At 66.4% G+C, this 110371-nt stretch carries 109 protein-coding genes, 1 tRNA gene and 2 pseudogenes (1 of these 112 cut by a window edge); 49 read left to right on the top strand and 63 right to left on the bottom strand.

The features are described 5' to 3' along the window. The 3 genes from MA09_RS15655 to MA09_RS15645 form a co-directional block, all read left to right on the top strand. Positions 1-1089, top strand: the 3' portion of a protein-coding gene (locus MA09_RS15655; RefSeq protein ID WP_200883077.1) for a pitrilysin family protein. The gene continues 1761 nt to the left of window position 1, outside the view; only the last 1089 of its 2850 coding nucleotides appear in the window; its start codon lies beyond the left edge, outside the window; the stop codon is at positions 1087-1089. Between the two features lie 72 nt (positions 1090-1161). Continuing rightward, entirely contained in the window at positions 1162-1548 is a 387-nt protein-coding gene (locus tag MA09_RS15650) for an energy transducer TonB (RefSeq protein WP_081897625.1), read from the top strand. Between the two features lie 174 nt (positions 1549-1722). Beyond that, positions 1723-2673, top strand: a complete 951-nt coding sequence (locus MA09_RS15645) for a retroviral-like aspartic protease family protein (RefSeq protein ID WP_036250437.1) — start codon at positions 1723-1725, stop codon at positions 2671-2673. 81 nt (positions 2674-2754) lie between these two features. Here the strand turns inward: MA09_RS15645 and MA09_RS15640 are convergent, their stop codons facing one another. Continuing rightward, complete coding sequence (locus MA09_RS15640; RefSeq protein WP_036250435.1) at positions 2755-3000, bottom strand: hypothetical protein; 246 nt, start codon at positions 2998-3000, stop codon at positions 2755-2757. Positions 3001-3363: 363 nt separating this feature from the next. Between MA09_RS15640 and MA09_RS15635 the strand changes: the two genes are divergently transcribed. Continuing rightward, positions 3364-4239, top strand: a complete 876-nt coding sequence (locus MA09_RS15635) for a LysR family transcriptional regulator (protein ID WP_036250433.1) — start codon at positions 3364-3366, stop codon at positions 4237-4239. Between the two features lie 3 nt (positions 4240-4242). Here the strand turns inward: MA09_RS15635 and MA09_RS15630 are convergent, their stop codons facing one another. The 3 genes from MA09_RS15630 to MA09_RS15620 all read right to left on the bottom strand — a co-directional run bounded on the left by MA09_RS15630 (position 4243) and on the right by MA09_RS15620 (position 6918). After that, entirely contained in the window at positions 4243-5112 is an 870-nt protein-coding gene (locus MA09_RS15630) for a PhzF family phenazine biosynthesis protein (protein WP_036250431.1), read from the bottom strand. A 110-nt stretch (positions 5113-5222) separates the two neighbouring features. Then, positions 5223-6344 (bottom strand): type IV pilus twitching motility protein PilT, encoded by a 1122-nt coding sequence (locus MA09_RS15625; protein ID WP_036250428.1) that lies wholly within the window; start codon positions 6342-6344, stop codon positions 5223-5225. Positions 6345-6444: 100 nt separating this feature from the next. Next, entirely contained in the window at positions 6445-6918 is a 474-nt protein-coding gene (locus MA09_RS15620) for a DMT family transporter (protein ID WP_036250426.1), read from the bottom strand. Positions 6919-7136: 218 nt separating this feature from the next. On the opposite strand from MA09_RS15620, the gene MA09_RS15615 reads away from it, so the two are divergent. Further along, a complete protein-coding gene (locus MA09_RS15615; RefSeq protein WP_036250424.1) occupies positions 7137-7937 on the top strand; it encodes a head GIN domain-containing protein in 801 nt (266 codons plus the stop codon). 119 nt (positions 7938-8056) lie between these two features. Here MA09_RS15615 and MA09_RS15610 read toward each other — a convergent pair whose 3' ends face one another. Both MA09_RS15610 and MA09_RS15605 read right to left on the bottom strand, forming a co-directional pair. Next, positions 8057-8506 (bottom strand): copper chaperone PCu(A)C, encoded by a 450-nt coding sequence (locus MA09_RS15610; protein ID WP_036250421.1) that lies wholly within the window; start codon positions 8504-8506, stop codon positions 8057-8059. Between the two features lie 39 nt (positions 8507-8545). After that, positions 8546-9088, bottom strand: a complete 543-nt coding sequence (locus MA09_RS15605; protein WP_036250419.1) for a YaeQ family protein — start codon at positions 9086-9088, stop codon at positions 8546-8548. Between the two features lie 140 nt (positions 9089-9228). On the opposite strand from MA09_RS15605, the gene MA09_RS15600 reads away from it, so the two are divergent. From MA09_RS15600 to MA09_RS15565, 8 genes are all read left to right on the top strand, one after another. Continuing rightward, entirely contained in the window at positions 9229-10260 is a 1032-nt protein-coding gene (locus tag MA09_RS15600) for an NADP-dependent oxidoreductase (protein WP_036250417.1), read from the top strand. 121 nt (positions 10261-10381) lie between these two features. Beyond that, positions 10382-10957: a hemerythrin domain-containing protein gene (locus MA09_RS15595; RefSeq protein WP_051933501.1), complete on the top strand. Its 576-nt coding sequence runs from the start codon at positions 10382-10384 to the stop codon at positions 10955-10957. 145 nt (positions 10958-11102) lie between these two features. After that, positions 11103-11441 carry a KGG domain-containing protein gene (locus MA09_RS15590; protein WP_036250415.1) on the top strand — a complete coding sequence of 113 codons (339 nt, stop codon included), beginning with the start codon at positions 11103-11105 and terminating at the stop codon, positions 11439-11441. Between the two features lie 176 nt (positions 11442-11617). Continuing rightward, entirely contained in the window at positions 11618-12172 is a 555-nt protein-coding gene (locus MA09_RS15585) for a M48 family metallopeptidase (protein WP_036250411.1), read from the top strand. 114 nt (positions 12173-12286) lie between these two features. Beyond that, positions 12287-13555, top strand: a complete 1269-nt coding sequence (locus MA09_RS15580) for a porin (RefSeq protein ID WP_051933500.1) — start codon at positions 12287-12289, stop codon at positions 13553-13555. Positions 13556-13563: 8 nt separating this feature from the next. After that, positions 13564-14001: a phosphate ABC transporter substrate-binding protein gene (locus MA09_RS15575; RefSeq protein WP_036250406.1), complete on the top strand. Its 438-nt coding sequence runs from the start codon at positions 13564-13566 to the stop codon at positions 13999-14001. Between the two features lie 4 nt (positions 14002-14005). Then, positions 14006-16738 carry an EAL domain-containing protein gene (locus tag MA09_RS15570; protein WP_036250403.1) on the top strand — a complete coding sequence of 911 codons (2733 nt, stop codon included), beginning with the start codon at positions 14006-14008 and terminating at the stop codon, positions 16736-16738. A gap of 105 nt (positions 16739-16843) precedes the next feature. Then, entirely contained in the window at positions 16844-17341 is a 498-nt protein-coding gene (locus MA09_RS15565) for a GGDEF domain-containing protein (protein WP_229440749.1), read from the top strand. A gap of 10 nt (positions 17342-17351) precedes the next feature. Here the strand turns inward: MA09_RS15565 and MA09_RS15560 are convergent, their stop codons facing one another. From MA09_RS15560 to MA09_RS15515, 10 genes are all read right to left on the bottom strand, one after another. After that, on the bottom strand, positions 17352-18512 hold the full coding sequence (locus tag MA09_RS15560; RefSeq protein WP_036250401.1) for a DUF1501 domain-containing protein: 1161 nt from the start codon (positions 18510-18512) through the stop codon (positions 17352-17354). A 1-nt stretch (position 18513) separates the two neighbouring features. Next, the gene (locus MA09_RS15555; protein ID WP_036250399.1) at positions 18514-19890 is read right to left on the bottom strand and encodes a DUF1800 family protein; all 1377 of its coding nucleotides are present in this window, start codon (positions 19888-19890) and stop codon (positions 18514-18516) included. Positions 19891-20012: 122 nt separating this feature from the next. After that, the gene (locus tag MA09_RS15550) at positions 20013-20552 is read right to left on the bottom strand and encodes a TIGR00730 family Rossman fold protein (RefSeq protein WP_036250397.1); all 540 of its coding nucleotides are present in this window, start codon (positions 20550-20552) and stop codon (positions 20013-20015) included. Between the two features lie 20 nt (positions 20553-20572). Then, the gene (locus MA09_RS15545) at positions 20573-21268 is read right to left on the bottom strand and encodes a TetR/AcrR family transcriptional regulator (RefSeq protein ID WP_036250394.1); all 696 of its coding nucleotides are present in this window, start codon (positions 21266-21268) and stop codon (positions 20573-20575) included. 74 nt (positions 21269-21342) lie between these two features. Then, positions 21343-21825, bottom strand: coding sequence for a phasin family protein (locus MA09_RS15540; protein ID WP_051933499.1), 483 nt, complete (start codon positions 21823-21825; stop codon positions 21343-21345). A gap of 59 nt (positions 21826-21884) precedes the next feature. Continuing rightward, the gene (locus tag MA09_RS15535; RefSeq protein ID WP_036250392.1) at positions 21885-22715 is read right to left on the bottom strand and encodes a response regulator; all 831 of its coding nucleotides are present in this window, start codon (positions 22713-22715) and stop codon (positions 21885-21887) included. 69 nt (positions 22716-22784) lie between these two features. Further along, entirely contained in the window at positions 22785-23762 is a 978-nt protein-coding gene (locus MA09_RS15530) for a triacylglycerol lipase (protein WP_036250390.1), read from the bottom strand. Next, a complete protein-coding gene (locus MA09_RS15525; protein ID WP_036250387.1) occupies positions 23759-25381 on the bottom strand; it encodes a GMC family oxidoreductase in 1623 nt (540 codons plus the stop codon). Before MA09_RS15525 ends, MA09_RS15530 begins: the two co-directional genes overlap by 4 nt. Continuing rightward, on the bottom strand, positions 25378-25896 hold the full coding sequence (locus MA09_RS15520) for a hypothetical protein (protein ID WP_036250385.1): 519 nt from the start codon (positions 25894-25896) through the stop codon (positions 25378-25380). The genes MA09_RS15525 and MA09_RS15520 overlap by 4 nt, the downstream gene beginning before the upstream one ends. Before the next feature lie 97 nt (positions 25897-25993). Then, a complete protein-coding gene (locus MA09_RS15515; protein ID WP_229440748.1) occupies positions 25994-26299 on the bottom strand; it encodes a TfoX/Sxy family DNA transformation protein in 306 nt (101 codons plus the stop codon). A 78-nt stretch (positions 26300-26377) separates the two neighbouring features. Between MA09_RS15515 and MA09_RS15510 the strand changes: the two genes are divergently transcribed. Further along, on the top strand, positions 26378-26998 hold the full coding sequence (locus MA09_RS15510) for a DUF6058 family natural product biosynthesis protein (RefSeq protein WP_036250381.1): 621 nt from the start codon (positions 26378-26380) through the stop codon (positions 26996-26998). Positions 26999-27077: 79 nt separating this feature from the next. Here MA09_RS15510 and MA09_RS15505 read toward each other — a convergent pair whose 3' ends face one another. Further along, on the bottom strand, positions 27078-27839 hold the full coding sequence (locus MA09_RS15505) for an RNA methyltransferase (RefSeq protein ID WP_036250378.1): 762 nt from the start codon (positions 27837-27839) through the stop codon (positions 27078-27080). A 176-nt stretch (positions 27840-28015) separates the two neighbouring features. Here MA09_RS15505 and MA09_RS15500 point away from each other — a divergent pair, with 176 nt between their 5' ends. From MA09_RS15500 to MA09_RS15465, 8 genes are all read left to right on the top strand, one after another. Continuing rightward, complete coding sequence (locus tag MA09_RS15500; protein WP_036250375.1) at positions 28016-28795, top strand: inositol monophosphatase family protein; 780 nt, start codon at positions 28016-28018, stop codon at positions 28793-28795. 261 nt (positions 28796-29056) lie between these two features. Then, the gene (locus MA09_RS15495) at positions 29057-30463 is read left to right on the top strand and encodes a DEAD/DEAH box helicase (RefSeq protein ID WP_036250373.1); all 1407 of its coding nucleotides are present in this window, start codon (positions 29057-29059) and stop codon (positions 30461-30463) included. Positions 30464-30630: 167 nt separating this feature from the next. Beyond that, the gene (locus MA09_RS23765; protein ID WP_051933498.1) at positions 30631-31098 is read left to right on the top strand and encodes a MarR family winged helix-turn-helix transcriptional regulator; all 468 of its coding nucleotides are present in this window, start codon (positions 30631-30633) and stop codon (positions 31096-31098) included. Positions 31099-31244: 146 nt separating this feature from the next. Further along, on the top strand, positions 31245-32525 hold the full coding sequence (locus MA09_RS15485) for an MFS transporter (protein WP_036250541.1): 1281 nt from the start codon (positions 31245-31247) through the stop codon (positions 32523-32525). A gap of 76 nt (positions 32526-32601) precedes the next feature. Further along, the gene (gene hyi / locus MA09_RS15480; RefSeq protein ID WP_036250370.1) at positions 32602-33408 is read left to right on the top strand and encodes a hydroxypyruvate isomerase; all 807 of its coding nucleotides are present in this window, start codon (positions 32602-32604) and stop codon (positions 33406-33408) included. A gap of 42 nt (positions 33409-33450) precedes the next feature. Beyond that, positions 33451-33816: a VOC family protein gene (locus MA09_RS15475; RefSeq protein WP_036250368.1), complete on the top strand. Its 366-nt coding sequence runs from the start codon at positions 33451-33453 to the stop codon at positions 33814-33816. A 125-nt stretch (positions 33817-33941) separates the two neighbouring features. Then, positions 33942-34811 (top strand): hypothetical protein, encoded by an 870-nt coding sequence (locus tag MA09_RS15470; RefSeq protein ID WP_036250365.1) that lies wholly within the window; start codon positions 33942-33944, stop codon positions 34809-34811. 28 nt (positions 34812-34839) lie between these two features. Beyond that, positions 34840-35391, top strand: a complete 552-nt coding sequence (locus MA09_RS15465) for a hypothetical protein (protein WP_229440747.1) — start codon at positions 34840-34842, stop codon at positions 35389-35391. Between the two features lie 56 nt (positions 35392-35447). Here the strand turns inward: MA09_RS15465 and phbB are convergent, their stop codons facing one another. From phbB to MA09_RS15440, 5 genes are all read right to left on the bottom strand, one after another. Further along, entirely contained in the window at positions 35448-36191 is a 744-nt protein-coding gene (gene phbB, locus MA09_RS15460; RefSeq protein ID WP_036250537.1) for an acetoacetyl-CoA reductase, read from the bottom strand. A gap of 133 nt (positions 36192-36324) precedes the next feature. After that, entirely contained in the window at positions 36325-36882 is a 558-nt protein-coding gene (locus tag MA09_RS15455) for a membrane protein (RefSeq protein WP_036250362.1), read from the bottom strand. 75 nt (positions 36883-36957) lie between these two features. Beyond that, positions 36958-37860 carry a zinc-dependent peptidase gene (locus tag MA09_RS15450; RefSeq protein WP_036250360.1) on the bottom strand — a complete coding sequence of 301 codons (903 nt, stop codon included), beginning with the start codon at positions 37858-37860 and terminating at the stop codon, positions 36958-36960. A 1-nt stretch (position 37861) separates the two neighbouring features. Next, positions 37862-38623 carry a glutathione peroxidase gene (locus MA09_RS15445; protein ID WP_036250358.1) on the bottom strand — a complete coding sequence of 254 codons (762 nt, stop codon included), beginning with the start codon at positions 38621-38623 and terminating at the stop codon, positions 37862-37864. Between the two features lie 231 nt (positions 38624-38854). Next, positions 38855-39469 carry a winged helix-turn-helix domain-containing protein gene (locus tag MA09_RS15440; protein ID WP_027866105.1) on the bottom strand — a complete coding sequence of 205 codons (615 nt, stop codon included), beginning with the start codon at positions 39467-39469 and terminating at the stop codon, positions 38855-38857. A gap of 403 nt (positions 39470-39872) precedes the next feature. Here MA09_RS15440 and MA09_RS15435 point away from each other — a divergent pair, with 403 nt between their 5' ends. Both MA09_RS15435 and MA09_RS15430 read left to right on the top strand, forming a co-directional pair. Beyond that, on the top strand, positions 39873-40901 hold the full coding sequence (locus MA09_RS15435) for an OmpA family protein (RefSeq protein ID WP_036250355.1): 1029 nt from the start codon (positions 39873-39875) through the stop codon (positions 40899-40901). 114 nt (positions 40902-41015) lie between these two features. Then, complete coding sequence (locus tag MA09_RS15430) at positions 41016-41966, top strand: YihY/virulence factor BrkB family protein (RefSeq protein ID WP_051933496.1); 951 nt, start codon at positions 41016-41018, stop codon at positions 41964-41966. Between the two features lie 47 nt (positions 41967-42013). Here the strand turns inward: MA09_RS15430 and MA09_RS15425 are convergent, their stop codons facing one another. The 3 genes from MA09_RS15425 to MA09_RS15415 all read right to left on the bottom strand — a co-directional run bounded on the left by MA09_RS15425 (position 42014) and on the right by MA09_RS15415 (position 44313). Next, a complete protein-coding gene (locus tag MA09_RS15425) occupies positions 42014-43306 on the bottom strand; it encodes an AI-2E family transporter (protein ID WP_081897623.1) in 1293 nt (430 codons plus the stop codon). A 44-nt stretch (positions 43307-43350) separates the two neighbouring features. Further along, positions 43351-43665 carry a BON domain-containing protein gene (locus MA09_RS15420; RefSeq protein ID WP_036250353.1) on the bottom strand — a complete coding sequence of 105 codons (315 nt, stop codon included), beginning with the start codon at positions 43663-43665 and terminating at the stop codon, positions 43351-43353. Between the two features lie 99 nt (positions 43666-43764). Further along, on the bottom strand, positions 43765-44313 hold the full coding sequence (locus MA09_RS15415) for a hypothetical protein (protein ID WP_036250349.1): 549 nt from the start codon (positions 44311-44313) through the stop codon (positions 43765-43767). A 216-nt stretch (positions 44314-44529) separates the two neighbouring features. On the opposite strand from MA09_RS15415, the gene MA09_RS15410 reads away from it, so the two are divergent. Both MA09_RS15410 and MA09_RS15405 read left to right on the top strand, forming a co-directional pair. Further along, complete coding sequence (locus MA09_RS15410; protein ID WP_036250347.1) at positions 44530-44994, top strand: glycine zipper 2TM domain-containing protein; 465 nt, start codon at positions 44530-44532, stop codon at positions 44992-44994. 119 nt (positions 44995-45113) lie between these two features. Continuing rightward, entirely contained in the window at positions 45114-45482 is a 369-nt protein-coding gene (locus MA09_RS15405) for a hypothetical protein (protein WP_036250345.1), read from the top strand. 256 nt (positions 45483-45738) lie between these two features. Here MA09_RS15405 and MA09_RS15400 read toward each other — a convergent pair whose 3' ends face one another. The 6 genes from MA09_RS15400 to MA09_RS15375 form a co-directional block, all read right to left on the bottom strand. Beyond that, positions 45739-46125 carry a hypothetical protein gene (locus tag MA09_RS15400; RefSeq protein WP_036250343.1) on the bottom strand — a complete coding sequence of 129 codons (387 nt, stop codon included), beginning with the start codon at positions 46123-46125 and terminating at the stop codon, positions 45739-45741. 24 nt (positions 46126-46149) lie between these two features. Beyond that, complete coding sequence (locus MA09_RS15395) at positions 46150-46536, bottom strand: phage holin family protein (RefSeq protein ID WP_036250340.1); 387 nt, start codon at positions 46534-46536, stop codon at positions 46150-46152. Positions 46537-46554: 18 nt separating this feature from the next. After that, positions 46555-46908, bottom strand: coding sequence for a YqjD family protein (locus MA09_RS15390; protein ID WP_036250338.1), 354 nt, complete (start codon positions 46906-46908; stop codon positions 46555-46557). Positions 46909-46961: 53 nt separating this feature from the next. Continuing rightward, positions 46962-47495, bottom strand: coding sequence for a bacterioferritin (locus MA09_RS15385; protein ID WP_036250335.1), 534 nt, complete (start codon positions 47493-47495; stop codon positions 46962-46964). Positions 47496-47530: 35 nt separating this feature from the next. Then, on the bottom strand, positions 47531-48451 hold the full coding sequence (locus MA09_RS15380) for an OmpA family protein (protein WP_036250333.1): 921 nt from the start codon (positions 48449-48451) through the stop codon (positions 47531-47533). A gap of 76 nt (positions 48452-48527) precedes the next feature. Further along, positions 48528-48953: a DUF4398 domain-containing protein gene (locus tag MA09_RS15375; RefSeq protein ID WP_051933495.1), complete on the bottom strand. Its 426-nt coding sequence runs from the start codon at positions 48951-48953 to the stop codon at positions 48528-48530. A gap of 193 nt (positions 48954-49146) precedes the next feature. Between MA09_RS15375 and MA09_RS15370 the strand changes: the two genes are divergently transcribed. The 3 genes from MA09_RS15370 (at position 49147) to MA09_RS15360 (ending at position 51874) form a co-directional block, all read left to right on the top strand. Then, positions 49147-51228 (top strand): AsmA family protein, encoded by a 2082-nt coding sequence (locus MA09_RS15370; RefSeq protein WP_051933494.1) that lies wholly within the window; start codon positions 49147-49149, stop codon positions 51226-51228. Between the two features lie 91 nt (positions 51229-51319). After that, entirely contained in the window at positions 51320-51631 is a 312-nt protein-coding gene (locus MA09_RS15365; protein ID WP_036250329.1) for a BON domain-containing protein, read from the top strand. Positions 51632-51652: 21 nt separating this feature from the next. Continuing rightward, entirely contained in the window at positions 51653-51874 is a 222-nt protein-coding gene (locus MA09_RS15360; protein WP_036250326.1) for a glycine zipper 2TM domain-containing protein, read from the top strand. 161 nt (positions 51875-52035) lie between these two features. On the opposite strand, the gene MA09_RS15355 is transcribed toward MA09_RS15360, so the two are convergent. Continuing rightward, positions 52036-52770: a Crp/Fnr family transcriptional regulator gene (locus tag MA09_RS15355; protein WP_036250324.1), complete on the bottom strand. Its 735-nt coding sequence runs from the start codon at positions 52768-52770 to the stop codon at positions 52036-52038. A gap of 221 nt (positions 52771-52991) precedes the next feature. Here MA09_RS15355 and MA09_RS15350 point away from each other — a divergent pair, with 221 nt between their 5' ends. The 6 genes from MA09_RS15350 (at position 52992) to MA09_RS15330 (ending at position 59172) form a co-directional block, all read left to right on the top strand. Continuing rightward, positions 52992-53816: a glycine zipper 2TM domain-containing protein gene (locus MA09_RS15350; protein WP_036250322.1), complete on the top strand. Its 825-nt coding sequence runs from the start codon at positions 52992-52994 to the stop codon at positions 53814-53816. A 180-nt stretch (positions 53817-53996) separates the two neighbouring features. Then, positions 53997-54224, top strand: a complete 228-nt coding sequence (locus MA09_RS15345) for a hypothetical protein (protein WP_036250319.1) — start codon at positions 53997-53999, stop codon at positions 54222-54224. A 118-nt stretch (positions 54225-54342) separates the two neighbouring features. Next, positions 54343-54489: a lmo0937 family membrane protein gene (locus tag MA09_RS24655; RefSeq protein ID WP_020652694.1), complete on the top strand. Its 147-nt coding sequence runs from the start codon at positions 54343-54345 to the stop codon at positions 54487-54489. 111 nt (positions 54490-54600) lie between these two features. Beyond that, positions 54601-55269, top strand: coding sequence for an OmpA family protein (locus tag MA09_RS15340; RefSeq protein WP_036250316.1), 669 nt, complete (start codon positions 54601-54603; stop codon positions 55267-55269). 335 nt (positions 55270-55604) lie between these two features. Continuing rightward, positions 55605-58469: a TonB-dependent receptor domain-containing protein gene (locus MA09_RS15335; protein ID WP_161783228.1), complete on the top strand. Its 2865-nt coding sequence runs from the start codon at positions 55605-55607 to the stop codon at positions 58467-58469. A gap of 100 nt (positions 58470-58569) precedes the next feature. After that, complete coding sequence (locus MA09_RS15330) at positions 58570-59172, top strand: NUDIX domain-containing protein (RefSeq protein WP_036250311.1); 603 nt, start codon at positions 58570-58572, stop codon at positions 59170-59172. 120 nt (positions 59173-59292) lie between these two features. On the opposite strand, the gene MA09_RS15325 is transcribed toward MA09_RS15330, so the two are convergent. After that, positions 59293-60129, bottom strand: a complete 837-nt coding sequence (locus tag MA09_RS15325) for a branched-chain amino acid aminotransferase (protein WP_036250309.1) — start codon at positions 60127-60129, stop codon at positions 59293-59295. A gap of 126 nt (positions 60130-60255) precedes the next feature. Here MA09_RS15325 and MA09_RS15320 point away from each other — a divergent pair, with 126 nt between their 5' ends. Further along, entirely contained in the window at positions 60256-62358 is a 2103-nt protein-coding gene (locus MA09_RS15320) for a site-specific recombinase (protein ID WP_036250307.1), read from the top strand. Then, positions 62355-63743 carry a cardiolipin synthase gene (gene cls / locus MA09_RS15315; RefSeq protein ID WP_036250304.1) on the top strand — a complete coding sequence of 463 codons (1389 nt, stop codon included), beginning with the start codon at positions 62355-62357 and terminating at the stop codon, positions 63741-63743. The genes MA09_RS15320 and cls overlap by 4 nt, the downstream gene beginning before the upstream one ends. A 120-nt stretch (positions 63744-63863) precedes the next feature. On the opposite strand, the gene MA09_RS15310 is transcribed toward cls, so the two are convergent. Both MA09_RS15310 and MA09_RS15305 read right to left on the bottom strand, forming a co-directional pair. Beyond that, positions 63864-64700, bottom strand: coding sequence for a metallophosphoesterase (locus MA09_RS15310; protein WP_036250302.1), 837 nt, complete (start codon positions 64698-64700; stop codon positions 63864-63866). A gap of 17 nt (positions 64701-64717) precedes the next feature. Next, on the bottom strand, positions 64718-65470 hold the full coding sequence (locus MA09_RS15305; RefSeq protein WP_036250299.1) for a phosphatase PAP2 family protein: 753 nt from the start codon (positions 65468-65470) through the stop codon (positions 64718-64720). A 162-nt stretch (positions 65471-65632) separates the two neighbouring features. On the opposite strand from MA09_RS15305, the gene MA09_RS15300 reads away from it, so the two are divergent. Then, the gene (locus MA09_RS15300; protein WP_036250296.1) at positions 65633-65845 is read left to right on the top strand and encodes a hypothetical protein; all 213 of its coding nucleotides are present in this window, start codon (positions 65633-65635) and stop codon (positions 65843-65845) included. Positions 65846-66055: 210 nt separating this feature from the next. After that, positions 66056-67081 carry a sulfate ABC transporter substrate-binding protein gene (locus MA09_RS15295; RefSeq protein ID WP_036250294.1) on the top strand — a complete coding sequence of 342 codons (1026 nt, stop codon included), beginning with the start codon at positions 66056-66058 and terminating at the stop codon, positions 67079-67081. Between the two features lie 111 nt (positions 67082-67192). Here the strand turns inward: MA09_RS15295 and MA09_RS15290 are convergent, their stop codons facing one another. Continuing rightward, entirely contained in the window at positions 67193-67498 is a 306-nt protein-coding gene (locus tag MA09_RS15290) for a hypothetical protein (protein WP_152594673.1), read from the bottom strand. A 150-nt stretch (positions 67499-67648) separates the two neighbouring features. Here MA09_RS15290 and MA09_RS15285 point away from each other — a divergent pair, with 150 nt between their 5' ends. Beyond that, positions 67649-68671, top strand: a complete 1023-nt coding sequence (locus tag MA09_RS15285; protein WP_036250288.1) for an SDR family oxidoreductase — start codon at positions 67649-67651, stop codon at positions 68669-68671. Here MA09_RS15285 and MA09_RS15280 read toward each other — a convergent pair. The 3 genes from MA09_RS15280 to MA09_RS15270 form a co-directional block, all read right to left on the bottom strand. Then, entirely contained in the window at positions 68630-69067 is a 438-nt protein-coding gene (locus MA09_RS15280) for a hypothetical protein (RefSeq protein WP_036250285.1), read from the bottom strand. The genes MA09_RS15285 and MA09_RS15280 overlap by 42 nt on opposite strands. Before the next feature lie 86 nt (positions 69068-69153). After that, positions 69154-70176 (bottom strand): porin, encoded by a 1023-nt coding sequence (locus MA09_RS15275; protein WP_036250282.1) that lies wholly within the window; start codon positions 70174-70176, stop codon positions 69154-69156. 257 nt (positions 70177-70433) lie between these two features. Beyond that, positions 70434-71174 (bottom strand): helix-turn-helix transcriptional regulator, encoded by a 741-nt coding sequence (locus MA09_RS15270; RefSeq protein WP_036250279.1) that lies wholly within the window; start codon positions 71172-71174, stop codon positions 70434-70436. Between the two features lie 240 nt (positions 71175-71414). Here MA09_RS15270 and MA09_RS25330 point away from each other — a divergent pair. Beyond that, positions 71415-71582, top strand: a pseudogene (locus MA09_RS25330) (LysR substrate-binding domain-containing protein); the annotation flags it as partial. Between the two features lie 72 nt (positions 71583-71654). Then, positions 71655-72827: a serine hydrolase gene (locus MA09_RS15265; protein ID WP_051933510.1), complete on the top strand. Its 1173-nt coding sequence runs from the start codon at positions 71655-71657 to the stop codon at positions 72825-72827. On the opposite strand, the gene MA09_RS15260 is transcribed toward MA09_RS15265, so the two are convergent. The 8 genes from MA09_RS15260 to MA09_RS15225 form a co-directional block, all read right to left on the bottom strand. Continuing rightward, a complete protein-coding gene (locus MA09_RS15260) occupies positions 72812-73459 on the bottom strand; it encodes a YitT family protein (RefSeq protein WP_036250276.1) in 648 nt (215 codons plus the stop codon). The two genes, MA09_RS15265 and MA09_RS15260, sit on opposite strands and share 16 nt — an antisense overlap. Before the next feature lie 348 nt (positions 73460-73807). Further along, positions 73808-75730: a TRAP transporter large permease subunit gene (locus tag MA09_RS15255; RefSeq protein ID WP_036250274.1), complete on the bottom strand. Its 1923-nt coding sequence runs from the start codon at positions 75728-75730 to the stop codon at positions 73808-73810. Then, positions 75727-76305, bottom strand: a complete 579-nt coding sequence (locus MA09_RS15250) for a TRAP transporter small permease subunit (RefSeq protein WP_036250272.1) — start codon at positions 76303-76305, stop codon at positions 75727-75729. The genes MA09_RS15255 and MA09_RS15250 overlap by 4 nt, the downstream gene beginning before the upstream one ends. A gap of 96 nt (positions 76306-76401) precedes the next feature. Continuing rightward, on the bottom strand, positions 76402-77553 hold the full coding sequence (locus tag MA09_RS15245; protein ID WP_036250269.1) for a TRAP transporter substrate-binding protein: 1152 nt from the start codon (positions 77551-77553) through the stop codon (positions 76402-76404). Between the two features lie 181 nt (positions 77554-77734). Beyond that, positions 77735-79177: an HD domain-containing phosphohydrolase gene (locus MA09_RS15240; protein WP_036250267.1), complete on the bottom strand. Its 1443-nt coding sequence runs from the start codon at positions 79175-79177 to the stop codon at positions 77735-77737. Positions 79178-79235: 58 nt separating this feature from the next. After that, the gene (locus tag MA09_RS15235) at positions 79236-80849 is read right to left on the bottom strand and encodes a GMC family oxidoreductase (protein ID WP_036250264.1); all 1614 of its coding nucleotides are present in this window, start codon (positions 80847-80849) and stop codon (positions 79236-79238) included. A gap of 63 nt (positions 80850-80912) precedes the next feature. Beyond that, positions 80913-81689, bottom strand: a complete 777-nt coding sequence (locus MA09_RS15230) for an SDR family oxidoreductase (RefSeq protein ID WP_036250262.1) — start codon at positions 81687-81689, stop codon at positions 80913-80915. Beyond that, positions 81686-82012: a nuclear transport factor 2 family protein gene (locus MA09_RS15225; protein ID WP_036250260.1), complete on the bottom strand. Its 327-nt coding sequence runs from the start codon at positions 82010-82012 to the stop codon at positions 81686-81688. Before MA09_RS15225 ends, MA09_RS15230 begins: the two co-directional genes overlap by 4 nt. 105 nt (positions 82013-82117) lie before the next feature. Here MA09_RS15225 and MA09_RS15220 point away from each other — a divergent pair, with 105 nt between their 5' ends. Continuing rightward, the gene (locus tag MA09_RS15220; RefSeq protein WP_036250257.1) at positions 82118-83035 is read left to right on the top strand and encodes a LysR family transcriptional regulator; all 918 of its coding nucleotides are present in this window, start codon (positions 82118-82120) and stop codon (positions 83033-83035) included. 6 nt (positions 83036-83041) lie between these two features. Here the strand turns inward: MA09_RS15220 and MA09_RS15215 are convergent, their stop codons facing one another. Continuing rightward, positions 83042-83821, bottom strand: coding sequence for an alpha/beta fold hydrolase (locus MA09_RS15215; protein WP_036250255.1), 780 nt, complete (start codon positions 83819-83821; stop codon positions 83042-83044). Positions 83822-84063: 242 nt separating this feature from the next. Here MA09_RS15215 and MA09_RS23760 point away from each other — a divergent pair, with 242 nt between their 5' ends. After that, complete coding sequence (locus MA09_RS23760; protein WP_051933493.1) at positions 84064-85245, top strand: acyltransferase; 1182 nt, start codon at positions 84064-84066, stop codon at positions 85243-85245. 166 nt (positions 85246-85411) lie between these two features. Here the strand turns inward: MA09_RS23760 and MA09_RS15205 are convergent, their stop codons facing one another. The 8 genes from MA09_RS15205 to MA09_RS15170 all read right to left on the bottom strand — a co-directional run bounded on the left by MA09_RS15205 (position 85412) and on the right by MA09_RS15170 (position 94492). Beyond that, a complete protein-coding gene (locus MA09_RS15205; protein ID WP_036250253.1) occupies positions 85412-86506 on the bottom strand; it encodes a porin in 1095 nt (364 codons plus the stop codon). Between the two features lie 13 nt (positions 86507-86519). Next, positions 86520-86930, bottom strand: a complete 411-nt coding sequence (locus tag MA09_RS15200; protein ID WP_036250251.1) for a hypothetical protein — start codon at positions 86928-86930, stop codon at positions 86520-86522. A 116-nt stretch (positions 86931-87046) separates the two neighbouring features. Beyond that, the gene (locus MA09_RS23755) at positions 87047-88648 is read right to left on the bottom strand and encodes a methyl-accepting chemotaxis protein (protein WP_229440746.1); all 1602 of its coding nucleotides are present in this window, start codon (positions 88646-88648) and stop codon (positions 87047-87049) included. 354 nt (positions 88649-89002) lie between these two features. Further along, positions 89003-89092 (bottom strand) — tRNA-Ser (locus MA09_RS15190). Between the two features lie 60 nt (positions 89093-89152). Then, positions 89153-91219, bottom strand: a complete 2067-nt coding sequence (locus MA09_RS15185; RefSeq protein ID WP_051933490.1) for a bifunctional diguanylate cyclase/phosphodiesterase — start codon at positions 91217-91219, stop codon at positions 89153-89155. Continuing rightward, a complete protein-coding gene (locus tag MA09_RS15180) occupies positions 91212-92384 on the bottom strand; it encodes an EAL and HDOD domain-containing protein (protein ID WP_036250248.1) in 1173 nt (390 codons plus the stop codon). The genes MA09_RS15185 and MA09_RS15180 overlap by 8 nt, the downstream gene beginning before the upstream one ends. Positions 92385-92489: 105 nt before the next feature. After that, entirely contained in the window at positions 92490-93131 is a 642-nt protein-coding gene (locus MA09_RS15175) for a response regulator transcription factor (RefSeq protein ID WP_036250246.1), read from the bottom strand. Beyond that, a complete protein-coding gene (locus MA09_RS15170; protein ID WP_036250244.1) occupies positions 93128-94492 on the bottom strand; it encodes a cache domain-containing protein in 1365 nt (454 codons plus the stop codon). The genes MA09_RS15175 and MA09_RS15170 overlap by 4 nt, the downstream gene beginning before the upstream one ends. A gap of 218 nt (positions 94493-94710) precedes the next feature. Between MA09_RS15170 and MA09_RS15165 the strand changes: the two genes are divergently transcribed. Next, the gene (locus MA09_RS15165) at positions 94711-96777 is read left to right on the top strand and encodes a carbon starvation CstA family protein (RefSeq protein ID WP_036250241.1); all 2067 of its coding nucleotides are present in this window, start codon (positions 94711-94713) and stop codon (positions 96775-96777) included. Beyond that, entirely contained in the window at positions 96777-96995 is a 219-nt protein-coding gene (locus MA09_RS15160; RefSeq protein ID WP_051933489.1) for a YbdD/YjiX family protein, read from the top strand. The genes MA09_RS15165 and MA09_RS15160 overlap by 1 nt, the downstream gene beginning before the upstream one ends. A 195-nt stretch (positions 96996-97190) precedes the next feature. On the opposite strand, the gene MA09_RS15155 is transcribed toward MA09_RS15160, so the two are convergent. Beyond that, positions 97191-98228, bottom strand: coding sequence for an FkbM family methyltransferase (locus tag MA09_RS15155; protein WP_036250238.1), 1038 nt, complete (start codon positions 98226-98228; stop codon positions 97191-97193). Between the two features lie 264 nt (positions 98229-98492). On the opposite strand from MA09_RS15155, the gene MA09_RS15150 reads away from it, so the two are divergent. Next, complete coding sequence (locus tag MA09_RS15150) at positions 98493-101432, top strand: hybrid sensor histidine kinase/response regulator (RefSeq protein WP_036250236.1); 2940 nt, start codon at positions 98493-98495, stop codon at positions 101430-101432. 1 nt (position 101433) lies between these two features. Further along, on the top strand, positions 101434-103605 hold the full coding sequence (locus tag MA09_RS15145; protein ID WP_036250234.1) for a bifunctional diguanylate cyclase/phosphodiesterase: 2172 nt from the start codon (positions 101434-101436) through the stop codon (positions 103603-103605). Positions 103606-103717: 112 nt separating this feature from the next. Here MA09_RS15145 and MA09_RS15140 read toward each other — a convergent pair whose 3' ends face one another. Then, entirely contained in the window at positions 103718-106117 is a 2400-nt protein-coding gene (locus MA09_RS15140; RefSeq protein WP_036250231.1) for a penicillin acylase family protein, read from the bottom strand. A 174-nt stretch (positions 106118-106291) separates the two neighbouring features. Between MA09_RS15140 and MA09_RS24190 the strand changes: the two genes are divergently transcribed. Next, positions 106292-106573, top strand: a complete 282-nt coding sequence (locus MA09_RS24190) for a hypothetical protein (RefSeq protein WP_229440745.1) — start codon at positions 106292-106294, stop codon at positions 106571-106573. Here MA09_RS24190 and MA09_RS15135 read toward each other — a convergent pair. From MA09_RS15135 to MA09_RS15115, 5 genes and pseudogenes are all read right to left on the bottom strand, one after another. Further along, on the bottom strand, positions 106516-107436 hold the full coding sequence (locus tag MA09_RS15135; RefSeq protein WP_229440744.1) for a DUF2334 domain-containing protein: 921 nt from the start codon (positions 107434-107436) through the stop codon (positions 106516-106518). The genes MA09_RS24190 and MA09_RS15135 overlap by 58 nt on opposite strands. Further along, positions 107426-108556, bottom strand: a complete 1131-nt coding sequence (locus MA09_RS15130) for a glycosyltransferase (protein WP_036250228.1) — start codon at positions 108554-108556, stop codon at positions 107426-107428. The genes MA09_RS15135 and MA09_RS15130 overlap by 11 nt, the downstream gene beginning before the upstream one ends. 102 nt (positions 108557-108658) lie before the next feature. Continuing rightward, the gene (gene recR, locus MA09_RS15125; protein WP_036250226.1) at positions 108659-109249 is read right to left on the bottom strand and encodes a recombination mediator RecR; all 591 of its coding nucleotides are present in this window, start codon (positions 109247-109249) and stop codon (positions 108659-108661) included. 22 nt (positions 109250-109271) lie between these two features. Then, entirely contained in the window at positions 109272-109598 is a 327-nt protein-coding gene (locus MA09_RS15120; RefSeq protein ID WP_036250223.1) for a YbaB/EbfC family nucleoid-associated protein, read from the bottom strand. 50 nt (positions 109599-109648) lie between these two features. Next, a pseudogene (locus tag MA09_RS15115) lies at positions 109649-110371 on the bottom strand (DNA polymerase III subunit gamma/tau); the annotation flags it as partial.

Here is a 110371-nt window from a genome sequence, read left to right as displayed (position 1 = left end):
AGCATCAACGTGTTCGCCCGCCTTGAGGACGTGCGCATCAGCGTGACCACCCTCGCCCGCAACTACGCGGCGACGGTCGACCTGGTGCAGGAGATCCTGCTCGAGCCGCGCTGGGACGAGAAGGAGTTTGCCCTGGTCAAGCAGAGCGTGCTGAGCCAGATCCGCCAGCAGGAGGCCGATCCGAACGCGCTCGCAAGCAGCAATTTCAACAAGCTCATCTACGGCAAGGACGATCTCCGTTCGCGCAACATCCTCGGCACCGCCGATACCGTCAATGCCATCACCATCGACGACCTGAAGGCCTGGTACCGCGCCAACCTGTCGCCGTCCGTGGCGCGCATGCATGTGATCGGCGCCCTGCCGAAGGACGCCGTGGCACGCCCGCTGGCTGCGCTCAGCCGTGCATGGAAGGCCAAGCCGGTCAAGGTCGTGGCGGATGCGCCTGCATCGACCGCCGCGGGCAGCCAGGCCGGCGGCAAGGTCTATTTCGTCGACGTGCCGGATGCGAAGCAGTCGGTGCTGCACATCGGCTACCGCGCGCTGGCGGCGACCGACCCGGACTACTACCCGGCGGTCGTTGCCAACTACATCCTGGGCGGCGGCGGCTTCGCCTCGCGCCTGACCCAGGAACTGCGTGAAGGCAAAGGCTACACCTACGGCATCCGCTCGAGCTTCGCCGGCAGCAAGAGCGCCGGGCCTTTCATCATCGCCAGCGGCGTACGCAGCAACGTCACGCTCGAATCGACCCAGCTGGTGAAGAAGATCCTGCAGGACTATGCCCCGACCTACTCGGCAGCCGACCTGGAGACGACCAGGAACTTCCTCGTCAAGAGCAATGCCCGCGCCTTCGAGACGGCCTCCGCCAAGCTGGACATGCTCGACAACATCAGTAAGTACGGCTGGCGCGCCGACTACGTCAAGGACCGCGAGCGCACCGTCAAGTCGATGACGCTGCCGCAGGTGCAGGCCCTGTCGCAGAAGTACCTGGATCCGTCGAAGATGGTGTGGCTGGTGGTGGGCGATGCCAAGACCCAGCTGCCGCGGATGAAGGAGCTGGGCTTCGACGAGCCGGTGCTGATCGACAAATAAGCCGGAAGCAAGCGGTAACTAAGCGCATCGCCTGTCCTTGCAGGCGATGCGTCATCCCACAAAGGAGAGCGCATGTCATCCAGGGAAGGATTCGCAGGCTTCGCCACCGCCCTCGCCCTCTCCTGCCTCGCCGGATGGGCAAGCGCGGCCGGCACGGACAAGATCGGGCCGGTCAAGCTCGCCCCCAACGCGCCAGGGTCGATCAGGTACGACAGCTGCTCCCCGCCGGTCTACCCCGAAGAAGCGCTCAGGCGGAACCACCAGGGGACGGTGACGCTGCGCTTCCTGATCGGCGCCGACGGTACGGTCAAGGACTCGCGGGTCGTCACCTCGTCGGGCTACCCGGACCTGGACGAGGCGGCCCGCGCCGGGATCGCGACATGCAGTTTTCATCCGGCGCTGCTCGAGGGCAAGGCGGTCGACGCCTGGACCCTCGTCCAATACGTGTGGAAGCCCTAGCGCTTGCGCACCGGCCTGAACTGCACTGCCTGCGCTTCGGGCAGGGGTAGCGCAGGCAGCAGCCAGTCGACCGGGGTCTTCACCATGAGGCGGCCGTGGCGTATCGGCGACAACGAGCCCTTACGCCGGAAACACCCGTACAATCGCGCTCGCTCCCACAACCGGCCTGATCCCATGCATACCACCGTATCCTGCTTTGCCCGCCGTTTCGGCTTCTCCCTCCTCGCCCTCGCTGCACTGCCCTTCCCGGCTTCGGCCCAGGCGCTGCCAGCTGGCTGCCAGCCGGGCGAACCGTCGACCTTGCCGCTGAGCTTCAGGGGCGACGCGGTGCCGCTCGTCGAGGCGCGTATCAACGGTCACGCGGTGCCGGCCCTGATCGATACCGGCGCCCAGCAAGCGACCTCGCTGGACAGGAAGACGCTCGAAGGTTTCGGCGTCAAGGTGAATCTCTCGGAGAGCAACTACGTCGGCGTCCAGGTGGCGAATGCGCGTCTCGACCACGTCGCGCTCGGCCCGAACGAGTACAGGAATGCCTGGTTCGCCGTCGACGACCTGCAGGACGACGGCGTCGGCGCCAAGATCGGGGCGAACTACCTGTTCCGCACCGACGTCGAGATCGCGCTGGCCGGGGGCTACCTGAAGCTTTTCAAGCCGCGCGGCTGCCTGCGGGCGTCGCTCGCCTACTGGGACCGGAAGACCCCCTCGGTGCCTTTCGAGGTCCACCCGCTGAGAAAGGACCTGCGGCCCTGGTTCAAGGTCCGCATCAACGGCCAGGACATCAATGCCGTCATCTCGACCGTCACCACGCACTCCTACGTGGACCTGTTCACCGCGCAGCGCATGGGCCTGAGCCCCGAGTCGGAAGGCGCGACGCGCGAGGCTCCGGTGAAAAGCTGGCGCGACCGCCAGCAGCCGGTCTGGAAGGTGCCGGTGCCCCGGATGTCGATCGGCGAGCTCGAGATCAAGAATGTCGACCTGCGCTTGATGAACATGGACCTCTCGGGCGAAATGCTGGTGCTCGGCACCGATTTCCTGCGGCGCCACCGTGTCTACGTCGCGATGAGCCAGAACCGGATTTACTTTTCGCCGGTGAACGAGGCAAGGGAAGGCGCCTCATCGCCCTGAGAAGCAGCCGCGCCTGCCGGGTAGCAGGCGGCTCCTGAAGCTCGGCCGCAGCGGACATGGCCCGGCCAGTGCGCAGCAGTGCTAGCGGATGGACACGGCCTGCCTGCGCTGCCACCAGGCGGCGAGCGGCGCGCCGTAGCCGGCCACGTATCGCAGGCCGGTCGCGGGACGCGGCACCAGCAGGATCAGCGGAAAGGCGCTCAAGGCAAAGCGTGCGCATGCAAGGGCGAAGGGATCGACGTCGGCCAGGCCGAGCTGGATGACCGAAAAATTGGCGCCCCAGATCGCGGTGACGAGGATGCCGAGCAGGAGGTGCTTGAATGCCATTGATTATTCTTTCGTGATGAAAACCGGCGACGGGATGCAGGACAGGATATCTATGCTATAACGCAATGAAAACACGTAGAACGGCAAGCTCCCTATGCACCATTGCATAGGGAAGCCTGCGGCTTCGCGCGAAGAAGAAACGGCCGGCACGACGCTGGCCGGAAGACAGCGGCCCAGGACAGACGGGCGGCCGCTGCCGCGGGAAGCGCAGTCCCTACTCTACGAAGCAGCGGCCTGGGGGTCCAATCACTTTTCTCCCAGCAGGCTCAGGATTGCTGAGGGCCCGCGGCCGGCCGGAGAAATGCCGCCAGGCTGTGTAGAATCTTCCCTAATGCGGCTCACCGCTCATCGAACACGGCACCCATGGATATCCACCAGTTGAAGTCATTGGTCACGATCGCACGCTGCGGGACGGTGGCGCGGGCGGCCGAGCTGCTGCACCTGAGCCAGCCGGCCATCAGCGCCCACGTCAAGCAGCTGGAAGAGGAATTGCGGGTGCGCCTGTTCGAGCGCCACGCGCGGGGCATGACGCTGACGCCGGCAGGCGAAGCGGTGTTCGTGCATGCCAAGCGCGCCCTGCATGCGGTCGAGGCCATTCGCGACGAAGCCAATACCTTGAACGGCGAGATCGCGGGAGAACTGGTGATCGGCACCGTCAACGAGCCCGCTTTTCTCCGCCTGCCGGCTTTCTTGCGCCACATGCGCGAAGCCGCGCCCCACGTTGCCATCTCGCTGGTGCAGACGACCTCGGGCGCGGTACTGAAGAATATCGAGGATGGGGTGTTCGACGCCGGTTTCGTCGAAGGGAAGCTGGAAGGGCTGGCGATCGACGCCACGCTCCTCGCCCCGGTCGAGTTCGTGGTCGGCTACCCCGCCGCCTGGCGCGAGCGTATCGAAGCAGGTGGCCTCGAGGCTGCCCTCGCCCTGCCATGGATCGGCACCTCGGACGACTGCTCCTTCCACAAGCTGACCACCGCGCTGTTCGCCGCCCACGGCCGCAGCTTCGCACCGGGGCTGCGCACCGACCAGGAGTCGCTGCTGCTCGAACTGGTGGGACAGGAAGCCGGGCTGTCGCTGGTGCGCCGCGACATGCTGGACGCCTATTCCACGGGCGACGTGTGCGCGCTGGACGGCATCGTGGTGGAAGCGGGCATGCACTTCGTCTCCGCCCAGTCGCCGGCCAAGCCGGGCCTGCTGCGCGTGGCGCAGCGGGCGATACGACGGGCCTGGCAGGATTGAGCGTCACATCACCGTCACCGTGCTGGCCAGCCTGGCCTCGCCTCCCGCGAACAGCCCGGTAATACGCCCGCCCTCCAGCTGCAGCTCGACCGTGATGCGCGAGGGCGACGGCGGCGCCATGTGCGCGCCCTGCCGGATCAGCAGCGTGGAGTGCTTGAGCCCGGCGCGGTCGTAGAGGTAGCAGGCCAGCGGTCCGGCCGCCATCCCGGTCGCGGCCTCTTCCTCGATGCCGTAGTGCGGCCCGAACATGCGGGCGGTGGCGGCGAATTCGCCGTCGGTGGTGGCGAAGACGTAATAGCCGATCGCGCCGAAGGCGGCGCTGACGGCCGCGATCTCGGCCATGTCCGTGGCCAGCCCCGCCAGCACCGCTTCGGAACGCACGTGGACCAGCACGAAGCGGTTGCCGGTAGCCACCACGCAGGGCGGCGCGGCGACGTCGTCCGGGCCAAGGCCCAGACTGGCCAGGATGCGCCCGGCACCGGCGCCCGGGACGAAGTCCGCCTCGTCGACGTATTCGGGCGCGCGCTGTTCCATGAAGGCGGCGTCTCCGCGCAGCAGGATACGGCGGGTGCCATCGATGGTTTCCTTGGACGACTCCGGCCCGGTGACCAGTCCACGTTGCGCCAGCAGCGAAAAGGTGGCGACGGTGGCATGGCCGCAGTGAGCGATCTGGCGGCTGGGCGTGAAGAATTCGAGCTTGATGTCGGCCGCGTGCGAGCGCGAGACGAAGGCCGTTTCGGACAGGCCGACCAGTTGGGCGATGCGCAGCTTCTCGCCGCTCGAGAGCGCATCGGCGTCCAGCACGACGCCCGCGGGGTTCCCGCCTTCTGCTGCATCCACGAAGGCGTTGACGATGTTGACGGTATGAGCCATGACTCCTCCTTGTAAGAACGAGCTGGCAGGGTACGGGGCGGGCCGTCGCCGGTCCAATCACCTTTCCCCCGCGGCCTTCAGGAATGTTGATGGCCGCGGCGGCAGCCGCATCAGACCATGTCCGCGAAGCCCACCCGATCGGTGGTGGCGTTGCGCGCATCCTCCACCCGCACCTTGTGCGCCGCCAGCAGTTGCTCGAGCGAGGCGTTCATGGTGTGGCAGCCCGGATCGCGGCCCGCGTTCATGTGGGCGCGGATGGCGCCGACGTCGCCCGACTCCAGCATGCGCATCACGGTGCTGCTGGGGGTCAGGCATTCGGTGGCCAGGTGGTAGCGGTTGCCCTCCCTTGACGGCAGCAGCGCCTGGCACAACACGCCGCGCAGGGCGTGCGCCAGGGCCTGGGCCTGGGCGTCCGAATTGCCGAGCAGGCGCAGCATCTTCTGCAGGCCCAGTTCGGTAGAGCGCGCGTGCAAGGTGGCCAGCACCAGCGGGCCGGATTCGGCCAGGGCCAGGGCTTCCTGCGCGGTCTCGGCGTCGCGGATCTCGCCGATCACGATCACGTCCGGGCGCTCGCGCAGCGCGTCCAGCGCGCCCAGGTAGTAGCTGGCCACGTCGGCGTCCTCGCCGACTTCGCGCTGCGTGATGATGCACTTGCGCTGCGGGATCAGGGTCTCGACCGGGTCTTCGATGGTGATGATGTGGCCCGAGCGCTGCTTGTTGATCTCGTCGATCATCGACGCGATCGTGGTCGACTTGCCCTGGCAGGTATCGCCGATGATCAAGACGAGACCGCTGTTCAGGCAAGCAAATTCCTGCTCATCCTTCCACAGGCCCAGTTCGGAGAGCGCCAGCGGCTCCTTCGGGAAGCGGCGGATCACGCAGCCGAGGCGCTTCTTGCCCTGGAAGCTGAAGCAGTTGGCACGGATGCGCGCGGTGTGCAGGTCGATCGAGCGGTCGAACGCGCGCACCGCGATACGCTCGGCCCAGTTCGGCTCGATGACGTCGAAGAATTCTTCCAGCTCTTCCTTGGTGATGGGCGAATCGGTTACCGCCACCAGGCCCTTCGGCTGGCGCAGCATCAGCGGGCTGTTCTGGTGGATGATGATGTCCGAGAACACCAGGCGCGAATTCAGCAGGTGCAGGATCTGCTCGACCAGGGTACCGAATACCGGGTGGTCTTCGTTCTCGATGTACGACAGGGTGGGGATCTGCGAAGACTGGTGGTATTCCATCTGGCCGGCACGTGTAAAAAGTTAAACGGTGCCGGACATTATAAAACCATGCATCTCCGGAAGATTGCAAATCTGAAATAAAAATTGCTCAGCAGGTCGGCTAGCGTCCGAAAGCTGCAACGACGCGGTCGCCGAACAGGGTGATCGCCACGCCCAGCGCCACCACGCAGGCGCCCAGCACGCGCACGCCGGAGACCTTGCGCATCGCCATGTTGACCAGACCGAAGTGGTCGATCGCCATCGAGGTGATCAGCTGGCCCGCGATCACCAGCACGATCAGGCTCAGCAGGCCGATGCGCGGCGCCAGGAACACCGTGCCGAAGACGAAGGCCGCCCCCAGGAAACCGCCGGCGAACTTCCACAGCGGCTGGCCGCTGAGTGCCGCGAAGGTCGGGCCCAGCCCGCCGCGCGAGACGGCGACCCCGGCAAGCACGACGGTGCCGCAGCCGAAGGACACCAGGGCGGCGACCACCGAATTGGCGCCGATCGAGGCCGCCAGCTGGGTATTAACGGCCGCCTGGACCGACATGGCCATGCCGACGCAAAAGGCCATCAGTAAGAGAATCAGGTTCATTGCTAGCTCCACCGGACGCAATCCGGCGCAAAAAGCGCACGATTCTAGTGCAAACCGCGCGTTCGGGATAGGCATCCATCCTGCATGAAGCCTGACGGACTGTCACGCCAGCGTGCATTCTGGACGGTAAACTGTGCCGTTCGTCGCATCCGGGATGCAGCGGGCCCGGCCCTTGCCTAGGATGGCAGCATCGACAAACGCTTCAACAGGAGACAAGCATGACCAAGACCTCTTCCCGCCCGACCGGCTTCCTGCGCGCCATTCTCCTTCCCACCCTCGTGGCCGCCGCCCTCGCCGCCGGTCTTGCCACGACGGCTACCCCGTCCATGGCCGCCAGCTGGTCCTTCGGCGGCGAACGCGTCGAGGGCAACGGCAGCATCAAGCGCCAGGCCCGCCAGGTATCGCACTTCACCGGCCTGGCCCTCGAAGTGCCGGGCAAGCTGGAATTGCGCATGGGCGACAGCGAAGGCGTCACCATCGAAACCGACGACAACGTGCTGCCGCTGATCGAGACCGTGGTGGAAAACGGCACCCTGAAGATCCGCCCGTCCAAGCGCAACCTGAACCTGCGTACCAGGAACCTCAAGATCGTCGTGAACGCCCGCCAGATCGAGCGCCTGGCGCTGGGAGGTTCGGGTTCGGTCGATGCGGATGCGCTGCGCGCACCGCGCCTGAACATCGACCTGGGCGGCTCGGGCGAGATCAACGTGCGCAAGCTGGAGAGCGACTCGGTATCGGTCAGCCTGGGCGGCAGCGGCGACTTCAAGGCCGGCGGCGGCACCGCGCGCAAGCTGTCGGTATCGATCGGCGGCTCGGGCACCGTGGACATGGGCGCGGTGCAGGCGGACAACGCCAGCGTCAGCGTGGCCGGCTCGGGCGAGGCGACGGTGTGGGCGCGCCATGAGCTGAGCATGACCATCGCCGGCTCGGGCGACGTCAACTACTACGGCGATCCGCGCGTCAGCAAGTCGGTCGTGGGCTCGGGGGATGCGCGCCGGATTGCGGCGGCGCCGCGCTAAGCGGGTTTGGTAGGGCGGGCGGGTCTCCCGCCCACGCGGTCAACCTCCGCCAGCACGGCCGCGGCAATCGGCCCATACCTATTACCGCGTGGGTGGCGTAGCCGCCCACCCTACGAAATTCAGTGACCGGCGTGCGCGCTGTGCGTCAGCGGCTTCACCGGCACGTCCACCTTCACTTCCTGGCGCTTGCCCGCGGCATCCTGCACCTGCAGGGTCAGCGCGACGCTCTCCCCTTCCTTCACCTGGCGCTTCAGGTCCATCAGCATGATGTGGTAGCCGCCGCTGGCCAGGTTGACCGGCTTCCCGGCCGGGAGCTCGATCGCTTCCACGCGGCGCATCCGCATGGTCTGGCCTTCCATCGCCATCTCGTGCAGCTCGGCGCGGCCGGCGACCTCGCTCTGCACGCCGACCAGGCGCGCCGGCGCCGTGGACTGCACGCGCATGAAGGCGCCGGTCACCTTCTGGGCCGGCACGGTGGCGCGAATCCAGGGTTCGGAAACGGTCACTTGCGCAAACGCGGAGGCGGAAAAGGCACAGCTGGCAAGCAGGGCAAGGAAGGAACGTTTCATGGCGCAATACGTAAAATGGGTGAATGCGGAATTATAGCTTTACTGTCCGCCGCGCAGGTATTCGCGCTCGACCAGCACGGTATCGAGGCCGTCGGTCAGCCACACCTGGCCGTCCTGGATCGTGCATTGCAGCTGCATGTTCCGCTTCGCCATCTTTTCGAGCTGAACGCTGGCCTCGTTCGGAATGTTCACCACCGCGACGTTTTTCGCGCGGTCGATCCCTTTGGCGAGGCCCTTGAACCAGATGTCGCTGGTGGCGCTGTAGCTGTACACGATGACCTTTTCCGAACGCCCGGCCGCCTTCAGCAAGCGCTTCTCGTCCGGCTGGCCGACCTCGATCCAGGTTTGAATCGCGCCGGTCAGGTCTTTCTGCCACATGGCCGGCTCGTCGACGTCGAACAAGTCCTTCGTGAAGGCGAGTGCCGGGTCCGCATGGAGCGCGAAGGCCAGCACCCGGATCATCACCCGCTCGTCGGTCTCGGACGGGTGGCGTGCGATGGTCAGGGCGTGGTCGCCGTAGTAGTTGCGGTCCATGTCGGCGATCGACAGGTCGGCCTTGTAGATGGTTGCCTTGAGAGCCATAAGGTAGTGATCGGTATGCGTGAGGGATGGAAAGCCCGCTATTGTCGCACGCGCCGCACAGGACCGGTAGAAGCGGCGGTACGGAAGCGGTATAGTCACGCTGCCAATATTGACGATCTACTTACCTAGCGGAGACCCTCATGACCAATGCCTTTCCCCCGAACCAGCAGTTCCGCCTCGCCGCCCGACCGCTCGGCCTGCCGCGCAAGGAGGACTGGCAGTTCCACGAGGAAGCCGTGCCCGAGGCGGAGGAAGGCGGCATCGTCGTCAAGGTGCTCTACCTGTCGCTCGACCCGGCCATGCGCGGCTGGATGAACGAGGGCAAATCCTATATCCGTCCCGTCGCGATCGGCGAGGTCATGCGTGCCGGCGGACTGGGCGTGGTCGTGGCTTCGCGCTCGCCGCGCTTCGCGGTGGGCGATCACGTGGCGGGCGGCACCGGCGTGCAGCGCTACTGGTCCGGCCAGGCGGACGACAAGACCGCAGCGTTCACCAGGATCGACCCGCGCCTTGCCCCGCCGACGGCCTGGCTGAATACCCTCGGCATGCCCGGCATGACCGCCTTCTTCGGCTTGCGCGAGGTGGGCCAGCCCAGGCCGGGCGAGACCGTGGTGGTCTCGGGTGCCGCCGGCGCAGTCGGCATGACGGTCGGCCAGGTGGCGAAGAAGATGGGCTGCCGCGTGGTCGGCATCGCCGGCGGCGAAGAGAAATGCCGCTTCGTGGTCGAGCAACTCGGCTTCGACGCCTGCATCGACTACAAGGCAGGTTCCGTGCACGCGGGTCTGAAGGAACAGTGCCCGCAGGGCGTGGACGTCTACTTCGACAACGTCGGCGGCGAGATCCTGGACGCCGTCCTCACCCGCATCAACATGAAGGCACGCATCGTCATCTGCGGCGCGATCTCGCAGTACAACACCACCAGCCAGGTGAAGGGGCCGGCCAACTACCTGTCGCTGCTGGTGAACCGCGCGCGCATGGAAGGCATGGTCGTGTTCGACTATGCGCCGCGCTATGCGGAGGGCGTCAGTACGCTCGCGGGCTGGATGCAGGAAGGCAGCCTCAAGAGCATCGAGTACGTGGTCGACGGCTTCGAGCGCTTCCCCGAAGCACTCTTGATGCTCTTCGAAGGCAGGAACCTCGGCAAGCTGGTGCTCAAGGTGGCGGACGCCTGATCCCGGTCTGCCTCAGCGGCTTCTTGATCCGCGCAGGAGCCGGCCCATAATTTAATGAACTTCTCTCCTCGTAGCGCGTCTACTGCCGATTTGATGCGCCCCATCGCACGGCGAGGTGAACATGGTTCATTCTTCACGAAAGGACACCGGCTCAGCCGAGCCGCCCGGCGGCATCCTGGCCCTGCTGCGCGCCGACCATGAGCAGGTGCGCTCCCTGTTCCACGCCTTCGCGATGCTCGACCGCGAAGAAGAAGCGCAGCGCGAGCGCGTGGTCGACGAGCTCTGCGATGCGCTGGCCATGCACGCCATGCTCGAGGACGAACTCTTCTACCCGGCGCTGCGCGGCGCGGTCGAGGACGGCCTGCTCGACGATGCGGCCCTGGAGCACGACAGCATGCGCGAACTGGTCGAGCAGTTGGGCACGCTGTTCCCGGACGACGACTTCTTCGACGTCAGCGTCGCAGTGCTGGCCGACGAAGTGGAACGCCACGTCGCCTTCGAGGAGAAGCTGCTGTTCCCGGCGCTGGCACGCGCCGGCGCCGACCAGCTGGCCCTGGGGCTGCGCCTGCGCGCGCGCCGCGCCGAGCTCGAATCGGACCTCGCCGCGGCCCCGCCCGCGATCGACGGCGTCGAGCCGCGCGGCCTGCTGCACGGCGGGACCAAGCGGCTGCGCGAGCGGCGTTCGCGTCCGCGCTAGCAGGCCACGGTCGCTTGTCCCGAAACCGACCCCAACGCGAAGGAACTAACGCTTCAGCCTTCTCTCTAAACGGCACGAGCGCATCCATACGCGCTCGCGGTTCCAGTTTCGACTTTGACACCTCAGGGCACACAAGGAGAGCGACATGGCGACAAGTAAAGAGAACGGCAAGGGTAGCGCCCAGAAGGGCGCCGCGGGCAGCAGCCAGGCGCCGGCCAAGCGCGGTTTCGCGGCAATGGACCAGAACCAGCAGCGTGAAATCGCCAGCAAGGGCGGACAGGCGGCACACCAGAAAGGTACCGCGCACGAGTTCGATTCCGAAGAAGCGCGCCGCGCCGGCCAGAAAGGCGGCGAAGCAGTCAGCCGCAACCGCGCCCACATGGCCGACATCGGCCGCAAGGGCGGCGAAAGCCGGCAGTCGGCCCAGCGCGCCGCCGCAGCCGCCAAGAACGCCGGCAACCGCCAGGGCGAAAAGGAGAGCTGACAGGCACTCCCGCTGACAGGCTCTCCGGCTGGCAAGCCTTCCGCCTGGTCCACCTTCCGGCTGACGCGGCATCCCGCCGAAGCTTCCCCACAACGATCCAGCGACACCATGGCGCCGGCTGGCGCCGTGGTGTCGCCCTCACCCGAACGCCGGCGACGTGTTACATTGCCGGTCCCATGCACAAGCTACCCTACCTCACCGCCTATCCCGACACCCTGCGCGCCCAGGTCGGCCAGCTGATCGATGCCGGCCGGCTGGGCGAAGTGCTCCTGCAGCGCTACCCCGGGGCCCATGGCATCCGCACCGACAAGACGCTCTACGCCTATGTGCAGGCGCTGAAGGACGAGTACCTGCGGCAGGCCGAGTCGGTGGTCAAGGTCGCCTTCGACAGCAAGCTCCACGTCGTGCAGCACGCGCTCGGCCTGCACACCGCGATCTCGCGCGTGCAGGGCAGCCGCCTGAAGGCCAAGCGCGAGATCCGCATCGCCAGCGTGTTCCGCGATGCGCCACTCCCCTTCCTGCGCATGATCGCGGTGCACGAGCTGGCGCACCTGAAGGAGAAGGAGCACGACAAGGCCTTCTACAAGCTGTGCTGCTGGATGGAGCCCCACTACCACCAGCTCGAGTTCGACCTGCGGCTCTACCTGACCTGGCTCGACCTGGGAGGCCGGCGCCTGTGGGGCTCCACGGCCGAGCCCGTTGCCATCGAACAACAAGGCTTGTCAGATTGATTCTTTACCCATCGTAAATAGCTCGACTTTCATTATTGCCTTCGGTAAAGTTTGCACGTCATTTTCTGCTGCGGCCCCTTGCCCGCGACGCCATCCAGACGCAATTAGAACCCCATGACGTACCTGTTTTCCCTCCACGGCAGTGCCGTACCTCCGGCCCTGCGCAGTGGTTTGTTTGCCTGCGGAATGCTGGTCGCGACGGCAGGGCATGCTGCCGACACCGCTGCCGCCCCCTCCTGGAAATTTTCCGGCTTCGGCACCCTCGGCGTGGTCCATGCGAGTGTGCGTGACGCCGACTTCAGCTCCACGGTCCTGCGCGCCAACGGCGCCGGCCGCAGCGAACGCTGGAGCCCGGATGTCGACAGCCGCCTCGGCGCCCAGCTCGACCTGACGCTGGGACGCTGGTCGGCCGTGCTGCAAGTGGTCAGCGAACAAAACCTGGACGGCAATTACCGTCCACGCGTCGAATGGGCCAACGTCAAGTACCAGGCGACTCCGGACCTGGCACTGCGCGTGGGACGCATTGCCCTGCCGGTCTTCCTTGCGGCCGACTACCGCAAGGTCGGCTATACCATGCCCTGGGTCCGCCCGCCGGTCGAGGTGTACGGCGCCCTGCCGATCTCCAGCAGCGATGGCATCGATGCCACCTGGCGCTGGGGCGGCGGCGACACGCGGCACGCCACCCAGGCTTTCTTCGGCCACACCGACACCCGCCTGTTCGGCGACCGCCGCCTGAAGGCGCACGGCATTGCCGGCCTGTCGCACAGCATCGAGCACGGCCCCTTCAGCGCCCGCCTGTCGGCCCTGACCGCCCACCTGTCGACCCCGATCGGCGCCGAAGTGTTCACCGCCATGCGCGCCTTCGGTCCGCGCGGGGCGGCGCTGGCCGATCGCTATGCGATCGAGCACAAGCGCGTGACCATGATCGGCGCCGGCGTCAGCTACGACCCGGGACAGTGGTTCGTCAGCGCCGAAGCCGGCCGCGCCCGCACGGATTCCCTGCTCGGCGAGACCAGCACCATGTATGCCGGCGGCGGCTACCGCTTCGCGAGCCTGACGCCTTACCTCGGCCTTGCCAGGGTGCGCGCCCACGGCTCCACGCGCGACCCCGGCCTGCCGCTGGCCGGCCTGCCGCCGCGGCTGCAGGCGACTGCAGGCGCGCTCAACGCAGCGCTGAACCTCTATCTCGGGACGATTCCGATCCAGACCACGTGGACCGCCGGCCTGCGCTGGGACCTGCCCCTTGACGCCGCGCTCAAGGTCCAATACGACCGCCTCCGGCCGACCGATGGCTCGCGCGGCACCCTCATCAATACACCGGCCGGCTTCCGCTCCGGCCAGACCGTGCATGTAGCGAGCGTTGCGCTCGACTTCGTGTTCTGAGGCGGTCCATGGGAATCCGCATCCGACACCTCATGGCAGCCGCGGCGCTGATCCTGGCGCAAGCCGCCTCGGCCGATGCCTCGGCGGAGCTGGTCGTGATCGTCTCCGCGCGCAATCCGCTGCCGGCGCTGTCCCCTGAGCAGGTCGCCGCGATCTTCCTCGGCCAGGCCGGGCGCTTTCCCGGCGGCGCCGAAGTGGTGGCGCTCGACCAGCGTCTCGGATCAAGCGAGCGCGAGCAGTTCTACGCCCAGGTCACCGGCAAGACCCCTGCCCTGCTCAAGGCGCACTGGTCCAAGATGGTCTTCACCGGCCGCGGCCAGCCGCCGCGCGAAGCCATCGACAACGCGAGCGTGCGCCGCATGGTGGCCGACAACCCGTCCATGATCGGCTACATCGACCGCGCCGAATTGGACGCCAGCGTGCGGCCGGTGCTGGTGCTGCGCTGAGCCGATGAACCGCATGGTCCCGCCCGCCGCCAGACCGCCGCATGCGCGGCCGCAGCAGCAGCGCCGCCGGACGGCGCTGCTGCGCTGGCTCGGGCGAGGGATGGAAACCCATATTTCGCTGCCGCTCTTCGCGCTGCTGCTGGTGGCCGCCCTGTGGACTGCGGCCTTCCACATGATCCGCGCCGAAGAGCGCGCCGCGCACGGGGCAGCCCGGGACGCCACGCGCGAACTGGTCGACACCTACGAAGCCCAGATGGCGCGCAGCCTGAGCAGCATCGACCAGACCCTGCGCGTGCTGCAGTACGCGGTCGAGACCAACGGTCCCAACGCGGCCCTGGGAGCGATGAGCGCCAAGGGCCTGCTGCCGCCGGGCCTCGTGTTCCAGGTCGCGATCATCAGCGACAGCGGCCGCGTCCTGGCCAGCAACCCGCAGGCGCGCCCCGGCGGCGACGTCTCGCGCGCGCCCTGGTTCACCTGGCACCGCGACAAGGACGGCGACGTCCCCTATGTCAGCACCGCCGTCGGGCGGCGCGAGCCGCACGTGGTGTTCTCGCGCCGCATCAACGGCAGCGACGGCCTGTTCGCGGGCGTCGCGACCGTCGCGGTGGATCCGGCATTCTTTACCAGCTCCTACGAACGCTCGCGCCTGGGCGACCGCGGCCTGCTGGGCGTGGCCGGCACCGACGGCATCGTGCGTGCGGTGCGCGTCGGCGAACCGGTCTCGTGGGGCCAGCGCGTCGTCCTCGGCAAGGACGACAATGTCGTACTGGGAAAGACCGGCATCGACGGCGAGTTGCGCTACACCAGCACCCGTGCCCTGAACGGCTTCCCGCTGGTGGCGGTGGTCGGCCTGTCCGAAGCCGAGCAGATGGCCGAATTCCGCGCGCAGCGCCGCGCCTGGCTGTTCGGCGCCAGTGCCGGCACTGCGCTGCTGCTGTTCGTCGTTACCCTGGTCAGCGCCTGGTCATGGCAGCTGGCCAAGGCGCGCCGCCGCGAACGGCTGGCGCAGGAAACCTATGCCGCCGCCTCCGAGGCCAGCCTGGATGCCTTCTTCGTGCTGCGCACCATTCCCGGGGCCGACGGCGGCGTCATGGATTTCGTGATCGAGACCACCAACACCCGCGCCGAACAGCTCACCGGCCTGGCCAAGGAGCGCATGGAAGGCAAGCGCATGTCGGTGCTGCTGCCGACCCACCTGGGCATCGGCATCTTCGACGACCTGGCAGCCGTCGCCACCGACGGCGTGGCGCGCGAGGCCGAATGGCTGGCCCACATGCTGCCCAACGAGGACCGCTGGCTGCACCGCCAGGTGGTCCAGGTGGAAGGCGGCGTGGTGGCGATCGTGCGCGACATCACCGAGCGCAAGCTCACCGAGCAGCGCATCCGCCACCTGGCACACCACGATGACCTCACCGGCCTGCCGAACCGCAGCCTGCTGCGCGACCGCCTCGGCCAGGCCATCCGGGACGCCGAGCGCAAGGGCCATGCGGTGGGGCTGGCCTTCATCGACCTCGACGGCTTCAAGCTGGTCAACGACGGCCTCGGTCACAATGCCGGCGACGAACTGCTGAAGGTCGTCGGCGCGCGCATGGCCCGCTGCCTGCGCCGCAACGACACCCTCGCGCGCTTCGGCGGCGACGAGTTCGTCATCCTGCTGCCCGATATCTCGGGCGACCCGATGGCGATCACGCCGCTGCTGGAAAAGGTGCGCGAAGCGGTCACCGAGCCGGTCGAGGTCGAGGGCCAGGAAGTCCAGGTCAGCTGCAGCATGGGCGTGGTGCTCTACCCGCGCGACGGCGAGGACGCCAACACCCTGATGATGAACGCCGACGCGGCGATGTACCGCGCCAAGGAACACAAGGACAGCTTCCAGTTCTACGCCAGCGAGATGAACGCCAGCGTGGAAGAGAAGCTGGTGCTGCTGGAAGGCATGCGTACCGCCCTTGATCAATGCGTCGACGCCGGTGCCGATCCCGGCTGTGGTAGCGAAGCTTGCCAGTTCCAACTGCTGTACCAGCCGAAAGTCGACCTGCGCACCGGCCGCCTGTTCGGCGTCGAGGCCCTGATCCGCTGGAAGCACCCCGAGCAGGGATTGATTTCGCCGCTGCGCTTCATCGGCCTGGCCGAAGAGAGCGGCCTGATCGTCCCGCTGGGCGAATGGGTGGTGCGCACCGCCTGCGCCCAGGGCCAGGCCTGGCGTGCCGCCGGCCTCCCGCCGTTGACGATCTCGGTCAACGTGTCGGCCCGCCAGTTCGAGGAGAAGCGCCTGGTCGAGCGTATCGCCGGCGCCCTGCGCGACTCCAGGCTGCCGCCGGAATCGCTGGAGGTCGAAGTCACCGAAAGCTCGATCATGCGCGACCTGGCGCGCGCGGTGGAGAAGATGCGTGAACTCAAGGGCATGGGCGTGTCCTTGTCGATCGACGACTTCGGCACCGGCTATTCGAGCCTGTCGGCACTCAAGTCCTTCCCGATCAGCCGCCTGAAGATCGACAAGAGTTTTGTCAGCGACCTGGCCGACAGTCCGGACGACCAGGCCATCGCGATGGCGGTGATCTCGCTCGGCCACAAGCTGAACCTGCGCGTCATCGCCGAGGGCGTGGAAACCGAGGAGCAGCGCGACTTCCTGCGCGCCAACGACTGCGACGAGATGCAGGGCTACCTGTTCAGCCGTCCGGTGCCGCCGGAGCGGATCGCGGAATTGCTCGCCGGGATGTCGGCCACGCAGCTGGCGGCGTGAGTCCAGCGCAGCGTTTCGTCATCCTGCTGTGCGGCAGCGAGCGCGGCCTGCGCCGCATGCTGGGCTACTGGCCGCGAACTGAGCGAGGCACTGGAAACCATCCGCGTGCTGGCCACGGTAGACGAGCTGACCTCGCTGGTGAACCGCCGCCGCATGCACGAGGTCCTGGAAGCCGAAGAGCGGCGCCAGTCCGATGGTCTCCAGGGCGGCACGGGCGCGTGCATCGCCCTGCTCGACATCGATTTTTTCAAGCAGGTCAACGACCAGTACGGCCACGCTGCGGGCGACGCCGTGCTGCGCAGCTTCTCGACCACGGCACGCGCCTGCCTGCGCGCCAACGACGTGCTGGCGCGCTGGGGCGGCGAGGAATTCCTGCTGCTGTTGCCGGATGCCGCGCCCGAGGACGCGCGCACCGTGCTGGAACGGATGACCGAACGGGTCCACGCCATGCCGGTGCCGGGCATGCAGGGCCGCCGCATCAGCTTCTCGGCGGGCCTGGCCACGCGCCGCGCCGGCGAGCCCTTGGCCGATGCCATCCATCGGGCCGACAAGGCGCTCTACCGGGCCAAGGAGGCCGGACGCGACCGCATCGTGCTTGCCTGAGGATTGCGCTTCAGGTCTTCAAGAGGCGCGGCAAGGATCTGCCCTGGATCAGGTGCGGGAACAGTGCCCGCGCCATCTTCCCCGGCTCGATCCGGAAGGTCTCGGCACAGGTCTGCGCGATCAGCGCTTCGAGGGCCAGCGTCGGGCGCAGGTCGCGCCCGTCGAGCAGGTTCTCCGGTGCCAGGCCCGGCCAGTCGGCCAGCACGCGCCCTCCCTGCACCGCCCCGCCCGCCAGCATGGCCGCCGCGCCGGTGCCGTGGTCGGTGCCGCCGGTGCCGTTCGCTGCCGCAGTGCGCCCGAATTCGGTGGCAACCAGGACCACGGTCTGCTCCCATGCCGTCCCCAGTCCCTGGCGCAGGCCCGCGATCAGCCCGTCCAGGTTGCGCAGCTGGGCCGCCAGCCGGCCGTTCTGGCCGCTGTGCGTGTCCCAGCCGCCGGTCTCGATCATGGCGATGCGCGGACCGTCCGCGCGCACCAGGAAGTTGGCTGCCATGCGGCCGGCCTCGTGCGCGCCCTTGCGCTTGCCGCCCCCCGTGGCGCCGGCCATATTGCGGGCTTCGAGCGCTGCCGACCACAAGGCATGCAGCTGGGCGTCGTCCGCGTACAGCTGCTCGACGCGCAGCATCAGGTCCTCGTTCGCCTCGGGCAGGCTTGACGCAGCATACGAGGGCACCGCGACCGCACCGCGCAGGGCCATCGGCACGGTCGGCGCGAAGGCGATGGCGTCCTTGCCGGGACGCGAGAGCAGCGCCACCAGCCGGTTCATCCAGCCGTCGTTCAGCTGGTAAGGCGCGCTGCCGCCCGTCTCCAGCACGTTCTGCCCGTCGAAGTGCGAACGCTCGCGGTACGAGGATGCAACGGCGTGGAAAAAGCTGGCCTGGCCGGCCCGGTACAACGTGGCCAGTTCGCTCAAGGACGGATGAAGCGCGAACGTCCCGTCCAGCTTTGCGGCAGTCGACGGGTCGATGGCGAGCGTGCCGCGCAAGGAGGCGTAGGCCGGCTCCGCATACGGGACCAGGGTATTCAGGCCGTCGGCCGCGCCGCGCTGGATGATGAAGACGAAGCGGCGTTCGGTCGCGGCGTTGGCCAAGCCGACGCGCGGCGCCGCAAGCAGCGCCGTCGTAGCGCAAACCGCGGCCGCGGAAAGGAATTGTCGTCGGTCGAAAATCATCTTATCTCCGCAGGAATTCGGGTGATGCCAGCAGCAGCGCCAGCGCGGTGGCCGGGCTCTCGGCACGGGCCAGCGCCGTGCGCGTCCTGTCGCCGAGGCTGCCGGGCAGGATGCGCGGGGCCAGCGCCCGTGCATCGGTGCCGGCGCCGGCCAGCCCTGCCAGGCGCTGCGCCAGCTCGACGCGGCGCAGTAGCGCGTCGGGGGCCGCCCAGGTGGCCGTGATGTCGCCCCAGCCCGCTGGCGAACCGGGCCGCCAGACCGGCTGGCCCAGCTGGTTCAGCAGGTTCGCCACCTGCTCGGGCGGCAGCTCGCGCCGTCCCAGCGCGCGCATGGCGGAGACGGTCCACTCCCAGGGCGACTTGAACTTGCCCCCGCCTGCCGCCCACGCTTCGGGCGCCGTCACCAATACCTGGTAGACGACGGCGAGATTGCCGCCGCTCGCCAGGTAACTGTCGGCCAGGCGCCGCACCAGGCGAGCAGGAGGCTCGTCCGCGACGAAGTGGCGCGCCAGCTTGGTGGCGATGTGGGTGGCGGTGGCGGGCGCAGCGGCCAGGTCGCGCAGGATCGCCCGCGCCTGTTCCTCGCCGCCGGCGGCGTAGGTACGGCCGAGCACGGTCCTACTGCCGGGCTCGTGCAATCCCGCCGCGAAGCGGAAGGAGGCAGGCGCCTCGGCGCTTGCCTCGTCGTCCGGCAGGGTCCAGCCGGTCAGGGCGCGCGCCAGTTCGGTGACGTCCTCCTGCGAATAGCCGCTGCGCACGCCGACGGTGTGCAGCTCGAGGATCTCGCGTGCCAGGTTCTCGTTCAGGCCCTGGGCATTGCCTTGTGCGCGTGCCTGGCGCATGGCGGCGCGGCGTCCGGCGGGACTGTTCGGTCCGGTGGAGCGCGCCTGGTCGAGGTAGAGCAGCATCGCAGGATGGCGCACGGCTGCCAGCAGCAAGTCCTCGAAGCGTCCCAGCACGTGCGGGCGGATGGCATCGCGCTCGAAAGCGCCACCCAGCCCGATGACCAGCAGCTTGTCGACGGACACCGCGAAATGGTTGGACCAGAAGTGGACCAGGCGTTCGATGAAGGGGGTGGCGGTCTGCAGCGCGCTGGCGGCGCGCGCGCCGACCGCCGCCTGGTACGCCTGACGGCCGCTACGGAGGTAGGCTTCGCGGATGCCGCTCTTCTGGCCCTCCGGCGCGGCGCGTACCGCGCGCTGCTGCGCCGCCCACACCGAGGCCAGCGCGGCGGTACGAGGCAACGCTTGCCAGGGCGCCGGGAGCGCCTCGTAGCTATCGAGTTGTGCGAGCAGCCAGCGGCGCGGGTCTGGCGGCAAGGGCTCAGCCGGGCGGGCGCCGAGACCGAAGCGATTCAGTGCGATGGATTCAGGGGGCATGGGTTCCGCGTACGCACAGGTACGAAATTCAGCTGACACCCCTATTCCGCTGGCCAGCGGAAAAAGTTCCAGAAATGATTACGCGCTGCAGGGAGCCGCGCGAGGGCGCCCTTCGTCGGCCGCTAGCGGGTGCGCAGGCGGCGGATCAAGGCATCCGGATCGGCATCGGTCTGGATCAGGTCGAGGTGCTGGGCGCGCACGAAGCCCTCTTCGCACTGGTGGCGCACGAAGCCCAGCAGGCCGTCCCAGAAGCCGTTCGCGTTGAGCAGGCCGATCGGCTTGGCGTGGATGCCCAGCTGGGCCCAGGTCAGCATCTCGAACAGCTCCTCCAGCGTGCCCATCCCGCCCGGCATGGCGATGAAGCCTTCGGACAGCTCGGCCATCATGGCCTTGCGCTCGTGCATGTCCTTCACCACGAACAGGCGGGTCAGGCCGGCGTGGCCGACTTCGCGCTCGACCAGCGCCTTGGGAATCACGCCGGTGGCTTCGCCGCCCAGGCGCAGCACCTCGTCGGCGATCACGCCCATCAGACCGACCTTGCCGCCGCCGTAGACCAGGCCGATGTTGTGCTCGACCAGCGTGCTTGCCAGGCCGCGGGCGGCTTCGGTATAGATCGGGTTGACGCCATGGGAGGCGCCGCAATAGACGGCCAGGGTTTTCATTGTCGTAGGTGCCAGAAACGTTACAGGAATTCGGCGCCGGGCCTGGCCTCGGCGGACAGCTTCTTGAGGTATTCCTCGGACAGCTTCTCGAACAGCAGCCGGGTGTCGCCGCGCAGGTAGGGGCCGACCATCGACAGCACCTGGTAGCAGCCGCGCGCCAGCGCGTCGGCGATGGCCTGCTGCTCGCTGTACTTGCGCGGGTTGCGCACGTATTCGTACGAGAGCCAGTAGGTCGCCACCACCACCATGTTGGTCGCCATCGCGCCGATCTGCTGGTCGGAGGCGTCCAGCGAGCCTTCGCTGCGCAGGTCTTCGCACAGTTGGCGCGCCACCTTGATCTTGTGGGCCAGGATCGCCTTGAAGTGCAGCTCGAGCTTGCGGTTGCGCGACAGCAGGTCGTTCAGGTCGCGGTAGAAGAAGCGGTAGCGCCAGATCAGCTCGAACATCAGGTGCAGGTAGAGCCACACGTCTTCCATGTTCGAACGCCGGCCCGCGGGCACGGTGAGGATGCGTTCGATCTCCGCCTCGAACTGGACGAAGATCGAGTTGACGATGTCGTCCTTGTTACGGAAGTGATAGTACAGGTTGCCGGGCGAGATGTTCATCTCCTCGGCAATGACCGTCGTCGTGATGTTCGGCTCGCCGAACTCGTTGAACAGCCTGAGTGAGAGCTCGAGGATGCGTTCGCGGGTCCGGCGCGGAGCTTTTTGTTGCATGAAGGGCGAAGTTTATGATTCCAGCCGCGAGGATAACACCAAATCGTGTCAATGAGACAGCATGGAAGGGCCACTCACGCCCCTTCTTCCTCCTCGGGAGCTTCCGGCTTGGGCGCGCGGCGCGTGCGCTTTTTGGGAACATTGGCCGCAGGCAGGCACGCGCCGAGCTCCGCCAGCATCATTTCAAGCGCGTCGACGCGGCGGCGCAGCGCCTCGACCTCGCTCGCGGCGGGCACGCCGATGGTGGCCAGGGCGCGCGCCACGCGTTCCTCGAACACCTGTTCCAGCTTGCCCCAGGAGCCGCTGCTGCGCCCGCCTCTACGTGCGGCCCGCTCGGCGGCGCGCGCCACCGTGCCGGTGGCTTCCTCGACCTCGCGCGCGCGCTTGGCCAACACGCTGCCGTCGCGCACCAGGCGCGTGAACGAGCGGCTGCCCTCGCCCGCTTCCTGTGCCTTGGCGAAGGCGCCGAGGCCCGCCTGCCAGATCTGCTGGGCCGATGCGCGGACGGCGCGGGCCAGCGCTTCGTCCTCGTCCGCCGCGGGGAGTTTCTTGCTCATGACTGTTCCTTGCGAATCGCCTGCTACCCATTCTAGGGATGCCCGCTAGAACCGTGATTCTAAAGCGCGCGGCGGCGCTGCAGCGCCAGCGCCTCACGGATCCGTTCGCGCAAGGTGGCTCCAGATACCGGCTTGGCGTAATGGGCGTCGGCCACGCCGGAGCGCAGCGCCGATTCGATCTCGGCCAGGTCCTGCTGCCCGGTCAGCATCAGCCGCACGGTGCGCGGATGGCGCGCGGCGACCTGGACCAGCACCTCGGTGCCGTTCATGCCGGGCATGGCCTGGTCGCACAGGATGACCTCGACCGGCCCGCGTTCGAGCAGCGCCAGCGCTTCGGGACCGGAGGCGGCGCTCAGCACCCGCACCGGTTCGTCGCCGAGCATGTCGGCCAGCACGGCCAGCATGAAGGGATCGTCGTCGACCAGCAGGACGGTCGGTCGGGCAGGCAGGAGGTCCGCTGCCGGCGGGATCGCCGCTGGTGCCGGGCCGGCGGGAACGGCAGACGCAGGCGTGGCAGCACCAGCAGCGCCGGGCAGGAAGGCTTCGAGCTCGGCGACGAAGCTCTCCGGTTCGATCGGCTTGCTGATGTAGCCGTCGAAGCCGGCCGCCAGCACCTTCTCGCGGTCGCCGGCCATCGCCAGCGCAGTCACCGCCAGCACCGGCACGCCCGCCAGGGCAGGCTCCGCCTTGAGCGCGGCCAGCACCGAGAAGCCGTTCATGCCGGGCAGGTTGACGTCGCAGGCCACCAGGTCGGGCGGCGCGGCGCGGGCGGCGGCGATGCCGCGCGCGCCGTCGGGGGCGCTGACGGCGCCGTGTCCATGGGCGGTGAGCAGGAACGCCATCAGCTCAACGTTGGCTGGATTGTCTTCGATGATCAGGATGCGGGCCAATCGGCGCTCCGGTTGCGGCGTTGTGCCAACTGTAACACGGCGCCCGTACATACACATAGCCTGGGTTCGCTAAAGCGCGGCTTGCTGCTGGCGCGCCGGCGCATCGCGCAGGCGGGCGATTTCGTGCATCACGGTGTCGAGCACGCGCGGATGACGGCCCAGCGCCACATGGCCGATGCCGCCGAAGGCCAGGTTGCGCGCCCCCGGCAGTTCGCTCGAGGTCTGCGGCGCGATGATGTTGTCGTGGTGGGAGAAGATCGAGGTGACCAGGGCGCGCGCCGCCCCATCCTCGCCGCCGGCAAGCGTACGCAGCCAGGCGCATTCGGGCGGCTCCCCGGGGGTGGCCCGACCTTGGACGGCCCGCCGCATCTGGGCGGCATTGAGGCCGAGCCCGAAGGCGGCCAGGCAGGTGCCATGGTGGGGCGTCCCGAGGGTGATCACGCGCGCGACCCTGCGGGTACCGCAGGCGCGCATCCAGGCCCGCGCCACCAGTCCGCCCATGCTGTGGGCGACGATGATCACCTTGTCGGATCCGGTGGCGCCGAGCAGCGCATCCACCGCACGCTCGACCAGCGGCGCGTAGCCGTCGATGTCGCCGGTGAGCGGCTCCAGGTCGACCGACGCATGGCTGATGCCTGCGGCGTCGAGGCGCGGCACCAGATGCGACCAGTAGCCGCTGTTGCAGCCGTAGCCGTGCAGCAGCAGGACCGGCGGCGCCTTCGAGTCCGGATGGATGCGCGTGCAGGCGCTGGCGCGCGGCATGGTCCACGAGGACTGCAGCATGCTGGCGCTGAACTCTTCCAGGAACATGCGCAGGCGCGCCGTGAAACCGAGCCGGTATTCGCTCGGCGTGGGACTGGCGAAGCGCGCGCTCATGAAGAAGTTGTTGAGGTTGATGAGCAGGCGCACCAGCACCACGCTCCCCAGGCCCAGGGCCAGCCCCCGCCAGCGGTCGGCGCCGAAGATCTGGACGGCGGCCAGGCCGATGGCCAGCGCGGCGAGCGCCTGGATGACGAGCAGCAGCTGGAGCAGGCGGCGCGCGCTCATCGGGCCGCCTCAAGCGCCGGCCTGCCGCCCAGGGAAGTCGCCAGGCTGCTGGCCAGCCTGGCGACGAGCCCGTAGATCGTCAGCTGGGGATTGGCGCCGAGCGAGGTCGGGAACAGGGACCCGTCGTGCACCGACAGGTTGGCCAGGCCGCGGTAGCGGCCGTCGGGCGTGGTCACGCCGAGGCGCTCGTCGCCCGACATCGCGCAGCCGCCCATCACGTGGGCCGAGGCCACGCGCGTGAGCTGCAAGCCCTGCGGCAGGGCCGCGATGGCGGCCTTCGCCTCCGGCCAGGAGGTATAGCGGCGCGCCATCTCGTGGGCCGGCTGCACGCTACGCGCGCCGGCGGCGAACTGGATCTCGGCCATCGTGAGCAGCGCACGGCGCGCGCCATCCCACAGGTAGCTTGTGATCGGATAGTCGAGCTCCGGGCTGCCGTCGCCGCGCAGGCGCACGGTGCCGCCCGGCGCCCCTTCGTGGAAGCCGTCGCGCAGCAGGGCCAGCATGCCCTGCAAGTGCGGGAAGTCGCGCATCATGGCGGCGTGGGTTTCGCCGAAGCCGCTCATGGTGGTGGCCAGCAGCAGCGGATGCAGCGGCGGCGCTTCCAGCTTGTAGCCGACCGGCCCATCCATCGGACCGGCCAGGAAGTGGTCGGAATACACGGTCTGCGGCGCCCCCGCCCAGGCTTCGACGCGCTGCGGGAAGAAGGCGGCCGAGATGATGGTCGGGTGAAGAAAGGTGCGCCGGCCCAGCTGGCCGCCGGGATCGGGCGCCTTCGAGCGCAGCAGCAGCGCGGGCGAATTGATCGCACCGCCGGCCACGACGTAGTGGCGCGCGCGCAGGCGCAGCACCCTGCCGGTGGGCAGGACGCCCGGCGCATCCAGGGCCTGGCACAGGAGCTCGTCGGCACGTTCGCCCCGGAACACGAAGCGGACCGCGCGGGCACGCGTCACCAGGGTCGCGCCCTCCTCGAGCGCGGCGGGGATGGTGGTCACCAGCATCGACTGCTTGGCATTGGTCGGGCAGCCCATGCCGCAATAGCCGAGGTTCCAGCAGCCCTTCACGTTGCGGCGGATCAGGCCTGTCGAGATGCCGAGCTTGTCGGCGCCGCGGCGCAGGATGTCGTTGTTCTCGTTGGGTGCACCGGGCCAGTCGGCGATGTTCAGGCGCGCTTCCATCATGGCGAACCAGGGCGCCATGGCCTGCGGCGTCGCATCCGGCAGCGCGTAGTGGCGGCGCCACCAGTCGAGCGTCGCGGGCGGGGTGCGGAAGCTCGAGGTCCAGTTGACCGTGGTCGAGCCGCCCACGGTGCGGCCCTGCAGGATGTTGATGCCCTTGTCGCGCGTCTTGCGCGCGGCGGATTCCTGGTACAGCGACGGGTAGGCCTCGGCCTCGCGCATCGTGAAGTCGCGCGAGGACCTCAAGGCGCCCTCTTCCACCACGATGACGGACAAGCCGGCGCGCGCCAGGATCTCGGCCGTCACGCCGCCGCCCGCGCCGCTGCCGACGACGACCACGTCCGCTTCCAGCATGCGGTCCTGCGCCAGCGCGGCGGCATCGATGATCTTCCAGCCCCCGGCGATGCCGGCCTGGATCGGGTCCGCGATGATGGGCATGTTCATGCCAGCTCCTTGATCGGGCCGGGATAGCCCGTGGCGGGCCAGCTGGCGGGCTGCGCGTACCAGGCGCCCAGCACCAGGTCGTGCAAGGCGTGGTAGGCGCTGCGCAGCAGCTTGATGCGGTGCAGGCGCCAATCCTGCAGGAATGCACTGACGTCTTCGATACGCGCGTGTTCCCAGCCGCCTGACACGCCAGTCAGCAGGCGGCGGGCCGGCGCCAGCGCGAGCAGGCCGAACAGGTCCTGCACTTCCTTCTGGGTAGCGGGCGGCAGGCCGAGGATGGCCTGGTGGATGCCGTCGATGGTGCTCGACAGTGCCGCTTCACGGCTGGCGCCCTGCGGCAGTGCGCCGGCCAGGATCGCCGGCGCGATCGCGTGCAGGGCCGCGCGCGCCTCCCCGTCGAGCGCGAAGCGCTGCGGCACCTCGGCTTGCGTGGCGCGGTAGAATGCCCCGCCGCCTGCCAGCGCGAGTGCGGCCAGGCCGCCGGCTTTCAGGAAAGTCCGTCTTGGTGTGCCCATGTTCCTATCCCAAGAATGCCTCTTGTCTTTTGGCTAGTGTACGCCAAAGGGAAAGCCCTTCGGGACCGGGAAACTAGAGGGGAAAGTCTAGGTCGGCTCAGCGCGGAGCCAGCCCCATCTGCTCGAGGCGCAGCAGGATCTCGGTACGGCGCGCGCGCTTGACCTCGATCCAGCTGCGGCCTTCGATCGCGCTGATCAGCGCGTACAGGCCGTTCAGGTTGAAACCGGGCACTTCGGTGCGCAGGCGGGCGTAGAGCGCGAAGGGATCGGCAGCGCGCAGCGCGTCCGGCGTATGGATGCCGACCAGCGCCAGCCATTCCTCGGAGCGGGGGCCAAGGCCTTTCATGTCGCGCAGGCGTATTGGATCCCGCCTCGTGGCCTGCCCTGCTCCCTGCCTTGCCATGCCGCCCTCCATCGATGAAAGACCTGATCCTAGCCGAGGCGCTCCGCACCCTCAAGCGGCGTTGTAGAATGCCGGCCCATGGAACTCATCGACTACCTCAAGCACCATTTCCTCACCCGCGAGCAGTTGCTGGCGGCCAGCGGCATCGCGTCCGCGCGGCTCGACGCCCTGATCGACAGCGGCGCGATGCCCCGGCCTTCCTATCGCATCCAGGTCGGCCTGCGCTGCGCCTCCTTCTTCGGCGAGCACGACGAAGAGCACACCGCCGAGTACTATGCCAGCGGCTATCCGTCCTGGATCGGCATGCTGGAAGCGGGGACGGCAGACCCGTTCGCGGTATTCGCGCGCCGCTACCGCGCTGCCCTGGACGCGCTCCCCTTGGCAACGAACGATCCGAAGCTGGGCGCCGGGCTGGCCGCCCACCTGAAGGATGAATGGGGCCATTTCCTCGCCGGGACCTACGGCCTGTGCACCCGCTCCGGGCTGCCCGAGGACATTGCCGCCAAGGAGCTGGCGATCTGCGTGATCAAGGAACTGACGGCCGGTGAAGGCGCCGCACCCGACCGCGAGCGGCTGCGCCAGGCGGTCGACCTGCTCGACCGCGCCAGCACGCCGTTTGCGCCGCACGAGCGCGCGCGCAGCTCGCGCCACCGCTACGTCGACGCGATGCGCCTCGAGTACGGCCTGCCGACGCCTTGATTAGCGCATTTGCCGCGCGGGCCGGGGATGCAAAGGATAGTTGCATCCCGGGCTCCACAGGCAAATAGTCTATGCACGCCTATTTCTTGGGCGTCTGGTCGATGATTGCGCGTGCGATGCCGCGCAGGATGTTGACCTCTTCGGTCTCGAGCCCTGTTCGCGAGAACAGGCGCTTCAGGCGCGGCATCAGCTTCTTCGGGTTATTCGCGTTGAGGAAGCCGATCGCCACCAGCGCTTCTTCCAAATGGGCATACATGCCGTCGATCTGGGCCAGGCTGGCGGCGTCGCCGTGGAAGCCGACGCCGCGCTCTTCGACCGTGCCATCCGTCGCGGCGAGGCGGCATTCGTAGGCCAGCACCTGGGCCGCCTGCGACAGGTTGAGCGAAGAGTAGTCCGGATTCGACGGAATGTTGATCAGGACGTTGCAGCCCTCGACGATCTCGTTCGGCAGGCCGACCCGCTCGTTGCCGAGGACGAGCGCCGGCCGCAATTCACCCAGCCCGGCCGCATGGGTCGCGAAGGCGCGCGGCGTCCACACCGGCGGCGAGAATTCGCGCAGGCGCGCCGACACCGCAGCGGCAAAATTGCAGCCCTCGAGCGCTTCCCCGATGCTGCCGACGATGCGCGCGTTCGCCAGCACGTCGCCGGCGCCGCTCGCAAACGCCACCGCTTCGGCGTCGTTCAACGGGTCTTCGCAGCGCGGCGACACCAGGACCAGTTCGCTGAATCCCATCGTCTTCATGGCCCGCGCTACCGACCCGACATTGCCCGCGCGGCTGGTCTCGACCAGTACGAATCGCAGCCGTTTGAAGAGAGATGTGTTGATTTCTGTCGGGTTCATTTAAAATAGCGCCAACGCGCGGTGCGGGGCTGTTGTAATCCGGGACTGGAAAGTCGGGGATTGTAACGGGTTCGGCACCGCTTTGCTCTTTGTCATTCTCTATTCAGCTGACCGTTCACGGCGCTCGACAGCGTGGTGGGCGTTCGCGTATTTTCCACGGAAAGCCCATGCACCCAATGCTCAATACGGCCGTCAAGGCCGCCCGCCGCGCCGCCACCGTCATCAACCGCGCGTCCTTCGATCTCGATCGCATCACCATTTCTGAAAAAAATCACAACGATTTCGTCACCGACATCGACCAGGCGTCGGAACAGGCAATCGTGGAAACGCTGCTGAAGGCCTACCCCGACCACGCCATCCTGGCGGAGGAAAGCGGTTCGTCGAAGAACCTGAATGACGAGAGCGAATACGTGTGGATCATCGACCCGATCGACGGCACCACCAACTTCCTCCACGGCTACCCCAACTACTGCATCTCGATCGCCCTGCAACAGCGCGGCGTGATCACCCAGGCCCTGGTCTATGACCCGGTGCGCAACGACCTGTTCACCGCCACCAAGGGCGCCGGCGCCTACCTCAACGACAAGCGCATCCGCGTGAGCAGCAAGGACCGCATCGGCAAGGCCCTGCTGTCCTCGGGCCACGGCCCGGATCCGCGCGCGCTGGCCGAATACCTGCGCATGTACGAAACCGTCGCCTCGCGCTGCCATGGCGTGCGCAGCGGCGGCTCGGCCGCGCTGGAACTGGCCAACGTGGCCGCCGGCCGCATCGACGGCTACTTCGAGAAGGGCCTGAAGGTGTGGGACATCGCGGCGGGCGCCCTGCTCGTCACCGAAGCAGGCGGCATCGTCGGCGAATTCAACGGCGAATCGGACTACCTGCACAAGGGCGACATCATCGCCGCCGGCCCGAAGGTGTTCGGCGCCATGGTGCCGCTGCTGGCGGCGTTCGCCTAAGGCCGGCTTCAGCGATTTCGCGTAGAATACGCGTCGTGGTTCCGGGTGCCTACAGTGCACCCGCTTCACCGGACGGAAAGTCCCGGTCAGAAACTTTCCATAGAGAAACAAGTCCTCTATAATCCCGGCTGCCAGCGCGCGTCAACCACGCGCGGCAGCGTCCGGCGTTCCCGCGGTTTGTACTGCGTCCCGCCTGCAATGACTAATCCGATTTGCCTGGACCGGCGCTATGTTGCGCAGGCCCCTTTTTATAAAGAATCTATGTCATTTTCAACTCTCGGTTTGTCCGACGCGATCGTTCGCGCGGTAACTGAACAAGGCTACACCTCGCCGACCCCGATCCAGGCCCAGGCCATTCCCGCCGTCCTGAACGGCGGCGACCTGCTGGCCGGCGCCCAGACCGGCACCGGCAAGACCGCCGGCTTCACCCTGCCGATCCTGCAACTGCTATCAAGCGACAAGGCCGGCCAGGCCCTCAAGAACAAGACCGCCCCGCGCGCCATCCGCGCCCTGGTGCTGACCCCGACCCGCGAGCTCGCGGCCCAGGTCGAGGAAAGCGTGCGCGTGTACGGCAAGTACACCAACCTGAATTCGGCCGTGATCTTCGGCGGCGTCGGCATCAACCCGCAGATCAAGCTGCTCAAGCACGGTGTCGACGTGCTGGTCGCCACCCCGGGCCGCCTGCTCGACCACGCCGGCCAGGGCACCGTCGACCTGTCCAGGATCGAGATCCTGATCCTGGACGAAGCCGACCGCATGCTCGACATGGGCTTCATCCACGACATCAAGAAAGTGCTGGCCCTGCTGCCTCCGAAGCGCCAGAACCTGCTGTTCTCGGCCACCTTCTCGGACGACATCAAGGCCCTGGCCGACAAGCTGCTGAACAATCCGCACGCGATCGAAGTCGCGCGCCGTAACTCGACCGTGGAAGTGATCGCGCAGAAGATCCATCCGGTCGACCGCGACAAGAAGCACCCGATGCTGTCGCACCTGATCAAGGAAAACAACTGGCACCAGGTGCTGGTGTTCACCCGCACCAAGCACGGCGCCAACAAGCTGGTGGAACAGCTGGGCCGCGACGGCATCGGCGCGATGGCGATCCACGGCAACAAGAGCCAGTCGGCGCGCACCAAGGCGCTGGCCGAGTTCAAGGACGGCAGCCTGCAGGTGCTGGTGGCAACCGACATCGCGGCGCGCGGCATCGACATCGACCAGCTGCCGCACGTGGTCAACTACGACCTGCCGAACGTGCCGGAAGACTATGTGCACCGGATCGGCCGTACCGGCCGTGCCGGTGCGACCGGTGAAGCGGTGTCGCTGGTGTGCGTGGACGAACACCAGATGCTGAAGGACATCGAGAAGCTGATCAAGCAGACCCTGCCGCGTCACGTGATCCCGGGCTTCGAGCCGGACCCGACCGCCAAGGCACAGCCGATCCAGCTGCGCAGCGGCGCGCCGGGCCACGCCAACCGTGGCGGCCGTCCAGGCGGCCGCGGCGGCCAAGGCCAGTCCCGTGCTGCCGGTGCCGGCGGCAATGGCGGTGGCAACGGCGGCCGTCCGGCCAACGCCGGCGGCAGCCGTCCTGCCGGCGCCAACGGCGGCAACCGCAACGGCAGCAACGCCAGCCGCGGCCCGCGCACCGGTTCCGCACCGCGCCGCGACCGCTGACAATCGGGCAGCTCCAGCTGGCTGCCTCCCCCATAGGGTCAGGGTCAAGTGCGGCTCTGACCCTTTTTTTAACTCAATGCAATATTTGATCACTCAAGTACTTGCCAAGAGTCGCCGCCCACTATATATTTGAGCACTCAACTTCTTCTCAATAAGCGGACCCTGCCATGACTGATACGAACCAAGCCCCCGATACCGGCGCTCCCCTCGACAGCCCCACCAGCGAGTTCTGCCTGCGCATGGCGCGTGCCTGGGCGGCGCTGTCGCGGCGTCTCGACAGTTCGCTGGGCAGCCTGCACGGCATCAGCTTTGCCGACTACCAGTTATTGCTGAGCCTGCAGCGCGCGCCGGGCGGACGCCTGCGCCGTGTCGACCTGGCGGAAAAGCTCGGCCTGACGGCGTCCGGCGTGACCCGCTCGCTGCTGCCGCTGGAGAAGATCGGCTTGGTCGGCCGCCAGAGCGATCCGCGCGACGCCCGCGTCGGCTACGCCATCATTACCCCCGCCGGCAGCGAGTTGGTGGTCAATGCCGGCGTGGTCGTGCACAACGTCAGCCGCATGCTGCTCGGTGCGCCTTCGCGTGAGCAGATCGAGTCGACCTCGACGCTGCTGGCACAGCTCGGCGGCAACCAATAAGCCGCCAATGAGCGGCTAGCCAGCCTCCGGTTTCTGTTTTCCTGGTTCCCGGGGCAACTGCCCCGCCACTGCCGACGCGAGGCCGGCAGCGGGCGCGTTCGCCCATGCGTCCTGGTTTCTGCACTGTTTCTGTATTGGATATCGACATGAACGAGCACGCTGCGCTACGGCGCGACCGCAACTTTACCTGGCTGATGAGCGGCGCCGTGATCTCCGCCCTCGGCGACCAGTTCAGCATGATCGCCCTGCCCTGGCTGGTCCTGCAGCTCACCGGGGACCCGCTGGCCCTCGGCATGATGGTGGCCCTGATGGGCGTCCCGCGCGCCATCCTGATCCTGTTCGGCGGCGCCGTGGTGGACCGCTATTCGCCCAAGCGGGTGCTGATGCTGACCAAGCACGTGAATGCGGTGCTGCTGGCCATCCTGGCCGCGCTGGTGCTGCTGGGGAAGGCGACGCTGCTGCCGGTCGCGCTGCTGGCGGTCGGCCTGAGCGTGGCCTCCGCCTTCAGCATCCCGGCCGGGACCTCGATGCTGCCCCATGCCGTGGCGCCCCGGCACCTGGCAGCGGCAAACGCGGCAATGATGGCGGTACGCCAGCTCAGCTTGCTGGCCGGGCCGCTGCTGGCGGGACTGCTGTTCGTGCTGGCCGGCGACGGAAGCCGGGGCATGCAGGATGCCGGCGGCCTCGGGATCGCGTTCGCCGTCGACTGCCTCAGCTTCGTGCTGTCCGCCTGGACGCTGTCGAAGGTGCGGCCGCGCGTCGCCGCCGAAGCGGACAAGGCCGCCGCCGGGTCCGTGCTGCGCGCCGTTGGCGCCGGCCTGCAAGCCCTGTGGCGCAACCCGCTCCTGCGCACCGCCTTCCTGTACTGGGGCCTGTGCGCCTGCGTGGTCGGCGGCGTGATGCAGGTCGCCCTGCCGCTGCTGGCCAGCGAGCGCCTGCACGGCGCCTCGGGCCTGGCCCTCCTGATGGGCGCCCACGGTACCGGTTCGCTGGCCGGCATGGCCCTGTTCGGAGCGCTGGGCCGGCGCCGCGTCGTCAACCTCGGCGTCACCCTGCTGCTCGTGGATGCACTGGTCGGCGTGCTGCTGCTGCCGATGGGGCTGGTGACCCAGGCCTGGCAGGGCGTGCTGTTGCTGGTGGCGATCGGGGTGCTGGGCGGCTTCGTCCAGGTTGCCGTGTTCACCTGGATCCAGCAGTGCGTACCGCAAGCCATGCTGGGCCGGATGATGGGCATCTTCATGTTCGTGTTCATGGGACTGGCGCCGCTCGCCGCCGCCGTGGCCGGCTGGCTCGCCACCCTGCTCAGCCTGGCATCACTGTTCGCCGCCGTCGGCTTGTTCCTGGCGCTGAGCGCCGTGCTGGCCTGGCTGTTCACGCCGATGGCCACGCTGACCGACCCGGCGCTGCCGGCACAGCACCAGGGCTGAGGAAGCGCGGGATCGGCCGGTGACGCGGCCAGGGAATCGGCTACGATAGCGGGATCGCACACATCCCTGCCCGCGCATGCCGAAATTCGCCGCCAACCTGAGCCTGCTGTTCAACGAACTCCCCTTCCTCGACCGCTTCGCGGCCGCTCGCGCGGCCGGCTTCGAAGCGGTCGAGTTCCTGTTCCCGTATGCGTTCGATACGGAGCAGATCGCTGCGCGCCTGCGGCGCTACGGACTCGAACTGGTGCTGCACAACCTCCCCGCCGGCGACTGGACCGCGGGCGAACGCGGCTTGGCCTGCGATCCGCGCCGCAGCGCCGAATTCCAGGACGGCGTCGGCCTGGCCCTCGATTATGCGCTCGAACTGGGGGTGCGCCGCCTGCACTGCCTGGCCGGCAGGCTACCGCCGAACGTCACGCAGGAACGTGCCCGCGCGGCCTATGTCGCCAACCTGCGCCATGCCGCCGCGCGCTGCCGGGAACACGGCATCACGCTGCTGATCGAGCCGATCAACGACCGCGACATGCCCGGCTACTTCCTCACCGGGACCCGCCAGGCCGTCGCCATCATCGAGGAAGTCGGCGCCCCCAACCTGGCCCTGCAGTACGACATCTACCACATGCAGCGGATGGAGGGCGAGTTGGCCGAGACGATCCGCCGCTACCTGCCGCTGATCCGCCACGTCCAGCTGGCCGACGTGCCGGGCCGCCACCAGCCCGGCACCGGGGAGATCAATTTCCCCTTCCTGTTCCGCCTGCTGGACGAGCTCGGCTACGAAGGCTGGATCGGCTGCGAATACCTGCCGCAGGGCGACACAGTCGCCTCGCTCGGCTGGCTGGAAGACGAGCGCAAGCGCTATGCAGCCCGACTGGACAAGGTATAAACACTCGGGCAGCATCAAGGTTTTACCCGCCGAGGAGCCACGATGATCCAGGGATTGCGCACCGTAATCTACCCCGTCACCAACCTGTCTGAAGCGACCGCCTGGTACGAACAGGTCCTTGGCAAGGGCCCCTACTTCAACGAGGCCTTCTACGTCGGCTTCGAGGTCGGCGGTTTCGAGCTGGGCCTGATCCCCGACGGTGAGCCGGGCAGCGCCGGTGCCACCGCCTACTGGGGCACGCAGGACATCGACGCCGAGGTGGCGCGCCTGGGCGCCCTGGGCGCGGAAGTGGCGTCGCCGGTGGAGGACGTCGGCGGCGGCATCCGCGTCGCCACCGTACGCGATCCCTACGGCAACCTGTTCGGCGTGATCCAGAATCCGCATTTCGACCGCGCCAAGGTCGAATAGGCGGTGAAATAAGCGCTGAAGTCCGCTTGTGTAATCTCAGGCACTTGACCGCAAGCAAGACTTGGCTGCACGGAGTTTGAAACAATGGGGACTTTCGGGCCGCTCCCCGGGCCAGAAAGGACCCCATGCTGCGACATCTTTCGATCCGTCTGCTTGTCATCCTCCCGCTCGTGTGCGGCCTGCTGCTGGGCGGCTGCGGGACGACCACCGGCGGTCCGGTCAGCCTGCAGGAGGTACGCGAATTCGCCGATGCCTCGGCACGACTGGGTGGCTACGCCGAACTGGCGCGCCGCTACCGCGACACCTACGAGCGCGAACAGCCCTACCTGTCCCCCGCCGCCGACAAGCTGGCGCGGGAGAACGACGCCAAGCGCAAGGCAGTGTTCGAAGACTTCATCGCCATCCAGAAGACCCTGGTGCTCTACATGCAGACCCTGAGCCTGCTTGCCGGCGATGCGCGTTACGACCTGTCCGACCGCATCGACGACCTCGGCAACGGGCTCAAGGCAAATGCCGAGTCAGGCCTGCAGCAGCGCCACATCACCGCCTATACCGGCCTGACCCGGCTGCTGACGCGCGTGATCGCCTCCGGCTACCAGAACCGCAGCGTGGAAACCATGGTGCGCGACGGCGATGCAGACGTGCAGGTGCTGCTGGACGCCATGATCTCGCTCACCCGCCTCTACTACAAGACCAACGAGAATGAGAAAAAGACGATTCTCGGCATCTTCGATGTCGAGATCCCGTTCTCGACGCGCAACTCGGACCGCATGCTGGTGACGCTCGCCAAGGTGCATTACCTGAACAAGGCCAGCGAATACAAGCTGGTCGACCGCCGCTACGAGCTCGCCCTGCAGGGCCTGACCAAGGTGGCGCTGGGACACCAGAAGATGCGCGAGAACCTCGGCAAGCTGTCGGACACGGAAATCCGGCGCCTGCTGGCCAACTACGGACGTGACCTGCGCACCATCCGCGACGGGCTGTCCGGCGACTGAGAACCCATAGGTTCCAATAGGAGGACACATGGCTAGGCCCCCGACCCGTTCCCGCAGCGCAAGCACCGCCAGTCCCTCCGCGGACGAGCCGGATGCCGCCAAAGCCCCGGCAGACACGCCTGGCACCGCGCTGTCCAGCACCGAGAAAATCGTCGAGCTGGCCGACCACCTGTCGGCCTGCGCCGACCGTATCCACGAGCGCGTGATGAAGGAGATCCGCAGCTATGGCGGCGGGGCGGTGCCGGAAAAAGTGCAGGCCAGCGCCCGCGCCCTGTTCGACGACGAAGTCCTGCTGCGCCAGCGCGCCAACGGCCTTTACGCCGACGCCGCCACCCTCATCGTGAAGGGCCTCGGCAAGCAGCAGGCCCACCTCGTCAAGCTCACCGCCGATGCCGCCGAGAAGATCCGCAAGATCGGCGTCATCGGCGAAGTGACGGGCCTGGTCGGCGGCCTGCTGGCCCTGGCCGGCGCCGCCGCGACCGGCCAGCCCGTGACCATTCTGGCGGCCATCGACAAGATCGAGAAGCACGGCAAGGCGCTCAATGCGCTCAAGCCGAAGCCGCCGGCAAGGGCAGGCTGAAATCCGGGACCAGCCATGGGGCGGCGAAACGGGAGGCGCGCTGCCTCCGACGACCGTCAACACATGTGCTGCCCGCCATTGATCGCCAGGTTGGCCCCCGTGACGAAGCCCGCGGTCTCCGACACCAGCCAGGACACCATCGCCGCGACCTCGCCGGGCTGGCCCAGCCGTCCCACCGGGATTTGCGGCAGGATCCGCTCGTGCAGCACGTGCGGCGGCATGTCGTGCATCATCCGGGTGTCGAGATAGCCCGGCGAGACCGTGTTGACGGTGACACCGTGGCGCGCCGACTCCAGGGCCAGGGCCATGGTCAGGCCGTGCAGGCCGGCCTTGGCGGCCGCGTAATTGGCTTGGCCGATGGCGCCGCGCTGTGCGTTGACGGCCCCGATGTTCACGATGCGCCCCCAGCGCTGCGCCACCATCGGCTCGATCGTATGGCGGGCCATGTTGAAGGCGCCGTCGAGGTTGACGCCCATGACCGCGTGCCAGTCGTCCAGGCCCATGCTGCACATGCTGCTGTCACGCACCAGGCCGGCATTGTTGACGAGCACGTCGATGCGCCCAAGGCGCGCGAGCAGCCGCTGGACGGCGCGGCCTGCACCCTCGAAGTCGGCCACGTCGGCCTCGACCGCGACGAATTCCATGCCGTCGCGGCGGTGGCCGGCCAGCCATTCGGGGTGATGGTGGTTGGACGGAGAAAAGGTGGCGGCGACGATGAAACCGTCGAGATGCAGGCGGCGGCACAAGGCCGTGCCGAGACCGCCCATGCCCCCGGTGACGAGGGCGACGCGTTTGCTCATGAGGAATCCCTTGGTCTTGGTATACGGCATCCTTCAAGGACAGCCCATGGGGGCTATCCTCGGGATGCGTTCTACCGAGTGTAGGGAAGCGGTCCCTGAGCCTTGTTGACCAGGATCAAGCGAGGCCCGCCCTTCAGGCAACGAGCTCGGGGCGGCTGCTGGGATCGAAATCGGCCCAGTCGCCGTCCACGATATTGCCCTCGGCACGCTCGATGTGGTGGGCGCCAAGCTGGCGCAGCACGTCGACCGCGCGGTCCGCCATGCCGGCGTCATCGAAAGCAACGGCCACCAGCATGCCCGCTTCGCGCGGCGGCACGCGGTTCTCGCTACTGCCCTCTTCCGGCTCGCCGCGCTCCTTCATCTTCGAGAAGCTGAACAGCGAGCCGACGTGGCCGCCCAGCAGGCCGCCGACGACCGGGCCGAGCGGCCCAGTGACGGGCGCGGTGGCAGCGCCGACCACGGCGCCGATCGCCCCGCCGGTGGCCACGCCTTCGACCACGCCTTTCGGCGTCTCCTTGGCGCCGGGTGACTGCAAGTGGTCGCCGCCGAGGGGGGTCTGGTCGTGCTGGCCCGGCTGGCTCAGGTAGAACCCGCTGATGCGGCTGTTGTCGAAACCCGCCTCGGCCAACGCGCGGCGCGCACGGTCGACGTCATCCTGAAGCTGGAAACGCCCTGCAATAATTGTGGACATAAGGCTTTCTCCTGGATTGTTTTGCTCAACTATGCCCGCCGCTGCTGTCTTGCTCTGTACGGAGGCGCACGCAGACTACCGCCACTGACCATAGACAATTTCGTTACTGAAGGGTTCGTCGAACACCGGCAGGGGCTCGGCGACCCAGTCGCGCGGGTCGACCCGGAAGTATTTCAGGAATTCCTCGTACAGGTCCGGGTGGCGCGCGGACAATTTCCAGGGCTGTTCGAAAAAGCTTTCGGTCGCCACGGCGAAGAACTCAGCCGGGCTGCTGGCCCCGTAATGGTCGAGTACCCCGCGCTGTCCCCACATCGCGTCACGCTGCAACGCGGCAAAGTTGCGCGACAGGACCTCGGCCCATCTGCGGTAGCGCTCGGTGCTGCCCAGGTAGGGTGCACCATTGGTGTCGCCCGATTCACTGTCGAGCTGGTGGGCGAACTCGTGCAGGACGACATTGTGGTCGGCCGGCGCCCCGGGTGGCGGCGCGTCCGAATCGGCGCGCCGCACGTGATCCCAGGAAAGGATCACGCGGCCGTCGCCCCAGGATTCGCCCAGCAGGTCCTGGCGCTGCTCGGTGACGACGCCGGCGGCATCGACCTCGCGGCGCGGCACCAGGAAGGCACCGGGATAGACCAGCACCGCGTGCAGCGTGGGATAAAGGATCGCCGGACTGGCATCGCCGGCCCGCCCCAGCACCAGCATGCAGGCCTGGGCCGCGATGGTCACGCGCATCTCGTCGGTGACCTCGAGGCCGGCGCAGCCGACAAAGGATTTCTCGTGCAGGAACTGCTGGACCAGGCGCTGCAGCCGCCGCTGCTGCTCCTCGTCCATGCGGGCGTACTGGGCAAGGTTACGCTCGAGGATGGCGAGCAACTGCGGCGCCAGCGGACGCGCCAGTGCGCGGCGCAGGCGCAGCTTCGGCAACAGCCATGCCGCCAGCACTCCGGCCCCGATGAGGCCGGCAATGATGCCTTCCATCTCAGGCTTCCTGTAAGGATGCGATCCAGGCCTGCACCTCGTCGGCCCCGCCGATCAGCCTGCCGCCCACGAATACCTGCGGCCAGGTGAGACGGCCGGTCAGGCCGCGCAGCACGCTCGTCGTGATTTTCTGGTCTTCCGAAATCTCGGTGAACACGATGCCATTCTCCCGCAGCGCGGCCTTGGCGCGCGCACAATGCGGGCAGCCGGGACGGGAAAACATGACCACTGGCTCGGGAATCTTCGCATTCGGATTGATATGGCTCAGCATCGTATCCGCGTCCGAAACCTCGAAGGGGTCCCCTTCGCGCTGCGGCTCGATGAAGATTTTGTCGATTATCCCGTCCTTGACCAGCATCGAGTAGCGCCAGGAGCGCTTGCCAAAACCGAGGTCGCGCTTGTCGACCAGCATGCCCATGCCCTCGGTGAAGTCGCCGTTGCCGTCCGGGATGACAGTGATGTTGCCCGCATCCTGCCCCATCTTCCACTGGTTCATCACGAAGGCGTCGTTGACGGAGATGCAGACAATCTCGTCGACGCCGTTCTCGCGAAACACAGGCGCCAGCTCGTTATAGCGCGGCAGGTGGGTCGAGGAACAGGTGGGCGTGAAGGCGCCGGGCAGCGAGAACACGACCACGGTCTTGCCCTTGAATAGCTCGTCCGTGCTGATGTCCAGCCATTCGTCGTTGGGGCGTGCCTTGAAGGTCACGCGCGGAACCGGCGTGCCCTGCAGGGACTCCGCGGTCGGTAATGTGCTTGGCATCGGTCTTCCTTTCCTGGGAGCGGCGGCACGGCCGCATTGGAAGGGAGGTAGGGATTATTAACCGGATTTCAACGCACCATCGCCAAAAATTGTTCAGCTGAAAGTGGCGTAGGTGAACAAGGCAGAACATGAAAAACAAAAGCCGCGCTCAGCGCGGCTTGAATGACGACAGCGATCGTCTGGACCGGTTGCTGCCGCGGGTCTCTACCGCGGCCGGCCGGGGGCGCCTATTCAGGCACGTTCCTTGGCGGTCTGGCTCGGGGCCGGGCCGAACAGCGCTGCCACCAGCGGATCGCGGGTGACCGGGCTGCGGTTCACCCGGATCGCGTAGTGGGTGTCGTCCGCCAGGATGTGGAAATGGCGGCCGCTGCCGGCCATGTTCTGCTCGCGCAGGCCCGGGCGTTCCTTGCGCGGGGCGGCGCCTTCGCGCTTCGGCTGGCAGATCGCTGCCAGGAAGGCCTTGACGCGCTCCTGGTCCGGGCAGATCTGGTACACGGCCTTGCCCAGGTAGGTGGCGGTGCCTTCGATATAGCGTGCCAGTTCGATGACGCCGGCTTCGCGCAGGTCACGGATGTACTTGCGTGCGCCCGACGGCGAGAACTTCAGGAACCATGCGATTTCGTCGGCCAGCATTTCATGGGTCGACAGTTCGTTGATCAGTTTCTGCATGTTTTCGATCCGGCGCTGCGTGGCCGAGGTCGAACGGACACGTTCGATCGGCGCCAGCGAAATGGGCGCGCGCTCGGTCGGTTGCGGGGGAACGCGTTCGATCAGCGCAGAATTGCTGGAAGTGTGCACCGCGCCGATGTCGCCTTGCACCGCGTTGTGATGGGTCGTTGCATGCATATTGGTGAGCTCCGTGTTAGAGAGTGAGACTGTGTGGTCCGGGTCGCTGTGTGTCGTTTGACACCCTGACAACACCTCGGTTCCGCTTAACTGGCCTCAAGATTGCCTGTGTCAGACACCTCGGTCTGTGCGCCATCCAACATTCAGAACCATTCCTGCAAGCATTATTGATAAGACTGCTTGCCGACGCTCACCCGTCATGCTTGTTTCCTATCTTTAAGACCATGCACCAATACGGTGCACACCCCCGCCCGTGTGGCATTTTTACCACTGTTGTAAAATTGCACAGTCTGTCCATGCTGGGTGCGGTACCGCACCGAGATTGCGGAACTTGCACTGTTAGTCTTTATCCAACATCCGTGGCATGCGATGTCAATAACCCTTCACCTTATGGGAGTCACCTGTGAATAATACGAAGAAGATCGCCCTGGCCGCCGCCCTGCTGTGCGCGGCCGGCAGCTCCATGGCCCAAGAGATCAACCCGTCGTGGTATATCCAGCCGAGCGTGATCCACGCCAAGCCGGACGCCCGCTTCGGCGTCGATGACCGTGACTGGGGCGGCGGCCTCAAGTTCGGCAAGGCCGTGAACCAGATGTGGGACATCCAGTTCGGCGGCAGCCAGGTCCGTTTCGAAGACGGTCCTGCCCGTTACCGCCAGACCCTGCTGGGCGCGGACGCCCTGCTGATGTTCTCGCGCGATCGCTTCCGTCCGTTCGTGCTGCTGGGCCTGGGCGTCGAGCGCGACAAGGTGCAGAACCCGCTGCGCAATGTCGGCAAGAATTCGCCTTTCCTGACCGCAGGCCTCGGCTTCCAGGCATCGCTGACCCCGCAATGGTCGCTGCAGGCTGACCTGCGCGCCGTGCGCGGCTTCCTGCGCGACAACGAGGAGTTCGGCTTCCGCCGCGCCAACAACAAATACCTGACCGTCGGCCTGAACTACGCCTTCAACCCGCCACCGGCACCGCCGGCACCGGCACCGGCCCCGGCTCCGGTTGCGGAAGCGCCGGCACCGGCACCGGCACCGGTCGCCCCGCCGCCGGCACCGCCGCGCTTCGAAAAGGTCACCCTCGAAGCGACCAAGCTGTTCGATTTCGACAAGGCCGACCTGATCATGCCGTCGCCGAAGCTGGATGACATCGCTGCCGCCCTGCAGGCCGACCCGAGCGTGACCGACGTCGACATCACCGGCTACACCGACCGCCTGGGTTCGGAACGGTACAACCTGAAGCTGTCCGAGCGCCGCGCCAACGCCGTACGCGACTACCTGGTCAGCAAGGGCGTGGACGGCAACCGCCTGAAGGCCTACGGCAAGGGCGAAGCCAACCCGCTGGTACAGTGCAACCAGCGCAAGCGCAAGGAACTGATCGACTGCCTGGAGCCGAACCGCCGCGTCGAAGTCGAGCAGATCACCGTCGAGAAACGCGTTCAGTAAGCGGCAGCAGCGCATGCCCGGCCGCGCCCTGCGTCTCGCACGGCAGGATGGCCTGGCATGAACGCCACCGTAAGATCCGAGGGGGCTGCGGCCCCCTTTTCAATTGGAGGAATCATGGCTATCAAAAAATGGCTGCCGTATTCGCGTGAACTGATCCAGGTGATGCGCTGCGCGGTAATGGAATGGCTCGATCATCGCGCCTCCAGCAAGGGCGCGGCACTGGCCTTCTATACCTTGTTCTCGCTGGCGCCGGTGCTGGTGCTGGTGATCGCCATCGCCGGTTTCTTCTATGGCGCGGAAGCGGCCCAGGGACAATTGTTGGCCCAGCTGCGCGGCCTCGTGGGCCCGCAGGGCGCCCAAACCATCCAGGCCATCCTGGCCGGCGCGCAGAACAAGGAGAGCGGATTCTTCGCCACCATCGTCGCCTTCGTGCTGCTGATCGTCGGCGCGACCACCGTTTTCTCCGAGTTGAAGGACAGCCTGGACGAGATCTGGGACGTTCCGCCACCGAAGGATGCCGGCTTCTGGAACCTGGTGCGCACCCGCCTGCTCTCCTTCGGCCTGATCCTGGTGCTGGGCTTCCTGCTGATGGTCTCGTTGGTCGTCAGCGCGGCACTGGCCGTGGTCGAGTCCTACATTGGCGGCATGTGGCAAGAGGCCGCCGTTATCATGCGCTGGGTCGCCTCGGCCGTGAGTTTCCTGGTAATCGCCACCCTGTTCGGCGTGATCTATAAACTGCTGCCGCGAATCACGCTGTCCTGGCACGACGTCACGATCGGCGCACTGGGCACGGCCGCGATGTTCACGCTCGGCAAATTCGGCATCGGCCTCTATATCGGCAACAGCGGCACCACGGACAGCTTCGGCGCCGCCGGCTCGCTGATCGCCCTGCTGCTCTGGGTGTATTATTCGGCGCAGATTTTCTTCCTGGGCGCCGAGTTCGCGCGTCAGTATGCGCTCAAGATGGGCAGCTTGAAGCACAAGCCGGCGCATGAGACCGGGGACAAGAATAAGGCAGAGCCACCGGAACCGACGGCGACCTGGAAAGACGGCCGCGCCGTCTGAATTGGGTTTGGCAGGTGGCCGGTTTGCCGGCCACCCACAGGAAGAGCTTACTCGCCCAGCAACTCTGCCACGACTTCCATTCCTTCGACCCGATCGGCCACCACCTTCAGCACCATCACGACGGGCACGCCGAGCAATAATCCCCACATTCCCCACAGCCAGCCCCAGAACAGCAGGCTCACGAACACGGCCGCCGGGTTCATCTTGGCGATCTTGCCGGTCATCCAGGTTGCAACAACCATGCCGACCAAGGTTGCAATGCCGAGCGAAGCACCGGCCACGAGAATGACCATACGCAGCGACTCGAATTGAAAGAAAGCCACGGCGCCCGTCGCGATGGTGATCAGGAGCGGGCCGAAGTAAGGGACGACATGGGCGACCCCGGCAAAGGCCGCCCAGGCGCCGGCATTCTCGAGGCCGATGGCGCGCAGCGCCGCCCAGGTCAGCAGCGCCAGCAGCACGTTCGTCACCAGCAGCATGAACATGTACATCTGGATCGCGTTGTTCATGTCGTCCAGGATGTGGACGGTGACTTTTTTCCGTGTCAGCGAAGGGCCGGTGAGCTTGACCAGCTTGCGCTTGAAGGTGTCGCCCGCGAGCAGCAGGAAGAACACCAGGAACACCACCATGGTGGCCTGCGACAGAAAGGTCGCCAGGCCGACAGAGCCGGCCAGCACCCAGTCCATCACACGGATGCTGCTGCCGCCCCCGGCCGCCGGCACCGGTGGTACCGATTGGGTGCGTTTCTGGATCGCACGGCGCTCGTCGCCGCCGGTGGCGCTGGAGGCGGCGCGCTCGATCTCGGCGGCGGCGGCCTGCACCTGCTGGATGGTCGAACGCTGGCCTGTGCTGTTGGTCAGGATCTTCGTGACCTTGGTCGTCAGGGACGGCAGCTCGTCGATGATGTTGAAGAATTCGCCCTGCAGGCGGTACAGGGTGCCGCCGAGCGCCCCCATGATGAGTGCGGTGACCAGGGTCGCGCCGATGACGCGCTTGACGTGCCAGCGCTCGAGCCAGCGCACGACGGGGTTGAGGGTATAAGCGATGAAGATGCCGAGCAGGAGCGGCACGAAGAATTTCTGCGCCCACTGGAGCGCGAACAGGGTGGCGATGGTGGCAAGGATGCCGAGCGAGAGCCCGCGGGCGTTCACATGAGTCGGCAGCCGCAGGCCGCCCACGTGCAACGTGAGCTCGTCGCCTGCAGGGCCGGGCTCGGCGCCGTGTCCCGCACCGGATGAAGGTGGGGCCGGCGTCGCCGGGGCGGCATTATCGGGCGCGTTTGCAGCGGGGGCAACCGGATCTGCAGCTGGTTCGACAGGTTCGGATGGTGCGAGCTGCATGGATCGTGCCTTGACAATGGAGCCGGGCCGCCCCGGCGCTGGGATTACTTGACGCGGATGTCGTTCTTCACAGAGGTTACACCTTGTACGCCGCGCGCGATTTCGACGGCGCGCTGCGCGTCGCGCGGTTCGGCCACGAAGCCCGACAGCTGGACGTCGCCCTTGTAGGTTTCCACGTTCACTTCGGTCGCCTTGACGGTCGGGTCGGCTGCGAACGCTGCCTTGACCTTGGTGGTGATCACGGCGTCATCGACGTACTCGCCAGCGGTTTTCGAGGTCGGGTTCGACGAGCAGCCGACGGCGGTGATGGCGACAGCGGCGGTGAAGGCGGCGGTGACGAGGCGTTGTGCGATTTTCATGATAGCTCCTTAGAATAAAACTGCGAAAAAACGATGGTGGTCGAACTACAGACAAAGCCCATGCGGGCAAGTGGGCGGTACCGGCAAGCCGGTACCGCGTCATTTTCCGAACGCGGTCTTGGCGGCGGTGACGCACTGGTCCTTGACGGCGCCGGCATAGGCGTCGCATTTCTCGATGGCGACGCGGTATTCCGCGGCAAGCTTGTCTTCGCGCGCATCCTGGCGCGCCTCGATGGCCTTGCGGTCGGCCTTGGCATCGGCCTGCGCTGCGACCAGGGTCGCCTTGGCCTGCTCCAGGCAGACGTCGCGGTCGTTGCCGGTGACGGCGGCGCAGCGCACCTTGTCGCGGTCGTAGTTGGCCGACGCGATGCGCATGCGGGCCGCGGTATAGGCCGACAGGGTGTTCTTGTACGCGGCCTCGGCTTCTTCCTCGACCCGCACGCGTGCGGCACGGGCTTCGGCCATGCACAGGTCATGCGGATTGCCGGCGATCTGGCCGCAGCGGGCACGGGCCGCCTTGTAGTTCGCTTCGGCCGTGGCCTTGGCCTGTTCATAGGCCGTCTTCGGGTCCGGCATGGCTTGCGCCCGCGCCGAACCAGCCCAGGCGAGCGCGGCGCCGATGAGCAGGAATGCATGGGATGTTTTCATTTTTTATTCTCCATTTGTCAACACGCTAATGACGTTTTACACGTCAGCTGTCGTGGTTTCTGTTCGGTGCCGAACACAGCAAGCCTCCTGCAACAACTCATCTGTAAATGGATCGAACTCGCGGTTGAATATGCTAGGCAAGGACGGTTAGGCAACGCACAGACCCCTTGCACGGCAGTGATTATTCTGGAGTCATACTTTTGTCAGGAGAACAACATGAAAGCAACCCGTACCCTTGCTGCTGCCGTGCTGGCGTCTACCGCCCTCCTTACTGGCTGCGCCAGTACCTCGTCGGATCCGTACGCGTCCAATAGCGGCTATAACAGCGGCTACAACAATGTATCGATGGGCTATGGCACGATCGAGTCGATCCAGGTGGTCGACGGCGGCAACCGCACCAGCGGCGCCGGCGCCATCCTGGGCGGCGTGGTCGGCGCGCTGGCCGGCAACCAGGTCGGCAGCGGCAGCGGCCGCACCGCGGCGACCGTCGCCGGTGGTGTCGCCGGCGCGGCGATCGGCAACAACGTCGAACGCAACCGCCAGGCCGGTGGCGCCGAGATGTACCAGGTCAACGTTCGCATGGATAATGGCGAGTACCGCACGGTGACCCAGGACAGCGTGTACGACCTGCGCGTGGGCAACCGCGTGCGCATCGTCGACGGTCGCGTCTACCGTTATTGATCGCCTCCGGCTGCCGTGACCGGCGAGAAGCGGCGGACAGCCCGCTTCTCCCGGCCCGGCGTCCCTGCTGCTGCGGCAGCTCTTGTCGCAGCGCTTCTTCCACATCCCTGGAGGACACCATGCGTACCCTTGCGACCGTACTGCACGGAGCCTGTGCCTGCCTGCTCGGCAGCGCCCTGCTCGCCCACGCCCAAAACCCGACCCAGACCAGCACCGACGCCCTCGTCGACCCTGCCGTCGCCAGCAAGCAGGCGCGCGAGATCGCCCAAGGCGACCCGGCGCGCTGGTACCGCGAAGACGCGACAAGCCAGGCCCGGCTGCGCACGCTGCAGAAGGAAATCGGTGCGGCGCTGCAGGAAGCGAGGAACGCCTGCAAGCGAGCACCGGCAGCCGAGCGCAACGCGTGCATGCAGGAAGCGCGCGCGACTTACCAGCGCGACATGGCGCAGGCCAAGGCGGGCATCGGTGGAGCGGCACAGACACCTTGACCGGCCGGCATCGCCGATTCAGCCTTTCATCGTACGGTAGCAATCGTCCGCCGGCCGTACGAACCCGCCTCCGCTTGGCGCCGCCCCTTGCATACCCGCGGCAGGGCCGCCCATGCCCACGATTCCCTGCAAACGCCAGTTGCACAGCCGCAGTCATTCGCGACTCATCCATACTGGCAAAAAAAACGGCGTGCAATCAATGATTGCGACGCCGCTCAAGCCCCACCATATTCAGTCAGGTGTTCGTCTTGCCGTATCAGCTCAGCTGTTGCTGTTGCGCACGGCGCTTGTTCATGTACCAGCCCGCCACACCCAGCAGGATGGCGGCGGCGCCGGCAGGCTTGCCGAGATTGCGCTGGCGAATAAAATTGAACAGCGCCAGTCCGTAAGGCATCAGCACCGACACACTGGTGCCCGTTGGCTTCAGCATGGCGTCGGCGCGGGCGCGCAGGGCCCAGGTAGCCTGGTCGATTGCTCCGTGCAGCATCACCTCGGGGCGCGCCGCATGGCGGATTTGCGCCCGCGCGTGCACCACGCTGCTGCGGAAGAATTCGCCCTCGCGCAATAATTCCTCCTTGCGCACTACCGGATCAAGGCTGTGCTTGTGGCCGGCCAATCCGGTCGTTCCATCATGATTGTGCATGTTTCCCCTCCTTCGTGTCGCCGCTTAGAGCAGCATGTCGCGGTCGTTCTTCAGTTCCTTCATGGTCGCCGGGAAGGAGAGCTTGTCCTGCTTGAGCAGTGCCAGGCCCTTCGCCACCAGTACGCCCGTGATGACCAGGAACACGACGAACAGGATCAGCAGGATCTTCCAGCCCATTTCGTCCCACGCCAGCGCGACGATCGTCGCAGTGCCGTAGGCAATGGCGAACCAGATCGCCAGGATGGCCGCGCCGAACAGGGCCACGAGCTCGATGAGGTGGTTGCGCACCTCGGAAAGCTCGAGAGCGGCCAGTTCCAGGCGCGATACGACCAGGCCGAACAGGCTCTTCATGAGGCTGGAGATCCCGCCCATGAGGCCGGGGGTATGCACGACGGCGTCGTCTTTTTGCATGGCAGTCCCCGGCGGCGCTTATTGCTTACGGCTCAGGAGGACGCCCAGCAGCACGCCGATACCGGCGGCAACCGCGAGCGTACGGTACGGGTTGTCCTTCACGTAGACATCGGCTTCGTGGGCCAGTTCCCGGCCCTTTTCCATCGCTTGACCCTGGTAGTGGCTGGCGCGGCCCAGCGCGCGGTCGAGCAGCTCCATGCCGCGGCTGCGCAGCTCTTCGGCCTTGTCGCCCGTCAGTGCGGCGGCGGCCGTCAGCATCGACTGGGCGTCGCGCACCAGTGCCTTCATGTCCGACGAGGCGTCGGATGCGTTGCTGTCGAACTGGTAGCCGTGGGCCTGGGATTTGAAGTTGCTGCGGGTAGTGTCTAGCATGGTCTGCTCCATTGTTATCGATGGGTGATGATGGTGAGTAAATCCAAGCCGGCTCACGCCAGCAGGTCGCGCATGTCGTCGGCATGCTCTTCTTCGACGGCCATGATGTCGGTGAGCATCTTGCTCGTCGTTGGGTCCTTGTCGCCGATCGCCTGGATCATCTGGCGATACGATTCGATCGCCACGCGCTCGGCGATCAGGTCGGCGCGGATCATTGCCTGTACGTCGTCGGAATCGTCGTATTCGGCATGGCTGCGCGCGGTCAGCGTGGCCGGGTTGAAGTTCGGCGATCCGTTCAGCTGCACGATGCGCTCGGCGATGCGGTCGGCGTGGTCTTGCTCCTGCCGGGCGTGCTCGAGGAACTCGGCCTTGATGTGGCCGGTGTTCGGGCCGCTCACGGTGTAGTAGTGGCGCTTGTAGCGCAGCACGCACAGCAGCTCGGTGGCCAGCGCGTCGTTCAGCATCGCGATGACCGCCTCGCGGTCGGCCTGGTAGCCCTCGGTGACGGCGCCGTCGTCGAGGTTGGCCGCCGCGCGGCGGATCGCCGCGACGTCGAAGCCATGCGCCAGGTGTTTTGTTTCTTCCATAAGTTACCTCGTGAACCTTATTACAACGAACCAGCTCAACGCCCGGCCGTACGTGGCGGAATCTGTGCGTTCTCGTTCGACAGCACGATCTCGACACGGCGGTTGAGCTGGCGGTTGACCGCCGTATCGTTCGGGGCGACCGGGAAGGCCTGGCCGTAGGCGCGCATCGCGATACGGTCGCGCGGCACGCCCATCGTACCCAGCGCCGATGCCACGGCTTCGGCACGACGCTGCGACAGTTCCTGGTTGTAAGAGGCACTGCCGGTACTATCCGTAAACCCTTCGACCAGCACGGTACGGTTCGGGTTCTGTGCCATGACGTCGGCCAGTTTGCGCAAGGTCGACATCCCGCTCGAAGTCAGGGTCGCCTGGTTGGTGGCGAACAGCACGTCGCCGATCGTCACGACATAGCCGCGCTCGGTCTTGACGGCCTGCATCTCCACCAGCAGCGCTTCCAGCACCGCAGCGCGCTGGGCCAGGGCGGCATTCTGCTGCTGGGCGGCAGCGGCTTGCTGCTGGGCAGCCTGGGCTTGGGCTTGCGCCTGGGCGGCCTGGGCCTGGGCGGCCTCGGCCTCGCGCCTGGCGCGGTCGGCTTCCGCAGTACGGGCCGCCAGGCGCACCTGGTCGCGTTCGCGCGATGCGTTCGCGATGTCGGCTTCCGCCGCCTTCCCCCTGGCAACCTCCACCGCAGTGGCGATGCGCTGCTTGGCCACGTAGGCCAGGCGGTCGACGTCGTTCAGGCTTTCGCGGCGCGCGGCCGCGGCATTGGCCTGGTCGAGGGCGTCGCTGGCCTGCTTGAACTCGAGCGGCGCATACTGGGATACCTGCGGGTTGTTGTTGGCGGAGACGAAATCGGCGCGCGCCTGGTCCAGCGTCGGCGTCGTCATCGGGGCAGTGGCGCAGGCCGTGGCGAGCACGGCGGCGGCCAGCAGCGACATCGTGGAACGGTTTTTCATGGCTTGTCCTTTTTCCTGGGCGCCGCGCTAGCGCGGCGGTCGACGAAGGGAACTTCTTCTTGTTGGGCGCACCGGCTTACTGCGTCGCGCCTGCCGGCGTGGTCGTCGTGGCCGACGGGGCGTTGGCGCGCTCGACTTCCTCGCGCAGCACGCGCAGGTCGGCGTCGAGGGCGTCGGCAGCCGCGGTGGCCTTGGCCGAGTTGGCCTTGCTTTGCGCCAGCTTGGCGTCGGCCTGGGCCTGGATCGCCAGCTCGCGGGCCAGCTTGTAGTCCTTGGCCGCCAGGGCCGCGTTGGCGCGCACCATCTTGTCGCGCGCGGCGGTGATCTCGGCCGGGGCCAGCTCGGCCGCGCCGGCCGACACCGCGTTCTCGACGGCGTTGCGCGACACCGCCACGTCGGCGGTGGCAGGTGCCTTCTGGGGGCTGGCGCAGCCGGCCAGGGCCAGCACGGCGGCGGCAACCAGCGGCGTCAAGAGACGGCTCATCGCATGTTCTTGGTCCATCGCTTTATTCTCCTGTTGATGAGGAAATGTCCTTGGTAACGTTATAAACCTGTTATCTCATGCCTTCGGTTCGCTGGCGCACATTGCCCCTGCCGTACCGATCTGCTCAATGGAAGAGCGTTAGGCAGCGCACATAGGGTGCAAGAAGCTTTGCGCTAAGCTGGTCTCGACCCCATACAATCGAAAGTCCGCCATGGCCGAGACCGACAAGCAGGCGGCGCAGGGCCGTCATCCGGCGCGCCGCAAGAGCACGAAAATACTCCTGAGCATACTTGGTATCCTGGTTGCCATTCCAGTAATCGCCATCGTGTTCATCCTCACCTTCGATTGGAACCGGGCGCGCCCCTGGATCAATGCCAAGGTGAGCGACGCCATCGACCGCCCCTTCGCCATCCGCGGCAACCTCGATGTCGAATGGGAGCGTCCCGCAAAGAACATGGCCCCGGGCGAGCGCACTTGGCGCGACCACATTCCCTGGCCGCACCTGATTGCCAACGACACGCATATCGGCAACCCGGCCGGCCTGCCGGCGCAGGACATGGCGAGCGTGCGCCAGTTTTCGTTCTCGCTGAATCCCTTCGGCCTGCTCAAGCGCACAATCGGCATCCCGCTGCTGCGCTTCGACAGCCCGCGCGTGGACCTGCTGCGCCTCGACGAGAAGCGTAACAACTGGACCTTCAAGCGTAACCAGGAAAAGTCGCGCTGGAACCTCGACGTCGAGCGCGTGGTGCTGACCGACGGCGTGGTCCACATCAAGGACGCGGTCACGAAAGCCGATGTCACCGCGCAGGTGCGCACGCTCGACAACAACCGGGCGGGGCGGCCATCCGCGTATGGGGTCGGCTTCACGGTGGGCGGCACCTACAACGGGTCGAAGGTCGAGGGCGGCGGCAAGGTCGGCGCAGTGCTGTCGCTCAAGCAGCACACCACGCCCTATCCGGTACAGGTCGAGCTGCGCTCGGGCGCGTCGCGCATCGCGGTCGAGGGCACGGTGACGCGGCCGTCGGCGTTGGCCGCACTCGACCTCAAGCTCGAGCTGGCCGGCAACAGCATGGGCGAACTGTTCAACTTTACGGGTGTGCTGCTGCCGACCACCGGCCCGTACTCGACTTCGGGACGCCTGACCGGCACCATCGGCGAAGAGCGCAGCCGCTGGGTCTACGACGACTTCAAGGGCAAGGTCGGTTCGTCCGACATCGGCGGCCGGCTGGAGTTCGTGAGCGGCGAGCCGCGGCCCAAGCTGTCGGGCACGGTGCGCTCGCGCCAGCTGGTGTTCGCCGACCTGGCGCCGCTGATCGGCGCCGACGACACCGCCGCCAGGAAGGCGCGCAACGCCGAGGTGACGCAGCCGGCGGGCAAGGTGCTGCCGGTCGAGGAGTTCAAGACCGAACGCTGGAACAAGCTGGACGCCGACGTGCGCTTCTCGGCCGACCGCATCGTTCGAGAAACCGCCTTCCCCATCAGCAAGCTGTCGACTCACCTGAAGATGGACAACGCCGTGCTGAACCTCGAGCCGCTGGAATTCACGCTGGCGGGCGGGACGGTGCGTTCCAACATCCGCCTGGACGGACGCGGGCGCCAGGGCCCGAAGGCGATCAAGGCCCAGGCCAAAGTCACCGCGCGCCAGATCGAGATCAAGAAGCTGTTCCCGAAGATCGAGCAGCTGCAGGCTTCGGTGGGCAGCATCAGCGGCGACGCCAGCCTCACTGCCCAGGGTAACTCGGTGGCCAGCCTGCTGGCTGGCTCGAACGGCGAACTGAAGACCCTGATCAATCAAGGCCAGGTCAGCAAGCTGCTGCTCGAGATGATGGGCTTGAACGTGGCAAATATCATCGTTACCAAGCTGTTCGGTGACAAGCAGGTGCAGCTCCACTGCATGGCCACCGATTTTGCCGTGACCAACGGCATTGCCCGTACACGCTATTTCGTCGTGGACACGAATGAAGCGCTCGTCAACATCAATGGCAGCATCAACCTGGCCAACGAGCAGCTGGACCTGCGCATCGACCCGAAAACGAAGGGACTCCGCCTGTTCTCGCTGCGTTCGCCGTTCTACGTGCGCGGACCGTTCAGCGAGCCGGACGTATCGGTGGACAAGGGTGTGCTGGCAATGAAGGCAGGCAGCGCCATCGCACTTGCCGCCGTCACGCCAGTTGCTGCCCTGCTCCCTCTAATCAATACCGGGCCGGGGAAGGACAGCGACTGCGCCCGCCTGCTGGCCGAGTCGCGCGAGAAGCCGAAAGCGCCGCCGCCGGGCCAGTCCCAGCGTCGCTGAAACATTTTTTACACGGCACTGTGAGTTGTCGAACAGATCAGTTCGAACCGAAACAGTATATTGGACACATGGACTCGACGAACATCGCAGCATGAAGCGAACCGGTATCACGACCGCCCTGGTGGTCATGCTGGCCTTGGGCCAGGTTGCGGGATGCGCGACGTCGGGCAGCGTTGGGCCGGTGGCGCAGTATGTCGACGATGCCACCATCACCGCCGGTGTCAAGGCTGCCATCGTACGTGAACCGACGCTGAAGGTATTCGAGATCGACGTCGAGACCGAGCAAGGCGTCGTACAGCTGAGCGGATTCGTCAGTTCGGCAGATAGTGTGGCGGCCGCGGCATCGGTTGCCCGGACCGTAAAAGGCGTGAAGTCGGTCAGGAATGACTTGCGCTTGAAATAACCCACCGTAAAGGAGATCAACATGAAAACCATCAAACAACTGGTAGTGACCGCAACCCTGGCAACCGCTGCCCTCGGCCTGACCGGCTGCGCCGGCATGTCGCAGCAAGACAAGGCCACCGCGATCGGCGCTGGCGCCGGTGCCGTGATCGGCGGCGCCCTGACCGGTGGCAGCGCAGTCGGCACCGTTGGCGGCGCAGCCGTGGGTGGCGTCGTCGGCAACCAGGTCGGCAAGACCAACTGATCGATTGCCCGATAGCTGGACAAGGAAGCCTGGCGATGCCAGGCTTTTTTTGTGTTTGCGGGGGGGGCGTAGGGTGGCCGGCATGCCGACCGCGCGTTCAGCCAACGCATGCACAGATCGCTCGTCAATTCATGGAGGATGTGGGCGCTGGGCGGGTCTGGTCAAGGAAGTGTCCGCGGAATGTATTCCACCGGACTACACTCCTTCACGATCTCGTAGCAGGTGCAGGAGGCCGTCGCCAGTCCTTCCGGATCGAGGATCTCGATATTCCCACGGCTGTAGTTGATCAGGCCCTGTTGCTGAAGCGCGCTGGCGGCCTTGGTGACGCCGACCCGGCGCACGCCGAGCGCATGTGCAAGGAACTCATGGGTCAGGTGGAATTTGTCGGACTGCAGGCGGTCGCGCGTCACCAGCAGCGAGCGCGCCAGCCTTGCCTCCAGCACGTGGAAGCGGCTGCAGACGGCGATCTGGATGGCCTGCGCCAGCAGCGTATCCGTGTAGCGGTACAGCACGCGCTGCAGCGAAGGATTGCGCGCCACCTCGGCGCGGAAACGGTTGCTGTCCATGCGGCTGGCGCTGCCGGCCCGCTGGACGACGGCGCGCACCTGGGTGGTGTCGTGGCCGAGCGCCACCGTGGCGCCGACCATGCCCTCGCGCCCGACCAGCCCCACCTCGAGCGTCATGCGGCCTTCGGCCACGCCCATCAGCGAGATCAGGCAATCATGCGGAAAGTAAATGTGGCGCAGCGGGTCGCCGGCTTCGCACAGCACATCCCCGACTGCGACGGTGACCGGATCGAGCAAGGGCAGCATCTGCGCCAGTTCCTGCGGCGGCAGCGCGGCCAGCAGCAGGTTGCTGTTGTGCTCGGCAATCGGCGGCGGTGCGGCAAAATTCATCGGATTCTCGCGTGGGGACTGCATACCAATAGGCCAACCGTCTGTCGGATACATTTGCAAACAATTTAGGCCAGCGTAACCGCCCCCCTCCAATCCGGTATGTACGGTGACGCACGGAACCGCTTGTTGTTCCTGAGGACAATCTGTCAATGCACAGGCCGGTGCATGCCCAGCGTCCGGAGCAACACGGCCTCAACAAGACTTCTCCGAAAGGAACCCGCATGAACACCTCACCCACCCCGTCCGCACGCGGACGCATGCACCCGCTGATGATCCTGGCCGCACTCGCGGTTCTGCTGTTCAGCCTGGTCGGCACCGCGGCCATCCTGGGCTGGATCCCCTCTTCCGTGGGCGGCAACAAGGAGCGCCAGCTGAGCGAAGCCGAGCGCCTGGCGCTGGCCTCTACCCTGCCCCAGGGTGCGCCGCAGCCGGCGCCGGGCGTCGTTGCTGCCGCGCCTGGCCAGCAGCTGGCGCCGGGCTACGTGCAGCCGCCGAACAGCGGCGCGCCGGCCGTCTATGCGGCGCAGCCGGTCGCGCCGGCGCCGGCCCATGCCCCGGCCAGCAATGACATCCCTGCGCCTGCGACCGCGGCAGCCGCCGCCATGGTCCCGGCGCCGACTCGCGTGGTCGAACGCGAATACGAGGCACCCGCGAGCAAGCCGGCGAGGAAACCGGTGCAGGTGGCTGCCGCCGACACCGGCCGCAACTGGTGCTCGAACTGCGGCAACGTGGAATCGGTCCGTGCCATCAAGCAGCGCGCCGAAGGCAGCGGACTGGGCGCTGCAGGCGGCGCCGTCATCGGCGGCCTGCTCGGCAACCAGATCGGCGGCGGCACCGGCCGCACCATCGCCACCGCGGCCGGCGCCGTCGGCGGCGCGGTGGTCGGCAACCAGGTCGAAGGTAATATGAAAGCCACCACCAGCTACGAGATCCGCGTGCGCCTCGACGACGGCACCCTGCGCACCTTCCGCCAGAGCAGCCCGCCGGCATGGCGCAGCGGCGACCGTGTGCGCATCGTCAAGGGCCGCTTGCGCTCGGTTGCCTGAGTTACTTTCCCATCAGCGAAAGCCGGGTTGGCGCAAGGCTCCCGGCTTTTATTTCGTAAAGATAATTTTCTGAAAGCAATGTGCGGCAGCGCACGGACCAATGGCTGAGCTACCCCGACAATGACAGGACGCTATCACTGCGTGCGGTGCAGAAAATACCATCTCAAGGGGAAAAGCATCATGAACAGCATGGCATGGATCGGCATTATCATTTGGGGAATGATTGTCGCAGGCTTCGGCCTGCTGTCCGCGCATCCGCCGGGCGAGACCGCAGCGGGCGGGCTGCAGCCGCAAGACGTGCTGTTCCTGGTGGCTGGCGGCCTGGTGACCTGCCTGATCGGGGTCACGGGCCTGCTGGGTTTCATGGGCTGGATTCCAGGCCTGCGCAAGGAAAACGGCCACGCCTGACTTGCCTCAGCGCTGTTAATTTGGCAGTAAGTACGCCATCGTACAGAGGCCAGCAGTAGGCAGCGGCAAACTGGAATCACGACGCGAACAACGCGTGATTCCAGGAAGGAGCAACATCATGTTGTATACAATTGCCGTCATTCTGATCGTTCTGTGGCTGCTCGGACTGGTGACTTCGTACACCATCGGCGGCTTCATCCATATCCTGCTGGTCGTTGCCGTGATCATGATCCTGGTGCGCCTGATCAGTGGGCGGGGTATATAGTTGTTAGTTGTTGAAAAATTTTTGTAAGACCCAATCCGCTTCTCAGTCATGCCTGCAGGCGTACCCGGCAAGCATGACCGCGAAGCGGATTTTTTGTTAAGGAGACCCACCATGCAAACCAAACTCACTCAATCCCTTATCGCCGCTTCCCTCGTGGCCTTTACCGCCACCGGTTGCGCCAACATGGACCCGGTCCAGCGCGGCACCTCGCAGGGCGCCGGCATCGGCGCGGCCCTGGGTGGCATCGTCGGCGCCAGCACCAGCGGCGGCGGCGGCAAGCGCACTGCCGGCGGCGCTGCGATCGGCGCCGCTGCCGGCGCCGTGATCGGCAACATCTGGTCCAAGCGCATGGAAGCCCAGAAGCAGGCGATGGAGCAGGCAACCCGCGGCACCGGCGTGCAAGTCAGCCAGACCGCCGACAACCGCTTGAAGCTCGACATCCCGAGCGATGTGTCGTTCGACACCGGCCGCTCCGACATCAAGTCCAACTTCCAGCCGGTGCTCGACCGCTTCGCCAGCACGCTGCAGGAAAACCCGGCCACCACCGTGGTCATCATCGGCCACACCGACAACACCGGCACCGACGCGATCAACCAGCCGCTGTCGGTCGACCGTGCCGCCCGCACCCGCGACTACCTGTCCGCGCGTGGCGTCAACCCGGGCCGGATCACGATCGAGGGCCGCGGCTCGCGCGAGCCGATTGCCTCGAACACCGATGCTTCGAGCCGCGCACGCAACCGCCGCGTCGAGATCTACGTGGCCGAGCGCGCTCAAGGTTGATGCGCAGGCAAGCCCCGATGTGAATATTCACATCTGTCTATACAAAGGCTGGCTTTGCCGGCCTTTTTTCTTAAGGAATGAATTAGTTTTTCTTAGCCATATTGACAAAACCTATAAGGTTTCGCCCTATACGCCATGAACTTTACTCATGTGTGTCGCAATTATCAAACAATCGAACAAACAATTTACCAGTCAAATTTGACTTTTGTCCGTCCGGAATGTTTTGATGGCGAACTCAGGTGAATATTCACACTTCGCCTGAGACCTCATCAACAAGGGTAAGACGCCGCCCCGCGTGCGGGCCGCGGTTGTGTTTCAGAAGTTTCGGAGATATTTTGTCTAAGCAGCAGCAACTCGTAGTAAAGCGCAGCGTCATCGCTGTCGCTGTGGCACTGGCCTCGACCAGCGCCGCGTTTGCACAGCAAGCCGCAGATGCATCGGTCCAGAAAGTCTATGTAACGGGCTCGAACATCAAGCGCGCCGACAAGGAAGGTTCCTCGCCGGTCGCCACCATCAATGCCAAGCAGATCGCCGCGACCGGCGCCAACACCGTGTCGGAACTGCTGCATTCCATCCCGGCCTTCGGCTCGGGTACCTCGAACGACATCACCGACGGCAGCTTTTCGAAAGGCGCCTCGACCGCGTCGCTGCGCGGCCTCGGTTCGTCGTCGACCCTCATCCTGCTCAATGGCCGCCGCATCACCGCGTCGGCCTACGCCGACCCGAACCAGGGCAAGTCGGCCGTGTACGACCTGAACACGATCCCGGTCTCGGCAATCGAACGCGTCGAGATCTTCAAGGACGGCGCTTCGGCCGTCTACGGCTCGGACGCGATCGCCGGCGTGATCAACTTCATCACCAAGCCGAACTACCAGGGCGGCGAAATCACTGCCGCGACCAGCGCCAACGACAACCTCGAGTTCGCGCGCCGCAACGTGTCGGGCGTGTTCGGCTTCGGCGATCTGCAGGAAGACCGCTACAACGCCTTCTTCACCTTCGACCTGGCTTCGCGCGACCGTACCGGCATCCGCGATGCCCGCGACGTCAAGCAGCACATGTACGCGGACATCAACGCCCGCCTGAACGAATACGGCAGCTACCTCTCGGACCAGCCGTTCTTCTTCCGCGAGCGTACCGCCGGCGCGCGCAATTTCGCCACCACCCTGGCGACCGGCGCGGACATCATCAACCGCCTCGGCTGCGAGCCGTCACAGCGGATCACCGGCAACCGCGACCGCCACAACCTGACCGCGACCTCGATGCTGAACGGCCGCACCTTCTGCAACTACGACACCTGGAGCAACCAGGAAGCGCAGTCGAAGGGCAATGACGCCAACCTGCTGGGCAAGCTGACCTTCCAGGTCACCCCTAGCATTACCGCCTTCGTCGAAGCCGGCTATACCCGCACCGAGCGCGAATACACCAGCAACTCGTCGACCATCCTGTCGACCTCGCCGACGACCGTGTTCCGCGCCGACGGCACGGCCAGCGACTACCAGCTGATCCTGCCGGCCGGCCACCCGGACAACCCGTGGACGACCTCGCGCGCAGCCGTGGGCTACCGCTTCGTCGGCGTCGAAGGCGGCTCGAAGAACGTCAACCAGTCGGGCCGCCTGCTGGCCGGCCTGAAGGGCAGCACCGGCGCCTGGGATTGGGAAACCGCCCTGCTGCTGAACCGCAGCGAGCGCACCGAGACCATGAACGGCTTCCTGTACCGCCCGACCATCGAGCGCATCCGCAGCGAAAACCGCACCCTGGCGCAGACCGCAGCCGACCCGAACGCCTACCGCGACGTCGTGAACGAGGGCTATGCCCAGGTCAGCCAGTTCGATGCCAAGGCATCGACCACGATCGGCAAGCTGCCAGGGGGCGACATCGGCGTGGCCTTCGGCGGCGAAATCCGCCAGGAAAAGCTGGCGCTGACCCCGGACTACGAAACGCAAGTCGGCAACATCATCGGCCTGGCCAACTCGCTGGTCAACGGCAAGCGCATGGTCAAGTCGGCCTTCGTCGAAGTGCGTACCCCGTTCACGAAGAACTTCGAAATGGACTTCGCCGGCCGTTACGACAAGTATCCGCTTGAATCCAGCTTCGTGCCGAAAGTCGGCGCCAAGTTCATCGTCAACGACAAGCTGACCTTCCGTTCCTCCTACGCCGAAGGCTTCCGTGCTCCGGCCCTGTCGCAGATCGCCGAAGGCGGCGTGCAGTCGTTCTCGACCGTCGTGGACAGCCTGCGCTGCCCCGACGGCAAGAACCCGCTGAGCGGCGCCGATTCGTCGGACTGCGCACGCCGGATCTCGTCGCGCTCGAAGGCGAATCCGGACCTGAAGCCGGAAACCTCGAAGAGCTTCTCGTTCGGCGCGATCATCGCCCCGACCAGGAACATCGACATCCTGGTGGACTACTACAAGATCCGCAAGGAAGACGAAACCGCCCTGCTGTCGGCCGGCTACGTGGTGGACCACCCGGACCTGTACCCGGGCCTGGCCATCCGCGACACCAACCCGCTCAACTTCGTGATCGGCGCCAACGGCCAGCCGATTCCCGGCACCGGTCCGCTGACCGCCGTGAACCGCTACTACGTGAACCAGGGCGCAACCGAGACCTCGGGCCTGGACTTCGAAGTGGCGCACCGCCTGAACCTGGGCGAAAACGGCCGCCTGACCACCAAGTTCGACTGGTCCTACGCGCTGACCTTCAAGCGTTCGGAGCGTCCGGGCGAGCGTGAAGCGAACGTCGTCGGCACCGCCGGCGGCTATTCGGACTGGGCGATCACCGTGGGCGACATCCCGCGTCACCGCGCACACCTGTCGACCAACTGGTCGAAGGGCCCGCACTCGGTGACCGGCTCGGTGGACTTCGTCTCGCCGGTCTCGCTGCTGCGCCGCACCGACAACAACGTCACCTACCCGGTGCCGTACTGCCACTACGGCAAGGGCCAGCCGGCCGGCGCCTATGCACTGGGCGGCCTGGAGAAGTTCAGCAACTGGGTGACCGATTGCCAGGTGCCGGAATGGACCACGTTCAACGTCGCGTACTCGTATACTGGCTTCAAGAACTGGACCCTGTCGGGCAACATCAAGAACATCTTCGACACCGCGGCGCCATACGATCCGCGCTACCCGACCGAAGGTTTCAACACCCAGCTGCACAACGCAATGGGCCGTTATTTCCGCGTGAGCGCAAGCTACAAGTTCTAATCGGATTGCCGGTTTGATTGAAAGCCGCCCCGGTGCAAGCCGGGCGGCTTTTTTTACGTCGGGGCGCTATAGTCGTTTCCAAACGCATCCGGAGCTTTCTATGCCAAACGACAACGACCCGATTCGCATCCTCGAGCAGGAAACCCTCTCCGACGACTACTGGCAGCTCAGCAAAGTCACCTTCAGCCAGCGCCGCCGCGACGGCAGCGAGCAGGAAGAGACCCGCGAGGTCTACCACAACGCCGGCGGCGCCGCCGTGCTGCTCTACAACCGCGACAAGCGCACCGTCCTGCTCACCCGACAGTTCCGCATCGGCGCGCGCCTGGCCGGCCATGACGGCTTCATCATCGAAGTCCCGGCCGGCATGCTGGACGATGCCGATCCGGCCACGCGGGTACGCGCCGAACTGTGCGAGGAGACAGGCTTCCGGGGCCATGGGCTGCGCAAGGTGATCGAGTTCTTCCCCAACCCTTCCGCGCTGACGGAAACGGTGCACTGCTTCCTGGGGGAGTACGAGGAGCGCGACCGCAAGGGCGAAGGCGGTGGCAAGGAAGAAGAAGGCGAGGACATCGAGGTCCTCGAGATGGATATCGACGAGGCCTTCCGGCAGGTGAAGGAAGGCGGCATCAATGACGCCAAGACGGTAATCCTGCTGCAATTCCTGCGCGAGGAACTCAGGCAATCGAACGGAGCGCAGTTGTAGGGTAGACAGGTTCCCTGCCCACGCGTTCAACTATCAGTTGAATTCCTCTGTCGCGGTGATTCACAGGCTAGTTGACCGCGTGGGCGGGAGACCCACCCACCCTACGAACGGCAGGGTTCGTCAGGTGGTTTCAGTGAACGCCAGGTACAGCTCACGCGCACGGCGCGCCACCGGGCCGGCTTCCAGCGTGCGGTCTTCATAACGCGTGCACGGCGTCACCTTGCCGTAGTTGCCGGTGCTGAAGATTTCGCGTGCGCTCAAGAGTTCTTCCGGTGCCACGCTGCGTTCTTCCACGTGCACGCCTTCCGAGGCCAGCAGCGCGATCACGCGCGCACGGGTGATGCCGGCCAGGAAGGTGCCGTTCAGCTTGGGCGTCACCACGGCGCCATCCTCGGTCACGAGGAACAGGTTCGAGGTCGCGAACTCGGCGACCTTGCCGTCGGCATCGAGCATGATGGCCTGGTCGAAGCCGCGCGCCTTGGCCTCGCGCATGGCGCGGGTCGAGTTGGCGTACAGGGCCGAGGCCTTGGCATCGGTCGGCGCCATGCTCGGCTGCGGCCGGAGCAGGGTCGACAGGCAGCTCGAGAAGCCCACGAACGGCGGCAGCGGCGCGTCGAACAGGGTCAGGGCGAACTGGCTCGCCTCGGCCACCGGAACCAGGAAACCCTCGGTGCCGAAGACCAGCGGGCGGATATACAGCTCGGCATCAGGCGGGAACTTGGCCACGCCCTCGCGCACCAGCGCTTCCATTTCGTCCACGCCCAGCGGGCAGCGCAGGCCGAGCTTCTCGGCGGAGCTGATCACGCGCTCCAGGTGCGGGCGCAGGTCGGGCAGCTTGCCGCGCACGGCACGCGCGCCGTCGAAGACCGACGAGCCGAGCCACAGGCTATGGTCCATCGCGCCATAGAGCGGCACATTGCCTTCAGTCCACTCGCCATTGAAATAAGTCAGGTACATGCATCCCTCGTTTTGCATTGATACAGCCCGTCAGTGTACCCCTTTCGGCGGGTTCATTGTTCGGTGGCGAACCATACGGGCGCAATGCCTCGCGTACACTACGGTTTTATAAAGCCAACACAGCCTATGCTCGACATTCTCGAACGGATCGATCCCGACAGCGACCGTATCGACCTCCTGGTCGACCTGGTCGAATGCCTGCGCCCGCGCCATCGCTGGGTCTGGCAAAAGGCGGACGATCCGGTGCAGAACGTGCGCACGCTGACCCAGCTGTTGAAGGGCAATCCGACGCAGGCCTGGTCACTGCGCCGCTACATCACGACCATGCTCGAGCACCGCCGCCATACCAGCCTGTACAGCGACATCGGCATCCTCTCGAACGACGGTTTCGTCACCGAGTTGAAACGGCGGGTCACCTACCGCTTCCTGCCGCCGGCATTGAACGACCTCTATCTGTCGGACGCGCTCGACCAGGTGCTGTACGACGAGGACGACCACGATTGGATCCGCCGGGTCCCCACTGCCGAGTGGATGGAGCTGTTCGACGTCATCGCCAACGCCCCGCCACCGCAGGACGCGACGCCCGACCGGGCGCGCTACGTCACGCTGATGGGCTTGCTGGATGCGATCCGCACCCTGTCCTGCCGCATCTGCGCGCTCGGCCTGGAGCCGCGCCTGGTGCACAGCTACAGCGAGATCGAGGATTTCGATTCGCCCTTCCTGATGCAGAACATCGAGGTCAACCGCTACCTCGACGAATACGCCCGCTACCTGGACGGCAAGATCGAACAGCCTGAGGATGCCCGCCACCTGTTGGTGATGCTCGACCAGTGCGGCGAAGTGGTCGCCAAGATCCGCCGCGGCGCGCAGTCCAGCGGCACCAGCGTGGCCCTGACCTATCTGCTGGTGGCCCTGCAGCAGAGCATCGACCGCCTGCACAAGCTGCTCTACCTGGTGGACGTCAGCGGCGCACTGCCGAGCGCCCCGAGCGTGGACCTGGGAGCCGTCGCCAGCCGCGCCGCCAACCCGGACCGGCCGGTGGCGAGCGACCGGCGCCTGGCCGCCGTGGCGCTGGCGGAAGAGCTGATTTCGGCGCACAACGCCAAGTACCGCATCCGCGGCCTGTTGCGCGACAACGTCGACCTGCTGGCCCGCAACGTCACCGAAAACGCCAGCCGCACCGGCGAGCATTACATCGCCGAGACCCGGCGCGCCCTGCGCCACATGTTCGTGGCGGCCTCGGGAGCCGGCTTCATCGTCGGTTTCATGGCGATGTTCAAGATCATGCTGGGCTACCTGCATACGGCCCCCCTGGTCGAGGCCTTTCTGTTCAGCCTGAACTACTCGCTGGGATTCATCCTCATCTACGTGCTGCACTTCACCGTTGCCACGAAGCAGCCGGCCATGACGGCGCAGCACATCGCCGCCTCGCTGCAGAAAGCCGACAACGGCCGCGCGCTCGACGTCGACAGCTTGGCGACGCTCGTCACCAAGGTATTCCGCACCCAGATCGTGGCCGTGATCGGCAACGTGGTGCTGGCCTTTCCGGTGGCCTGGCTGATCGCGGTCGGCTACCAGATGATCAACGGCAGCCACATGGTCGACCCACGCAAGGCCCACCACCTGCTGCACGACATCGACCCAGTTCACAGCCCTGCCCTGTTCTATGCCGCGATCGCCGGCGTCTGGCTGTTCGTGGCCGGCCTGATCTCCGGCTACTACGACAACAAGGCCCTGTACACCCGCATGGGCCAGCGCGTGCGCCAGCTGCGTCGCCTGCGCCGGCTGCTGGGCGCGGAGCGCCTCCACCGCTTTGCCGGCTACATCGAGGACAACCTGGGCAGCCTGATGGGTAATTTCTTCTTCGGCTTCATGCTGGGCATGACCGGATTCATCGGTTTCCTGCTCGGCCTGCCGCTCGACATCCGCCACGTCACCTTCTCGACCGCCAATTTCGCCACCGCCCTGGTCGGCCTCGACTACGCGCTGTCCTGGGCCGAGATCGCCAATGCCAGCGCGGGCGTGGCCCTGATCGGCACCGTCAACCTCCTGGTCAGCTTCGGACTGGCGCTGTGGGTGGCGATGCGCGCGCGCAAGATCCGCTTCAAGCGCGGCATCCTGCTGCTGCAGGCCCTGGGCCGACGCTTCATCACCGCCCCGGTTGAATTTTTCCTCGGTCCGAAGGACCATCTCCCTGGTAGCGAACTCATCGTGAGGGACACGAAATGAAGAACAAGCGCCTGACTTCCATCCTGGCCTTCCTGGCCTTCGTCTGCGTGGTCGCCTCGTGCAAGTCGCTGCCGGACGCGAACTCCCTGCCCGCGGACCCGGCCAAGGCCGTGCCCACGGTGGCCACGCCGCGCGGCATGCTGGATCCGAAGCAGGCGGCGCAGCTCCTGCGCAAGCGCTGGGCCAACGCCTCGCCCGACCTGAAGCAGCTCGCGATACTGGAAGAGCAGGCGACCGGCGCCCCGCTCATCCCCGGCAACAAGGTCACCCTGCTGTTCGACGGCCCCGCCACGATGCGCGACATGATGGCCGCCGCGCGCGACGCCAGGAGCTCGATCAACCTGGAGACCTATATCTTCGACCAGGACCCGATCGGCCTGCAGTTCGCCGAACTCCTGATGGAAAAGCGGCGCCAGGGCGTGATCGTCAACATCATCGCCGATGGCGTCGGCACCCTGACGACGCCCAGGGAATTCTTCGAGCGCCTGCGCGCGGCCGGCGTCAATGTCGTGATCTTCAATCCGGTCAATCCCCTGCAGCGCCCCGGCACCTGGCAGCTGAACAACCGCGACCACCGCAAGATCATGGTGGTGGACGGCAAGATCGGATTCACGGGCGGCATCAACATCAGCGAGACCTACGCCAACAGCTCGCTGTTCCGCTCGCGCAAGAAGCCGCACACGGTCGACGCCGGGCAGGTGGGCTGGCGCGACACCCACATCCGCATCGAGGGTCCGGCCGTGGCGGCCCTGCAGTACGCCTTCATCGACAACTGGGTGCGCCAGGATGCGGGCGAACTGCCCCCTAGCGAGTACTTCCCGCGCCTCGCGCCGGTTGGCGACAAGGTGATGCGCGTCCTGGCCACGACCCCGGACCGCGATTCGGAAATCTACAAGTCGCTGATGGTGGCCATGAACGAGGCCAAGACCTCGATCCACATCACCTCGGCCTACTTCGTGCCGGACCAGCAGATCGTCGACTCCCTGGTCGCGGCCGCGAAACGCGGCGTGGACGTCAAGCTGGTACTGCCGGGAGTGTCGGACCACAACTTCATCAAGTACGCAGGGCAGGCGTTCTACGACCAGCTGCTCGAAGGGGGCGTGAAGATCTACCAGCTGCAGGTGGCGGTGCTGCATGCCAAGACGGCCGTGATCGACGGCATCTGGTCGACCATCGGCTCGGCCAACATCGACCGGCGCAGCTTCATCCACAACTACGAACTGAACGTGGTGGTGCTGGATCCGGCCTTCGGCAAGGACATGGAAGCCGCCTTCAACGAGGACCTGCGCAGCTCGAAGCAGGTGACGCTGGAGCAGTGGCGCAACCGGCCGTGGAAGAACCGGATCCGTGAGTTCATGGGGCGGCTGGCGGAATATTGGATTTAATCGTAGGGTGGGCGGGTCTCCCGCCCACGCGGTCAACCAAGGGCGAGATCAACGCGCTGCATTACTCACCGGATAACGATCACCGCGTGGGCGGCGAAGCCGCCCACGCTACGGAAAGCATCACAGCCCCGCCGCCATCAGCCCGTCGATGTGCGGCGTCCACACGTTCCCCGTCCGCATGAACTTCTCGGTGGCCACCACCTCGAAGTGCCCATGCACCACGTCCCATCCGTAGCGGTCGATCTCGACCTTCTGCGGCTCCACCCGCAGCACGTTGAAGGAGTTCACCTCGCCCCGTCCCCGGGTCGAGGTCGCCGTGCCCGCCTGCACCACCAGCGCCGCGTACTCGCTCAGCTGGTAACGCGCGGCCGTGCTGCCCGCATGGCTGGCATGCATGTGCCCGCCCATCAGGATGTCCACCCCGCACTCGGAAAAGGCCTCCATGGCCCGCGGCGCCCTGTTCACCAGGTCGCGCTCCTCGAAATGATCGGGCAGGTCGAAGGGGTGGTGGGCCACGATGATGCGCGTGACCTCAGGCCGGACGCCCGCCAGCTGCTGGCGCACGGTCGCCAGCTGGTCGCGGCTTACCTTGCCGTCCTTGATCGTGAACGAACGCGCGGTGTTGACGCCCACCACGGCGATCTCGTCATCGAGGTAGAACGGGTCGAGGTCGTCCGTGATGTAGCGTTTGTAGCGCTCGAGCGGCTTCACGAAGCGCCGGAACACGTTGTACAGCGAGATATCGTGGTTCCCCGGCACGATGATCTGCGGGCCCGGCAGGGTGTCGAGGTAAGCCCGCGCCTCTTCGAACTGTTCCGGCCTGGCGCGCTGGGTCAGGTCGCCGGAGACCACCAGCACGTCCGGGTCGATGCGCTCGACGAGTGCGCGCAGTGGCGCCAATAAAGTGTGGTCGACGCGGCCGAAATGCAGGTCCGACAGGTGTACGAGAGTGCGCATCCTTTTCCCCGTTCTATTCAGATGTCCTGCGGCTCGACCGGTCGGCCGGCCAGCCGCGCGCGCGCCCGCTTGCGCCGGTTGAGGGTGGCGGCGCCGGCGATGCAGATCGCCAGCCAGCCGCAACCCTCGGCCGCCGCGGCGAGCACGTCGGACAAGTAGTGGACTCCAAGATACATCCTGGAGAACGCAACTGTCGCCACCATGAGCAAGGCCAGTACAAAAGGCAATACCCGGCCCCACCAGGAGCGCGCGTGGCGCGCCGCATAGCAGGCGATGAAGCCGTACAGCACCGTCGCCCCCATCGCGTGACCGCTGGGGAAGCTGTAGGTGCTCAGTTCCAGTATCGGCTCGACGAAATGCGGGCGGGCGCGCTCGAAGGTGTGCTTCAGCAGCACGTTCAGGATCTGACCGCCCGGCACGCTGGCCACCAGCGCCAGGATCCAGTAGCGCTGGCCGCGCCTGAACAGCCAGATGCCGACGAGCAGCGCCATCGCCAGGATGCCGGGCGTGCCGTGCACGTGGGTGAGCACCAGCAGGAACCCGCGCAGGCCATCATTGGCGCGGGCATGCGCATGCAGCCAATTGGCCACTTCCACGTCGAGCTGGGTGATCGGGGCGCCGGCCACGACGGCGCCGGCCATGTGGGCGAAGACCGCCGTCGCGATCAGGAGCATCGCGACGCCGGCGGTCAGGTGCAGGCCATACTCGCCTTCGGGCGAAAAACGCGAGGCGGTGAAACGTCGGAGCCGGGGAAGGATATCTTTCGTCATGCTTGGACCGAATGGTTTTGCCGATGAGCCTCCATATGTGGCCTATTGGCGAAAAAACCACAACAATGAGAATTTACTGTATATCCACACAGTACCTGTAGATTTATACAGTGGTTGTGATATTCTTTACTCACTTCAACGATTTTAATAAAAGGAAACACCATGACCACTCTGAACAACAACTTCGGCCTGGAATATGCACCTGTCCCTTTTATGGTCCGACTCGGCCGTCGTGAACTCCTGATCACCCGTGATTTCCGCAAGCGTTTCTATGCGGTGAATCCGATCGTCGAATGCGATACCGGCGTCGAGCCAGGTCACCTTGAAGTGTTGCTGTTCAAGCGTTGGCTGCTCATCCTGTCGAAGGCACACTGAGAGCGTCTAACAAAACCCGAGGGCAAGGCGCATCGTCGAAGACAGTACGCTAGTACGGCGAGACGATGCAACGTAGCCATCGGGGGAATTGTTAGGCGCTCGAAGCACGCTCGAAAAAAATCGCATATTGTTAGGCGATTTAATTCGTTCCTTCAGGCGGAACTGAGCCGTAATCTAGAGGCTCCACACTGCCCTCTGAAAGAACGAAAAATGCTTCGCAAAACCTTCCTTCGCTCGCTGGCTGCACTGGCTTTGACCGCTCCTCTGCTGGCACCCGTGCTGAGCCAGCCTGCCGCAGCAGCGGATGTCAGCCTGCTCAACGTGTCCTACGACCCGACCCGCGAGCTCTACCAGGATATCGACGCCGCGTTTGCCCGCCACTGGAAGGCAAAGACCGGCGACAAGGTCACGGTCAAGCAGTCGCACGGCGGCTCGGGCAAGCAAGCCCGTGCCGTCATCGACGGCCTGTCGGCCGACGTCGTCACGCTGGCGCTGGCCTATGATATCGATGCTATCAGCCAAAAAGGTTTGATTGCGCCCGGCTGGCAGGAGCGCCTGGCTCACCGCAGCTCGCCCTATACCTCGACCATCGTGTTCCTGGTGCGCAAGGGTAATCCGAAGAAGATCCGCGACTGGGGCGACCTGGTCAGGCCGGGCGTGGCCGTGATCACGCCGAACCCGAAAACCTCGGGCGGCGCGCGCTGGAACCACCTGGCTGCCTACGGCTATGCGCTGCGCCAGCCGGGCGCTTCCCCCAGCACCGCCAAGGATTACCTGACCAGGCTGTACAAGAACGTGCCGGTGCTCGATTCGGGCGCCCGCGGCGCCACCACCACCTTCGTGGAGCGCGGCATCGGCGACGTGCTGCTGGCCTGGGAGAACGAAGCGCTGCTGGCCCTGCGCGAACTGGGCCCGGACAAGTTCGAGATCGTGGCGCCGTCGATCAGCATCCTGGCCGAGCCGCCGGTGGCCGTGGTCGACAAGAACGTCGACAAGAAGGGTACCCGCAAGGTGGCGCAGGCCTACCTCGAGTTCCTGTACACCGACGAAGGCCAGGACATCGTGGCCAAGAACTACTACCGTCCGGCGGTGGACAAGTTCGCCAAGAAGTACGCATCGCAGTTCGCGAACGTGAAGCTGTTCCCGATTTCGGAGCTGGGTGGCTGGACCCAGGCGCAGAAAGCGCACTTCGCGGACGGCGGGCTGTTCGACCAGATCTACCAGCCGGGCCGCTAACCGGGCAGATCATCGGGCAGATCACCGGGCAGTTCACCGGGCAGATAAGCCGGCATCCTCACGGGTGGCCGGCGTCGCCTGCCACTGCGGCCCGACTTGCCGCAGGCCGCACTAGGCGGCGATCCGCGCCGCCGTGACCCTGGCCCTGTCCTCGTCGAGCCCGGCGCCAAAGCGGTAGCAACCGTCCCCGGTCTCGATCGTCCCGCGCCCGATGCCCATCGCGATGTTCTCGCCCTCGGCCGAATGCGCGCCCGGCGCCGGCAATGGTGCGACGCGCACCGAGCGCACCCTGTCCACGACCAGCACCAGCACGTCCCCGTCCTCCAGCGCCCAGTTTTCCGGCTCGCCCCAATACAGCATGGGTTCGTAGCCGGTCATGATCGCGGTTCGCAAGAGTCGGCCGCACTCCAGAAGCACGGCGCCCTGGCAAGACAAAAAGTATCTAAGAGGCAAGCGAAAACGCCGGATTTCCCAGCCGGGCTAGCATAGTGACCGTTCAACAACGGCCTGTCCCTGCGGCCGACGCCGCGGGCAGTCCTCTTCACCCACCTTGAAAAGGATCACGTCATGGCAATTAGACTCAGGAAACTCCACGATCAGGTCATGGTCATCACCGGCGCCACCAGCGGCATCGGCCTGACCACCGCCCGCATGGCCGCCGCGCGCGGCGCCCGCCTGGTGCTGGCCGCGCGCAGCAAGGATGCCCTCGACGAACTGGCGAGCGAACTGCGCAGCAAGGGCGTCATGGTCGAGACCGTCGCCGCCGACGTCGGTGACATCGCGGACGTCGAGAAGATTGGCGAGAAGGCGATCGCGCGCTTCGGCCGCATCGATACCTGGGTCAACAATGCCGGCATCTCGGTATTCGGCCGCCTGGAAGAGGTGAAGCCGGAAGACCATCACCGCCTGTTCCAGACCAACTTCTGGGGCACCGTCAACGGCTCCCTGGAAGCGGTGCGCCGCATGAAGCACCGCGGCGGCGGCGCCATCATCAACGTGGGCAGCGAGGTGTCGGAACGTGCGATCCCGATGCAGGGCATGTACGCGGCCTCGAAGCATGCGGTGAAGGGCTTCACCGATGCGCTGCGCATGGAACTGGAGAAGGAAGGCGCGCCGCTGGCCGTCACGCTGGTACGACCGGCGGCAATCGACACCATGTTCGCGGTGCACGCCAGGAACTACATGGAGAAGGAACCTGCGCTGCCCCCGCCGATCTACGCTCCGGAAGTGGTAGCCGACGCCATCCTGTATTGCGCCGAACACCCGAAGCGCGACGCGTATGCCGGCGGCGGGTCGAAGATGATCGCAACGGGCGCGAAACTGATGCCGCGCCTGATGGACCACTTCATGAACGCGACGATGTTCAGGCAGCAGAAGTCCGACCTGCCGACCGCGCCGAACCGCCGCGATGCCCTTTACAAGCCCGATCCGTCGACCGAACTGCGCCAGCGCGAAGGCATGGCGCGCACGGTGCACGAGCGCAGCGTCTACACCAGCACCAGCCTGCGCGCCTCGCCCTTGACCACCGCCCTGGTGGGCGGCGGGGCCTTACTGGCCGCCTTCAGCCTCTCGCGGCGGTTTGCTCGTTAAGAAGTCGGTGTCCTCCTCGGTCAAGGGCAGGTCGGGGATGGACACCACCTGGTCGGTGTCGATGTCGGCACCGTCCTTGCTGACATTGTCGCGCCCGGCTGCGGCGCGCTCGCCGGTGCCGCCCATGTCGCTGTCGCCCGAGAAGTCGGCGTCGCCGACATCGGGCCCGGCGGTGCCGCCGGCGTGGCTTTCTTCCATGTCCGAGGTGGTGCCCTGGTCGAACTCGAGCATCTGGTCCGGGTCGAGCGCTTCGGCAAAGCCGGGGCCGCCGACCACGTCGCTGCCGGTGTCGGAAATGTCGCTCGGGCCGAGCGAATCGATGCCGTGTCCCTTGCCGAGACTACGGTCTGGACGTTCCGGGAAGTTGTCCGGATCAAGTGTGCTTGCGCCTGTCATATTGCCTCCAAAACGTGGTTAAGCCATGGGGGACAGGCTAACGTTTTTTACGGCATCGCGTCGCGCCGCAGGGACGCGACCCACTCTCAGAAAGCTCGCCGCATCCCCACATTGACCGCCCCGCCGCCGCCTTCGCGCACGCCGGCGTTCTGGACGCCGCTCTGGTGCCGGATGTGCGAGTACGCGGCATAGAAATCAAGCTTGCGCGAGATCGCATAGGTGGCGCCGACCGCGATCTGGCGCGCGTCGCGGTTGGCCGGGTCGCGGTCGTTCTTGCGGATGTAGGAAGCCAGCAGCGTGGTCGCATGGCTGAGCGGCACCGCGACCCCGGCCAGCACGTCGCGGCTGTCGGTGGACGGGGTGCTGGTGATGCCGGCGCCGTAGGGATTGTCCGGGTTGAACAGCGGCGAACTGCCCCAGCCGCGGTTGGCGCTGTAGGCCGTGTAGGCGGTGCCCCAGTCGAAGCGCATGTTGGCGGCGATGATGGAATTCTTCGCGGCCATGCTGATGTCGACCGGGTTGATGCGGGTGACCTTGGCCACATTGCGGTTCTGGTGCGCCGCACGGATCGTGAACGGACCCGCGCTGAAGCCGACCGTCATGCCCCAGGCGCGACCCGAAGGCGAGCCGTCGATGTCGCCCTTGCCCCAGGACGAGCCGGCCGTGAACCCGTTGAAGCGGCCCTGGTAGGTGACGCTGTCGCTGCTGCGGCGCGCGTCGTTGACGCCGGTGCCGCTGCCGGCCAGGCCGCCATGGAAAGGGTCGCCGACGTCGGCCAGCGCACGGAATTCCAGGTTGTACTGGCGGCCCACGCTCAGGGCCCGGGATTCGTTCGCGTGCCGGCGCTGTTCCGCTTCATGCGCGGTTTCCAGCGTGAAGATCGCCGTTGCATCGCCGGTGCGGCCCGGGGCGTTCCCGCCCTGCGGGGTCGTGCCCCTGGCACCGGCGTCCGCGGACGGCGCCGCGCAGCCCTTGCCGCAGCCGGCGTCCCTGACTTCCCTGACCGCCTCGCGCGCATCGGTGCCCCCCTCAGGAGCAGCCGCATTCCCGGCCGAGGCGCAGGCCGCGCTCGTTCCGAGCACGGCGCATGCGACGATTGACATCTTCATGGCGTCATTCCCTCTCTGAAGCCATCATTCCCTTCTTTGGCGAACTGATCTGTCTACCAGCGCACATAAGACAGCACTCATCCATACGGTCCCCGAAAAGGCGGCAACGCGTCCTTCTGAGCCGAGCTCTTCCGCTTGCTTAAGGTTCTACACCGTAGAATGAGTGGGCACAAGAGGTTTTCACAAAACCGGAGGGGACCCGGTGCCACTTGTTGTCGGCGGGCTGCCTATTCTTGCCCAGATGCCATCTACCGACCTCAGCTGCGCGAGCGCCGCAGGGCCGCGAACGCCGCCGGCTCCCACCCCCGCAAGGCCAGCAGCAGCCCGGTACCGCAGCGCTGCGGCAGGGGCGCCGCCAGGCTTTCCTCATGCAGCTGGGCGAAGCGCGCCCGCAGCTGCCGCAATTCGGCCTGCAGCTTGGCGCGCGCGCTCTCCGTCAGCATCCCGTGGACGAAGTCCAGCGTATCGCCCGGCTGCCCGAAGGCGCTGTCGATGAACTCGGGCATGCCCTGCTCGCGGAAGTACTGGCGGATCGGCCCGCCCGGCAGCCAGTCGAAGTCGCGCGCCACGTTCAGGCGGATGCGGTTGCCGGGCAGGAGCGTGATCAATTCCAGCCGGTCCAGGCGCAGCAGCTGCTGCACGCATTCGGCTTCGCTCAGGCGGTAGGCCTGCAGCATCTCGGCCATGGTCCAGTGGTTCAGCGCGCACACCGCCACCAGCAACAGGCGCGCGTCGGACACCAGTTCGCGCTCCTGCGCCGGGCTGAGGGTGCGCAGCCGCTGGTATCCCTGTCCCGCTTCCTGGGCCAGTTCGGCGAGCGTCAGGCCCAGCAGGCCACAAATCTCGACCAGGCGCTCCAGGGTGAACTGCTCGGTGGCGAACAGGCGCTTGACGCTCGGTTCGGACAGACCGAGGGCCTCGGCGACGTCGCGGTAGGTCTTGCCCTGCTGCTTGAGTTCGCGCTTGAGGGTGGCAATGAGTTGGGTGATTTCGGACATGCAAGAAATGGTAGCAGCATCAGACCGCGGCCGCGAGCGTGATGCCGTTCTTGCCGGTGCAACAAAAATGCACGCTTCGTTCGCAAGAGCTCATCGTCAAAGTGAACGGACTGGCTACACTGGGGCCAATTATTCTTTTTAGGAAAACAATCCATGACAACCCAGATGGACCGCTTCCAGGAAATGCGCATCTTCACGCGCATTGTCGAGCGCCGTAGCTTTACCCTGGCGGCCGAAGACCTGCAGATGCCGCGCTACCGCATCGACGAAGAGCTGTGCCGCGGCCGCCTGGAGGTGGTTCTGCCGACCATGCCGCCGCCCGCGCCGCCGGTCTCGGTGCTCTACCCCCAAAGCCGCCAGCTGTCGCCGCGCGTGCGCGTGTTCGTGGAGTGGATCAAGGAAGTGTTCGCGCAGTCGTTCCGACTACGAGCAGCCCTGCTGGTGTACCGTGAGCGGACCAAGACCATTCCGGGAGCGCCAATGAAGACAGCACTGTGCGTGCTGGCCTGCCTTCTGTGCGGATGCGCTGCCACGCCTTCTGCCTCCGTCGTGCCCGACGACGAGGTGCGCCGCCTGATGGCGCGCGAGAACGTACAGGGACTGGCGCTGGCCGTGATCGACCGCGGCCAGGTTATGAGCGTGAAGACCTACGGCAAGCGCAACGTGGAGCGCGACCTTCCGCTCATGCCGCAGACGGTCATGTACGGTGCCTCGCTCACCAAGGCCGCCTTTGCCTACATGCTGCTGCAGCTGGTGGACGAAGGAAAGCTCGACCTGGATGCGCCCCTGACCGCCCTGCTCCCGCAAGCCCTGCCCGCCTACGACAGGCAGCCCTGGGATTTCTCGGACCTGGCGGAGGACGAACGCTGGCGCGCACTGACACCGCGCATCCTGCTCACGCATTCGTCCGGCTTGGCCAACTTCCGCTGGGTCGAGCCAGACCGCAAGCTGCGCTTCCACTTCGATCCGGGCACGCGCTACGCCTATTCGGGCGAAGGCTTTTATATCCTGCAGCTGGTCGTCGAGCGCGGCCTGGGCCTCGATACGGGCAGGGAAATGCAGCGCCGCGTGTTCGACCGCTTCGGCATGCGCAACACCAGCATGGCGTGGCGCCCGGACTTCGCCGCCAACCTGGCCGACGGCTACACGCTGGACGGCAGGATGGAGCCGCACGACGAACGCAGCCGCCCAAGCGCCGCAGGCTCGATGGACACCACCATCGAGGATCAGGCCCGCCTGTGGGCGGGTGTGGTACGGGGAGAAGGATTGAGCACGGCATCGCGCGCCATGATGGTGAAAGCCTGGCTGCCGATCGGCTCCGCCAGCCAGTTCCCGACGCTCACCGCTGCGCCAGCCATCTGGCCACAGTCGCTGGCGGCAGGCCTGGGTGTGGTGGCATTCGTCGACCGCAGCGGGCCGGCCTGGTTCAAGGGGGGACACAACGACAGCACCGGCAATATGGTGCTGTGCCTGGAGCGCGGCCAGCGTTGCGTGGTGATGCTGGCGAACGACGTACGCGCCGAGCGGATCTACCCCGAACTCGCCCGGCGGGTGCTGGGCGAGACCGACATGCCGTGGGGCTGGGAGTACGGCTGGTTCAAGCCCTCAGGATTCCAGAGCGCCGCTCAGTTGCCAACTCAGTTGCCAAAATAGCGGCCCGGGCGGTGCCAGGCCATGACCATGCTGCTCATGGCAACCGCGCTCAGGGAAGACCAGCCCACCAGGCCCGGCGAGACGATCGCCAGCGCCGCCAGCAGGATGACGCCGTCGATCGCCACCTGGGTGCGGCCCGCATTGATGGCGTACTTCTTCTGCAGCCACAGCGTGACGATGCCGGTGCCGCCCACGCCTGCGCCATGGCGCGCCAGTGCCAGGATGCCCATGCCGCAGAAGGTGCCCCCGCCCAAGGCCGCGACCATCGGGTGGATGTGGCCGATCACGAGGCCGTTCGGCATCAGCTTGAGCATCGCCATGATCAGGATGCTGCCGACCAGGGACTTGATGGTGAAGCGCGCGCCCATGAACAGGTAGCCGAACAGGAAGAACGGCAGGTTGATGAGCATGAACAGCAGGCCGACCGAATGGCCGGACACGTAGGAGACCAGCAGCGAGATGCCGGCCACGCCGCCGGTGATCAGGCCCGCGGCCTGCAGCAGGAGGACGCCCATCGCGACGAACAGCACGCCCACCGTGATGCCGTAGACGTCGTCGAACAGGGTGTGCGGCTTGATCGAGACCACCTTCTTGCCCTGGGCGGCCTGCGCTTGCCACGCGCCCTGCATCATCGCGCCACCTCGATACTCGACACATGTGCCGACACGTGCGCCCACGCATGCAGGAGGCATCCGTCAACACGGTAGGAAGTCGAGCCGGGCAGAAGATGATGCTTCATTTTCCTCACGATGCATGGTCAAGGTCGGGGCGTCAGCGTCGCCGGAAGCTGGCACTTGTGGTGGCAACATCCGGGAACGTGAAAGGTACTACTGGGTATGGGCCGCCATTATCACCGATGTTGCACCGCAATGACAGTTCGCGTTCCGCATGTCTGCCATTCGCGGAACGCATAACTTAATGGACGGGCAACGATCATCCTGCATGACCATCGCCGTTCGGCCCCACCCTGCTTGCACGGCTCACTTGTATAGCACCTCCGGCAGCCACATACCGATCGCCGGGAAGGTGTACAGGAGGATAATCCCCAGCAGCTGCAGCCCCACGAAGGGCAGCATCCCCAGGAAGATCTGGTTCAGCGTCACGTGCGGCGGCGACACGCCCTTGAGATAAAAGGCCGACATCGCCACCGGCGGTGACAGAAAGGCCGTCTGCAGGTTCATCGCCACCAGCAGGCCGAAGAACAGCGGGTCGATGTTGAAGTGCTGGAGCAGCGGCACGAAGATCGGCATGAAGATCACGATAATCTCGGTCCATTCCAGCGGCCAGCCGAGCAGGAAGATCACCACCTGGGCCAGGATCATGAACTGCACCGGGGTCAGGTCCATCCCCAGTACCCAGTTGTTGATGATCTCCTGGCCACCCAGCAGCGCGAACGCCGCCGAGAAGATGCTGGAGCCGACGAACAGCCAGCACACCATGGCCGTGGTCTTGGTGGTAAGGTGGGCCGACTCGCGCAGCAGGTTGACATTGAAGCGGCGGTAGGCGATCGCCAGGATCATGCCGCCGAAAGCACCCATCGCCGCGGCCTCGGTGGGCGTGGCCAGCCCGAAGACGATGCTGCCCAGCACGGCCAGGATCAGGATCACCAGCGGGAACAGCGAGCCAAGCAGCATCTTGAAAATCTCGAGGCGCGCGAAGCTGAAGAAGACGTAGAAGAGGGCCAGCGCGGCTGCAACGACGGCGAGGGCGATCCAGTAGGCCCGGGGCGCAGGCTTCGCGGGCGGGTCGAGTGACGCTGGCGGTTGCGCTGCTTCGGTGGCCGCTGCGGGACTCGTTGCGCCGGCTGCCGGCGGCCTCGCCGCCTCCCCTTCCACCGGCGGTTCCGCCAGGTCTCCCTCCGCCGGCGGCTCCTGCAGCCCGCCCCCGTCGACGCTTGAGACGCTCTCGAACTCCTGAGCGCCCATCTCGACCAGCTCCGTCTGCGGCGCTTCGGGTGCGGTGACGATCCGGTAGCCCAGGCCCATGACGGCGGCAAAGGCCAGTGCCGGCAGCAGTGCGACGAACAGGTTCGACACCAGCGTGCGGCCCGGTACGTTTGCGGCGCGCTGCCCCTTGATGGCGCGCACCAGGGCTGGCACCGCGCTCTTGCCGTAGGCATCGGGAATCGCCTGCGTGTAGGCCGGCAGCGCCACGACGCGCTCGGACGCGGGCAGCGGCGGCGCCATACCCGGCTTGAGCTTGGCGAGGATCATCACGTAGCCGACGTACAGCGTCGCCAGCATGAGCCCTGGGAAGAAGGCGCCCGCGTACAGCTGGACCACCGAGACCCCGGCCGTCGCGCCATACACGATCAGGAGCACCGAGGGCGGAATCAGGATGCCCAGGCAGCCGCCCGCCGTGATGCTGCCGGCCGAGAGCTGGGTGCTGTAGCCGGCCTTGAGCATGGCCGGCAGCGCCAGCAGGCCCATGAGGGTAACGACCGCGCCGACGATGCCGGTGGCGGTGGCGAACACCGCGCAGGTGACGATGGTGGCCACCGCCAGCGAGCCGGGCACGCGCGCCATCGCCAGGTGCAGGCTCTTGAACAGGCGCTCGATCAGGTTGGCGCGCTCCACCAGGTAGCCCATGAAGATGAACAGCGGGATCGAGATCAGCACGTCGTTGGCCATCACCGAATAGGCCCGCTGCACCATCAGGTCGAGCGTCAGCTGCACCGCCTGGTCCGGGTCCTGGCTGCGGAAGGCGAGCCAGGCGAACATCACGCCCATGCCCATCAGGGTGAAGGCCGTCGGGAAACCGAGCATGATGGCGACCACGACCAAGGCAAGCATCAGGAGGCCCAGGTGGCCGTTGGTCATGTCGGCGGGTGCCGGCATCAGGGCGAACAAAGCGACGACGATCGCCACCAGGATCGACAGGCCGAACCAGATTTCCTTCCTCATGGCCGGCCCTCCTCGGAAACCTGCGCCTTCAGCTTGTCGACATCGACTTCCTCGACGTCGGGTTCGCGCGGGGGCCACTCGCCATTGCGCAGGCAGACGACGCAGCGAACGATCTCGACCACCCCCTGCAGCAGGAGCAGCGCGCCGGCAAAGGGAATCACCATCTTGAAAGGATACAGCGGCGGGCCGTTTGCGGTGAGCGTCGAGTGCTCCCGGATGGCGAGCGACTCGGCGGCGTAGGTGTAGCCGGCCCAGACCAGGGCCACCACGCCAGGGATGAAGAAGACGAAGTACAGGGCCAGGTCGAGGCCCGCCTGCAGACGCGGCGGGAAGAAGCTGTACAGCACGTCGCCGCGCACGTGGCCATTCTTGGCCAGCGTGTAGGCCCCGGCCATCATGAAGGCGGCGCCGTACATCATGATCATCAGGTCGAAGGCCCAGGGATTGGGCGTGTTCAGGACGTAGCGCGCGAAGACTTCCCAGCTGATGAGGAAGGTGAGCGCGACGATCAGCCAGGAGAAGGCCTGACCTACCCAGCTGCTGACGCGGTCGACGAAAAACAAGACGTTTTGCATGAAGCTGCTCCGGTCGGGACGACGAACAGCCACCCCGGACAGGGGTGGCGGAAGACGCGTAGGGTGGTCGGCTTCGCCGACCACCCTACAAGACGCTTACGCCTTCTTCGCCGGCGCTTTACGACCGAAGTAGTGGTTGTAGGCCATGCGGCGCGGGTTGTTGGTGTCCATGTCCCACTTCATCGCGCGCTCTGCAAACGCGCGCATCGAGGCCTCGACCTTCTTGAACAGCGGGTTGTCGGCGCCCTTCTTGGCCACCACCTGGTCCCACACCGCCAGCTGCGCCTGCAGCACCGAGTCCGGCGTCTTGTAGAACTTGACGCCGTTCTGCGACTGCATGCCGGCGTAGTCCTTGGAATAGCGGTCGACCGCCTTCCACGACATGTCGGCGGATGCCGCCTCGACGGCGTTCTCGATGATCGCCTTCATCCGGGCCGGCAGCGCATCGTACTTGGTCTTGTTGAAGGTGATCTCGAACTGCTCCGAGCTCTGGTGGAAGCTTTGCAGCATGCACACCTTGGAGACGTCCGGGAAGCCGAGCACGCGGTCGGAGCTGGCGTTGTTGAATTCGGCGCCGTCCAGCAGGCCGCGGTCCATGGCGGGGACGATCTCGCCGGCCGGCAGTGCGTTCACCGCCGCGCCCATGGCCGTGAACATGTCGATCGCCAGGCCGTTGGTGCGGAATTTCAGGCCTTTCAGGTCTTCGACCTTGCTGATCGGTTTCTTGAACCAGCCCAGCGGCTGGGTCGGCATCGGGCCGGTGAGGAAGGAGACGACGTTGGCGCCGATGCTCTTGTACAGCTCGGCCAGCAGCTGCTTGCCGCCGCCGTACTTGTGCCAGGCCAGCACCATGTTGGCGTCCATGCCGAAGGCCGGGCCCGAGGTCCAGAGCGCGATGGCGCTCTGCTTGCCGTAGTTGTAGCCCATGACGCCGTGGCCGCCGTCGAGGGTGCCCTTGGAAACCGCATCGAGCAGGCCGAAGGCGGGAACGACGGCGCCGGCGGGCAGCACCTCGATCTTCAGTTCGCCGCCGGTCATGTCGTTGACCTTCTTGGCGAAGTCCAGCGCGTATTCGTGGAAGATGTCCTTGCTGGGCCAGGTACTCTGGAAGCGCATCTGCTTCGGCGTTTGGGCAGTGGCGATCATCGGAACCGCGAGGCTTGCGCCGGCGGTGCCGGCGGCTGCGGTGCCGAGGAACTTACGGCGGGTGGATGCTGGCTTCTTTGAATCGTCGTCACGCTGCTTCATCGTCTGTCTCCAATATGGTTTTGTCGGACTGAATCGCTACACGTACAACTGCTGGCTGATAGGTTGACTTCTCCTCCTGTAAATATCTGCATGCCGACACGCAGCATGTGCCTGTTTCCTTACTGATTTCTTACACTTGGCTGACGAGGATCGGCCGGTTTTATTGTTCTGTCAAGCATCATCAGATGAACCCGAGCGTCAAGCCTTTCAGCGTCGCCGCAGTCCGCGTCGAACATTCGAGCTTCCGGAAAATGCTTTCGACATGGGTGCGCACCGTCGATGGGCTGATCTGCAGTTCGCGCGCGACTTCCTTGTTGCTTTCGCCCAGGCTGAGGCGGCGCAGGACTGCCGTCTCGCGTTCCGACAACAGCTTGCGGCGCTGGACCGCCGGTTCGATTGCCCCAGCGCCGGCGCCGTCTGCTGCGGCAATGACGAGATTCGCGGCCTGGACATCGAAACGGCCGGCGGCAGCATCCGCACCCAGGATGTGCGCTGCTTCCGGCGCCGTGCAGGCCCCACGCCAGGGACGCGGCATGCCCAAGGCCGCATAGGCCGCCGCAGCCGCCAGGATCCGTTGCGGCATGCTCAAGGACTCGGCGTCGAGGTCGCGGTAATAGCCGCTGCCATCGAGCCGCTCGTAGACGTGGGACGCGAGCAAGGCCTCGGCGCGCAGGGCGGGAATCTGGATCCCGGCCCGCGCCGTCCAGTAGGGGACCAGCCGTACCTTCTCCCAGTCCGCCGTGCCAAGCTTGCCGCTCCTTTGCCAGACCGCGTTCGGCACGGCGGCGCGGCCGATGCCGTGAATGAGTGCTGCGCGTCCCAGGCAGCGCTGCTGGGCTGCCGGCAAGCCAGCCAGCCCTGCCGCACCTCCGGCCAGGTCGGCCACGCGGCGCGAATAGCCCAGCAGCCAGGGCAGCTTCAGCTCGATCATGTCGGCCACGATGGTCAGGGACACGCGCTCGGCCAGGGCCGGGATCTGCGCCGGACAGGGAGGCGCCTCGACGGCCGCGAGCCAGGCCTGGGCGTTCGCCGCCAGCAGGCGCACCAGGTCGGCCGGATACTTCCTGTCGGCGCGCCCGCCGATCATGCGCAGCGCCTCGTCCAGGCCATGCGCACGCGTGAGGATCTCGAGGTCGCTCGCCAGGTTGGTGTAGTACACCAGGCGGGGAATGTGCGGATCGGCCAGGCGCTCCGGCATGCCGCCGCCATCGTAGTGTTCCCACACCCGCCGCAAGCCGATGTCGACTTCGGGCGGCAGGCCCATCGCCTGGGCGATCGCGCTCGAGACTTCGCAATGGATGCGCGCGAGCGGCGCCACGCTGGTAAACGTCATCCGGTTGTTGGGCGGCAGTGTGTGCGTGAGCATGGCATCCCTGCCGCCGACATCGTCCCCCAGCAGGGTCGAGAACCCGCTCGCGTTGGCGGTGCAGCCCGACCAGCGCAGCAGCGTCACCAGCTGCACGTGGGCGCAGGCCCCGGCTTCGGCGCCGTCCGCCAGCGCCAGGCGCTCGGCCAGCAGGGCCGCACGGATGGACTGGTCGGTAGGCTGGCCCATGCTCAGGTCGCCCACCATGGCCAGTACCTGGACGGCTTCTTCGACGGTGACGGTATGGTCTTCTTGCATCGTTCAACTGTAGAGCAGAAGCCGGCGCAGGGCAACACTTGGGCTGTGCGCTCCTGTCTCAGATGCGATGCCGCGCCTTGAGCTCCTCGGCCGCCCGCTCCCCGATGACCACGCATGGCGCCATCGTGTTGCCCGTCGTAATGCGCGGCATGATCGAGGCATCCGCGATACGCAGGTTCTCGATACCGTAGACCTGCAGCTTTCCGTCTACCACCGACATGGCGTCGCGCCCCATCTTGGCCGTGCACGACTGGTGCCAGTAGGTGACCGCGGCATTGCGCAGGTAGTGTTCCATCGCCTCGCGGCCAAGCTGTCCGGGCATGACTTCTCCCTTCACGAGCCGCCCGAAGGCGCCGGCATTGCCCAGGGCGCGGCACATCTCGACGCTGGCAAGGGCCGCCTTCATGTCGTCCGGATCGGCCAGCGTATTGGCGCGGATGATCACGGCATCGTCCGCATCCGGCCCCGACAGCAGTACTTCGCCGCGGCTCTTCGGGTGCGCCAGGCCGGCGAACATGGTCCAGCCATGCCGGGGCACGCCGCGCGCCGCATTGTCAAGGCTGGGCACCGGGAACTCGACCTGGCAGTGCAGCATGTCGGGCGCGTCCAGGCCGGGATCGCTCTTCCAGTACAGCGTCGCTTCCGACCCGCCGTTGCCGACCTGCTGGGGCTCGGCGTACTCCCAGATGCAGCCGAAGGAGACGTGGTCCTGGTGGTTCTGGCCCACCCCCGGCAGGTGCTGGCGCACGGCGATGCCATGCCGCTGCAGTTCCGTCTCCGGACCGATACCGGACTGCATCAGCACCTTCGGCGTGTTCACCGCGCCCAGGGACAGGATCACCTCGCGGGTACTGCCGAACCACTGCCGGCGTCCGTCGAGGATGACCTCGACCCCGGTCACCCTGTTGCCCTCGAACGTCAGCTTCGACACCAGCGCCTTGGTGAGCACCGTCAGGTTCGGCTGCGCCATCTTCGGGTAGGTATAGGAGCGGAACACCGACAGGCGCTTGCCGTCGCGGATGCGCAGGTCGTTGATCGCGGCGCCGCCATCGCCTTCCATCATCGCGCCGTTCGGGCTGTCGAAGGTGGGGACGCCGAGCGAGCGTGCGGCTTCCAGCATGAGGGTGGCCGTCGGCTGCGGCTGATGCGCGGGGGCCACGTAGACCGGTCCGCCCTGCCCGCGCCGCTGCGGATCGGCCGGGCCATGCCAGTCTTCGATGCGCCGGTAGATCGCCAGGACGGACTCGTAGTTCCAGGCATCGTCGCCCGCTTCCGCGGCAAAATGGTTCCAGTCGCTGCTGTGCCCGCGCGCCCACACCATCACGTTGATGCTGGATCCGCCGCCAAGGACCTTCCCCATGTTCATCGGGATCGCGCGTCCATTGAGATGGGCGTTCGGCTCCGCCCTGAAGCCCCAGTCACGCTCCGTGCCCAGGTTGAGCGGCCATTGCCCGGGCTCGATGACGCTCGCGACCTGGTCGCTGCCGCCTGCCTCCAGCAGGAGGACGTGCACGCCCGGGTTTTCGGCCAGCCGCGCCGCCACGACGGAGCCCGAGGAACCGGCGCCGCAGACGATGAAGTCGTAGTGGCTTTTCAGGGTGACGTACTGGGTAGCCTGGTTGCGGTGGACTGCTTCCGCGAATGCGTGTTCGGTGTGTGAAGAAGGATTCATTGTCAGCTCTGGTAGTGATGGAAAGCCGCCGTCCCGGTGGGGCGGCGGCGCTGGGCCGACCGCCTAGACGGTCGGGATGGTGCCGCCGTCGATCACGAACTCGGCGCCGTGCACCGAGGCCGCGAGCGGCGACAGGAGAAATGCGGCCAGCTCGGCGACCTCCTCCGGCCGGCCGGGCCGGCCGATCGGGATCCCGCCCAGGGAGGCCATCAGCTGCTGCCTCGCCTCATCCTCGCTGCCGTGCCGGTGCGCCGCCATGCGCTTGACGAGGGCTTGCGCGGCGGTGGTCTCGATGAAGCCGGGCGCGATGCTGTTCACCCGGATGCCGTGCGGCCCGAATTCATTGGCCAGCGATTTGCTGTAGTTTGCCAGCGCCGCCTTGGCGGCGTAGGCGACGGTCGACTCGTACAGGGGCAGGCGCCGCTGGATCGAGGTGATGTGGATGATGGCGCCGCTGCGCCGCTCCAGCATGGCCGGCAGGAAGGCGCGGTCGAGCCGGACGGCCGACATCAGGTTGGCTTGCAGCGCCGCCTCCCACATTGCATCGGTCAATGCGAGGGCGCCGCCGCTGGGCGCGGTTGACCCGCCCACGTTATTGACCAGGAAATCGAGGTGGCCGAATTCCTGCTCGATGGTACCGGCGACATAGGCCGCACCTTCAAGCGTCGCCACGTCCGCTTCCAGGTAGCGCACCCCAGCCACCGGTTCGGCCGGCCGTCCGCGTGCCGTGGCGATGACGGTCGCGCCGTCCTGCGCCAGCCGGCGGACGATGGCCTCGCCCATGCCCTTGGTGCCGCCGGTGACGAGTGCGTGCTTGCCTGCGAATGGATACGCGTTCATGGCTTGATCTCCAGCGACTGGATGGCTCCGGACTGGAGCTGGAAGTGGAAGTTCAGGGGGATCGGGCTGCCGGGGAAGTTGCCCCGGACCGTGGCCGTCAGCCTGTGCCGGCCGGCGGTTTCTACCAGTGCCGCAGGTTCGATCGTCGACCGGTAGCGCATTCCGGTGTCGCGGGCCCAGGCCGCGATCTCCTCGCGTCCGCGCCGCTCGTGTCCTTCGTCGTGGACGATGGCGTCCGGGTTGAAGAAGCCCGCCAGGCGTTCCGGCGCTCCTGCGTTCGCTGCCTCGATATAGCCGGCGATGGCTTGCGGTAGTGTGTTCATGTCAGCCTCCTGTTGTTGGTGCAAGCAAGTCTAGATTCAGGCATCATTGAGAAAAACTAGGGCAATGGACATGCGTTATGAACCAATGGTTCAAAATGAGCTGAGATGAGTTCCCTCGACCTGATTCGGTTATTCCTGGCTGTGGCCGAGGAGCGCAGCTTCACCCAGGCCGCCAGGCGGCTGGACATCTCCCCGACGGCGGTCAGCAAGGGCGTACGCGCGCTTGAAAAGAAGCACGGCGTCCCGCTGTTCGTCAGGACCACCCGCAGCGTCGCGCTGACGGACGCCGGGACCGGCCTGCTGGCGGCCCTCGGACCGGCCGTCAGCCAGATCGAGGATGCCTTCAACGAGCTATCGCGCTTCCAGAGCCGTCCGTCCGGCCGCCTGCGACTGACCGCGCCGCGCAGCTTCGGCTTCCTGCTCGCCCGCCGCCTGGTGCCGCGCATGCGCGCCGCCTACCCCGACATCAGCTTCGCGCTGTCGCTCGACGACGGCCTGGTCGACCTGGTGGCAGCGGGCTTCGACGCCGGCGTCAGGCTCGGACAGTCCATCGCGCAGGACATGGTGGCCATCCGCCTCAGCCGCCCGCTCTCATGGTCGATCGTGTCGGCGCCCCGTTACTTCGAACAGCATGGCGTTCCCGAGCGGCCGCAGGACCTGTTGCGGCACCAGACGCTGCGCTATCGCTTCTCGACTTCAAGCCGCCTGCCGCCGTGGCGCTTGATGGGGCCCGAAGGGGAACTCCTGCTCGACCCCGACGCCCTGCTCACCGCCAACGACACCCAGATGCTTGCCGAGTGGGCCCGGCAGGGCCTGGGGGTCGCCTGGCTGCCGGACCTCGAGATCGAGGAGGACGTGCGATGCGGACGCCTGGTGCGGGTGCTGACGCAGTTCGTTCCCGAGACGTCCGGCCTGTTCCTCTACTTCCCCATGCGGACCCAGAACCAGCCCAAGATGCGGGCGCTGATCGAGCAAGTGTCGCAGCTCGCCATTGAAGGCGCGCTCGACGTCAGCTGCGCCTGACAGCGCTTACTTCGTCGCCGCGACGGCGTCGAGGATCACTTTTGCGACATCACGAGCACGCGACTGCTGCGGCACGTGGCTGGCCGGCAGTTCGGTGGTCCTGGCGTTGATCTTCTTTGCCATCGCGCGCAGCAGGCCCGGGTCGATCATGCGATCGCGCGAGGCGACGATGAACCACGAAGGCTTGGTGGTCCAGGCCGCGTTGCTGACCTTGTCGGCGAAAGCCTTGGCCTGGATCGGGCCCTGGGTCGCGCTCATGACGGCGGCCTGCGCTGCCGGCACGTCCTGGGCGAAGTCTTCGCGCATGGCCGCTTCAGGCAGGCTCAGGAAACCTTCCGCATCGGTGACGAAGCGCTTGATGCCGGGCGCCGCAGGGTAGCCCTCGCCGGTTTCCGCGGTCGACTTGCCGGCGTCGGGCGCAAAGGCGGCCACGTACACCAGGCTGCCCACCTTGTCGTGCTGGCCGGCTTCGGTGATCACGGTGCCGCCCCACGAATGCCCCACCAGCACGACCTTGCCCGGCTGGGCCGCGATGGCGCGGCGGGTGGCGGCGACGTCGTCGGCCAGGGAGGTCAGCGGGTTCTGGACCGCGGTGACCTTGATGCCCTTGGCCTGCAGCAGGGGGATGACCTTGGACCAGTCGGAGCCGTCGGCGAAGGCGCCGTGCACGATCACGACGGATGGCTTGGCGTTGCTGTCGCTCGCGGCGGCGCCGGCTTGCGGGACGGCGGTTGCGAAGGCGGCGGCGATGGCCAGGAGGCGCAGCGAAGCTTTGGTGGTGGTCATGGTGTTCTCCCTTTGGTGTGGTGGATATGTGAGTCCAGTGTAGGGAGAAGCTTGTCAGGACGGTATCGGTCGAATAACCGATAGGGGATGCATGAGGTGGACCGCTGCGGCCGATAGCCTTGGATGCCGGGCGGCAGTATGCGCGCCACCCTGCGCGCTCTCAAACCGAATTTGAAAATGACGGATTATCATTTGGATGTCTAATTTGCAACGGGAGAAGGCGATTGCAACAGGAGAAGACGATGATTCCTACCAGCGCCATGCGCATCCGTCTGCTCGACAGGACCAATCTGGACGAAAGCTACCAGCATTCGGTCCTGATATCCGCCCTGCGCAGCCTCGCCGCCCTCCAAGTGGTCGCCGCCCATCTCCGTGGAGAACTGTTCCCGAGCCTGAGAACAGTGGCGGACCCATCGCTCTGGTACCAGGCACTGGCCTTCTTTACCGGGTTCTCGCACATTGCCGTCGTGATCTTTTTCCTGCTGAGCGGCTGGCTCGTCGGCGGCAGCCTGCTGAACAAGCTGGGGGAGCCCCATTGCATGATGTCGTATGCGATCGACCGGCTTACCCGCATGTGGATCGTGCTGGTGCCGGCATTCGCGCTCACGCTCGTGATCGGCACGATCATGCAGACCGTCGATCCGGGACGGATCAGCTATGCGCCGGACAATGAGTATTCGTGGAGCACGTTCTGGGGCAATCTGTTCGGGCTGCAGGGGATGGCAGTTCCCCGCTTCGGCGGCAATTTTTCCCTGTGGAGCCTGTCGAATGAGATGTGGTACTACGCTCTGTTTCCGCTGCTGCTGTTGCCGGTCATCGGGCAACGGGGAATCACCAAAGTGGCCGGCTTGGGCGCCTGTGCCGTCATCGGGTACTTCCTGCTGTTCGACCTGATGCTGTATTTCCTGATCTGGCTACTCGGCGTGCTGTTTTCCCGGATCCACATTGACATGAGCCGAATTGCGCGCCTTCTACTGGTCGTCGTGCTCATCGCGCTGGCTGTCTATTTCCGAATGAAAGGCAGTATCGGCACCCTGGTTGCCGCAACGTTTGCCGAAGACCTGCTGTTCAGCGTGCTCTTCCTTTGTCTGCTGTCGAGCCTGCAGTTTCCCGCGGATCGGGCACGCATCGGGAATCGGCTGGCAGCCATTGCCGGGCTCCTGGCGCCGTTTTCGTTCACGCTGTATGTGATCCACTACCCGTTGATCTACCTGGCCAAGTTCCTCCATGAGCCTATCGGGACGGCGACCTTGTCGACAACCGACCCGGCATCGCTTCTCGTGTACGCAGGGCTGTTCGCTGCTATCGTCGTGTTCGCTTACCTTTTCCACCTGCCGTTCGAGGCGCATACTTACCGGCTGCGACGCTTCGTCAAACGGTTGGTGCTGGCGCCTGCGAGCAGGTCCTACTACAGCCAGAGGTGAGAAGGGCAAGCGGATGCAGTGGCATCAATGCCTGAAAATCCGTGTATCGTGCGCGGCGGAGACGGTCGAAGCCCGTCGCCGCCGTGACAGCGCGTTAGTCGAGGCGACCGCAGCGGCACCGGCCAGCAAGGCGGCGCGCGTCTGGACGCGTGCCGCAGGACGCCCGTCAGAACAGCACGTCCATCGTTACCGTAAACATCTTGGCGTCCTTGGTGAAGTCATACGCACTTGAATCCTTGACCGAATCCCACTGTGCCTTCAGTGCCATGTTCCTACGGAAGTCCCAGCGGACACCGACAAAGCGCGTGTTGTCGTTCTGCGTCTCGGTGTAGGTCGGGGTCAGCTTTTCCTTGTACGAGGAGAAGCCGATCATCGGCGTGAACTTGCCGAAGCGGTAGCCGACGGTCGCGGTGAGGCTCGACGATTGATAGTCCAGCGAGGGACGCATGAAGCGGTTGGCCTCGGCGCGGACCATCCAGTTGCCGTAGTCGACGCTGCCGGACAGGCCGATGATGCGCTGACGCGTCCCCTTCTGATAGATCGGGTCTTCGCCCGGCTCATAGATGCCCAGGTTGATCGAGTTCTGCATGTAGATCAGGCGCGCGCCGAACACGTCGTTCGAGACGTCGAGGAAGCCGCCCAGGATGTGCTTCCAGTCGTCGTCGACGCGGTAGCCGTAGAAGATCTTGCGTTGCTCGATGTTGTCGCGGGTGGTCTCCTGGCCGGCGAAGACATTACCCGTTACCGCCCACTCGCCGATGCTGCGCGAGTGCCGCAAATTCACGCCATTGTAGGCGCCGATCTCCCAGCCATAGATGTCCTGGGGTACGCGCACCCATGGCAGGGTGTAGCCGATGTAGACGCTGTCCGAATAGGCATAGATGGGCAGGCGGCGGCGGCCTGCCTGGATCGTGGTGTCGGGCGTCAGGTCGTAGGACAGGTAGGCCCAGTCGATGTCCGGCTTGCCGTTCTCGGAAGCGCGCAGCACGGCCTGCACCGTGCCCGAGAGCTTGTCCGTGATCTGATACTTGGCCTGCAGGCCGACCAGCGACTCTCGCGTCCAGCTCCATTCGCGATCGCGGTAGACGGCGCCGTGTTCGTAATTGCCGATGAAGCAGGGGCAAGGCTGGTCCATGAATTGACCCTGCGAACCGCTGTAGGCCTTGCCAGCGGTGATGGTCGCGAACCCGGACAGGCTCAGGTCGTCGGCATACGCCATGCCTGCGCTGGACAGCAGCGCGGCGATAATCAGTTTCTTCATTCTTCGTTCGTGGTTAGTTGGCGGTGGCGATGACTTTGACGGTGGCGTCGGCATCCTTCTTGTCGATGTAGCCGACGGCGTTCGGATCGGCGGCGATGGCTTTCTTCATGGCTGCAACGCTGTCCACCTCGGTCGGCGGGGTGCCGGTGCCGGTGAAGATCAGCTTGCCCCACATGGCCTGCACCTGCACCGGATCCTTCTTGCAGGCCTTGGCGAAGAATTCGTCGCGCAGCGGATTCTTCTCGGTGAGGTTGATCGGCGTCGGCGACTTGATCTTGCCGAGGAAGGCCTGGCACACCTGCGCCAGCTGGGGCGCCAGGGTCGATTTGGCTGAAACGATGATGCCGATCTCGGCGCGGGCCGGCGAGACGGCGAGCATGGCTAGCGCAAGCGCGCAGGCCGCTGCTGTGGAAGCTTTATTCATGGTGATCGAGTTGGTGGTGATGAAGCCCCGGCATCCTGGCCGGGCGTGGCTCAGCGACCGCCCCGGGACCTGCCGGGACGATCGAAGAAGACTGGGTGGAAAATGCTCGGCTGCGTTCAAGCGCGGCGCCGTGCGGCCGCTTCGTTCGCCGCCAGCGCGAGCGTCCTGCCGGCTGCGTGCGGCGCCGCCGCGCCATCGCGCGCCAGGACGAACACGCTCACCGCTTGCGCCAGACTGGCCGCCTGATCGCGCAGCGCCGCTGCGGAACCGGACGTCTCTTCGACCAGCTCCGCGTTGTGCTGGGTGTCCTGGTCCATCTGGGCGACCGCATCGTTGATGTGGGAAATGCCGGCGGTCTGGGCGCTGCTCGCCTCGGCAATAGCGCCCATGATCTCGGTGACGCGCCGCACGCTGCCGACGATTTCATCCATCGTGGTTCCGGTCTGCCCGGCGAGGCGGGTGCCGAGCTCCACCTGTTCGACCGAGCGGCCGATCTGGGAAGTGATCTCCTTGGCAGCAGCCGCGGAGCGCTGGGCCAGGTTGCGCACCTCGCTCGCGACCACGGCAAAGCCGCGTCCCTGTTCTCCGGCACGCGCGGCCTCGACCGCCGCGTTCAAGGCCAGCAGGTTGGTCTGGAAGGCAATGCCCTCGATGACGCTGACGATATCGGCGATCTCGCGCGACGATGCGTGGATCGCATCCATGGTCGCGATCACGCGGCCGACGACTTCCCCGCCCTGGGTCGCGACGCCCGCGGCGAAGCCGACCAGTTCGTTGGCTTGGGCTGCGTTCTCGGCGTTCCGGCGTGCGGCTCCCGTCAGTTCACCCATCGCGGACGTGGTCTCGACGAGGGTCGCCGCCTGCTGCTCGGTGCGGACCGACAGGTCGCGATTGCCCTGCGCGATGCGGGTCGAATTGACGGCGATCGTCTCGGTCGCGTTGTGCACTTCGCTCACGATGCGCACCAGGCTGCTGTTCATATGCTTGAGCGCCTTCAGCAGCTTGCCAGTTTCGTCGGTTGCGCTGTCGTCGATGGTGCTGGTCAGGTCGCCTGCAGCGACGGTTTCGGCCACTTTCACGGCCTGCTGCATCTGGCGCAGCAGGGTGCGCGCCACGACGATGGCCACGGCCAGTGTCAGCGCCAGGCCGATCGCACCGATCAGGGCGCCGCCGAGGATGGCACGGTCGGCGGCGGCGGTGGCATCGCCCACGGTGGCGACGAAGCGCTCCTTCGCGGCGTTACGGAAGCCGGCGGCGTCCTTCCGGTAAGTGGCCAGGGCGGCCGCCATGGCCTGCATCTTGTCCTTGGCCGGCATGCCGGCCTGCTGCGCCATCATGTCGGACACTTCGCGCGCGATCCTGTAGTAGGCGCCAAACTCGGCGGACAGGCGTTCCAGTTCGCCTGCGGGAGCGCCGTCGATGGTGAGCAGGCGCTTGTAGCTGTCGTTGACTTTGGCGGCCAGGGCGTCGGCGGCGGCCAACTGCTCGGGTTCGCCGGCAGCCGCGGCGGTATTCAGGATATCGATGATCTTGTCTAGCGCGGCCGTGTTTTCGGTCATCACGTCAAGGACGGGATATTGCATGTCACGCACATCTGCAAGCCTGGTGTTGTTGTTTTGAAAAACAACGGCGGTGAAGGCCAGGTACAGCGCCATGCAGACCATGGCAATCGCCGGAGCGAACAGGACCTTCCACATGACAGGCAAACGATTCAACATCTTCAAGTATCCCTATACCGCGATCCCCCATAAAGCGTTTCGGCCCATTGAGCAATCTGACAAAATCGATAGGTAAATATTAAGCTCAACCATTCTCCATAGCAAGATTTATATTGCAAGCGGGCAATTACAGTGTTTTTCACACAACTCACGAACTGGGTTGAACCATAAGCTTTTCCGATTGAAATCAATGACTTACACACGAAAAATGTCACACCAAGCAAAACACTGAGTTGCAATTTTATTCAATGGGGATAAATGATGACCGGGTACTGACTTGCGAATCGTTCTTGCAGGTGATGCGATGGAACGAAAAAAAAGCCCCAACGATGTGGGGCTCTTGTTCAGTGTGCTTGGCGGAAGCGGTGAGATTCGAACTCACGAACGGGTTCCCCCGTCGGCAGTTTTCAAGACTGCTGCCTTCAACCACTCGGCCACGCTTCCTTTGAGGAACCGGCATTATACATAATTCATCAATGCCGGGCAGCGAATCTGCTCACTTAGTCAGGCTACCAGCAACCAGTTCTCCCGCAAACAACGCTCGAAGTCCACGGCCGGCAGCGGCTTGCTGTACAGGTAGCCCTGCACCTCGTCACACCCCGACTCGCGCAGGAAGGCCAGCTGCTCCAGCGTCTCCACGCCCTCCGCGATCACGCGCAGCCCCAGCTGCTGCGCCATGCTGACGATGGTCCCCGCGATCGCGCAGTCGCTCGGATCATCCGGAATCCCAAAGGTGAACGAGCGGTCGATCTTGAGCGTGTCGATCGGGAAGCGCTTCAGGTAGGACAGGCTCGAATACCCGGTCCCGAAATCGTCCAGCGACAGCGCCACGCCCAGCTGGTGGATGCGGTCCATGATCGCGGTGACGCGCTCGAAGTCGTGCATCAGCGTGCTCTCGGTGATCTCCAGCTCCAGCCACGAGGCATCCAGCCCGTAGCGCGCCAGGGTGTCCGCCACGCGGGCCGGCAAGGACGACGTGAACTCGCGCGCCGAGACGTTCACCGCCAGGCGCAGCGGCGCCACGCCCGCGCGCTGCCAGATCGCCGCCTGGGCGCAGGCCTGCTCCAGCACCCACTCGCCCACCTGCACGATCAGACCGGTGCTCTCGGCCAGCGGAATGAATTCGCCCGGAGGCACGATCCCGCGGGTCGGATGCACCCAGCGCACCAGCGCCTCGGCGCCGACGATCCGGTCGGTGCCGATCTCGAACTTCGGCTGGTAGTACAGGGTCAGCTCGCCGTTGCCCAGCGCCTGGCGCAGCCCGGATTCGATGCGCATGCGCTCCTGCATGCCCTGGTTCATGTCCTGGCTGTAGAAGGCGACGCTGCTGTCCGGGTCGGCGTCTCCCTTCTTTGCCCGCTCCATCGCGATGTCCGCCAGCCCCAGCAGGGTCTCGGCCTCGCTGCCGTCCTGCGGATAGACGCTGATGCCAATGCTGGCGCCCACGCGCAGGTCGTGGCCGCCGATCAGGAAGGGTGCGTCCAACGCGGCCTGCAGCTTCTGCGCCACCGTGGTGGCCTCGAAGTGCTGGCGGATGTCGAACAGGCCCACCGCGAATTCGTCGCCGGACAGGCGCGCCACCACGTCCTCGTCGCGCAGCGTGTCGCGAAAGCGCTGGGCCGCCTGGCGCAGCAGCTCGTCGCCGATCTTGCGGCCCAGGGTGTCGTTGATGCGCTTGAAGCGGTTCAGGTCGATGAACAGCACGCAGCCGGCGGCCTCGTTGCGCTGCGCGACCATCAGGGCCTGGTCGACCAGGCGCGCGAACAGCGTGCGGTTCGGCAGGCCGGTGAGTTCGTCGTAATAGGCCAGGTGGTGCAGCTGCTCCTCGGCCTGTTTTCGTTCGGTGATGTCGGTGAGGTAGGCAATCAGGCCGATCGGGCGCTCGGCCAGGTCGCGCAGCGGCGACAGCGACAGGCTGGCCCAGAACACCTCGCCCGACTTCTTGCGACGCCGGACTTCCATCATGCGCCCGCCCTGCTCCGCGAAGCTGTCGTGGAAGCCTTCGTCCTCGTCGGCATACAGGAACAGGATGTTGCGGCCGATCGCTTCCAGCGCGGTGTAGCCGAACAGTTCCTCGGCGCCGCGGTTCCAGCTGGTGATGTAGCCCATCTGGTCCATGGTCAGCACCGACTCGTGGATCTGGTCGAGGATCTGCGACTGGTGCGCGAGCTGGGTCTCCATCTGCGCGTAGGCATGGGTCGAGCGCACCGCCAAGGAGTGCACCTGCAGCAGCGAGGCGGTCAGGTGCGAGAGGCCGGCCAGCACGCGCGCGTCGTCGGACGTATAGCTGTCGCGTCCCGCCACTTCATAGATGCCGAATTGTTCCGAGGCGCCGGCCACCACCTGGCGCAAGACCGCGCAGGTGCCGGTGAATCCACCGATGCCGGCGCCGGGCAGGAAACGTCCGACCGGGCTGCCCAGCAGCGCGGCCGCAATGCGGCCCAGCGCATCGTAGAGCGAAGCGCCGCGCAGGCGCAGGACAGCGTCGCTTGCGGCGGTCGTGGCGCCGACGAAGTCCAGTGGTTCCTCGAGTGATGCGTCAACCGCTGCGAGCGCCTGCATGTCAGACATTCCGTCCCACCTGGATGGCCCAGTGATAGGCGTTCAACTGGCTGTTCCACCAGTCGGCGGCATCGATGCCCGCCGCGTCGAGGGCTTCCAGCGAGGGATGGGTTTCCGTCAGGCGCAGCCAGCTGCCGAGTTCCCCGCTGCGCTCCAGCAGCGCGCTTGACACGTGCTCGGGCAGGTGGAGGTCGGCGACGATCTCCGTCATCGGCATCTGCAGCAGCCGGTCGAGCAGCGAGAACACACCGGTCATGAAGGCCAGGTCGCAGTCGTCGCGCTCTCCCCCGCCCCCCTTGCACAGCGCTTCCAGCTGCGCACCGCGCCGCGCCGCCAGCGGCAGCAGCAGGTTCGGCAGGCCGTCGGCCTGCTGGCGCGCGTACAGCAGCAGTTGCAGCCAGCGCTGCAGCTGGCGCCGGCCGAGGAGGTTGATGGCCTGGTTGAAGCTGGTGATCTGGGTGCTGACCGCGAAGGCGGCCGAGTTGACCAGCTTGAGCAGGTGATAGGACAGCCCCGGATCCTGCTTGAGCTGCTGCTCGAGTTCACGCGAATCGGCATCGCGCGACAGCAGGCCGAGCAGGGTCAGGATGCGGCGGCGCGAGCTGCCGTCCGAGGTATGGCTGGCGCTTGATGCCGGGTCATACGGGTAGTCGCCGCTGAACCAGTCGAAGCCGGCCATCTCGCTTTGCATGAAACTGGCGGCGCTGTCGACGCGGCGTGCCAGGTGCGGACCGAACAGCGCGGCCAGGCGTCCTGCAGGCATGGGGTCGCGGGTGCAGTCGCGCGCGATGGTGCGCAACGCCGGCGGCACGGTGACGCCAGCAGGCGGACTGCCGTCGAGCCAGAGGCGGTAGCCAAGTTCGTGCAGTTCGGTGAGGCGGCGCGCCACGCCGTCCTCGAGGAGCGCGCCGGCGGACATGACAAAGCCGATGCGGTTGGCCGGCAACAGGGACAGTACGGGCGGGCTCAAAGGTGCGGGATGGTCGAGCAACAGGAGCCCGTCGAGCGGAGCGATCGCGGCCAGCAGGTCTGGGTTGCCGAACACGGCTTGCAGGCGCTGAGGCAGCTCCGGGCCGCCCGCGACGCGCAGGCACAGCGCGACCCACTCGTTCTGCCCATTGGCGACCGGGTCGATTGCTACCAGCGGAAACGAGTCGGGGTCCAGCTCGGCCATGTTGGGTTTCAATGCGCGGGCTCTGAATGATATTCAATCAATCTTATTCGACAGATTATTAGAAAGCAACAGTTTTATTTCTTTCGAGATACTATTCGTACATACTCATGCATAACCGCGGTTTTCTGCCCGCTTTACGGCGAAGCGGATCAGTTCGGCCTGCCCTTCGATGCCGAGCTTGCGCTTGATGTTGAGGCGGTGGGTTTCCACGGTGCGTACAGACAGGTCGAGCGCGCGGGCGATCTGCTTGTTCGATTGGCCGCCGGCGATGTGGTTCAGGACTTCCTCCTCGCGCGCGGTCAGCACGTTATCCGGCGCCGTCGCGCTGGCCAGCTGGCGCGCCAGTGCGGCGCTATAGTAGATGCCGCCACCCATCACGGTGTCGATTGCCAGCACGATGTCCTTGCCCGGCGCGTCCTTCAGCACGTAGCCGCGCGCGCCGGCCCCGATCGCCTGGGTCACGTATTCGGGCTTGTCGTGCATCGACAGGATCAGCACCGCGATGCCTGGATAGTGCTGCAGCAGGCGCGCGGTGGCTTCGATGCCGCTGCCGCCCTTCATGTTCACGTCCATCAGCACCAGATCGGGCCGGCAGGCGCCGGCCTGCTCGATGGCTTCCTGGCCGGATCCGGCTTCGCCGACCACACACAGGCGCGGCGCGGCTTCCAGGCGCGCGCGCAGGCCGTCGCGCACCAGGGGGTGGTCGTCCACCAGCAGGATGCGTATTTCGCGTCCGTCTTCCGTCATGTTCCCTCCTTCAGGTCGATGCTGGCCACCACGCGGGTGCCGAGCGGCGAGGAATCGATCGCGAGCCGGCCGCCGATCGCTTCCATCCTTTCCATCATGTTGCGCAGGCCGATGCCGCGCTGCGGGTGCTGGGCGATGTCGTGGGCGTCGAAGCCGCCGCCGTCGTCGGCGATGCTCAGGCTCAGGCAGCGGCCGCGCCGCACCAGGCTCATCTCCACCTGGCGCGCCCCGGCGTGGCGTTCGGCATTGGTCAGCGCTTCCTGGGCGATCCGGAACAGCACCGTCCCGGCCATCTCGGGCAACCCGTCCATCGCCCCTTCCGAGCGGAAGCGCACCGGTGTGCCGCTGTGGCGTCCGAACTCGCTGGCCAGGTGGTCGAGCGCCGGCGCCAGGCCCAGGTCGTCCAGCAAGGCCGGACGCAGGTCGTGCGAAATGCGCCGCACTTCGCCCAGTACCGTCTTCACCTGCTCCACGGTGCGCTCGAGCGCGCCGCGCGCCTGCTGCTGCTGGGCCGCGTCGCCGTCGAGGCGGATGATGCCGGCCTCCAGCTGAAGCTTGACCGAGACCAGCGCCTGGCTGATCCCGTCATGCAGGTCGCGCGACAGGCGCGCCCGTTCTTCTTCCTGCGATTCGGCCACGCGCTGGGCCAGCGCCTTGAGCTTGGCGTCGGCTACCCGTAGCTCGCGCAGATTGAGCACCAGGCCGCCGGCCGCCACCGCGCATGATGCCAGCACGGCCAGGCCGGCGATCCACAGCATCGTCTCGTCGATGTTGCGCGACTGCTGGGCATCGACCTGCGCCAGCGCGGCCTCGACGTCGTCGAGATAGATCCCGGTGCCCATCACCCAGCCCCAGTGCGCCACCGGCACCACGTAGCCGAGCTTGGGTGCGGCCCGATCGGAGGATGGCTTGGACCAGGTGTAGCGGTGGAAGCCTCCGCCGGCGCGGGCGCGCTCGATCAGGCGCTGGATGGTGGGCACGCCGTTGGCGTCGCGCCAGTTCCACATTTCGGTGCCGACCAGCTCGGGCTGGCGCGGGTGCATCAGGCTGCGGCCCTGCATGTCGTACACGAAGAAATAACCGTCGTCGCCGAAGCTCAGCGCGCCGAGGATGCGCTTGGCCTCCTCCAGGGTGGCGGCGTCGGTGCGCTTGCTGCGGACCAGGTGGCCGATCGAGTGCGTAGCCAGGGCCACGTAGTGGCGCAGCTCGGCCTCCTTGCTGGCCAGGTAAGCGCGCTGGATGGTGGCGCGTTGCTGCTGGGCCAGCTCGACGGCCTGCTGGCGCACGAACAGGGCGATCGCGCACATGACCACGATCAGTGGCCCGATCGCCAGCACGATGACCTTTTGCCTCAAGCGCATCCTGTTTCTCCCAATAAATCAGGCCAGCATTTTAAGGGGGAAACGGACGGGCTGCCGATGCCGCCCCCGCTACGTAGTACTACGCAGGACCTGCGTAATGGTGCGCTTGTGGTGCTGATATTCGTGCAACATACTCTCCGGTACGCTGTCCAAAAAACCGCCGGTCAAGACGCACCCGACCGGCCAAGAACAAGTTTTAACATCCTCGGAGGAGCACCATGAAACGCATGTCGGGCGCGCTCGGCTGGATCGCACTGTCGATCCTCGGCGCATTTTCGCTCGGTTTCATCGCCGTCAAGCGCGGCGAAACCATCAATGCGATCTGGATCGTCGCAGCAGCAGTCTGCGTCTACCTGATCGCCTACCGCTTCTACAGCAAGTTCATCGCCTACAAGGCGCTGGGACTGGACCCGACACGCCAGACGCCGGCCTACAAGTACAACGACGGCCTGGACTATGTCCCGACCAACAAGTACGTGCTGTACGGCCACCACTTCGCCGCGATCGCCGGCGCCGGCCCGCTGGTGGGCCCGGTGCTGGCGGCCCAGATGGGCTACCTGCCCGGCATGATGTGGATCCTGGCCGGCGTCGTCTTTGCCGGCGCCGTCCAGGACTTCATCGTGCTGTTCATGTCCACCCGCCGCGACGGCCGCTCGCTCGGCGACCTGATCAAGTCCGAGATGGGCGAGATCCCGGGCCTGATCGCGCTGCTGGGCTGCTTCATGATCATGGTGATCATCCTGGCGGTGCTGGCGCTCATCGTCGTGAAGGCGCTCACGCACTCGCCGTGGGGCAGCTTCACCGTGATGGCGACCATCCCGATCGCGCTGTTCATGGGCCTGTACTCGCGCTACGTGCGCGTCGGCCGCATCGGCGAGGTCTCGATCATCGGCTTCGTGCTGCTGATGCTGGCCATCATCGGCGGCCAGTGGGTGCACGAATCGGCCACCCTGGGCCCGATGTTCGACTTCACCGGCACCCAGCTGACCTGGATGCTGATCGGCTACGGCTTCGTCGCCTCGGTCATCCCCGTGTGGCTGTTGCTGGCGCCGCGCGACTACCTGTCCACCTTCTTGAAGATCGGCACCATCGTGGCGCTGGCGATCGGCATCCTGATCGTCGCCCCTGAACTACGCATGCCTGCCGTGACCAAATTCATCGACGGCAGCGGCCCGGTCTGGTCGGGCAACCTGTTCCCCTTCCTGTTCATCACCATCGCCTGCGGCGCGGTGTCGGGCTTCCACGCGCTGATCTCGTCGGGCACCACGCCGAAGATGATCGAGAACGAGACCCACGCCCGCTTCATCGGCTACGGCGGCATGCTGATGGAATCCTTCGTCGCCATCATGGCGCTGGTGGCGGCGTCCACCATCGACCCGGGCATCTACTTCGCGATGAACAGCCCGGCCGCGGTGCTGGGCACTACCGCACAATCGGCGGCAAGCGCCGTGTCGCAGATGGGCTTCGTGATCACGCCCGAGTCGCTCGAGCAAATGGCCAGGGATGTCGGCGAAAACACGATCATCTCGCGCGCCGGCGGCGCCCCGACCCTGGCCGTGGGCATGGCCCACATCCTGTCGAACGTGGTCGGCGGCCCGGCCATGATGGCCTTCTGGTACCACTTCGCGATCCTGTTCGAGGCGCTGTTCATCCTGACCGCGGTGGATGCGGGCACCCGTGCCGGGCGCTTCATGCTGCAGGACCTGCTGGGCGCCTTCGCGCCGTCGCTGAAGCGCACCGAGTCGCTCCCGGCCAACCTGCTGGCCACCGGCTTGTGCGTGGCGGCCTGGGGCTACTTCCTGTACCAGGGCGTGGTCGATCCGCTGGGCGGCATCAATACCTTGTGGCCGCTGTTCGGCATCGCCAACCAGATGCTGGCCGCCGTCGCGCTGATCCTCGGTACCTGCGTGCTGTTCAAGATGAAGCGTGCGCAGTACGCCTGGGTCACCATCGTGCCGACCGTCTGGCTGCTGGCCTGCACCCTGACCGCCGGCTGGCAGAAGATCTTCCTGGACGATCCGAAGGTCGGCTTCCTGGCCCATGCCAGCAAGTTCCAGGCCGCGCACGACGCCGGCACGGTGCTGGCTCCGGCCAAGACCATCGGGCAGATGGAGCGCATCATCTTCAACGACTACGTGAACGCCACGCTGACGGGCTTCTTCATGCTCGTGGTGCTGTCGGTGCTGGTGTACGGCATCCGCACGATCATGGCCGCACGCTCGAGCAGCGGCCCGACCGCCAAGGAAACGGCCTACGTCGCCATGCCAAACCCACAGGTGCAGTGATGTTCGGCGACCTTCTCGACGCAGGCGTGCAGGCTACCAGGCAGGCAGGCAAGTACCTCGGGCAGAGCATGCGCCTGATGGTCGGCCTGCCCGAGTACGACACCTACCTGGCGCACATGGAGCGTACCCATCCGGACCAGACGCCGATGACGTACGAGGAGTTTTTCCGGGAGCGCCAGGAGGCACGCTACGGCGGCAAGCGCGCAACGTGCTGCTGAAGACGCGCTGACGATGGTTGACGGAGGGGCCCGACGGGGTCTGGAATGGACCCTGTGGGGCAATGCCGGTCACTTAAGAGGCGCCGCTCATCCGTAGGGTGGGCGGGGTAATGCCGGGCAATGCCCGGCATTACCCGCCCACCCTACAGTTCTTCCTAACTGACAGGCATTGCCCTGTGGGGTCCATTCCTGCTTTTATCGCTTGGCAGGAAGGCAGACCAGGTTGATCGGCGACGCGATGTCGTCGAAACGATGGGCGTTGCCGGACGTCACCCGCTCGCCGGGTGTTCCGTCGGTGGTGAAGACCTGCATGGTGTAGCCCAGCTTCTCCAGCATCGCCACGTAGCCGGGGCCGGAAATGTCGCCGATCTCGCGCAGGGAGCGCGGGAAGAATTCGGTCAGGATGACCGGCGCATGCTCGGCCAGGGTCTTGGTCGCGCCGCGGATGATGTGCGGCTCGAAGCCCTCGACATCCATCTTGATGAAGCGGATACGGCGTTCGTACTCGACCGAATCGAGCGGGCGGATGCGGATGCGTTCGCCGCGTGCATCGGCCGAGATATAGGAGCTCCCGGGATTGGTCGCGTGGGCACTCAGGTGGAAGGAGCCCTCGCCTTCGCTCGCGCCCAGGCCTTCGTTGAAAAGGACGCAGCGGTTTTCGAACCCGTTGGCACGCACACTGCGCGCCAGCATGTCGAAGGTGTTGCGCATCGGCTCGAAGGCATACACGCGGCCGGTGTCGCCCACCGCCCTGGCGGCCTGGATCGTGAACACACCGATGTTCGCGCCGGCGTCGATGAGCCCATCTCCTTCGCCCAACCACGACAGCATGAAGTCGACTTCGTGATTTTCCCAGTTGCCGTGCAGCACGCCAAACGACACGAAGCCGTCGAACAAGTTCACCCAGATCTGCAGGCCACGGTACTCGGTCATTACCCATTTCTCGTGGGGCCACAGGCCGATCTTTTCGCGGATATCCCAGCGGAACCGGTGCGAATCGAGCATCTTGAGCGCGACCTGGTGGATATTCTCGCAGGCCAGGTACTCGTCGAGCGGGGTCAGGTGGTCGCAGGGCCATCCGAACAGCGCGGTATGGAGAAGATCGATCTGCTCGGCGAAAGGCAGGGGCGTGGCCCCCCCTGGCTGCACCGCCAATGCGGTGTCGGGATGCTTGCCGGCTTGACGCTTCCTGGGAAGCTGCAGGTTTTCGAGGATGCGCGTGGTCAGATTCATGCTGGATCTCCTGGTCGTCATGGCCCAAACGCACCGAGTCTATGCTTGGCGACAGCAGCGGACTTAGTAAAGATCAGAGGTGCACGACGAAAGCGCGTGCGAGGCGGCACGGCCTGATTGTTCATTTGCCCAAGTACATTGACATCTGTCAACGCTACCCCCTCCCCTTGAACGTATATTTTTTTCTTGCGGGAATTTGCATTCCGCAAAGGAAGCCCTGCGTCGTCCGTCGCCGGGCCGCTCCGCCGTGCCTGCGGGATCAGAATGCCGAACTTCGAGCGCTCCAGCCTGAACCAGAAGCTGACCATCATCTCGCTGCTCTCGACCGCGACCGCGTTGCTATTCGTGTTCGCGACCTTCGTCGCGACCTCAGTGGCAAACCACCGCAAGAACGAGGCGATGCAGCTCCAGACCTTTGCCCGGGTCATCACAGCCAGCAGTGCCGACTACCTGCTGCTGCGCGACCGCGCACGTGCCAGCGCTGCGCTGGGCGCACTCGCGGCCAAGAGCGACATCGCCTCCGCCGTGCTGTACGACCGCAACGGCAAGCCCTTCGCGCAGTACGTCGCCACCAGCGACAGTCCCACCGAGGACCTGGTCCCGCCCGAGGCGTTGGACGGCATCGATGCCGAAGCCCTGGCCGCCGCCAATGCCGAGAGCCATGCCCTGCTCTCGCGCCGGATGCGCCTGTACAAGCCGGTGACGGCGGGCGAGCTGCAGGTGGGCGTGGTCATGATCGAGACCGACCTGGTCGCGACCTGGATCGACATCCTCGCCGGGCTGGCCGTGATGGGCCTGGCGATGCTGGTGTCGCTGGTGGTCGCGGTGGCCATGGCGAGCCGCTTCAAGCGCAGCATCGCCGAGCCGGTCACGAAGCTGATCCAGGCCGCGCAGAAGGTCTCCATCAGCCAGAACTACAGCCTGCGGATCGCCCACCAGCGCACCGACGAACTGGGCCAGCTGATCGACAGCTTCAACACCATGATGGCCCAGATCGAGGACAGGGGCGCCGCCCTGCTGCACCATCGCGACGAGCTGGAGCGCCAGGTCGGCGTGCGCACCGAACAGCTGGAAAAGGCCAAGAACGCCGCCGAAGCCGCCAGCCGTGCCAAGAGCGCGTTCCTGGCCACCATGAGCCACGAGATCCGCACCCCGATGAACGGCGTGCTCGGGATGACCGAGATGCTGCTCGCGACCCCGCTCACCGAAGCCCAGCGCAACTACACGACACTGGTCAAGCGCTCCGGCGAGCACCTGCTGGTGATCATCAACGACATCCTCGACTTCTCCAAGATCGAGGCCGGCAAGCTAACCATCGAGTACATCAACTTCAACCTGTGGGACCTGCTGGACGACATCCACAACGTCTACACCCCGCAGGCAGCAAGCAAGGGCATCGGCTTCGACTTCGACATCGCCAACGACATCCCGGTGGCGATCTGCGGCGACCCCAACCGGCTGCGCCAGATCATGGCCAACCTGCTCGGCAACGCCATCAAGTTCACAGAGGAGGGACGCATCCTGGCGCGGGTACGCGTGGCCGGCGAGGATACCCAGTCGGTGATGCTGCGCTTCGAGGTGCACGACACCGGCATCGGCATCTCGCGCGAAGCGCGGGCGCGCCTGTTCGAGGCCTTCTCGCAGGCCGACGATTCCACCACGCGCCGCTATGGCGGCACCGGTCTGGGGCTGGCCATCTCGAAGCAACTGGTGGAACTGATGGGCGGCGCCATCGGCGTGGACAACGCGCCCACGCGCGGCTCGATCTTCTGGTTCACGGTCAGCTTCGACAAGCGCCGCGTGGATCCCGATGCGCCCGACGCTCCCGGACGCCGCCAGCACCCGTTGGAGGGCCTGCGTGTCCTGGTCGTGGACGAACAAGAGGAAAGCCGCGAAGACCTGGCCCAGCAGCTCCGGGCCTGGCGCGCCACCGCCGACGGCGCGGCCAGCGCGGCTGCGGGCTACGAGCGCCTGCTGAGCGCGGCGAGAGCCGGCCGGCCCTACGACGCGGCTGTCATCGACATGGAGATGACCCACACCAGCGGCCTGGCGCTGGCAGCCTCGATCAAGGCCGATGCCGGGGCGCGTGCCACCCACCTGGTGCTGGTCAGTCCCGAGCGACTGGCGGCCGATCCGGTGCAGCGGCGCGCCGCCGGCGTCGCCTACCAGCTGGTCAAGCCGGCACGCGCTGCCGACATGTATGCCTGCCTGGCCGCCTGCGCGGCGCGCCTGCATGCGCCCGGCGCGGCAACGGCGCCGGCCGGGACTGCCACAGCGGCCGCCGGCACCAACATCGCGACACCGGCCGTCCGTGCACCTGCGCCTGCCAAGTCCACTGCCCCGGCTCCTGCTGCCGGATTCCCTGCGCCCGCTGCTGCCCGTCCTGCGCCCCGCGCACGCGCCCGCCGCGTGCTGCTGGCGGAGGATAATCCGGTCAACGTCGAAGTCGCGAAGGCCATGCTGGAAAGCCTGGGCATCGAGGCCACTTGCGCGCGCAACGGCCAGGAAGCGCTGCAGGCGGTGCGCGCCGGCAGTTTCGACGCCGTGCTGATGGATTGCCAGATGCCGGTGATGGACGGCTTTGCCGCCACCACCGCGATCCGCCGCCACGAACGCGAAGCGGGCCGCGCACGCACGCTGCCGGTCATCGCCATCACCGCCAACGCCCTGCAGGGCGACCGTGAAGCCTGCCTGGCCGCCGGCATGGACGACTACCTTTCGAAACCCTTCACCCAGCAGCAACTGGCGGCAGTCATCGGCCGCTGGGTGGCGGTGCCGCTGGCGGCCACCAGCCATCACCTCGATGCGCCGCCGCGCCTGCCGAAGGAAGCGGTCGAGGTGATCCAGCGCGAGTCGGTCAACCGGGTGGCGCTCGACAACATCCGCGCGCTCAGCCGCGAGGGCGGCGATGCGCTGGTGCAGAAGGTCATCGCCGCCTACGTGGGCGACACGCCGCGCCACCTGGCGACGCTGCGCGCCGCGGTCGAGGGCATGGATACCGGCAGCGTGCGCCGCGTCGCCCACAGCCTGAAGTCGGCCAGCGCCAACATCGGCGCCGCGCGCCTGGCGACGCTGTGCAGGGAACTCGAACAGTTGGGGCGCGCCGACACCGTCGACGGCGCCGACCGCATCCTCACCGACATGGAACACGAATTCCAGACCGTGCGCCATTCGCTCCACGCCATGCTTGAAAAGGAAACCTGAAATGCCTTCCTCTCCACCGAAGCGCGGAACGGTCCTCGTCGCCGACGACGACCCGGTCATGCGCATGCTGATGCTCGAGATGCTGGCCCAGGTCGGGCTGGACGCGATCGAGGCGCCGGACGGCGCGGCAGCAGTCGAGCTGGCGCGTTCGCGCTCGCCCGACCTGATCCTGATGGACGTCGAGATGCCGCGCATGGATGGCTTCGCGGCCTGCGAAGCGATCCGCGCCGCCGAATTTTCCAAGTCTGCCGACGGCACCAGTGTGCCGATCGTGATGGTGACGGGCGGCGACGACCTGGAGGCGGTCACGCGCGCCTACGAGGCCGGCGCCACCGACTTCGTCTCCAAGCCGATCAACTGGCCGATCCTCGGACACCGCGTGCTCTACGTCCTGCGCGCCAGCGACGCCATCGCCCGCCTGCGCATCGCCGACGCCCAGAACCGCGCCGTGCTGGCCGCCATTCCGGACACCTTCTTCCGCCTCGACCGCGACGGCTTCTACCTCGACTACGAGCCGGGTCACGAGCGGCCCGGACGCGGCCGGGCGAACCGCAGGCAGACCGCACCCCAGGCCCACTCGCAGCCCTGCATCGGCAAGCACATCACCGACGTGCTGCCGCCCGAGATCGCCGGGCGCATGCTGGAACAGATGCGCAGCGTGCTGGCCACCCAGCAGGTCCGCTCGGTCGAGTACGAGCTCGAACACTGCGGCGAGACACAGCACTTCGAAGCGCGGCTGGTCGCCACCAGCGACTCGCAGGTGCTCGGCCTGGTGCGCGACATCAGCGAGCGCAAGCGCGCCGAAGAGCAGATCCGGCGCCTCGCCTATTGCGACAGCCTGACCGGGATTCCGAACCGCCAGGCCTTCCTGGAGACGCTGGAACGCGAGCTGCAGCGCTCGAAGATCGGCAACAAGAAGTTTGCCGTGCTGTTCATGGACCTCGATGCCTTCAAGCGCATCAACGACACCCTGGGGCACAATGCCGGCGACCAGCTGCTCAAGATGGTGTCCGAGCGCCTGCGCGAGACCACCCGGCCGAGCGACCTGGTGTCGCGCGGGGACAGTGCCGCCAACACCCATGCCGACCACACCACCAACCTGGCCCGCCTGGGCGGCGACGAGTTCACCATCCTGATCCCGGACCTCGAACGGGTCGAGCACGCGCTGAACGTGGCGCACCGCGTGAAGGAAGCGATGCGGCGACCCTTCCTCATCGAGGGCAACGAGATCTTCGTCACCGCCAGCATCGGTATCTCGCTATTCCCGGAAGACGGCGACGATTGCGGCTCGCTGCTCAAGTTCGCCGACACCGCGATGTACCATGCCAAGAACTGCGGCAAGAACAATGCGAAGCTGTACAGCTCCTCGCTGACGATGCAGATCATGAGCCACGTAAAGCTCGAGGTCGGGCTGCGCAGAGCGCTGCAGAACGACGAGCTCTACCTGGTCTACCAGCCGCAGCGCGACGTGCGCACCTCCGAGATCGTCGGGGTCGAGGCGTTGGTGCGCTGGCGCCATCCGGAGCGCGGGCTGGTACCGCCGACCGAGTTCATCCCGTTGGCCGAGGAAACCGGCCTGATCGTGCCGATTGGCGAGTGGGTGCTGCGCACCGCCTGCCGCCAGGCGCGCACCTGGCAGCGTCACGCCCAGCGCATGGTGCGCATGGCGGTCAACCTGTCGGCCAAGCAGTTCAAGGACGAGAACCTGTCGCAAACGGTGCACTCGGCCCTGCTGGATGCCGGACTGGAACCGCGTCTGCTGGAGCTGGAACTGACCGAAGGCACGCTGATGGACGACGCGCGCGCGACCCTGATCACGCTGGAACAGCTGCGCGGCATCGGCGTGTACCTGTCGATCGACGACTTCGGCACCGGCTACTCGTCGATGAACTATCTAAAACGTTTCGACGTGCGCGCGCTGAAGATCGACCGCAGCTTCATCAACGGCCTGCCGCAGGATTCGGAGAACGCGGCCATCACGCGCGCCATCATCGCGATGGCGCACGGATTGAAAATGGTGGTGGTGGCCGAGGGGGTCGAGACCGGGGAACAGTTGCTGCTGCTCGAGCAGTATGGCTGCGACATGGTGCAGGGATACTACCTGGGCCATCCGTCGAGCGCTGAGGATATTACGGGAATGCTACAGGCGCCCCTGTTACTGCCCGCGAAGTAGAGTGGTCGGCGCTGCCGAGCGCGCGTTCAACAATACGATGAAATAACGTATCGTCTTTTCAAATACTGTTTCGACGCGCGGACGGCGAAGCCGTCCCCCCTACGACCTCTGATTACGGCACGAACCGTAGCGTGTGCTTCACCGGGCCCGGCAACAGCGGCACCGGCCTGGCCTCCACCCACTCCGCATGTCCGGCCAGGAAGAACGGCGACAGCGGGTGGCCACTCTGCCCGCCCGGCATGTTGTACAAGCCCTCCTCTTCGCGCCCCGGCGACACCGTCAGGCGCTCCGACTGCCCGAACTTCGGGCCCGCCACGCGCGGCATGTTGGAGTCGCCGGGCAGCTGGTCGGCCGGTGCTCCCAGCAGCGGCGCCAGGGCCGGCACCGCCATACTGATCGGATGCGCGATCGAAGCAAGGTTGCGTTGCCCCCAAGTGGCCTGCGCCAGCGCTTGTCCATCCTTCGTCAGGTCCTGGATCACGCGGTCGACGGCGGCCAGCTCCACCGCGCGCCAGTCGCGATACCCCGGCGGCAGCCAGCCGACCGGCCGGGTGTCGAGCAGGCGCGCGACCACGTCCGGCCAGCGGGTAGTGGCGCTGCCGATCGTGGCCTTCGGAGCGAGCGCCTCCATTGCCTTGTTGGCGCGGCCGAACAGCAATTCGTGGAATGCCCACATGGTGTTGCGCGCCAGGCGGTAGCCCACCGATCCGACGCTGGCATGGCCGTCCCAGCTGGTCTCGAGCAGGCGGCGGAATTCGGCCCGCTGCGGCTGGCCATCGAGTGCCTGCGGGTCGAGCGCCCTGAGCGCGCGCTCGCGCCAGCGCCCGATGAAGATCGCGCGGTCGTCGAGCGCCGCGCCCCAGGCCTGGCCCACGTCGAGCTTCGGCCCGAGCGCGCGCAGGCTGTCCGCCAGCTGGCGGTTGCGCGCGCCGATGTCGAAACCGCCATCGCCGATCAGGGCGGCGCCCTCGCCCATCAGCTGGCGGCTGTTGGCGGTGGTGATCTGGCCGTCGGCCGGATTCACCACACGCGGATAACGCTCCGGCGCCAGCCGCGCGCTCCAGGTGGGCACCCCGTCTTCCAGCGGGAAGGTCGTCGCCAGCACCGGCGTCGTGCGCTGCGGCAGCAGGCCGGCGATGGTCCAGCCGATGTTGCCGGCCGCATCGCCGGCGACGAAATTCTGGGCCGGGATGCCGTCGATGGCGGCGATCGCCAGCGCCTCGTCCACACTGCCCGCCGTCTCCAGCTTCAGGTGGTTGAGGTTGATCGCGGCCGGATCATGCGCGATCCAGCGCACCGCATACTGGCGGCCGCCGGCTTCCCTGATCGGTCCCAGCGAGGTCTCGCGTACGACGAAGCGCTCGGCCTGCGCGCCCTTCACGGCGATCAGCTCCACGTGGCTCGCCGGGGTTTCCCAGCCGGCCGGCAGGCGCACCTGTCCCGGGCGCGCAGCATCCAGGTCCACGGGCACCAGGTCGACCAGGTCGGCATAGCTGTTGGTGAAGGCCCAGGCCACCTGTCCGTTGCTGCCGACGATGATGGTCGGCGGCGCACCGGGCAGGCTGACGCCGGCGATCCTGCGCTGCCCCCCCTTCGGGTCGGGGAAACGCAGCGCCAGGCGGTACCAGATGTTCGGCAGTTGCAGGCCGAGGTGCATGTCGTCGGCGACGATGGCCGCGCCGCTGGTGCTGCGGCTACCGGCCACCGCATAGTTGTTGCTGCCGACCGAAGCGTCGAGGCCGGTGCCCGCCAGCTGGACGGGCTGCTCAGGAGCCGCGCCCCACCAGGCCGGAGCCTGCGGCGGCAGCGGCGCCTGGGCCGGCGGCGCCACGCCTGCGCCGGCGTCGAGCGTCGCATCCCAGCTGCTCGCTTCGGGCAGCAGGAAGGCCAGCTGCGCCGGATCGCTGTTGGCGCGCAGCCAGCCGCGCGCCAGCTCGCGCGGCTCCTGGTTGCCCTGCAGGTCGATGTACATCGCCCAGATGACCAGCAGCGAATCGGCGGCGCTCCATGGACGGGCCTCGGCACCGGTCAACGCGTATTCGAAAGGCTTGGCGCGCAGCGCCTGCAGGCCGTCGTTGACACCGGCCACATAGCGCTCCAGCAGCGCGCGCTCGCCCACAGGCAGGCGCGCCAGGGCCAGCTGCGCACGGGCGCGGAAGCGGTGCAGGCGGCGCGAGCGGTCGAGCGGCAGCGCGCGCGGGCCGAACAGCTCGGCCAGTTCGCCGGCGGCGGTGCGACGCAGCAGGTCCATCTGGAAATAGCGCTCCTGGGCATGGACGAAGCCGGTCGCATACGCGACGTCGGCGCGGCTAGTGCCGCTGATCAAGGGCACGCCGGCGGCGTCGCGCTCCACGGTCACTACGGCGTGCATGCCGGGCGCCGCTCGCTCGCCATCGAGCTGCGCCAGGCTGGCGCGCAGGTAGAGCCAGCCGGCGGCAAGCGCCAGCAGGATGAGCGCCACCAGTCCGGCCACCCCGCGCAGGGTCCAGGTCCTCCATCGGCGCTGGCGCATTGTGTGTCCCCCTTCTTTTTGGGGGTGTATCTTGCCAGAAAATGGGGCTTCCCGGCGAACCGGAATTGTTATCGCTACGTGAGGTGTCGAACGATTGATTTACGCACGACGCATCCCCAAGTGGCGTCCTATACTGGAACCAAACCGCCAGGACGGCGGGCGAAGGAGTCGATCATGCAGATGGCAAAATATGCGGTACTGGCAATGACCCTCGGGCTTGCTGCTTGCTCCACGCCGCAGCAGCGCGCCGAGCGCATGCAGTCGGAAATGGCCGAACTGATGACCATCTACGGTCCGGCGTGCTCGCGCCTCGGCTATGCACAGAACAGCGACCAGTGGCGCCACTGCGTGCTGCAGCTCAGCACGCGCGAGGAATTGCGCCAGGTTGGCCCCTCGTACTACGGCGGCTGGGGCGCACGCCACTGGCGCGGTGGGTACTGGGGACCGTACTGGTAATGATGGGTGGCGAATAAGTGCGCGAACGCGGCCTTGGTCATGGCCGTGTGCGTTGCGAGCAGCCGCTCGACCGTGGCCTGCGCATGGCGCAGCAGCCGCGGATGGCGCACGTCGGGCGGGTGCAGGCTCAAGCGGATAAGCGGACGGCGTGCCAGCGCCAGCGCCAGGGCGTCCGCCAGCAGCGGGGAGGCCAGCCGACCGGTGCGGTTGCGCGCCGCATAGACCAGCGAGGGTGACCACACCGTCCCGCCGTTGCCCGGCGTCCCCGCGCCGGCGCCGGCGCCGGCGCCGAGCACGTGAAAACGCAGGAAGGTCGTGGTGTAGTCGAAATCGAAGGCGCGCAGCGCCTGCCAGGCCCCCTCGCCCATCAGCCAGGCCGGCGGCACGAAGCCGTGCACCGGCCAGCCGCGCTCGGCGAACCAGTCGAGTCCGCCCTGGATACGCCGCGCCGCCTCGTCGGCCGGCAGGGCCGCGAACTCGCCTTCGTGGCTATACCTGCCGCGCCAGAATCGCTCGCTCAAGCCGGGGCCGCGCGGTGCGGTGTCGAGATGGGTAAAACCGTGCAGCGCGAGCTCGTCGCCCTGCACCAGGGCGCGCTCGAGCCCTGCTTCCATGCGCGCCGGCTCACCACCGGGGCGGTGGTATTGGGGGACGACCAGCCAGGTCAGCGGCAGCTCCGCCACCTCGCGCAGGGCCTGGGCGAGACGCATGCAGTCGTCCCAGGTGGCAGGGGCAACATCGTGGATCGAGACGCACAGGGCCGGCTTTCCCGGCGTGCCGGCCTGCCGGCCGCCGCGCGCACTGCCCACCCGCTCCGTGGCGGCTTCGCTGCCCGCCTGCGTATCCTGACGCTCAATCCACACAGACACGCTCCAGCGTGCGCGACGCGTCAGGACGGGCCGCGAGCAGGCTGCCGTAGCGGTGCATCAGCTGCGGGAAGACCTGGCTCCAGTCGTAGTGCTCGTGCGCCTTGCGCCGCGCATTGGCGCTCAGGCGCACCAGGTCGCGCCCGTAGATGGCCTCGATGGCGCCGGCCAGGCTGTCGGCGTCGTTGGGACGCGCCAGGATGCCGGTCTGCTCGTCCACCAGTTCGGCCACCCCGCCCCCGTTCGTCCCCACCACCGGCAGGCCGCAGGCCATCGCCTCCAGCACGATCAGGCCGAAGGTTTCGCAGTCGCCCGGATGCACCAGCACGTCGCAGCTGGCCAGCAGGCTGGCCAGCGCGCACTGGTCACGCTGGAACGGCATGAAGCTCAGCTGCACATTGTGGGCTAGCTGAGCCCCGCCCCCGACCAGCAGCAGGTGGTAGGGCTTGCCGAGCTTGCGTACAGCCTCGACCAGGACATCCAGCTTCTTGTCCGCCGTGAAGCGGCCGGCATAGACCAGCAGGCGGGTGTCTTCCGGCAGCCCGAGCTCGGCACGCAGGCTGTCGCGGCGGCGGCACGGATGAAAGATCTCGCTGTCGATGCCGAGCGGCTGGTGCAAGGCATGGGGCACGCCCATGTCGGCCAGCTGGTGCACCATCAGCCGGCTCGGCGCCAGCACGGTATCGAACTCGCCGTACAGGTGGGCGAGGTACTTGCAGGTACCGTGGGAAATGGTCTCACCAAAACGGTTCTGCACGAGGCGCGGCAAGTCGGAATGGTAGAAGGCGACCGCCGGGATGCCGAGCTGCTGGCGCAGGCGCAATGCCGCCCAAGCACTATGGCCGGCATCGCCCGCCTCGATCAGGTCGGGCCGGACCGCGCGCACGCGCCGGACCGCCGCCGCCACCGAGACCGGCATGCGGTAGCCGTGGATGCCCGGCAGCGCCACCGCCGGCACCCGCATCAGGCTGGGAGCTTCGTTGTCGCTGACGTTGGGGCTGAAAATGGTATGCCGTGCCCAGCCATAGCGCGCCAGCCAGCGCGACTTGGCATTGAGATAGGTGCTGACGCCGCCTCCCTCGGCAGCGTAGAACATCGTGATGTCGACGAGATGCATGTGGGGTCCGCTGAAAGTACCAAAATAGCAGCGGTCCGCCAACGAGGCTTGCGCGCGCGCACAGGCATCCGCGGAACCTGCCGCCGTTCGTCCTTACAAGGATTATGCGCTGCGGCGATCGAGCATGGCGCGCGCTATGGTGCCCGCATCGACATACTCGAGCTCGCCGCCCACGGGTACGCCGCGCGCCAGCCGGCTGACCTTCAGCCCGCGCGCCTTCAGCATCTCGCTGATGTAGTGGGCGGTGGCTTCGCCCTCGTTGGTGAAGTTGGTTGCGAGCACCACCTCATCGACCACGCCATCGGTGGCGCGCCCGACCAGTTTATCGAGGTGCAGGTCGCGCGGGCCGATGCCGTCCAGCGGCGAGAGCCGCCCCATCAGCACGAAGTACAGGCCCTTGTAGGTCATGGTCTGCTCGATCATCATCTGGTCGGCAGGGGTTTCGACGATGCACAGCAGCGCGCGCTCGCGTGTGTCATCGGAACACAGCTCGCACACTTCGGTATCGGCAAAGGTATTGCAACTGGCGCAGTGGTGGACCGTGTCCACCGCCTGATACAGCGCGCGCGACAGCATGGCCGCGCCTTCGCGGTCATGCTGCAGCAGGTGGAAGGCCATGCGTTGCGCCGACTTCGGACCGATGCCGGGCAGGCGCCGCAGCGCCTCGGTCAGGAAGTCGAGCGACTTGGACATGTGTGCCTTTTTTCAGTTTGGATCAGAACGGCATCTTGAAGCCCGGCGGCAGCGGCATGCCGGCGGTCAGGCCGCTCATCTTCTCGGCGGCGGTGGCTTCGGCCTTGCGCACGGCGTCGTTGAACGCGGCCGCGACCAGGTCTTCCAGCATGTCGCGGTCATCGCCGAGCAGCGACGGATCGATGGTGACGCGCTTGACGTCGTTCTTGCAGGTCATCACGACCTTGACCAGGCCGGCGCCCGACTGGCCCTCGACTTCCATCTGAGCCAGCTGCTCCTGCGCCTTCTTCATGTTGTCCTGCATGGCCTGCGCCTGTTTCATCAAGCCTGCGAGCTGGTTTTTCATCATGGTAGGGTTCTCCAAAAGTGCCTAGTGGGTGATTCAATGGATTCGAGTGCTCAAGCTGCGGCCGGCTTCACCGAGCCGGGCACGACGAAGGCGCCGAAGGTGCGTTCCATGGCCTGCACGAAGGGGTCGGCGGCGACCAGGGCTTCGGCCTGGCGCTGGCGCTCCTCGCGCGCGGCCTTGGCCTCGGCCGCGGCGGTGTACCAGGTCGGGCCGATCTCGGTGTCGAGGCTCACGCGCACCTGCGGGAAGTGCTCCTGCAGCGCGGCGGTCAGCTTCTCGCTGTTGCCGCTGGCGCGCAGCGTGTCGACCGGCACGCGCAGGCGGAAGGTCGCGGCCTGCTCATGGGCGATACACTCGATCAGTTCGGTCTGCAGGGCCAGCTGCTGGGCCACGCCGCGCAGCGGCAGGCTGGCGGCCAGCGCCGGCCAGTTGCCGTCCCAGCCGATGCTCGGGACCGGCGTGACGACATAGGCGTGCGGCGGCGCGGCCGGGGCGCGCATCTGCGCCGGTGCCGGCGCCGTGACCGCGGCCGGCGCCTCGGCGGCGACTGCCGTGTCGTCGGAAAATTCGGTGACCCAGGAAGGCGGCTCGTCATCGCTCGGTGCGGCCTGCATGCGCGCCTGAGCTTGCTGCATATGGTGCTGCATTTGGTGCTGCATTTGGTGCTGCATCTGCTGCACCGGTTGCTGCGGGGCGGCCTGCGGCTGTTCCCATGGCGGCGCCGAGCCTGGGCCGGGACGGCCTGCCGGGGCGCCCTGCATGGCGGCCGACGG

The organism is Massilia sp. BSC265 (genome assembly GCF_000740675.1).
GTDB lineage: Bacteria > Pseudomonadota > Gammaproteobacteria > Burkholderiales > Burkholderiaceae_D > Telluria.
The sequence above is the reverse complement of the archived record's forward strand: the minus strand, read 5'-3'. Positions and strand labels throughout refer to the sequence as shown.

What these genes read in the sequence shown, in the direction of transcription:
- MA09_RS15650 (WP_081897625.1), top strand. Translation starts at nt 1,162, where the DNA reads ATGTCATCCAGGGAAGGATTCGCAGGCTTCGCCACCGCCCTCGCCCTC.
- MA09_RS15645 (WP_036250437.1), top strand. Translation starts at nt 1,723, where the DNA reads ATGCATACCACCGTATCCTGCTTTGCCCGCCGTTTCGGCTTCTCCCTC.
- MA09_RS15640 (WP_036250435.1), bottom strand. Translation starts at nt 3,000, where the DNA reads ATGGCATTCAAGCACCTCCTGCTCGGCATCCTCGTCACCGCGATCTGG.
- MA09_RS15635 (WP_036250433.1), top strand. Translation starts at nt 3,364, where the DNA reads ATGGATATCCACCAGTTGAAGTCATTGGTCACGATCGCACGCTGCGGG.
- MA09_RS15630 (WP_036250431.1), bottom strand. Translation starts at nt 5,112, where the DNA reads ATGGCTCATACCGTCAACATCGTCAACGCCTTCGTGGATGCAGCAGAA.
- MA09_RS15625 (WP_036250428.1), bottom strand. Translation starts at nt 6,344, where the DNA reads ATGGAATACCACCAGTCTTCGCAGATCCCCACCCTGTCGTACATCGAG.
- MA09_RS15620 (WP_036250426.1), bottom strand. Translation starts at nt 6,918, where the DNA reads ATGAACCTGATTCTCTTACTGATGGCCTTTTGCGTCGGCATGGCCATG.
- MA09_RS15615 (WP_036250424.1), top strand. Translation starts at nt 7,137, where the DNA reads ATGACCAAGACCTCTTCCCGCCCGACCGGCTTCCTGCGCGCCATTCTC.
- MA09_RS15610 (WP_036250421.1), bottom strand. Translation starts at nt 8,506, where the DNA reads ATGAAACGTTCCTTCCTTGCCCTGCTTGCCAGCTGTGCCTTTTCCGCC.
- MA09_RS15605 (WP_036250419.1), bottom strand. Translation starts at nt 9,088, where the DNA reads ATGGCTCTCAAGGCAACCATCTACAAGGCCGACCTGTCGATCGCCGAC.
- MA09_RS15600 (WP_036250417.1), top strand. Translation starts at nt 9,229, where the DNA reads ATGACCAATGCCTTTCCCCCGAACCAGCAGTTCCGCCTCGCCGCCCGA.
- MA09_RS15595 (WP_051933501.1), top strand. Translation starts at nt 10,382, where the DNA reads ATGGTTCATTCTTCACGAAAGGACACCGGCTCAGCCGAGCCGCCCGGC.
- MA09_RS15590 (WP_036250415.1), top strand. Translation starts at nt 11,103, where the DNA reads ATGGCGACAAGTAAAGAGAACGGCAAGGGTAGCGCCCAGAAGGGCGCC.
- MA09_RS15585 (WP_036250411.1), top strand. Translation starts at nt 11,618, where the DNA reads ATGCACAAGCTACCCTACCTCACCGCCTATCCCGACACCCTGCGCGCC.
- MA09_RS15580 (WP_051933500.1), top strand. Translation starts at nt 12,287, where the DNA reads ATGACGTACCTGTTTTCCCTCCACGGCAGTGCCGTACCTCCGGCCCTG.
- MA09_RS15575 (WP_036250406.1), top strand. Translation starts at nt 13,564, where the DNA reads ATGGGAATCCGCATCCGACACCTCATGGCAGCCGCGGCGCTGATCCTG.
- MA09_RS15570 (WP_036250403.1), top strand. Translation starts at nt 14,006, where the DNA reads ATGAACCGCATGGTCCCGCCCGCCGCCAGACCGCCGCATGCGCGGCCG.
- MA09_RS15560 (WP_036250401.1), bottom strand. Translation starts at nt 18,512, where the DNA reads ATGATTTTCGACCGACGACAATTCCTTTCCGCGGCCGCGGTTTGCGCT.
- MA09_RS15555 (WP_036250399.1), bottom strand. Translation starts at nt 19,890, where the DNA reads ATGCCCCCTGAATCCATCGCACTGAATCGCTTCGGTCTCGGCGCCCGC.
- MA09_RS15550 (WP_036250397.1), bottom strand. Translation starts at nt 20,552, where the DNA reads ATGAAAACCCTGGCCGTCTATTGCGGCGCCTCCCATGGCGTCAACCCG.
- MA09_RS15545 (WP_036250394.1), bottom strand. Translation starts at nt 21,268, where the DNA reads ATGCAACAAAAAGCTCCGCGCCGGACCCGCGAACGCATCCTCGAGCTC.
- MA09_RS15540 (WP_051933499.1), bottom strand. Translation starts at nt 21,825, where the DNA reads ATGAGCAAGAAACTCCCCGCGGCGGACGAGGACGAAGCGCTGGCCCGC.
- MA09_RS15530 (WP_036250390.1), bottom strand. Translation starts at nt 23,762, where the DNA reads ATGAGCGCGCGCCGCCTGCTCCAGCTGCTGCTCGTCATCCAGGCGCTC.
- MA09_RS15525 (WP_036250387.1), bottom strand. Translation starts at nt 25,381, where the DNA reads ATGAACATGCCCATCATCGCGGACCCGATCCAGGCCGGCATCGCCGGG.
- MA09_RS15520 (WP_036250385.1), bottom strand. Translation starts at nt 25,896, where the DNA reads ATGGGCACACCAAGACGGACTTTCCTGAAAGCCGGCGGCCTGGCCGCA.
- MA09_RS15515 (WP_229440748.1), bottom strand. Translation starts at nt 26,299, where the DNA reads ATGGCAAGGCAGGGAGCAGGGCAGGCCACGAGGCGGGATCCAATACGC.
- MA09_RS15510 (WP_036250381.1), top strand. Translation starts at nt 26,378, where the DNA reads ATGGAACTCATCGACTACCTCAAGCACCATTTCCTCACCCGCGAGCAG.
- MA09_RS15505 (WP_036250378.1), bottom strand. Translation starts at nt 27,839, where the DNA reads ATGAACCCGACAGAAATCAACACATCTCTCTTCAAACGGCTGCGATTC.
- MA09_RS15500 (WP_036250375.1), top strand. Translation starts at nt 28,016, where the DNA reads ATGCTCAATACGGCCGTCAAGGCCGCCCGCCGCGCCGCCACCGTCATC.
- MA09_RS15495 (WP_036250373.1), top strand. Translation starts at nt 29,057, where the DNA reads ATGTCATTTTCAACTCTCGGTTTGTCCGACGCGATCGTTCGCGCGGTA.
- MA09_RS23765 (WP_051933498.1), top strand. Translation starts at nt 30,631, where the DNA reads ATGACTGATACGAACCAAGCCCCCGATACCGGCGCTCCCCTCGACAGC.
- MA09_RS15485 (WP_036250541.1), top strand. Translation starts at nt 31,245, where the DNA reads ATGAACGAGCACGCTGCGCTACGGCGCGACCGCAACTTTACCTGGCTG.
- hyi (WP_036250370.1), top strand. Translation starts at nt 32,602, where the DNA reads ATGCCGAAATTCGCCGCCAACCTGAGCCTGCTGTTCAACGAACTCCCC.
- MA09_RS15475 (WP_036250368.1), top strand. Translation starts at nt 33,451, where the DNA reads ATGATCCAGGGATTGCGCACCGTAATCTACCCCGTCACCAACCTGTCT.
- MA09_RS15470 (WP_036250365.1), top strand. Translation starts at nt 33,942, where the DNA reads ATGCTGCGACATCTTTCGATCCGTCTGCTTGTCATCCTCCCGCTCGTG.
- MA09_RS15465 (WP_229440747.1), top strand. Translation starts at nt 34,840, where the DNA reads ATGGCTAGGCCCCCGACCCGTTCCCGCAGCGCAAGCACCGCCAGTCCC.
- phbB (WP_036250537.1), bottom strand. Translation starts at nt 36,191, where the DNA reads ATGAGCAAACGCGTCGCCCTCGTCACCGGGGGCATGGGCGGTCTCGGC.
- MA09_RS15455 (WP_036250362.1), bottom strand. Translation starts at nt 36,882, where the DNA reads ATGTCCACAATTATTGCAGGGCGTTTCCAGCTTCAGGATGACGTCGAC.
- MA09_RS15450 (WP_036250360.1), bottom strand. Translation starts at nt 37,860, where the DNA reads ATGGAAGGCATCATTGCCGGCCTCATCGGGGCCGGAGTGCTGGCGGCA.
- MA09_RS15445 (WP_036250358.1), bottom strand. Translation starts at nt 38,623, where the DNA reads ATGCCAAGCACATTACCGACCGCGGAGTCCCTGCAGGGCACGCCGGTT.
- MA09_RS15440 (WP_027866105.1), bottom strand. Translation starts at nt 39,469, where the DNA reads ATGCATGCAACGACCCATCACAACGCGGTGCAAGGCGACATCGGCGCG.
- MA09_RS15430 (WP_051933496.1), top strand. Translation starts at nt 41,016, where the DNA reads ATGGCTATCAAAAAATGGCTGCCGTATTCGCGTGAACTGATCCAGGTG.
- MA09_RS15425 (WP_081897623.1), bottom strand. Translation starts at nt 43,306, where the DNA reads ATGCAGCTCGCACCATCCGAACCTGTCGAACCAGCTGCAGATCCGGTT.
- MA09_RS15420 (WP_036250353.1), bottom strand. Translation starts at nt 43,665, where the DNA reads ATGAAAATCGCACAACGCCTCGTCACCGCCGCCTTCACCGCCGCTGTC.
- MA09_RS15415 (WP_036250349.1), bottom strand. Translation starts at nt 44,313, where the DNA reads ATGAAAACATCCCATGCATTCCTGCTCATCGGCGCCGCGCTCGCCTGG.
- MA09_RS15410 (WP_036250347.1), top strand. Translation starts at nt 44,530, where the DNA reads ATGAAAGCAACCCGTACCCTTGCTGCTGCCGTGCTGGCGTCTACCGCC.
- MA09_RS15405 (WP_036250345.1), top strand. Translation starts at nt 45,114, where the DNA reads ATGCGTACCCTTGCGACCGTACTGCACGGAGCCTGTGCCTGCCTGCTC.
- MA09_RS15400 (WP_036250343.1), bottom strand. Translation starts at nt 46,125, where the DNA reads ATGCACAATCATGATGGAACGACCGGATTGGCCGGCCACAAGCACAGC.
- MA09_RS15395 (WP_036250340.1), bottom strand. Translation starts at nt 46,536, where the DNA reads ATGCAAAAAGACGACGCCGTCGTGCATACCCCCGGCCTCATGGGCGGG.
- MA09_RS15390 (WP_036250338.1), bottom strand. Translation starts at nt 46,908, where the DNA reads ATGCTAGACACTACCCGCAGCAACTTCAAATCCCAGGCCCACGGCTAC.
- MA09_RS15385 (WP_036250335.1), bottom strand. Translation starts at nt 47,495, where the DNA reads ATGGAAGAAACAAAACACCTGGCGCATGGCTTCGACGTCGCGGCGATC.
- MA09_RS15380 (WP_036250333.1), bottom strand. Translation starts at nt 48,451, where the DNA reads ATGAAAAACCGTTCCACGATGTCGCTGCTGGCCGCCGCCGTGCTCGCC.
- MA09_RS15375 (WP_051933495.1), bottom strand. Translation starts at nt 48,953, where the DNA reads ATGGACCAAGAACATGCGATGAGCCGTCTCTTGACGCCGCTGGTTGCC.
- MA09_RS15370 (WP_051933494.1), top strand. Translation starts at nt 49,147, where the DNA reads ATGGCCGAGACCGACAAGCAGGCGGCGCAGGGCCGTCATCCGGCGCGC.
- MA09_RS15365 (WP_036250329.1), top strand. Translation starts at nt 51,320, where the DNA reads ATGAAGCGAACCGGTATCACGACCGCCCTGGTGGTCATGCTGGCCTTG.
- MA09_RS15360 (WP_036250326.1), top strand. Translation starts at nt 51,653, where the DNA reads ATGAAAACCATCAAACAACTGGTAGTGACCGCAACCCTGGCAACCGCT.
- MA09_RS15355 (WP_036250324.1), bottom strand. Translation starts at nt 52,770, where the DNA reads ATGAATTTTGCCGCACCGCCGCCGATTGCCGAGCACAACAGCAACCTG.
- MA09_RS15350 (WP_036250322.1), top strand. Translation starts at nt 52,992, where the DNA reads ATGAACACCTCACCCACCCCGTCCGCACGCGGACGCATGCACCCGCTG.
- MA09_RS15345 (WP_036250319.1), top strand. Translation starts at nt 53,997, where the DNA reads ATGAACAGCATGGCATGGATCGGCATTATCATTTGGGGAATGATTGTC.
- MA09_RS24655 (WP_020652694.1), top strand. Translation starts at nt 54,343, where the DNA reads ATGTTGTATACAATTGCCGTCATTCTGATCGTTCTGTGGCTGCTCGGA.
- MA09_RS15340 (WP_036250316.1), top strand. Translation starts at nt 54,601, where the DNA reads ATGCAAACCAAACTCACTCAATCCCTTATCGCCGCTTCCCTCGTGGCC.
- MA09_RS15330 (WP_036250311.1), top strand. Translation starts at nt 58,570, where the DNA reads ATGCCAAACGACAACGACCCGATTCGCATCCTCGAGCAGGAAACCCTC.
- MA09_RS15325 (WP_036250309.1), bottom strand. Translation starts at nt 60,129, where the DNA reads ATGTACCTGACTTATTTCAATGGCGAGTGGACTGAAGGCAATGTGCCG.
- MA09_RS15320 (WP_036250307.1), top strand. Translation starts at nt 60,256, where the DNA reads ATGCTCGACATTCTCGAACGGATCGATCCCGACAGCGACCGTATCGAC.
- cls (WP_036250304.1), top strand. Translation starts at nt 62,355, where the DNA reads ATGAAGAACAAGCGCCTGACTTCCATCCTGGCCTTCCTGGCCTTCGTC.
- MA09_RS15310 (WP_036250302.1), bottom strand. Translation starts at nt 64,700, where the DNA reads ATGCGCACTCTCGTACACCTGTCGGACCTGCATTTCGGCCGCGTCGAC.
- MA09_RS15305 (WP_036250299.1), bottom strand. Translation starts at nt 65,470, where the DNA reads ATGACGAAAGATATCCTTCCCCGGCTCCGACGTTTCACCGCCTCGCGT.
- MA09_RS15300 (WP_036250296.1), top strand. Translation starts at nt 65,633, where the DNA reads ATGACCACTCTGAACAACAACTTCGGCCTGGAATATGCACCTGTCCCT.
- MA09_RS15295 (WP_036250294.1), top strand. Translation starts at nt 66,056, where the DNA reads ATGCTTCGCAAAACCTTCCTTCGCTCGCTGGCTGCACTGGCTTTGACC.
- MA09_RS15285 (WP_036250288.1), top strand. Translation starts at nt 67,649, where the DNA reads ATGGCAATTAGACTCAGGAAACTCCACGATCAGGTCATGGTCATCACC.
- MA09_RS15280 (WP_036250285.1), bottom strand. Translation starts at nt 69,067, where the DNA reads ATGACAGGCGCAAGCACACTTGATCCGGACAACTTCCCGGAACGTCCA.
- MA09_RS15275 (WP_036250282.1), bottom strand. Translation starts at nt 70,176, where the DNA reads ATGAAGATGTCAATCGTCGCATGCGCCGTGCTCGGAACGAGCGCGGCC.
- MA09_RS15270 (WP_036250279.1), bottom strand. Translation starts at nt 71,174, where the DNA reads ATGTCCGAAATCACCCAACTCATTGCCACCCTCAAGCGCGAACTCAAG.
- MA09_RS15265 (WP_051933510.1), top strand. Translation starts at nt 71,655, where the DNA reads ATGAAGACAGCACTGTGCGTGCTGGCCTGCCTTCTGTGCGGATGCGCT.
- MA09_RS15260 (WP_036250276.1), bottom strand. Translation starts at nt 73,459, where the DNA reads ATGATGCAGGGCGCGTGGCAAGCGCAGGCCGCCCAGGGCAAGAAGGTG.
- MA09_RS15255 (WP_036250274.1), bottom strand. Translation starts at nt 75,730, where the DNA reads ATGAGGAAGGAAATCTGGTTCGGCCTGTCGATCCTGGTGGCGATCGTC.
- MA09_RS15250 (WP_036250272.1), bottom strand. Translation starts at nt 76,305, where the DNA reads ATGCAAAACGTCTTGTTTTTCGTCGACCGCGTCAGCAGCTGGGTAGGT.
- MA09_RS15245 (WP_036250269.1), bottom strand. Translation starts at nt 77,553, where the DNA reads ATGAAGCAGCGTGACGACGATTCAAAGAAGCCAGCATCCACCCGCCGT.
- MA09_RS15240 (WP_036250267.1), bottom strand. Translation starts at nt 79,177, where the DNA reads ATGCAAGAAGACCATACCGTCACCGTCGAAGAAGCCGTCCAGGTACTG.
- MA09_RS15235 (WP_036250264.1), bottom strand. Translation starts at nt 80,849, where the DNA reads ATGAATCCTTCTTCACACACCGAACACGCATTCGCGGAAGCAGTCCAC.
- MA09_RS15230 (WP_036250262.1), bottom strand. Translation starts at nt 81,689, where the DNA reads ATGAACGCGTATCCATTCGCAGGCAAGCACGCACTCGTCACCGGCGGC.
- MA09_RS15225 (WP_036250260.1), bottom strand. Translation starts at nt 82,012, where the DNA reads ATGAACACACTACCGCAAGCCATCGCCGGCTATATCGAGGCAGCGAAC.
- MA09_RS15220 (WP_036250257.1), top strand. Translation starts at nt 82,118, where the DNA reads ATGAGTTCCCTCGACCTGATTCGGTTATTCCTGGCTGTGGCCGAGGAG.
- MA09_RS15215 (WP_036250255.1), bottom strand. Translation starts at nt 83,821, where the DNA reads ATGACCACCACCAAAGCTTCGCTGCGCCTCCTGGCCATCGCCGCCGCC.
- MA09_RS23760 (WP_051933493.1), top strand. Translation starts at nt 84,064, where the DNA reads ATGATTCCTACCAGCGCCATGCGCATCCGTCTGCTCGACAGGACCAAT.
- MA09_RS15205 (WP_036250253.1), bottom strand. Translation starts at nt 86,506, where the DNA reads ATGAAGAAACTGATTATCGCCGCGCTGCTGTCCAGCGCAGGCATGGCG.
- MA09_RS15200 (WP_036250251.1), bottom strand. Translation starts at nt 86,930, where the DNA reads ATGAATAAAGCTTCCACAGCAGCGGCCTGCGCGCTTGCGCTAGCCATG.
- MA09_RS23755 (WP_229440746.1), bottom strand. Translation starts at nt 88,648, where the DNA reads ATGTTGAATCGTTTGCCTGTCATGTGGAAGGTCCTGTTCGCTCCGGCG.
- MA09_RS15185 (WP_051933490.1), bottom strand. Translation starts at nt 91,219, where the DNA reads ATGTCTGACATGCAGGCGCTCGCAGCGGTTGACGCATCACTCGAGGAA.
- MA09_RS15180 (WP_036250248.1), bottom strand. Translation starts at nt 92,384, where the DNA reads ATGGCCGAGCTGGACCCCGACTCGTTTCCGCTGGTAGCAATCGACCCG.
- MA09_RS15175 (WP_036250246.1), bottom strand. Translation starts at nt 93,131, where the DNA reads ATGACGGAAGACGGACGCGAAATACGCATCCTGCTGGTGGACGACCAC.
- MA09_RS15170 (WP_036250244.1), bottom strand. Translation starts at nt 94,492, where the DNA reads ATGCGCTTGAGGCAAAAGGTCATCGTGCTGGCGATCGGGCCACTGATC.
- MA09_RS15165 (WP_036250241.1), top strand. Translation starts at nt 94,711, where the DNA reads ATGAAACGCATGTCGGGCGCGCTCGGCTGGATCGCACTGTCGATCCTC.
- MA09_RS15160 (WP_051933489.1), top strand. Translation starts at nt 96,777, where the DNA reads ATGTTCGGCGACCTTCTCGACGCAGGCGTGCAGGCTACCAGGCAGGCA.
- MA09_RS15155 (WP_036250238.1), bottom strand. Translation starts at nt 98,228, where the DNA reads ATGAATCTGACCACGCGCATCCTCGAAAACCTGCAGCTTCCCAGGAAG.
- MA09_RS15150 (WP_036250236.1), top strand. Translation starts at nt 98,493, where the DNA reads ATGCCGAACTTCGAGCGCTCCAGCCTGAACCAGAAGCTGACCATCATC.
- MA09_RS15145 (WP_036250234.1), top strand. Translation starts at nt 101,434, where the DNA reads ATGCCTTCCTCTCCACCGAAGCGCGGAACGGTCCTCGTCGCCGACGAC.
- MA09_RS15140 (WP_036250231.1), bottom strand. Translation starts at nt 106,117, where the DNA reads ATGCGCCAGCGCCGATGGAGGACCTGGACCCTGCGCGGGGTGGCCGGA.
- MA09_RS24190 (WP_229440745.1), top strand. Translation starts at nt 106,292, where the DNA reads ATGCAGATGGCAAAATATGCGGTACTGGCAATGACCCTCGGGCTTGCT.
- MA09_RS15130 (WP_036250228.1), bottom strand. Translation starts at nt 108,556, where the DNA reads ATGCATCTCGTCGACATCACGATGTTCTACGCTGCCGAGGGAGGCGGC.
- recR (WP_036250226.1), bottom strand. Translation starts at nt 109,249, where the DNA reads ATGTCCAAGTCGCTCGACTTCCTGACCGAGGCGCTGCGGCGCCTGCCC.
- MA09_RS15120 (WP_036250223.1), bottom strand. Translation starts at nt 109,598, where the DNA reads ATGATGAAAAACCAGCTCGCAGGCTTGATGAAACAGGCGCAGGCCATG.